Annotated in this window: 111 protein-coding genes, 1 other RNA gene and 2 pseudogenes (2 of these 114 running past the window's edge); 67 read left to right on the top strand and 47 right to left on the bottom strand. The window is 64.9% G+C overall.

Annotated features, from left to right (window positions below; translation table 11 throughout):
- The 5 genes and pseudogenes from DC366_RS09610 to acs all read left to right on the top strand — a co-directional run.
- Positions 1 to 1,118, top strand: partial view of a branched-chain amino acid ABC transporter permease gene (locus DC366_RS09610; protein ID WP_108691975.1) — the 3' portion only. It extends 76 nt beyond the left edge of the window; only the last 1,118 of its 1,194 coding nucleotides appear in the window; the start codon falls outside the window, past its left edge; it ends in the stop codon at positions 1,116 to 1,118.
- Between the two features lie 12 nt (positions 1,119 to 1,130).
- Positions 1,131 to 1,649 (top strand): annotated as a pseudogene (locus tag DC366_RS09605) (ABC transporter ATP-binding protein); the annotation flags it as partial.
- A 15-nt stretch (positions 1,650 to 1,664) separates the two neighbouring features.
- Positions 1,665 to 1,892: an ABC transporter ATP-binding protein C-terminal domain-containing protein gene (locus DC366_RS20615; protein ID WP_439331656.1), complete on the top strand. Its 228-nt coding sequence runs from the start codon at positions 1,665 to 1,667 to the stop codon at positions 1,890 to 1,892.
- A gap of 41 nt (positions 1,893 to 1,933) precedes the next feature.
- Positions 1,934 to 2,689, top strand: a complete 756-nt coding sequence (locus DC366_RS09600) for an ABC transporter ATP-binding protein (protein ID WP_108691973.1) — start codon at positions 1,934 to 1,936, stop codon at positions 2,687 to 2,689.
- 58 nt (positions 2,690 to 2,747) lie between these two features.
- Positions 2,748 to 4,697, top strand: coding sequence for an acetate--CoA ligase (gene acs, locus DC366_RS09595; protein ID WP_108691972.1), 1,950 nt, complete (start codon positions 2,748 to 2,750; stop codon positions 4,695 to 4,697).
- 45 nt (positions 4,698 to 4,742) lie between these two features.
- On the opposite strand, the gene queF is transcribed toward acs, so the two are convergent.
- From queF to queC, 4 genes are read right to left on the bottom strand one after another with little or no spacing between them, the layout of a single operon-like run.
- Positions 4,743 to 5,207 carry a preQ(1) synthase gene (queF, locus tag DC366_RS09590; RefSeq protein ID WP_108691971.1) on the bottom strand — a complete coding sequence of 155 codons (465 nt, stop codon included), beginning with the start codon at positions 5,205 to 5,207 and terminating at the stop codon, positions 4,743 to 4,745.
- Between the two features lie 18 nt (positions 5,208 to 5,225).
- Positions 5,226 to 5,948 carry a 7-carboxy-7-deazaguanine synthase QueE gene (queE, locus tag DC366_RS09585; protein WP_108691970.1) on the bottom strand — a complete coding sequence of 241 codons (723 nt, stop codon included), beginning with the start codon at positions 5,946 to 5,948 and terminating at the stop codon, positions 5,226 to 5,228.
- Positions 5,945 to 6,301 carry a 6-carboxytetrahydropterin synthase QueD gene (queD, locus tag DC366_RS09580; RefSeq protein WP_108691969.1) on the bottom strand — a complete coding sequence of 119 codons (357 nt, stop codon included), beginning with the start codon at positions 6,299 to 6,301 and terminating at the stop codon, positions 5,945 to 5,947. The genes queE and queD overlap by 4 nt, the downstream gene beginning before the upstream one ends.
- Before the next feature lie 3 nt (positions 6,302 to 6,304).
- Entirely contained in the window at positions 6,305 to 6,997 is a 693-nt protein-coding gene (queC, locus tag DC366_RS09575) for a 7-cyano-7-deazaguanine synthase QueC (protein ID WP_108691968.1), read from the bottom strand.
- Between the two features lie 157 nt (positions 6,998 to 7,154).
- Here queC and DC366_RS09570 point away from each other — a divergent pair, with 157 nt between their 5' ends.
- The 4 genes from DC366_RS09570 to aat all read left to right on the top strand — a co-directional run bounded on the left by DC366_RS09570 (position 7,155) and on the right by aat (position 10,359).
- Complete coding sequence (locus tag DC366_RS09570) at positions 7,155 to 7,712, top strand: LuxR C-terminal-related transcriptional regulator (protein ID WP_108691967.1); 558 nt, start codon at positions 7,155 to 7,157, stop codon at positions 7,710 to 7,712.
- 117 nt (positions 7,713 to 7,829) lie between these two features.
- Positions 7,830 to 8,318, top strand: coding sequence for an acetyl-CoA carboxylase biotin carboxyl carrier protein (gene accB / locus DC366_RS09565; RefSeq protein ID WP_108691966.1), 489 nt, complete (start codon positions 7,830 to 7,832; stop codon positions 8,316 to 8,318).
- A gap of 10 nt (positions 8,319 to 8,328) precedes the next feature.
- A complete protein-coding gene (gene accC, locus DC366_RS09560; protein ID WP_108691965.1) occupies positions 8,329 to 9,678 on the top strand; it encodes an acetyl-CoA carboxylase biotin carboxylase subunit in 1,350 nt (449 codons plus the stop codon).
- Between the two features lie 30 nt (positions 9,679 to 9,708).
- Complete coding sequence (gene aat, locus DC366_RS09555; protein ID WP_108692034.1) at positions 9,709 to 10,359, top strand: leucyl/phenylalanyl-tRNA--protein transferase; 651 nt, start codon at positions 9,709 to 9,711, stop codon at positions 10,357 to 10,359.
- On the opposite strand, the gene DC366_RS09550 is transcribed toward aat, so the two are convergent.
- From DC366_RS09550 to DC366_RS09530, 5 genes are all read right to left on the bottom strand, one after another.
- Positions 10,323 to 10,682, bottom strand: a complete 360-nt coding sequence (locus DC366_RS09550) for a DUF2155 domain-containing protein (protein WP_108691964.1) — start codon at positions 10,680 to 10,682, stop codon at positions 10,323 to 10,325. The genes aat and DC366_RS09550 overlap by 37 nt on opposite strands.
- The gene (gene mlaD / locus DC366_RS09545; protein ID WP_108691963.1) at positions 10,679 to 11,143 is read right to left on the bottom strand and encodes an outer membrane lipid asymmetry maintenance protein MlaD; all 465 of its coding nucleotides are present in this window, start codon (positions 11,141 to 11,143) and stop codon (positions 10,679 to 10,681) included. Before mlaD ends, DC366_RS09550 begins: the two co-directional genes overlap by 4 nt.
- 53 nt (positions 11,144 to 11,196) lie before the next feature.
- Positions 11,197 to 11,580: an NADH:ubiquinone oxidoreductase subunit NDUFA12 gene (locus DC366_RS09540; protein ID WP_108691962.1), complete on the bottom strand. Its 384-nt coding sequence runs from the start codon at positions 11,578 to 11,580 to the stop codon at positions 11,197 to 11,199.
- A 162-nt stretch (positions 11,581 to 11,742) separates the two neighbouring features.
- Entirely contained in the window at positions 11,743 to 13,011 is a 1,269-nt protein-coding gene (gene clpX, locus DC366_RS09535; protein WP_108691961.1) for an ATP-dependent Clp protease ATP-binding subunit ClpX, read from the bottom strand.
- Positions 13,012 to 13,144: 133 nt separating this feature from the next.
- Positions 13,145 to 13,786: an ATP-dependent Clp protease proteolytic subunit gene (locus DC366_RS09530; RefSeq protein ID WP_108691960.1), complete on the bottom strand. Its 642-nt coding sequence runs from the start codon at positions 13,784 to 13,786 to the stop codon at positions 13,145 to 13,147.
- A 241-nt stretch (positions 13,787 to 14,027) separates the two neighbouring features.
- Between DC366_RS09530 and DC366_RS09525 the strand changes: the two genes are divergently transcribed.
- Positions 14,028 to 15,071 carry a cytochrome-c peroxidase gene (locus tag DC366_RS09525; protein ID WP_108692033.1) on the top strand — a complete coding sequence of 348 codons (1,044 nt, stop codon included), beginning with the start codon at positions 14,028 to 14,030 and terminating at the stop codon, positions 15,069 to 15,071.
- A gap of 59 nt (positions 15,072 to 15,130) precedes the next feature.
- Here the strand turns inward: DC366_RS09525 and DC366_RS09520 are convergent, their stop codons facing one another.
- Positions 15,131 to 16,741 (bottom strand): ABC transporter permease, encoded by a 1,611-nt coding sequence (locus tag DC366_RS09520; protein WP_108692032.1) that lies wholly within the window; start codon positions 16,739 to 16,741, stop codon positions 15,131 to 15,133.
- A gap of 313 nt (positions 16,742 to 17,054) precedes the next feature.
- Between DC366_RS09520 and DC366_RS09515 the strand changes: the two genes are divergently transcribed.
- From DC366_RS09515 to DC366_RS09495, 5 genes are all read left to right on the top strand, one after another.
- The gene (locus DC366_RS09515) at positions 17,055 to 18,599 is read left to right on the top strand and encodes an ABC transporter substrate-binding protein (RefSeq protein ID WP_108691959.1); all 1,545 of its coding nucleotides are present in this window, start codon (positions 17,055 to 17,057) and stop codon (positions 18,597 to 18,599) included.
- A 160-nt stretch (positions 18,600 to 18,759) separates the two neighbouring features.
- On the top strand, positions 18,760 to 19,740 hold the full coding sequence (locus DC366_RS09510) for an ABC transporter permease (protein ID WP_108692031.1): 981 nt from the start codon (positions 18,760 to 18,762) through the stop codon (positions 19,738 to 19,740).
- Positions 19,737 to 20,645: an ABC transporter permease gene (locus DC366_RS09505; RefSeq protein ID WP_108691958.1), complete on the top strand. Its 909-nt coding sequence runs from the start codon at positions 19,737 to 19,739 to the stop codon at positions 20,643 to 20,645. The genes DC366_RS09510 and DC366_RS09505 overlap by 4 nt, the downstream gene beginning before the upstream one ends.
- Positions 20,645 to 21,628 carry an ABC transporter ATP-binding protein gene (locus tag DC366_RS09500; RefSeq protein WP_108691957.1) on the top strand — a complete coding sequence of 328 codons (984 nt, stop codon included), beginning with the start codon at positions 20,645 to 20,647 and terminating at the stop codon, positions 21,626 to 21,628. The genes DC366_RS09505 and DC366_RS09500 overlap by 1 nt, the downstream gene beginning before the upstream one ends.
- Positions 21,625 to 22,653, top strand: coding sequence for an ABC transporter ATP-binding protein (locus DC366_RS09495; RefSeq protein WP_207768685.1), 1,029 nt, complete (start codon positions 21,625 to 21,627; stop codon positions 22,651 to 22,653). The genes DC366_RS09500 and DC366_RS09495 overlap by 4 nt, the downstream gene beginning before the upstream one ends.
- A 41-nt stretch (positions 22,654 to 22,694) precedes the next feature.
- Here the strand turns inward: DC366_RS09495 and modC are convergent, their stop codons facing one another.
- Genes modC through modA form a run of 3 tightly spaced genes read right to left on the bottom strand, consistent with a single transcriptional unit; the run spans position 22,695 to position 25,242 of the window.
- On the bottom strand, positions 22,695 to 23,780 hold the full coding sequence (gene modC, locus DC366_RS09490) for a molybdenum ABC transporter ATP-binding protein (protein WP_108692029.1): 1,086 nt from the start codon (positions 23,778 to 23,780) through the stop codon (positions 22,695 to 22,697).
- Positions 23,777 to 24,463: a molybdate ABC transporter permease subunit gene (gene modB, locus DC366_RS09485; protein WP_108691956.1), complete on the bottom strand. Its 687-nt coding sequence runs from the start codon at positions 24,461 to 24,463 to the stop codon at positions 23,777 to 23,779. Before modB ends, modC begins: the two co-directional genes overlap by 4 nt.
- Positions 24,460 to 25,242 (bottom strand): molybdate ABC transporter substrate-binding protein, encoded by a 783-nt coding sequence (modA, locus tag DC366_RS09480; protein WP_108691955.1) that lies wholly within the window; start codon positions 25,240 to 25,242, stop codon positions 24,460 to 24,462. The genes modB and modA overlap by 4 nt, the downstream gene beginning before the upstream one ends.
- Before the next feature lie 142 nt (positions 25,243 to 25,384).
- Here modA and DC366_RS09475 point away from each other — a divergent pair, with 142 nt between their 5' ends.
- The 5 genes from DC366_RS09475 to ptsP all read left to right on the top strand — a co-directional run bounded on the left by DC366_RS09475 (position 25,385) and on the right by ptsP (position 30,506).
- Positions 25,385 to 25,870, top strand: a complete 486-nt coding sequence (locus tag DC366_RS09475) for an NUDIX hydrolase (RefSeq protein WP_108691954.1) — start codon at positions 25,385 to 25,387, stop codon at positions 25,868 to 25,870.
- 45 nt (positions 25,871 to 25,915) lie between these two features.
- On the top strand, positions 25,916 to 26,371 hold the full coding sequence (locus tag DC366_RS09470) for a DUF1178 family protein (RefSeq protein ID WP_341476691.1): 456 nt from the start codon (positions 25,916 to 25,918) through the stop codon (positions 26,369 to 26,371).
- A gap of 79 nt (positions 26,372 to 26,450) precedes the next feature.
- The gene (locus tag DC366_RS09465) at positions 26,451 to 26,855 is read left to right on the top strand and encodes an ACT domain-containing protein (RefSeq protein ID WP_108691953.1); all 405 of its coding nucleotides are present in this window, start codon (positions 26,451 to 26,453) and stop codon (positions 26,853 to 26,855) included.
- Positions 26,856 to 26,958: 103 nt separating this feature from the next.
- Complete coding sequence (locus DC366_RS09460; protein WP_108691952.1) at positions 26,959 to 28,197, top strand: aspartate kinase; 1,239 nt, start codon at positions 26,959 to 26,961, stop codon at positions 28,195 to 28,197.
- Between the two features lie 65 nt (positions 28,198 to 28,262).
- On the top strand, positions 28,263 to 30,506 hold the full coding sequence (gene ptsP / locus DC366_RS09455) for a phosphoenolpyruvate--protein phosphotransferase (protein ID WP_108691951.1): 2,244 nt from the start codon (positions 28,263 to 28,265) through the stop codon (positions 30,504 to 30,506).
- Here ptsP and DC366_RS09450 read toward each other — a convergent pair.
- The 3 genes from DC366_RS09450 to DC366_RS09440 form a co-directional block, all read right to left on the bottom strand.
- Complete coding sequence (locus DC366_RS09450; protein ID WP_108692027.1) at positions 30,503 to 31,270, bottom strand: EcsC family protein; 768 nt, start codon at positions 31,268 to 31,270, stop codon at positions 30,503 to 30,505. The two genes, ptsP and DC366_RS09450, sit on opposite strands and share 4 nt — an antisense overlap.
- Before the next feature lie 34 nt (positions 31,271 to 31,304).
- A complete protein-coding gene (locus DC366_RS09445; protein WP_243405089.1) occupies positions 31,305 to 31,790 on the bottom strand; it encodes a GNAT family N-acetyltransferase in 486 nt (161 codons plus the stop codon).
- 127 nt (positions 31,791 to 31,917) lie between these two features.
- Positions 31,918 to 33,507, bottom strand: coding sequence for a SulP family inorganic anion transporter (locus DC366_RS09440; RefSeq protein ID WP_108692026.1), 1,590 nt, complete (start codon positions 33,505 to 33,507; stop codon positions 31,918 to 31,920).
- Positions 33,508 to 33,768: 261 nt separating this feature from the next.
- Here DC366_RS09440 and DC366_RS09435 point away from each other — a divergent pair, with 261 nt between their 5' ends.
- From DC366_RS09435 to ffs, 4 genes and pseudogenes are all read left to right on the top strand, one after another.
- Complete coding sequence (locus DC366_RS09435; RefSeq protein ID WP_108691949.1) at positions 33,769 to 34,656, top strand: S-methyl-5'-thioadenosine phosphorylase; 888 nt, start codon at positions 33,769 to 33,771, stop codon at positions 34,654 to 34,656.
- A gap of 27 nt (positions 34,657 to 34,683) precedes the next feature.
- Positions 34,684 to 34,767, top strand: a pseudogene (locus DC366_RS09430) (LysE family translocator); the annotation flags it as partial.
- A gap of 152 nt (positions 34,768 to 34,919) precedes the next feature.
- Positions 34,920 to 35,456, top strand: coding sequence for an adenine phosphoribosyltransferase (locus tag DC366_RS09425; protein ID WP_108691948.1), 537 nt, complete (start codon positions 34,920 to 34,922; stop codon positions 35,454 to 35,456).
- A 161-nt stretch (positions 35,457 to 35,617) separates the two neighbouring features.
- Positions 35,618 to 35,714, top strand: an RNA gene (ffs, locus tag DC366_RS09420) — signal recognition particle sRNA small type.
- A 65-nt stretch (positions 35,715 to 35,779) separates the two neighbouring features.
- Here ffs and DC366_RS09415 read toward each other — a convergent pair.
- The 7 genes from DC366_RS09415 to ypfJ all read right to left on the bottom strand — a co-directional run bounded on the left by DC366_RS09415 (position 35,780) and on the right by ypfJ (position 42,743).
- On the bottom strand, positions 35,780 to 37,084 hold the full coding sequence (locus DC366_RS09415; RefSeq protein ID WP_108691947.1) for a branched-chain amino acid ABC transporter permease: 1,305 nt from the start codon (positions 37,082 to 37,084) through the stop codon (positions 35,780 to 35,782).
- Entirely contained in the window at positions 37,081 to 38,091 is a 1,011-nt protein-coding gene (locus DC366_RS09410) for a branched-chain amino acid ABC transporter permease (protein ID WP_108691946.1), read from the bottom strand. The genes DC366_RS09415 and DC366_RS09410 overlap by 4 nt, the downstream gene beginning before the upstream one ends.
- Positions 38,092 to 38,143: 52 nt before the next feature.
- Positions 38,144 to 38,968 carry an ABC transporter ATP-binding protein gene (locus DC366_RS09405; RefSeq protein WP_108691945.1) on the bottom strand — a complete coding sequence of 275 codons (825 nt, stop codon included), beginning with the start codon at positions 38,966 to 38,968 and terminating at the stop codon, positions 38,144 to 38,146.
- Positions 38,969 to 39,065: 97 nt separating this feature from the next.
- Positions 39,066 to 39,848 carry an ABC transporter ATP-binding protein gene (locus tag DC366_RS09400; RefSeq protein WP_108691944.1) on the bottom strand — a complete coding sequence of 261 codons (783 nt, stop codon included), beginning with the start codon at positions 39,846 to 39,848 and terminating at the stop codon, positions 39,066 to 39,068.
- Between the two features lie 226 nt (positions 39,849 to 40,074).
- A complete protein-coding gene (locus DC366_RS09395) occupies positions 40,075 to 41,259 on the bottom strand; it encodes an ABC transporter substrate-binding protein (RefSeq protein WP_108691943.1) in 1,185 nt (394 codons plus the stop codon).
- A gap of 119 nt (positions 41,260 to 41,378) precedes the next feature.
- Positions 41,379 to 41,885, bottom strand: a complete 507-nt coding sequence (locus DC366_RS09390; RefSeq protein WP_108691942.1) for a protein-tyrosine phosphatase family protein — start codon at positions 41,883 to 41,885, stop codon at positions 41,379 to 41,381.
- Between the two features lie 12 nt (positions 41,886 to 41,897).
- Positions 41,898 to 42,743 (bottom strand): KPN_02809 family neutral zinc metallopeptidase, encoded by an 846-nt coding sequence (ypfJ, locus tag DC366_RS09385; protein WP_108691941.1) that lies wholly within the window; start codon positions 42,741 to 42,743, stop codon positions 41,898 to 41,900.
- 109 nt (positions 42,744 to 42,852) lie between these two features.
- On the opposite strand from ypfJ, the gene DC366_RS09380 reads away from it, so the two are divergent.
- The 5 genes from DC366_RS09380 to recR all read left to right on the top strand — a co-directional run bounded on the left by DC366_RS09380 (position 42,853) and on the right by recR (position 46,525).
- Positions 42,853 to 43,215 carry a DUF202 domain-containing protein gene (locus DC366_RS09380; RefSeq protein ID WP_108691940.1) on the top strand — a complete coding sequence of 121 codons (363 nt, stop codon included), beginning with the start codon at positions 42,853 to 42,855 and terminating at the stop codon, positions 43,213 to 43,215.
- Between the two features lie 78 nt (positions 43,216 to 43,293).
- Positions 43,294 to 45,060 carry a DNA polymerase III subunit gamma/tau gene (locus DC366_RS09375; protein ID WP_108691939.1) on the top strand — a complete coding sequence of 589 codons (1,767 nt, stop codon included), beginning with the start codon at positions 43,294 to 43,296 and terminating at the stop codon, positions 45,058 to 45,060.
- The gene (locus tag DC366_RS09370; RefSeq protein ID WP_108691938.1) at positions 45,036 to 45,422 is read left to right on the top strand and encodes a hypothetical protein; all 387 of its coding nucleotides are present in this window, start codon (positions 45,036 to 45,038) and stop codon (positions 45,420 to 45,422) included. Before DC366_RS09375 ends, DC366_RS09370 begins: the two co-directional genes overlap by 25 nt.
- Before the next feature lie 87 nt (positions 45,423 to 45,509).
- Positions 45,510 to 45,854, top strand: a complete 345-nt coding sequence (locus DC366_RS09365) for a YbaB/EbfC family nucleoid-associated protein (RefSeq protein WP_108691937.1) — start codon at positions 45,510 to 45,512, stop codon at positions 45,852 to 45,854.
- Positions 45,855 to 45,931: 77 nt separating this feature from the next.
- Entirely contained in the window at positions 45,932 to 46,525 is a 594-nt protein-coding gene (gene recR, locus DC366_RS09360) for a recombination mediator RecR (protein ID WP_108691936.1), read from the top strand.
- A 179-nt stretch (positions 46,526 to 46,704) separates the two neighbouring features.
- On the opposite strand, the gene DC366_RS09355 is transcribed toward recR, so the two are convergent.
- The 4 genes from DC366_RS09355 to DC366_RS09340 form a co-directional block, all read right to left on the bottom strand.
- Entirely contained in the window at positions 46,705 to 48,330 is a 1,626-nt protein-coding gene (locus tag DC366_RS09355; RefSeq protein ID WP_108692025.1) for a DUF4139 domain-containing protein, read from the bottom strand.
- Positions 48,331 to 48,468: 138 nt separating this feature from the next.
- Positions 48,469 to 49,491: an aspartate-semialdehyde dehydrogenase gene (locus tag DC366_RS09350; protein WP_108691935.1), complete on the bottom strand. Its 1,023-nt coding sequence runs from the start codon at positions 49,489 to 49,491 to the stop codon at positions 48,469 to 48,471.
- Between the two features lie 74 nt (positions 49,492 to 49,565).
- Positions 49,566 to 50,741 carry an MFS transporter gene (locus DC366_RS09345; protein WP_108692024.1) on the bottom strand — a complete coding sequence of 392 codons (1,176 nt, stop codon included), beginning with the start codon at positions 50,739 to 50,741 and terminating at the stop codon, positions 49,566 to 49,568.
- Positions 50,742 to 50,822: 81 nt separating this feature from the next.
- Entirely contained in the window at positions 50,823 to 51,749 is a 927-nt protein-coding gene (locus tag DC366_RS09340) for a histone deacetylase family protein (protein WP_108691934.1), read from the bottom strand.
- Positions 51,750 to 51,850: 101 nt separating this feature from the next.
- Between DC366_RS09340 and DC366_RS09335 the strand changes: the two genes are divergently transcribed.
- The 9 genes from DC366_RS09335 (at position 51,851) to DC366_RS09295 (ending at position 60,313) form a co-directional block, all read left to right on the top strand.
- On the top strand, positions 51,851 to 53,191 hold the full coding sequence (locus DC366_RS09335; RefSeq protein ID WP_108691933.1) for a mechanosensitive ion channel family protein: 1,341 nt from the start codon (positions 51,851 to 51,853) through the stop codon (positions 53,189 to 53,191).
- A gap of 196 nt (positions 53,192 to 53,387) precedes the next feature.
- Positions 53,388 to 53,771 (top strand): ribosome silencing factor, encoded by a 384-nt coding sequence (gene rsfS, locus DC366_RS09330; protein WP_108692023.1) that lies wholly within the window; start codon positions 53,388 to 53,390, stop codon positions 53,769 to 53,771.
- A 10-nt stretch (positions 53,772 to 53,781) separates the two neighbouring features.
- Positions 53,782 to 54,252 (top strand): 23S rRNA (pseudouridine(1915)-N(3))-methyltransferase RlmH, encoded by a 471-nt coding sequence (gene rlmH, locus DC366_RS09325; protein WP_108691932.1) that lies wholly within the window; start codon positions 53,782 to 53,784, stop codon positions 54,250 to 54,252.
- A gap of 186 nt (positions 54,253 to 54,438) precedes the next feature.
- A complete protein-coding gene (gpmI, locus tag DC366_RS09320; RefSeq protein ID WP_108691931.1) occupies positions 54,439 to 55,971 on the top strand; it encodes a 2,3-bisphosphoglycerate-independent phosphoglycerate mutase in 1,533 nt (510 codons plus the stop codon).
- The gene (locus DC366_RS09315; protein WP_439331655.1) at positions 55,968 to 57,143 is read left to right on the top strand and encodes a murein hydrolase activator EnvC family protein; all 1,176 of its coding nucleotides are present in this window, start codon (positions 55,968 to 55,970) and stop codon (positions 57,141 to 57,143) included. Before gpmI ends, DC366_RS09315 begins: the two co-directional genes overlap by 4 nt.
- A gap of 3 nt (positions 57,144 to 57,146) precedes the next feature.
- A complete protein-coding gene (locus DC366_RS09310) occupies positions 57,147 to 58,484 on the top strand; it encodes a S41 family peptidase (protein ID WP_108691930.1) in 1,338 nt (445 codons plus the stop codon).
- A 55-nt stretch (positions 58,485 to 58,539) separates the two neighbouring features.
- Entirely contained in the window at positions 58,540 to 59,022 is a 483-nt protein-coding gene (locus DC366_RS09305) for an RNA pyrophosphohydrolase (protein ID WP_108691929.1), read from the top strand.
- Positions 59,022 to 59,522, top strand: coding sequence for a hypothetical protein (locus DC366_RS09300; protein WP_108691928.1), 501 nt, complete (start codon positions 59,022 to 59,024; stop codon positions 59,520 to 59,522). Before DC366_RS09305 ends, DC366_RS09300 begins: the two co-directional genes overlap by 1 nt.
- A gap of 215 nt (positions 59,523 to 59,737) precedes the next feature.
- Entirely contained in the window at positions 59,738 to 60,313 is a 576-nt protein-coding gene (locus DC366_RS09295) for a hypothetical protein (protein WP_108691927.1), read from the top strand.
- Between the two features lie 36 nt (positions 60,314 to 60,349).
- Here DC366_RS09295 and yghU read toward each other — a convergent pair whose 3' ends face one another.
- Both yghU and DC366_RS09285 read right to left on the bottom strand, forming a co-directional pair.
- A complete protein-coding gene (yghU, locus tag DC366_RS09290; RefSeq protein ID WP_108691926.1) occupies positions 60,350 to 61,216 on the bottom strand; it encodes a glutathione-dependent disulfide-bond oxidoreductase in 867 nt (288 codons plus the stop codon).
- Between the two features lie 157 nt (positions 61,217 to 61,373).
- Positions 61,374 to 62,486: an S-(hydroxymethyl)glutathione dehydrogenase/class III alcohol dehydrogenase gene (locus tag DC366_RS09285; RefSeq protein ID WP_108692021.1), complete on the bottom strand. Its 1,113-nt coding sequence runs from the start codon at positions 62,484 to 62,486 to the stop codon at positions 61,374 to 61,376.
- Positions 62,487 to 62,625: 139 nt separating this feature from the next.
- Here DC366_RS09285 and DC366_RS09280 point away from each other — a divergent pair, with 139 nt between their 5' ends.
- On the top strand, positions 62,626 to 62,922 hold the full coding sequence (locus DC366_RS09280) for an I78 family peptidase inhibitor (RefSeq protein WP_108691925.1): 297 nt from the start codon (positions 62,626 to 62,628) through the stop codon (positions 62,920 to 62,922).
- A 72-nt stretch (positions 62,923 to 62,994) separates the two neighbouring features.
- Positions 62,995 to 63,333: a DUF2794 domain-containing protein gene (locus DC366_RS09275; protein ID WP_108691924.1), complete on the top strand. Its 339-nt coding sequence runs from the start codon at positions 62,995 to 62,997 to the stop codon at positions 63,331 to 63,333.
- A 98-nt stretch (positions 63,334 to 63,431) separates the two neighbouring features.
- Here the strand turns inward: DC366_RS09275 and DC366_RS09270 are convergent, their stop codons facing one another.
- On the bottom strand, positions 63,432 to 64,997 hold the full coding sequence (locus DC366_RS09270) for a 2-isopropylmalate synthase (protein ID WP_108691923.1): 1,566 nt from the start codon (positions 64,995 to 64,997) through the stop codon (positions 63,432 to 63,434).
- Between the two features lie 336 nt (positions 64,998 to 65,333).
- Between DC366_RS09270 and DC366_RS09265 the strand changes: the two genes are divergently transcribed.
- Together DC366_RS09265 and DC366_RS09260 are read left to right on the top strand one after the other, a co-directional pair.
- Positions 65,334 to 66,002, top strand: a complete 669-nt coding sequence (locus DC366_RS09265) for an SDR family NAD(P)-dependent oxidoreductase (RefSeq protein WP_108691922.1) — start codon at positions 65,334 to 65,336, stop codon at positions 66,000 to 66,002.
- Positions 65,996 to 67,528 (top strand): cryptochrome/photolyase family protein, encoded by a 1,533-nt coding sequence (locus DC366_RS09260; protein WP_207768684.1) that lies wholly within the window; start codon positions 65,996 to 65,998, stop codon positions 67,526 to 67,528. The genes DC366_RS09265 and DC366_RS09260 overlap by 7 nt, the downstream gene beginning before the upstream one ends.
- Before the next feature lie 20 nt (positions 67,529 to 67,548).
- Here the strand turns inward: DC366_RS09260 and DC366_RS09255 are convergent, their stop codons facing one another.
- Complete coding sequence (locus tag DC366_RS09255; RefSeq protein ID WP_108691921.1) at positions 67,549 to 68,718, bottom strand: TIGR03862 family flavoprotein; 1,170 nt, start codon at positions 68,716 to 68,718, stop codon at positions 67,549 to 67,551.
- A gap of 68 nt (positions 68,719 to 68,786) precedes the next feature.
- On the opposite strand from DC366_RS09255, the gene DC366_RS09250 reads away from it, so the two are divergent.
- The gene (locus DC366_RS09250) at positions 68,787 to 69,089 is read left to right on the top strand and encodes an HNH endonuclease (RefSeq protein WP_108692019.1); all 303 of its coding nucleotides are present in this window, start codon (positions 68,787 to 68,789) and stop codon (positions 69,087 to 69,089) included.
- Here the strand turns inward: DC366_RS09250 and hemE are convergent, their stop codons facing one another.
- Positions 69,090 to 70,133, bottom strand: coding sequence for a uroporphyrinogen decarboxylase (hemE, locus tag DC366_RS09245; RefSeq protein ID WP_108691920.1), 1,044 nt, complete (start codon positions 70,131 to 70,133; stop codon positions 69,090 to 69,092).
- Between the two features lie 100 nt (positions 70,134 to 70,233).
- On the opposite strand from hemE, the gene hemC reads away from it, so the two are divergent.
- Positions 70,234 to 71,181, top strand: a complete 948-nt coding sequence (gene hemC, locus DC366_RS09240) for a hydroxymethylbilane synthase (protein WP_108691919.1) — start codon at positions 70,234 to 70,236, stop codon at positions 71,179 to 71,181.
- A 47-nt stretch (positions 71,182 to 71,228) separates the two neighbouring features.
- On the opposite strand, the gene DC366_RS09235 is transcribed toward hemC, so the two are convergent.
- A complete protein-coding gene (locus DC366_RS09235) occupies positions 71,229 to 71,582 on the bottom strand; it encodes a cupin domain-containing protein (protein WP_165802880.1) in 354 nt (117 codons plus the stop codon).
- Positions 71,579 to 73,495, bottom strand: a complete 1,917-nt coding sequence (locus tag DC366_RS09230) for an acyl-CoA synthetase (protein ID WP_108692018.1) — start codon at positions 73,493 to 73,495, stop codon at positions 71,579 to 71,581. Before DC366_RS09230 ends, DC366_RS09235 begins: the two co-directional genes overlap by 4 nt.
- A gap of 217 nt (positions 73,496 to 73,712) precedes the next feature.
- Between DC366_RS09230 and DC366_RS09225 the strand changes: the two genes are divergently transcribed.
- Complete coding sequence (locus tag DC366_RS09225) at positions 73,713 to 74,735, top strand: extracellular solute-binding protein (protein WP_108691917.1); 1,023 nt, start codon at positions 73,713 to 73,715, stop codon at positions 74,733 to 74,735.
- A 75-nt stretch (positions 74,736 to 74,810) separates the two neighbouring features.
- Here DC366_RS09225 and DC366_RS09220 read toward each other — a convergent pair whose 3' ends face one another.
- The 10 genes from DC366_RS09220 to coxB all read right to left on the bottom strand — a co-directional run bounded on the left by DC366_RS09220 (position 74,811) and on the right by coxB (position 83,941).
- Positions 74,811 to 76,223, bottom strand: coding sequence for an FAD-binding oxidoreductase (locus tag DC366_RS09220; protein WP_108691916.1), 1,413 nt, complete (start codon positions 76,221 to 76,223; stop codon positions 74,811 to 74,813).
- Positions 76,224 to 76,301: 78 nt separating this feature from the next.
- Positions 76,302 to 76,889: a GNAT family N-acetyltransferase gene (locus DC366_RS09215; RefSeq protein WP_108691915.1), complete on the bottom strand. Its 588-nt coding sequence runs from the start codon at positions 76,887 to 76,889 to the stop codon at positions 76,302 to 76,304.
- Positions 76,889 to 78,151, bottom strand: coding sequence for a M16 family metallopeptidase (locus tag DC366_RS09210; protein ID WP_108691914.1), 1,263 nt, complete (start codon positions 78,149 to 78,151; stop codon positions 76,889 to 76,891). Before DC366_RS09210 ends, DC366_RS09215 begins: the two co-directional genes overlap by 1 nt.
- Positions 78,148 to 79,536 carry a threonine synthase gene (gene thrC, locus DC366_RS09205; RefSeq protein WP_108691913.1) on the bottom strand — a complete coding sequence of 463 codons (1,389 nt, stop codon included), beginning with the start codon at positions 79,534 to 79,536 and terminating at the stop codon, positions 78,148 to 78,150. Before thrC ends, DC366_RS09210 begins: the two co-directional genes overlap by 4 nt.
- Positions 79,537 to 79,546: 10 nt before the next feature.
- Complete coding sequence (locus DC366_RS09200; RefSeq protein WP_108691912.1) at positions 79,547 to 80,230, bottom strand: SURF1 family protein; 684 nt, start codon at positions 80,228 to 80,230, stop codon at positions 79,547 to 79,549.
- Between the two features lie 103 nt (positions 80,231 to 80,333).
- Positions 80,334 to 81,146: a cytochrome c oxidase subunit 3 gene (locus tag DC366_RS09195; protein WP_108691911.1), complete on the bottom strand. Its 813-nt coding sequence runs from the start codon at positions 81,144 to 81,146 to the stop codon at positions 80,334 to 80,336.
- A 94-nt stretch (positions 81,147 to 81,240) separates the two neighbouring features.
- Positions 81,241 to 81,825, bottom strand: coding sequence for a cytochrome c oxidase assembly protein (locus DC366_RS09190; RefSeq protein ID WP_108691910.1), 585 nt, complete (start codon positions 81,823 to 81,825; stop codon positions 81,241 to 81,243).
- Entirely contained in the window at positions 81,812 to 81,988 is a 177-nt protein-coding gene (locus DC366_RS09185; RefSeq protein WP_500690306.1) for a cytochrome c oxidase system small membrane protein, read from the bottom strand. Before DC366_RS09185 ends, DC366_RS09190 begins: the two co-directional genes overlap by 14 nt.
- Positions 81,988 to 82,959, bottom strand: coding sequence for a heme o synthase (cyoE, locus tag DC366_RS09180; protein WP_108691908.1), 972 nt, complete (start codon positions 82,957 to 82,959; stop codon positions 81,988 to 81,990). Before cyoE ends, DC366_RS09185 begins: the two co-directional genes overlap by 1 nt.
- Before the next feature lie 106 nt (positions 82,960 to 83,065).
- Positions 83,066 to 83,941 (bottom strand): cytochrome c oxidase subunit II, encoded by an 876-nt coding sequence (gene coxB, locus DC366_RS09175; RefSeq protein ID WP_108691907.1) that lies wholly within the window; start codon positions 83,939 to 83,941, stop codon positions 83,066 to 83,068.
- 254 nt (positions 83,942 to 84,195) lie between these two features.
- Between coxB and tldD the strand changes: the two genes are divergently transcribed.
- The 6 genes from tldD (at position 84,196) to DC366_RS09145 (ending at position 91,975) form a co-directional block, all read left to right on the top strand.
- Positions 84,196 to 85,617 carry a metalloprotease TldD gene (tldD, locus tag DC366_RS09170; RefSeq protein WP_108691906.1) on the top strand — a complete coding sequence of 474 codons (1,422 nt, stop codon included), beginning with the start codon at positions 84,196 to 84,198 and terminating at the stop codon, positions 85,615 to 85,617.
- 234 nt (positions 85,618 to 85,851) lie between these two features.
- Positions 85,852 to 86,997: a DNA-processing protein DprA gene (dprA, locus tag DC366_RS09165; protein WP_108691905.1), complete on the top strand. Its 1,146-nt coding sequence runs from the start codon at positions 85,852 to 85,854 to the stop codon at positions 86,995 to 86,997.
- Between the two features lie 104 nt (positions 86,998 to 87,101).
- Positions 87,102 to 89,795: a type I DNA topoisomerase gene (gene topA / locus DC366_RS09160; RefSeq protein WP_108691904.1), complete on the top strand. Its 2,694-nt coding sequence runs from the start codon at positions 87,102 to 87,104 to the stop codon at positions 89,793 to 89,795.
- 146 nt (positions 89,796 to 89,941) lie between these two features.
- A complete protein-coding gene (locus DC366_RS09155; protein ID WP_108691903.1) occupies positions 89,942 to 90,508 on the top strand; it encodes a L,D-transpeptidase in 567 nt (188 codons plus the stop codon).
- A gap of 139 nt (positions 90,509 to 90,647) precedes the next feature.
- Entirely contained in the window at positions 90,648 to 91,352 is a 705-nt protein-coding gene (locus tag DC366_RS09150; RefSeq protein WP_108691902.1) for a CoA transferase subunit A, read from the top strand.
- Positions 91,352 to 91,975 (top strand): 3-oxoacid CoA-transferase subunit B, encoded by a 624-nt coding sequence (locus DC366_RS09145; protein WP_108691901.1) that lies wholly within the window; start codon positions 91,352 to 91,354, stop codon positions 91,973 to 91,975. Before DC366_RS09150 ends, DC366_RS09145 begins: the two co-directional genes overlap by 1 nt.
- 162 nt (positions 91,976 to 92,137) lie before the next feature.
- Here DC366_RS09145 and DC366_RS09140 read toward each other — a convergent pair whose 3' ends face one another.
- Positions 92,138 to 92,983, bottom strand: a complete 846-nt coding sequence (locus DC366_RS09140) for a lytic transglycosylase domain-containing protein (protein WP_243405088.1) — start codon at positions 92,981 to 92,983, stop codon at positions 92,138 to 92,140.
- Positions 92,984 to 93,349: 366 nt separating this feature from the next.
- Between DC366_RS09140 and DC366_RS09135 the strand changes: the two genes are divergently transcribed.
- The 13 genes from DC366_RS09135 to DC366_RS09075 all read left to right on the top strand — a co-directional run bounded on the left by DC366_RS09135 (position 93,350) and on the right by DC366_RS09075 (position 108,061).
- On the top strand, positions 93,350 to 93,574 hold the full coding sequence (locus DC366_RS09135) for a Flp family type IVb pilin (RefSeq protein WP_108691900.1): 225 nt from the start codon (positions 93,350 to 93,352) through the stop codon (positions 93,572 to 93,574).
- A gap of 282 nt (positions 93,575 to 93,856) precedes the next feature.
- Positions 93,857 to 94,726: a Flp pilus assembly protein CpaB gene (cpaB, locus tag DC366_RS09130; RefSeq protein WP_108691899.1), complete on the top strand. Its 870-nt coding sequence runs from the start codon at positions 93,857 to 93,859 to the stop codon at positions 94,724 to 94,726.
- Between the two features lie 245 nt (positions 94,727 to 94,971).
- Positions 94,972 to 96,393 carry a type II and III secretion system protein family protein gene (locus DC366_RS09125; protein WP_108691898.1) on the top strand — a complete coding sequence of 474 codons (1,422 nt, stop codon included), beginning with the start codon at positions 94,972 to 94,974 and terminating at the stop codon, positions 96,391 to 96,393.
- 17 nt (positions 96,394 to 96,410) lie between these two features.
- Positions 96,411 to 97,055 carry an OmpA family protein gene (locus DC366_RS09120; protein ID WP_108692016.1) on the top strand — a complete coding sequence of 215 codons (645 nt, stop codon included), beginning with the start codon at positions 96,411 to 96,413 and terminating at the stop codon, positions 97,053 to 97,055.
- A gap of 309 nt (positions 97,056 to 97,364) precedes the next feature.
- Positions 97,365 to 98,594 (top strand): CpaE/TadZ family protein, encoded by a 1,230-nt coding sequence (locus tag DC366_RS09115; protein WP_108691897.1) that lies wholly within the window; start codon positions 97,365 to 97,367, stop codon positions 98,592 to 98,594.
- A gap of 27 nt (positions 98,595 to 98,621) precedes the next feature.
- Complete coding sequence (locus DC366_RS09110) at positions 98,622 to 100,085, top strand: TadA family conjugal transfer-associated ATPase (protein WP_108691896.1); 1,464 nt, start codon at positions 98,622 to 98,624, stop codon at positions 100,083 to 100,085.
- 5 nt (positions 100,086 to 100,090) lie between these two features.
- Positions 100,091 to 101,059, top strand: a complete 969-nt coding sequence (locus tag DC366_RS09105) for a type II secretion system F family protein (RefSeq protein ID WP_108691895.1) — start codon at positions 100,091 to 100,093, stop codon at positions 101,057 to 101,059.
- A 13-nt stretch (positions 101,060 to 101,072) separates the two neighbouring features.
- A complete protein-coding gene (locus DC366_RS09100) occupies positions 101,073 to 102,047 on the top strand; it encodes a type II secretion system F family protein (RefSeq protein WP_108691894.1) in 975 nt (324 codons plus the stop codon).
- Positions 102,048 to 102,071: 24 nt separating this feature from the next.
- Positions 102,072 to 102,623, top strand: a complete 552-nt coding sequence (locus DC366_RS09095) for a tetratricopeptide repeat protein (RefSeq protein WP_108691893.1) — start codon at positions 102,072 to 102,074, stop codon at positions 102,621 to 102,623.
- Positions 102,624 to 102,687: 64 nt separating this feature from the next.
- Positions 102,688 to 103,545 carry a tetratricopeptide repeat protein gene (locus DC366_RS09090; protein WP_108691892.1) on the top strand — a complete coding sequence of 286 codons (858 nt, stop codon included), beginning with the start codon at positions 102,688 to 102,690 and terminating at the stop codon, positions 103,543 to 103,545.
- Positions 103,546 to 103,678: 133 nt separating this feature from the next.
- The gene (locus DC366_RS09085; RefSeq protein ID WP_108691891.1) at positions 103,679 to 104,173 is read left to right on the top strand and encodes a prepilin peptidase; all 495 of its coding nucleotides are present in this window, start codon (positions 103,679 to 103,681) and stop codon (positions 104,171 to 104,173) included.
- Between the two features lie 90 nt (positions 104,174 to 104,263).
- Positions 104,264 to 105,577 carry a DUF8689 domain-containing protein gene (locus DC366_RS09080; RefSeq protein WP_108691890.1) on the top strand — a complete coding sequence of 438 codons (1,314 nt, stop codon included), beginning with the start codon at positions 104,264 to 104,266 and terminating at the stop codon, positions 105,575 to 105,577.
- A gap of 81 nt (positions 105,578 to 105,658) precedes the next feature.
- Positions 105,659 to 108,061: a ligase-associated DNA damage response DEXH box helicase gene (locus tag DC366_RS09075; RefSeq protein ID WP_108691889.1), complete on the top strand. Its 2,403-nt coding sequence runs from the start codon at positions 105,659 to 105,661 to the stop codon at positions 108,059 to 108,061.
- A 6-nt stretch (positions 108,062 to 108,067) separates the two neighbouring features.
- Here the strand turns inward: DC366_RS09075 and DC366_RS09070 are convergent, their stop codons facing one another.
- Positions 108,068 to 108,478 (bottom strand): c-type cytochrome, encoded by a 411-nt coding sequence (locus DC366_RS09070; protein WP_108691888.1) that lies wholly within the window; start codon positions 108,476 to 108,478, stop codon positions 108,068 to 108,070.
- A 49-nt stretch (positions 108,479 to 108,527) separates the two neighbouring features.
- Positions 108,528 to 110,102 (bottom strand): lysine--tRNA ligase, encoded by a 1,575-nt coding sequence (locus DC366_RS09065; protein ID WP_108692015.1) that lies wholly within the window; start codon positions 110,100 to 110,102, stop codon positions 108,528 to 108,530.
- A gap of 122 nt (positions 110,103 to 110,224) precedes the next feature.
- Between DC366_RS09065 and DC366_RS09060 the strand changes: the two genes are divergently transcribed.
- The 3 genes in view from DC366_RS09060 to DC366_RS09050 are tightly spaced (at most 24 nt apart) and all read left to right on the top strand, a layout consistent with a single transcriptional unit that may run on beyond the window.
- Positions 110,225 to 110,650: a tellurite resistance TerB family protein gene (locus DC366_RS09060; RefSeq protein ID WP_108691887.1), complete on the top strand. Its 426-nt coding sequence runs from the start codon at positions 110,225 to 110,227 to the stop codon at positions 110,648 to 110,650.
- Positions 110,651 to 110,674: 24 nt separating this feature from the next.
- Positions 110,675 to 110,911, top strand: a complete 237-nt coding sequence (locus tag DC366_RS09055; protein WP_108691886.1) for an Lrp/AsnC ligand binding domain-containing protein — start codon at positions 110,675 to 110,677, stop codon at positions 110,909 to 110,911.
- A 3-nt stretch (positions 110,912 to 110,914) separates the two neighbouring features.
- Positions 110,915 to 112,177: the 5' portion of an FAD-binding oxidoreductase gene (locus tag DC366_RS09050; protein WP_108691885.1), read on the top strand. The gene runs 144 nt beyond the window's last position; only the first 1,263 of its 1,407 coding nucleotides appear in the window; its start codon is at positions 110,915 to 110,917; its stop codon lies beyond the right edge, outside the window.

Below are 112,177 nucleotides of genomic sequence, written 5' to 3'. Positions count from 1 at the left end.
TGAACCCGTTTCCGACCAACTCCGGCTTTGCCCAGTTCAACGCCGGCTATCCGGACCTGATGCAGCGTTTCGCCATCTTCGGGATCTTCGCCATCGGGTTCAACATCCTCTTCGGTCTGACGGGCTATCTCAGCTTCGGACACGCCGCATTCCTTGGCGTGGGCAGCTATGCCGGCATCTGGATGATGAAGCTGCTGACGGCCAACATCATCCCCGGCATCGCCGCGTCAATCGTCGTCGCGGGGCTGTTCGCGCTGATCGTCGGTTTCATCTCGCTGCGCCGGTCGGGCATTTATTTCGCCATCCTGACGCTGGCCTTTGCGCAGATGTCCTATGCGCTGGCCTATTCGGTGCTGACCCCGATCACCGGCGGCGAGACGGGCCTGCAACTGAAGCTGAACGATCCGCGCGTGCTGGACGGCGCGCTGGCACCGGGCGAGCGGGCGCATGCCAACCTCTTCGGGCTCGACATGACCTCCAGCATCGAGATGCATTTCGGCGCGTGGCAGTTCACCTTCAACACGGGCTACTACATCGCCGCGTTAGTCCTGGTGCTGGCCTTCTACCTCTCGATCCGCATCTTCCGCTCGCCCTTCGGCATGATGCTGCGCGCGATCAAGTCCAACAACACCCGCATGACCTATACCGGCCTCAACGCGCGCCCCTATGCGCTGGCCGCCTTCGTCATCTCGGGCATGTATGCGGGCCTTGCTGGCGGCCTGATGGTGGCGATGGATACCCAGGTGGGCCCCGAGCGGATGTTCTGGACCGCGAGCGGAGAGGTCGTGCTGATGACCATCCTTGGCGGCGCGGGCACGCTGATCGGCCCGGTGCTGGGTGCGGGGCTGATCAAGTACATGGAAAACATCATCTCCAAGATCAACAGCGGCATCCTGCATGAATGGTTCTACTGGATGCCCGACGGGCTGGAGGATTTCGTCATAACGCTGGTCTATCCCTTCGTCGGCAAGGGCTGGCACCTGACGCTTGGCATCGTCTTCATGCTGGTGGTCATCTTCCTGCCCGGCGGTCTGGTCGAGGGCGGACAGCGCCTGCGCCGCCTCGCCCAGGGCAAGAGGGCCAAGAAGTCCGCAACGCAAACCAATCCGGCCGAATAAGGAAACGCAAGCATGGGTATTCTCGAAGTCAAGAACGTGAACAAGCGTTTCGGCGGGTTACAGGCGCTGAGCGATGTCAATCTCAGCGTGGCGGAAAACACCGTCCATGCCATCATCGGCCCCAACGGCGCGGGCAAGTCCACGCTGCTGAACGTGCTGGTGGGCAAGCTGCTTCCCGATACCGGGTCGGTCATGTTCGACGGCCAGTCGGTGCTGGGGCGCAAACCCTACGAGATCAACCAGATGGGCATCTCGCGCGTCTTCCAGACGCCCGAGATCTTCGGCGACCTGACCGTGCTGGAGAACATGATGATCCCGATCTTTGCCAAGCGCGACGGCGCCTTCCGCATGCACGCGATCGAGAGCGTGCGCAACGAACGCGCCGTGGTCCAGCAGGCCGAGGACATGCTGGAGAGCCTCAACCTCGCCGATGCGCGGCACGATCATTCGGCCTCCATGTCGCGCGGCAACAAGCGGCGGCTGGAAATCGGCATGTGCCTTGCGCAGGAGCCGCGCCTTTTGCTGCTGGACGAGCCGACGGCCGGCATGGCGCGCGCCGACACCAACAACACCATCGACCTGCTGAAACAGATCAAGGACGAGCGCGACATCACCATCGCCATCATCGAGCATGACATGCATGTGGTCTTCAGCCTCGCCGAGCGGATCACCGTGCTGGCCCAAGGCACCCCGCTGGTCGAGGATACGCCGGACAAGATCAAGGGCCACCCGAAGGTGCGCGAGGCCTACCTTGGCGAAACCGCCGCCGCCTGACGACATCCGCGCGCCGCAGACGCGCCCCGAGAGGACAGAACATGACCGCACAACCCGATTTTTCCAAAGACGCCAACCACGCCGCCACGGCGCCCGCGTTTCTCTCGGTCTGGGGGATGCAGGCGTATTACGGCGAAAGCTATATCGTGCAGGACATCAGCTTTAACGTCCACGAGGGCGAGATCCTCGCGCTTCTGGGGCGCAACGGCGCAGGCAAGACGACAACGCTGCGCGCCATCGCCCGCATGGACAACCCGCAGCTGAACCACGGCGAGATCTGGCTGGATCACAAACCGCTGCACAAGATGAAAAGCCACGAGGCCGCGCAGGCCGGCATCGGCCTTGTGCCGGAGGATCGCTGCATCATCCCCGGCCTGACGGTCGAGGAAAATCTGCAACTGGCACAGATCGCGCCGCCCATCGGATGGTCGATCGAGCGCCTCTACGATCTGTTTCCCCGCCTCGCCGAACGCCGCCTGCAAGAGGGCGTGACCCTGTCGGGGGGCGAGCAGCAGATGCTGGCCGTCGCCCGCGCTTTGGCGCGCGATATCAAGGTCTTGCTGCTTGACGAGCCCTACGAGGGCCTGGCCCCCGTGATCGTGGACGAGATCGAGAAAACCCTGCGCATCATCAAATCGCAAGGCATCACCACCATCCTGGTGGAGCAGAACGCCGTGCGCGCGCTGGAGCTGTCGGATCGCGCCGTGATCCTTGACACCGGCGGCATCGTCTTTGACGGTAGTGCGGCAGAGGTGCTCGGAGACGAAGCCCTTCGCGCCGAATACCTGGCGATCTGACGCAACGGCCCTTGCCCGCACGGATGCGCCCGCCCCACATGCTACAGAGGTAAGCCCCATGTCCGAGAAGACCTATCCGCCCTCACAGGAATTTGCCGAGAACGCACATATCGACGCCGCCAAATACGACGAGATGTATGCCGCGTCGATCAAGGATCCCGAAGGTTTCTGGGCCGGTCACGCGCGGGATCTGGACTGGATCGAGCCGTTCACCAAGGTCAAGAACACGTCGTTCAAGCATGGCAATGTCGATATCCGCTGGTTCGAGGATGGCGTTCTGAACGTCGCCGCCAACTGCATCGACCGCCATCTGGAGACGCGCGGCGACCAGACGGCCATCATATTCGAGCCGGACGATCCGGAAGCAGCCGCGCAGCACATCACCTACAAGGAGCTGCACGAAAACGTATGCCGCTTTGCCAACGTGCTGCTGAGCCAGGGCATCATGCGCGGCGACCGGGTGGTGATCTACCTGCCGATGATCCCCGAGGCGGCCTATGCCATGCTGGCCTGCGCGCGCATCGGTGCGGTTCATTCCATCGTCTTCGCGGGGTTTTCCGCCGACGCGCTGGCCAACCGCATCAACAATTCGGGTGCCAAGGTCCTCATCACCGCCGACGAGGCCCCCCGCGGCGGCCGCAAAACGGCGCTGAAATCCAACGCCGATGCGGCCCTGTTGCACTGCTCGGACAAGGTGCGCTGCCTGGTTGTCAAACACACGGGCGGCCAGACCACCTGGATTCAGGGCCGCGACATCGACCTGAAGGCGCAGATGGAGCAGGCCAGCCCCGATTGCCCCGCCCGCCCGATGAAGGCCGAAGATCCGCTGTTCATCCTCTACACCTCCGGCTCGACCGGGCAGCCCAAGGGCGTGGTGCACAGCTCGGCCGGCTATCTGCTCTACGCCGGGCTGACGCATAAATACGATTTCGACTATCACGATGGCGACGTGTTCTGGTGCACCGCCGATGTCGGCTGGGTGACGGGACACAGCTATATCATCTACGGCCCGCTGGCCAATGGCGCGACCACGCTGATGTTCGAGGGCGTGCCGACATGGCCCGATGCCAGCCGCTTCTGGCAGGTCTGCGAAAAGCACAAGGTCAACCAGTTCTACACCGCGCCCACCGCAATCCGCGCGCTGATGGCGCAGGGCAAGGAGCCTGTCGAGAAATGCGATCTGTCCGCGCTCAAACTGCTGGGCACGGTGGGCGAGCCGATCAACCCCGAGGCGTGGAACTGGTATAACGAAGTGGTCGGCAAGGGCAAACTGCCCATCGTCGATACCTGGTGGCAGACCGAAACCGGCGGCCACCTGCTGACCCCCCTGCCCGGCGCCACGGCCACCAAACCCGGCAGCTGCACCAAGCCGTTCTTCGGGATCGAGCCCGTCATTCTGGACGCGACTTCCGGCGAGGAAATCACCGAGACGGAGGCCGAGGGCGTTCTGTGCATCAAGGACAGCTGGCCCGGCCAGATGCGCACCGTCTACGGCGATCACGAGCGGTTCGAGCAGACGTATTTTTCGGACTACAAGGGCTATTACTTTACCGGGGACGGGTGCCGCCGCGACAAGGACGGCTATTACTGGATCACCGGCCGCGTCGATGACGTGATCAACGTGTCCGGCCACCGCATGGGCACGGCCGAGGTCGAATCCGCGCTGGTCGCCCATCCGGATGTGGCCGAAGCCGCGGTCGTCGGATATCCCCATGACATCAAGGGGCAGGGAATTTACGCCTATGTCACCGTGATGAACGGCGTCGAGGAAACCGACGCGCTCCGCAAGGATCTGGAAAAATGGGTCCGCTCGGAAATCGGCCCGATTGCCAAGCCCGACATCATCCAATGGGCGCCGGGCCTGCCCAAGACACGCTCGGGCAAGATCATGCGCCGGATCCTGCGCAAGATCGCCGAGAATGATTTCGACACACTTGGCGACACATCCACACTGGCCGATCCGGCGGTGGTCGATGACCTGATCGAGAAGCGCAAGGCCCAGAAATAAGCCGGACCGCCCCGCAAGCCATCACGCCTGCGGCGCGGCGCATTCTCAGCCGCGCCCGCGGTAAGGCGGCACGCCCTGATCGGGGATCCAGACGCCCTCGGGCATCGGGCCTGTCTGATAGAAGACGTCGATCGGAATACCGCCGCGCGGATACCAATAGCCGCCGATGCGCAGCCATTTCGCCTGCGTGAACTCGGCCAGACGGCGCGCGATGCTGACCGTGCAATCCTCGTGAAACGCACCGTGGTCGCGAAAACTGCCGAGGTAGAGTTTCAGCGACTTGCTTTCGACCAGCCACGCGCCGGGAACGTAATCGATCACCAGATGGGCAAAATCGGGCTGGCCCGTCATCGGGCAGAGCGATGTGAACTCGGGCGCGACGAAGCGCACGTTATAGTCGACATCCGCCTGCGGGTTCTGCACGCGCTCCAGCTCGGCCTTGGCCGGGTCGTCCGGCAGCGCGGTATTCGTGCCAAGCTGTTTCAGATCGCTGTAGATATTCTCGCTCATCTTGTCCTCCGGGCGGCCCTAGACGCCGCGCTTGTTGCCCCATAACATCACATGCAGCTGCGGCAGCACCGTTGCGCCGTGCCACCGGCCCGCAATCACCCGGTCCACCAGCCAGCGCATCCGCGCGTCGATCCCGTCCTGATCGACGGTTGCGGTGTCATCCTCGGGCGGCGGCGGGGTATGGTTGCCCGGTTGCAGATAGACCGGCAAGCCGGGATGGCGCGCCGCCACATCGCGCGCATAGGCAAAGTCCGCCTCATCGAACACCACGATCTTCAGCACCGTCCGCACGCCTGCAGCCGCGTCGATACAGTCCTGCAGCAGCGTCCAATCGGTCTGCATCCCGCTTGACGGTGGTTTGGGGCTGAGCACCAGCATGTCCAGTTGCGAGAACCAGTCCCTTGCCACCGAGCCTTGGGTTTCCATCGCAAACCCATAGCCTTCGGCCCGCCCCAGCGCGATCAGATCGCCCAAGGGCTGGATCGCCGGATTGCCACCCGACAGCGTCACCGTCAGCGGCACCCCGCCAGACAGCCGCCGCACCTCGTCCATCACCGCGCCCGCGCGCATCGGCGCCCAGGTGTGGCGGTATTCGCTGTCCACCGCATGCAGGCTGTCGCACCAGACGCAGCGATAATCGCAGCCGCCCGTGCGCACGAACACCGTCGGCACCCCGATCAGCGCGCCCTCGCCCTGTATCGTGGGGCCAAAGATTTCCGAGACGCGGATCACATCGCTCATGGCCGGTATTCGGCCCATGTCTTGGGTGTTTCGCTGATTTTCACCGCGGCGGTTTCCGCCCAGCGGGCCGCGCACCAGTCATAAAGGTGCTTGGCCATCCGCTCGGCGGTGACACAATCATCGCCCAGCACGTCATTCAGGTGGCGGTGGTCCAACTCGTCGTCGATGTATTGCTTGAGCGGCGCCAGCTCCAGATAGTCGCGCACGAAGCCATGCGCGTTCAGCGCCTCCGACGCCAGCTCGACCACGACAACGTAATTGTGCCCGTGCAGGCGCGCGCATTGATGGTCTTCGGGCAGGCCGAACAGCTGATGCGAGGCTGAGAAATGAAACTCCTTGGTGATGCGATACATGGTCTAGTCCTTTGCCGTGGCGCCCTGCCAGAAATCGGGATCGGCGTAAACCGTCGGGTCGTCCACGCCCGCCAGATGGAATGCCTCGCGTCGCTCCACGCAGGTGCCGCAGCGCCCGCAATGCAGATCCCCGCCCTTGTAGCAGGACCACGTTTCGGCGAACGGCGTGCCGTGCCGGGCGCCGTCAACCGCGATATCGGCCTTGGAGCCGGTGACATAGGGCGTCAGCAGGCGCACATCGGCATACCCGTCCAGCGCGCGGTCCTCCATCGCCTGAAAGGCGTCGATGAATTCGGGTCGGCAATCGGGATAGATGAAATGATCGCCGCCATGCACCGCCGTCGCCACCGCGTCCACCTTTTGCGCGGCGGCCATGCCAAAGGCGATGGCCAGCATGATCGCGTTGCGGTTGGGCACGACCGTCAGCTTCATCGTGTCCTCGGCATAATGGCCGTCCGGCACGTCGATGTCATCGGTCAGGGCCGACCCGCTCAGCGCCACGCCGACGCCCGAGATGTCGATGACATGATGCGCCACCCCAAGGCGGCGGGCGCAAAGGGCCGCAAACTCAAGCTCCTTGGCGTGGCGCTGTCCGTAATCGAATGACAACAGCGCATGCAGATCGCCCGCCGCCGCATAGCGATATGCCAGCGATACCGAATCCATTCCGCCAGAGCAGATGACTATGACCTTCATGTCTCGTCCTTGTTTTGAGCGGGTAGGCTGCGACCGCACCCGCATGCACTTAAGCCCCGCGCGCGCCTGTGGCAAGCGGTGCGGCGCCGGGTGCGGCGTTCCGCGCGTCGCGGCGCGGGCCCATTGCAATCGGCGCGGATAGGGGGCAAATGAGCCCATGCCGCAAACTCAGCTTGCTTTCGATCACGCGCCTATCGGACTTGCGATCCTTGAAAACCGGATCATCAAGCAGTGCAACCTGCGCTTTGCCGAAACCTTCGGCGATGGCACGGTGCCGCCCGATCCGGCCGCGTTCGCCGGTGTCCCGCTGGCGGACTATTACCCCAGCATCGAGGAGTATCGCCGCATCGGCGAGCAGGGTCTGTGCGCCATGCGCAAGACCGGGCGCTACGCCGATCAGCGCATCATGCGGCGGACCGGCGGCACCCTCTTCTGGTGCCGGGTGCGCGGCCAGTCGGTAACGCCGGACGATCCGTTCCGCTGCGGCGTCTGGAGCTTTGCCGACCTGTCCGAAGAGCGCCCCGTCGTCGATCTGACCGCGCGCGAACGCGAGGTCGCGATCCTGACCTGCCGGGGGCTGACGTCCAAGGAGATCGGGCAGGAGCTGAACCTCAGCTATCGCACGATCGAGGTGTATCGCGCGCGCCTTCTGGACAAGTTCGGCGCCCGCAAGCTGGCCGAGCTGGTCGCGAAACTGGGCGGTATGCCCCTGTGATCGCCGCCGCGCGCCGCCCCGGCGCACAAACCCGGTTTTCTATGGCGTCCGCTTGCCATATAACCCCGTCAAAACCTAAGCGCGCCCAGTGCCGGGCGCCAGCCGCCGAGGACCAAAATGCCAAAGAAAACGCATGACGATGACGTCGCCTTCATCAAGGCGCTCGCCGAGCTTCTGAATGAGAACGAACTGACCGAACTGCAGGTCAAGCGCGCCTACGGCGAGGACGACAGCCTGAACGTGCGCGTCAGCCGCCGGACCGAAGCGGCCGCGCCGCAATATGTCGCGCAGGCCCCGATGGCGCAGGCCCCGGCCCCCGCCTCCGCTGCCGCCGCCCCCGCCGCGGCGCCCGGCGAAGACCCCGCCAGCCACCCCGGCGCGGTCACATCGCCCATGGTCGGCACCGTCTATACGCAGGCCGAGCCGGGCGCGCCCGCCTTCGTGTCCGTCGGCGACAAGGTCAGCGAGGGCGACACGCTGCTGATCATCGAGGCGATGAAGACGATGAACCACATCCCCGCCCCGCGTGGCGGCACCGTCAAACGCATCCTCGTCGAGGATGGCGGCGCCGTGGAATACGGCGCACCCCTGATGATCATCGAATAAGGCACGCGCAATGTTCGAGAAAATCCTGATCGCCAATCGCGGCGAGATCGCCCTGAGGGTCATCCGCGCCGCGCGCGAGATGGGCATCCACTCGGTCGCTGTCCATTCGACCGCCGACGCCGACGCGATGCATGTGCGCATGGCCGACGAGAGCGTCTGCATCGGCCCGCCCCCTGCGACCGACAGCTATCTGTCGATCCCCGCGATCATCGCGGCCTGCGAGGTGACGGGCGCGCAGGCGATCCATCCGGGCTATGGCTTCCTGTCGGAAAATGCCGCCTTCGTGCAGATCGTCGAGGATCACGGCCTGACCTTCATCGGCCCCACGGCCGAGCATATCCGCGTCATGGGCGACAAGATCACCGCCAAGGACACCATGAAAAAGCTGGGCGTGCCCTGCGTTCCGGGCAGCGAGGGCGGCGTCGCCACCCTGGCCGAGGCCAAGCGCATCGGCGATGAGATCGGCTATCCGGTGATCATCAAGGCCACCTCGGGCGGTGGCGGCAAGGGCATGAAGGTAGCCGAGAACGCGGCCCAGATGGAGCGCGCGTTCCAGACCGCCCGCGCCGAGGGCAAATCGAATTTCGGCAATGACGAAGTCTATATCGAGAAATACCTGACCACGCCCCGCCATATCGAAATCCAGGTTTTCGGCGATGGCAAGGGCCGTGCCGTGCATCTGGGCGAGCGGGATTGCTCGCTCCAGCGGCGCCACCAGAAGGTGTTCGAGGAGGCCCCCGGCCCCTCCATCAGCGCCAAAGAGCGCGCGCGCATCGGCAAGGTCTGCGCCGACGCGGTGGCCCGCATCAACTATACCGGGGCCGGCACGATCGAGTTTCTCTATGAAAACGGCGAGTTCTATTTCATCGAGATGAACACGCGCCTTCAGGTCGAGCACCCCGTGACCGAGGCGATCTTTGGCGTGGATCTCGTGCGCGAGCAGATCCGCGTTGCCGCCGGTCTGCCCATGGAGTTCGAGCAGGACGCGCTCAAGATCACCGGCCACGCGATCGAGGTGCGCATCAACGCCGAAAAGCTGCCGGAATTCGCGCCGCGCCCCGGCAAGATCACGCAGTTTCACGCTCCCGGCGGCCTTGGCGTGCGCATGGATAGCGCGCTTTACGATGGCTACAGAATTCCGCCCTATTACGATTCGCTGATCGGCAAGCTGATCGTGCACGCCCCCGACCGGCCCGCCGCGCTGGCGCGGCTGAACAGGGCGCTGGGTGAATTGATCGTCGATGGCGTGGAAACCACCGTTCCGCTCTTCCACGCGCTGTTGCAGGACGGGGATATCCAGTCAGGCGATTACAACATTCACTGGCTGGAACATTGGCTGGAGACGCATTTGCGGGGTTAAAGCGTTTCGCAGGCGGGCATGGGTGCGTTTATGCAAGACGACGATTTCGCGCTGACGCCCGAGCTGCTTTTGAACGCCTATGCCGCGGGCGTGTTTCCCATGTCCGAAGGGCGCGATAGCCCCGAGGTTTTCTGGGTCGATCCGCGCCGCAGGGGGATCATCCCGCTGGACGGCCTGCACATCTCGCGCAGCCTGGCCAAGCGGATGCGCCGCGGCGGGTATGACGTGACGCTGAACGCCGATTTCGCCCGCGTCGTCGCGGCATGTGCGGACCGGGACGAAACCTGGATCAACGCCGAGATCTGCCGTCTTTATGTCAGCCTGCATGACCTGGGCCACGCGCATTCGCTGGAAATCTGGCAGGATGGGGCGATGGCGGGCGGGATCTATGGCGTCGCGCTGGGCTCCGCGTTCTTCGGCGAAAGCATGTTTTCCCGCCGCACGAATGGCTCGAAACTGGCGCTGGTGCATCTGGTGGATCACCTGCGGCGCTGCGGCTTCACGCTGCTGGACACGCAGTTCCTGACCGATCATCTGGCGTCGATGGGCGGTGTCGAAATCAGCCGCGGCGCCTATCGGCTGCAGCTGGCGTCAGCGTTGCAGCACGCGGCGGACATCACCAGCCTGCCACTGGACCGCGATGCTCACTCGGTCTTGCAGCGCAGCACCCAGACGTCATAGCGCGGATGATCCAGCGCGTTCAGCGCCGGTGACGACGCGATCATCCAGCCGGCAAACTGGGCGGCATCGGCGCCGTCCTCGCGGATGATGAGATAGGCAAACGCATCGGCCGCCGGATCGCCCACGGGATAGCGACATTCGGCCATCTCGATGGTCATGCGGCCGAATTTCGCCGTCTCGCCCGGCGCCAGCGTGAAATCGGTCGTCTTGCCCGACACCTTTTCAAGCGCCCGCAGCTCGGCCCCCGTGCCGACGGTCGCGCCATCTTGCGCCGCCGCGGCGAATGTTGCGAGCAAGGCCAGAAGCAGCGCGGCGGCCCTCATTCTGCCGCCGCCTTGTCGCTGTCGTCCCCGCCGACGAATTTCATCAGCAGCGACACGAGGCTGATCGACCCTTGGGTGAATTCGATCTGATCGCCCGGCTCGAAATACATGGGCGATCCGCCCGGCAGGATCTCGACATAGTTGCCGCCCAGCAATCCCTCGGACGAGATGGCCAGCGCGCTGTCGTCCGGCACCTCGATGGTCTTGGCAACGCTGATGGTGGTGCCTGCCCGGTAGGTCGCCGGATCCAGCGCCATCGACGTGACGCGCCCCACCTTGACCCCGGCCAGGCGCACATCGGTGCCCACAGTGATCCCGTCAGCCGATCTGAAGCTGGCGGTCAGCTCGTAACTGTCCGTTCCGGCCGACGCTCCGGTCAGCTTGCCCGCATAGAGGACAAAGCCCAGCGCGACCGCCACCACGACAGCGCCCGCGATGATTTCGCTTTTGTTTTCAGCCATGTCCGCTCTCTGTGTTCGGGATCGGGTGCATCATTTGCCCGTCCGGCGCGCGATCATTCAGGGCGCCACGCCTCGTAATCGCTGCGCGGCTTGGGCACGCTGCGCCGGATCGACCCTGCCGGCGCATAGGCCAGCGGCGTTCCGGTCAGGTTCTCAAGATGCGGCTTTTCCCACGGCTGGCGCGGCAGCGGCGCTTCGGTCGGCGCCTCCTGATAGGTGTGGTGCAGCCAGCCATGCCATTCGGGGCTGACGCGGCTCGCCTCCATCTCGCCGTTGTAGATGACCCAGCGGCGCCCGCCATCCTTGGTGCGATAAAACATGTTGCCCTGGCTATCCTCGCCCACCTTCACGCCCTTGCGCCATGTGTAGAACTGAGTGTTGAGCGTTTGCCCATGCCACCATGTGACGGCGCGCAGCAGCGAGTTGAGAATGCCCATGTAATCCTCCGCAGATCGTTGTCCCTGATATGGCGCATCGGCGGGCAAACGTCCAGTGGCGCGATAGGGCGAAAGGCGCGAGTGAGCGGAAGGACCGCGCTGCCAACGAAAAAGGGCAAGCCCTGCGGCTTGCCCTTATGCCTCACTTGCGGATCGCTGGGATCACCCGGCCGATGCGCCTTCCTTCTTGGCGCTTTCGGAGTAGATCATCAGCGGCGCCGCATCGGATGTCACGGCCTCCTCGTTGACGACGACCTCTTCGACGTTTTCCATGCTCGGCAGCTCGAACATCGTATCCAGAAGGATGTCCTCCAGAATCGAGCGCAGGCCGCGCGCGCCTGTCTTGCGCTTGATCGCACGCTTGGCGATGGCGGTCAGCGCGTCATCGGTGAATGTCAGCTGCGCGTTCTCAAGCTCGAACAAGCGCTGGTATTGCTTGACCAATGCGTTCTTTGGCTGCGTCAGGATGGTGATCAGCGCGTCCTCGTCCAGATCCTCCAGCGTCGCGATCACCGGCAGACGTCCGACGAATTCAGGGATAAGCCCGAATTTCAGCAGGTCTTCCGGCTCCAGATCCTTGAACACCTCGCCGATGCCGCGGTCGTCCTTGTCGCGCACATCGGCGCCAAAGCCCATCGCGCTGCCCTTGCCGCGCGCCGCGATGATCTTGTCCAGACCGGCAAAGGCGCCGCCGCAGATGAACAGGATGTTGGTCGTGTCCACCTGCAGGAATTCCTGCTGCGGATGCTTGCGCCCGCCCTGCGGTGGCACGGCGGCAACGGTGCCTTCCATCAGCTTCAGCAACGCCTGCTGCACACCCTCGCCGCTGACATCGCGGGTGATCGAGGGATTCTCGGACTTGCGCGTGATCTTGTCGACCTCGTCGATATAGACGATGCCGCGCTGCGCGCGCTCGACATTGTATTCAGACGCCTGAAGCAGCTTGAGGATGATGTTTTCCACATCCTCGCCGACATAGCCGGCCTCGGTCAGGGTGGTCGCATCGGCCATGGTGAACGGCACATCGAGGATGCGCGCCAGCGTCTGCGCCAGCAGCGTCTTGCCGCAGCCGGTCGGGCCGATCAGCATGATGTTGGATTTCTGCAGCTCGATATCGCCTGATTTGCCCGAGTTGTTCAAACGCTTGTAGTGGTTGTGAACGGCGACAGACAGCACCCGCTTGGCCGTGGCCTGCCCGATGACGTAATCATCCAGCACATCGCAGATCTCGCGCGGGGCGGGCACACCTTCGGAGGATTTCAGTCCCGCGCTGCGGGTCTCCTCGCGGATGATGTCCATGCACAGCTCGACGCATTCGTCGCAGATGAACACGGTCGGACCCGCGATCAGCTTGCGCACCTCGTGCTGGCTCTTGCCGCAAAAACTGCAATAGAGGGTGTTCTTGCTGTCGCTGCCTGAATTATTCGACATGATCTACCTTTCGGGCGGTGCGTTGCAATCGGGGCCCGAACGGGCGTCGGGCCGCCTTTGTCATTAGCTTATGGCAGGCACCGGGCGGCGACAATCGCAAAATGCCGCGCCTTTGGGCCTGACCTTTTACCCGTTACGGGCTGGTTTTTTCGTCATCTTCAGGCTTGATGCGGTTCTCGACGATCTCGTCGATGAGGCCCCAATCCTTGGCTTGCTCGGGCGACATGAAGTTGTCGCGCTCCAGCGCTTCCTCGACCTTTTTCAGGGTCTGGCCGGTATGTTTGACGTAAATCTCGTTCAGCCGCTTCTTCAGCTTCAGCGTCTCTTCGGCGTGAATCATGATGTCCGTCGCCTGGCCTTGATACCCGCCGGAGGGCTGGTGGACCATGATCCGGCTATTGGGCAGCGAGAACCGCATGCCGGGTGCGCCCGCCGTCAGCAGCAGCGATCCCATCGAGGCCGCCTGACCGATCACCAGCGTCGACACTTTGGGCCGGATATACTGCATCGTGTCATAGATCGACAGGCCCGAGGTGACGACACCGCCGGGGCTGTTGATATACATGCTGATTTCCTTTGACGGATTCTCCGCCTCAAGATGCAGCAGCTGCGCGACGATCAGGCTGGACATGCCGTCATGGACCGGGCCGCTCAGGAAGATGATCCGCTCTTTCAGCAGGCGCGAGAAGATGTCGTAGGCCCGCTCGCCCCGGCTGGTCTGTTCGACCACCATCGGCACGAGGGTATTCATGTAGGTGTCCATTGGGTCTGTCATATTCCGCCTTGCCTGCTGAAGTGCCTCTGATCCTTATCTGACCAGATCCTAAAAGAGTCTTAGTATCGCGCCCAAGGGGCCGCAAGGGCGCGCCGGGAAATTGTCGGCGCCGCCCTGCCTGCCTTGGGCCGCAGGCGCCGCGCAAGTTTTTTGCCGCATGCGTGTTGCGTCAGATCAAGGCGCCCGCATGCGCCATACCAAAGATAGGGGCGCCCTCAACCGTTCCAAGGAGAATCGGAACATGCATCGACCATTGCTCGCCGCCACAGCCGCCAGCGTCCTCGCCGCGCCCCTTGCCGCCAGCGAGCTGCGCGACACCGCTCTGGATTATTTCGCGCCGCTTCCCTCGACGCTGATGGCGCCCAAGGACAACAAGATCACGCCCGAGAAGATCGATCTAGGCAAGGCGCTGTTCTTTGATCCGCGCATGTCGGCCTCCGGTGTCTTTTCGTGCAACTCCTGCCACAACCTGGCAACGGGCGGCGATGACAACATGCCCGTCTCGATCGGGCATGGCTGGCAAACCGGGCCGCGCAACTCGCCGACCGTGCTGAACTCGGTCTTCAACGTCGCGCAATTCTGGGACGGCCGCGCCGAGGATCTCAAGGCGCAGGCCAAAGGCCCGGTTCAGGCCGGGGTCGAGATGGCGAATACCCCTGAAAATGTTGTCGCAACGCTCAATTCGATGCCGCAATATGTCGAGTGGTTCAAAGGCGCCTTCCCCGACGAGGCCGATCCCGTCACCTTCGACAACTTCGCCAAGGCGATCGAGGCGTATGAGGTCACGCTCACCACGCCTGCGCCCTTCGATGCCTATCTGAATGGCAACGAGGATGCGCTGACGGCGGACCAGAAGGCGGGGCTCGAGCTCTTCATCGACAATGGCTGCGTGGCCTGCCACAGCGGCGTGAATGTCGGCGGGCATGACTATTATCCCTTCGGCTTGATCGAAAAGCCGGGCGCCGACGTGCTTCCCGAAGGCGACGTGGGCCGCTTTGCGGTGACCGAGACGGCGGATGATGAATATGTGTTCCGCGCCTCGCCCCTGCGCAACGTCGAGCTGACGGCGCCTTACTTCCATTCCGGCGTGGTCTGGGGGCTGAAGGAAGCGGTGCAGATCATGTCGATCTCGCAGCTGGGCGACAAGATGCCTGACGCCGAAGTGGACAAGATCGTCGCCTTCCTCGGGTCGCTGACCGGCGAGATGCCCGAGGTCGTGTATCCCGTCCTGCCGCCCGAAACCGATACGACCCCGCGCCCGTCGGGCGAAATCATTCCAAACTGACGTGTGCCGCATGACGGCGCCCCCTTGCCGCCCCCCCCCGGAGCGACGATCGGGCGCCGTCAGACGCTCTCGCGCCCGATGGTGCGACACAACAGCAGGACCGGGATCAGCCCGAAACCCACCAGCGCGAGCGATGGCACGGCGGCCTCGCGCAGCCTTTCGTCGGCGGCAAGCCGGTAGGCCTGAACCGCCAGCGTGTCAAAGTTGAACGGGTGCAGGATCAGCGTCGCGGGCAATTCCTTCATCACGTCGACAAAAACGATCAGCAGCGCGGTCAGCACCGAGGTGCGCGCCACCGGCAAATGGACGCGCCACAGCAGCTTGCCCGCGCCTTGCCCCAGGCTGCGCGCGATCGCGTCATAATGACCCGGCACCGTCGCCATGCCGCTGTCATAGGCATTGAGCGCGGCGGCCATGAACCGTGCCATATAGGCCAGCACCATCAGCCAGATCGACCCGGTGATCAGCAGCCCCGTCCTGACGCCGAAATTGCCCCGCATGAAGCTGTCGATGGCGTTGTCCAGCCCCGCCATCGGCACCATCAGCCCAACCGCTATGACGCCGCCCGGCACGGCATATCCAAGGCCCGCGCCCACCACCAGCGCGCGTGACGTGCGCCCCGGCTTGGTGCGGGCGCGAAACCCGATCAGGATCGCGCCCAGCACCGTCAGCACCGACGCCACCGCCGCCAGCAGCACCGAGTTGCCCATGAGCGAGACATAGCGCGGCTGAAGCAGGCTCTGCCCCGATCCCCATGCCATGACGCCCAGCATCACCACCGGGATCAGGAATCCCAGCAGGACCGGCAACAGACAGATTGCCGTGGCGCCCCACGCCTTCCAGCCTGCCAGCTGCGGCTTGGTCAGCACCTCGAACCGCGCACCCCCTTGGGTGGCCCGCCGCGCCCGCCCCCGCTGCGCGCGCTCCAGCCCTGCCAGCAGCAGCGCAAAGACCAGAAGGCACAGCGAAAGCTGCGCCGCCGTCGCCCGCTCGCCCAAGGAGAACCACGCCTGATAGATGCCGGTCGCGAAGGTCTGCACGTTGAAGAACGCGACCGTGCCGTAATCGGCGATCGTCTCCATGATCGCCAGCAGCGTGCCGCCCATGATCGCCGGGCGCGCCATGGGCAGCGCCACCGCCCAGAACGCCGCCAGCGGCGGACGGCCCAGCGTGCGCGCCACCAGAAACGCGTTCGAGCTTTGCTGACGAAACGACGCGCGCGCCAGCAGGTAGACATAAGGATACAGCACCATCGTCAGCATCAATGCCGCGCCTCCGAGGCTGCGGATCTCGGGGAACCAGTAATCGCGCGGGCCCCATCCGGTGACGTCGCGCAGCAGGGTCTGCACCGGGCCGGGATGGTCCAGCAGCGACGTGTAGGCATAGGCCAGCACATAGGCCGGAAAGGCCAGCGGCAGCGCCAGCGCCACCTCCAGCAGCCGCACCCCCGGAAAGCGATAGACCGTCACCAGCCACGCCGTCGCCGTGCCGATCACCGCCGCGCCGCTGCCGACGATCACCACGAGCGCCAGCGTCGTCGCCGTATAGCGCGGCAGCACGGTGGACAGCACGTCACGCCATGTCTGCAGATCACCGCCCAGCGCCGCCAACGCCGCCGCAAGGATCGGCGCCACGCATAATGCGGCGACCACCCAGGCCAGCCGGTACATCAGCCGTTCGATCAAGAGAAACCCCAAACGCCAGGCGCCTATGCCTGAGCGTTTCGATCAATAATCGGGGCACCCCAGAGGGTCAAGGCACCCTGCCCCGCTGCACCCGCCATTCGCGCCAGCACCGGCCGCGCCGCGCGCCATATGCCCGCCACAGCCTGCCATACGGCTATTTTCAAACGGTTTCCGTGACGGCATGGGCATCCCGGCAGGGCAAGCCGCCTTTACACTCCTTCAGAATCGGGACAACCTGCGCCATCGGCTCGCGCCTCGCCCGGCGCTGCGCGCAATTAAACGATCAGGGAGATCTTCCATGAAAACACTTCGCACCCTTGCCACGGCCACCGCCACGGCGCTGCTTCTGGGCGTCGGCGGCATGGCTTCGGCGCAATCGCTGAACTTTGCCTATGACGCCGACCCCGTCTCGCTCGATCCGCACGAGCAGCTTTCGGGCGGCACACTGCAGCTGAGCCACATGGTCTTTGACCCGCTGGTGCGCTGGAACAAGGACCACGGCTTTGATCCGCGCCTCGCAACCGAATGGGAACGGGTGGACGACACCACCATGCGCTTCAAGCTGCGCGAGGGGGTCAAATTCCACTCCGGCAACGAGATGACCGCCGAAGACGTGGTCTGGACCGTCGAGCGCCTGAAATCCTCGGCCGATTTCAAGGGCATCTTCTCGGGCTGGACCTCGGTCACCGCGGTTGACGACTACACCGTCGAGATCAAGACGGACGGGCCCAGCCCGCTGATCCTGAACACCGCCACCTATGTCTTTCCGATGGACAAGAAGTTCTACGAGGACGGCGGCGCCGAGATCGCGAAACATGGCGACAGCTTTGCCTCCAAGAACATCTCGGGCACCGGCCCCTTCACCGTCGCCGAGCGCGAGCAGGGCGTGAAGATGGTCTTCAAGCGCAACCCGGACTACTGGGACACGGACAGCCCCGGCAACGTCCAGACCGCCACGCTGACCCCGATCAAGGAAGCGCCGACGCGCGTTGCGGCCCTGCTGTCGGGCGACGTGGATTTCATCGCGCCCGTCCCGCCCACCGATCTGGAGCGGATCGAGGCCGACGACAACGTCAACCTCGTCACCCTGCCCGGCACGCGCATCATCACGCTGCAACTGAACGGCAAGCGGAACGAGGCGCTGGCCGATCCCAAGGTGCGTCTGGCGATGGTCAACGCCATCAACAACGAAGGCATCGTCAGCAAGATCATGAAGGGCTTCGGCACCGTCGCCGCGCAGAACTCGCCCGAGGGCTATGTCGGTCACAACCCCGACCTGAAGCCGCGCTTTGACGTTGCCAAGGCGCAATCGCTGATGGAAGAGGCCGGATATGCCGACGGTTTCAGCGCCTCCATGATGTGCCCCAACAACCGCTACGTGAACGATTACAAGATCTGCGAAGCGGCAGCGGCGATGCTGGCCAAGATCAATATCGACATCGACCTGACCACCATGCCCAAGGCGCAATACTGGCCGAAATACGATGAACGCGCGGCGGACATCATGATGATCGGCTGGCATTCGGATACCGAGGATTCGGCGAACTTCTTTGAATTCCTCAACATGACGCCGAACGCCGACACGGGCAAAGGTCAGTATAATTCGGGCAACTATTCCAACCCGAAGGTTGACGAGATGACCATGGCCTCGCTGTCCGAAACGGACGCCGACAAGCGCGCCAAGGATCTGCAGGAGATCGAGAAGATTCTGTATGACGATGCGGCCTTCATCCCGCTGCACTGGCAGGATCTGGCATGGGCCGCGCGCAAGGGCGTGGATATCGAGCCGATCCTGAACGTGATGAACTTCCCCTATCTGGGCGATCTGGTCATCGAAGAATAAAAGCATCTTGCGACGGGCCGGTCATGCACCGGCCCGCCGCGACGTCACCCTGCCCGCAGGGGTTGACGCGAGGGGCAGCTACCGCTTAGACGCCCCTCATTCTTTTCGGAACGTTTCCGCCCCTCCAGCACCCGCCAGAGAGCGCATAGCCGACATGCACATCATCGCATTTCTCATCCGACGCGCCTTTCAGGCGGTGATCGTGATGTTCGTCATCTCCCTCATCGGGTTCTCCATTCAGGACAATCTGGGCGACCCGCTGCGCGAGCTTGTGGGCCAGTCCGTGTCCGAGGAAGACCGCGATGTGCTTCGCGACCAGCTGGGCCTGAACGATCCGTTCCTCGTGCAATATGGCCGCTTCCTGGGCCGCGCGGTGCAGGGCGATCTGGGCACGTCCTATTTCTTCAAACGCCCCGCGCTCGACGTCATCATGGATAAATTCCCCGCCACGTTCGAACTGGTTTTGGGCGCCGTCGTCATCTTCCTCGGGCTGTCCATCCCCGGCGGCATCTATTGCGCCATCAACCGCGATAAATGGCTGGCCAAGACCATCATGACCGCGTCGATTATCGGCATTTCGATCCCCGTCTTCCTGACCGCGATCCTGCTGGTCTGGCTCTTCGGGGTCGAGCTGGGCTGGCTGCCCGCTTTCGGCCGCGGCGAAACCTATCGCCTGCCATGGGGCTGGGAGACAGGCTTTCTCACATGGGACGGGCTGGCGCATCTCATCCTGCCATCCATCGCGCTCAGCTCAATCATGCTGCCGCTGTTCATCCGCCTGATCCGCGCCGAAATGATGGAGGCGATGGGCACCGATTATGTCCGCTTCGCCCGCGCCAAGGGGCTGTCCACCCCGCGCGTGCGCTATGTCCACGCCTTCCGCAACACGCTGCTGCCGGTCGTCACGGTGGGCGGTCTGATGATCGGCACGCTGATCGCCTACACGATCCTGACGGAAACGGTGTTCCAATGGCCCGGCATGGGGTTCCTGTTTCTTGAGGCCGTGAACCGTGTCGATACGCCGCTGATCATCGCCTATATCATCGTCGTCGGCCTGATCTTCGTTGTCGTGAACACCATTGTCGATTTCGTCTACACGCTCATCAATCCGATGGTGAAACTGCCGGGGGCCAAAGCATGATCACTTGGCAGGGTTTTCTCAAACGCTTCCTGTCCGATCCGGTCGCCATCGGCGCGGGCATCGTGCTGCTCTTCCTGATCGTCATGGCGGTGCTGGCCCCGTGGATCGCGCCGCAGAACCCCTATGACCTCTTGCAACTCGACATTATGGACAGCGAGCTGCCCCCCTCTTGGCGCGATGGTGGCGACGAGCGCTATTGGCTGGGCACCGATGCGCAGGGGCGCGGCGTGTTCAGCACGATCATGTATGGCACCGGCATCAGCCTGATCATCGGCATCGGCGCGGTCATCGTCCAAGGCATCCTCGGCGTCACGCTGGGCCTTTGGGCCGGGTACAAGGGCGGCTGGGTCGACAGCTTCCTGATGCGCCTTGCGGATATCCAGATGTCGCTCTCGACGCTGATGATCGCCATCATCGCGCTCGCCCTCTTTCAGGCGGCGTTCGATGCCAATGTCTATGCCGATTACGCGATCTTCATGCTGATCATCATCATCGGCATCGCCGAATGGCCGAAATTCGCGCGCACGGTGCGGTCCTCGGTGCTGGGCGAGAAGAACAAGGAATACGTGGACGCCGCCCGCGTCATCGGCCTGCCCGCGCGCAAGGTGATGTGGGTGCACATCCTGCCCAACACCCTGACCCCGGTGCTGGTGATCTCGACGATCCAGGTCGCCGAGGCGATCATGACCGAAGCCGCGCTTAGCTTCCTCGGCCTCGGCATGCCGACGGACAAGCCGTCGCTTGGCTCGCTGATCCGGTCGGGCTTTGAATTCATCTTTTCAGGCAGCTGGTGGATCACGCTCTACCCCGCGCTCGTGCTGGTGGCGCTGGTGCTGGCGCTCAACCTCCTGGGCGACTGGCTGCGCGACGTGTTGAACCCGAAACTGCGCCGGGGAGACGACTGATGGCCCTTCTCGAAGTCCGCGACCTGCGCGTCGCCTTCCCCCGTGGCAAAAAGGGCGAGGTCGAGGCCCTGCGCGGTGTCGATCTGACGCTGGAAAAGGGCCAGCGGCTGGGCGTCGTCGGCGAATCCGGCGCCGGCAAATCCATGCTGGCCTTCGCCATCCTCAACCTCATCGCCGAGCCGGGCCGCGTCACCCAAGGCTCCGTCACCTTCGACGGCGAGAACCTTCTGACCATGTCCGAGCGGCAGATCCGGCGCATCCGCGGCAACCGCATCTCGATGATCTTTCAGGATCCGATGGTCACGCTGAACCCCGTGCTTTCCATCGGCACGCAGATGATCGAAACGCTCAAGGCGCATCGCCGCATCACGGACCGCGAGGCCCACAAGCTCTGCGTCGACAAGCTGAAACTGGTTGCGATCCCCTCGGCCGAAAGCCGCATGGACGCCTATCCGCACGAGCTGTCGGGCGGCCTGCGCCAGCGCGTGGTCATCGCCATCGCCCTGCTGACCGATCCCGAACTGATCATCGCGGACGAGCCGACAACCGCGCTCGACGTGACCATTCAGGCCGAGATCATGTCGCTGATCCTGACGCTCTGCCGCGAGAACAACGTGGCACTGATCCTCATCACCCACGATCTGGGCGTGGTCGCCGAGGTGACGGAGCGGTTGATGATCATGTATGCCGGCAAATGCGTCGAGACGGGCCGCACCCGCGACATCATCGACCGGCCCAAGCATCCCTATGCCGTCGGCCTGCTCAAGGCTCTGCCGCAGAACTCCACCCGCGGCGCCAAGCTCTACCAGATCCCCGGCTCCATGCCGCCCATCACCAACCTGCCCTCGGGCTGCCCCTATCATCCGCGCTGCGAGCGGGCGACGGACGAATGCCGCGCCGCCATGCCGCCGCTGGAGCATGGCGTCGCCTGCTTCCACCCGATGCACGAAACCCCGGCCGAGGAAACGGAGGCCACCACATGAGCGACGTGACCGATCCCATCGTCGAGACGCGCGGCCTGGAAATGCGGTTCTCGCTGCCCACGCATTTTCTCAGCCGGGAAAAGCCGGTGCTGCACGCGCTGTCCGGCGTCGACGTCAAGATCCGCAAGGGCGAGACGTTCTGCGTTGTCGGCGAATCCGGCTGCGGCAAGACCACCCTCGGCCGCGCCATCATGGGGCTGCTGACACCCTCCTCGGGCGAAGTCTATTTCCGCGGCCGGCGCATCGACACGATGGACGAGGCCGAGCGCAAGCCCGTGCGCGCCGACATGCAGATGGTGTTCCAGAACCCCTACGCGTCGCTCAACCCGCGCCGCAACGTGTTCCAGACGCTGGCCGAGCCGATCCGCCATCTGATGCCCGAAAAATCCGAGGCCGACGTGCGCGCGCAGGTCGAGGACGTGCTGGACGCCACCGGCTGCGATCAAAGCTGGCAGCGCAAGCTGCCGCATGAGTTTTCCGGTGGCCAGCGCCAGCGCATCGCCATCGCCCGCGCGCTGGTGACGAACCCCGCCTTCGTCGTCGCGGACGAGCCGATTTCGGCATTGGACGTCTCCATTCAGGCGCAAATCCTGAATCTTCTCAATGACTTGCAGGACGAACGTGATCTTACTTACATGTTTATTACGCATGACCTCAGCGTGGTCGAGCATTTCGGTGATCGCGTCGCGGTGATGTATCTGGGTCAAGTGATGGAGTTGGCGCCGACCGGCAACATCTTTGACGATCCCAAGCATCCCTATACGCAGCTTCTGCTCGCCGCGATCCCCAAGCTTACCGGCGGCTCCTTCGACGCGCCGCGCACGCCGGGCGAATTGCCGGACCCCGTCAACCCGTCGCCCGGCTGCCCGTTTGCCCCGCGCTGCGCCATCGCACAGGACATTTGCCGCGCCGAGCGTCCCCGCCTGCGCCCGATCGAGGACAGCGGCACCATGGCCGCCTGTCATTTCGCGGAAAACTCCCGTGAGTTGATAATGGACAAGGAAAACGCTGGCGTCTCGGGATAAATGCGCCGCTCAGGTTGCAAAAGAACAAGCTGCAGGCGCTCTCAACTCCCGATATCCGCCCGTGCGACCGCCGTCGCCTTCAGCACGGCATAGCAATCCATGCCCGGTCGCAGCGCCAGATCCTCCAAGGCGTCGGCGGTGATGCGTGCCAGCAGCCGCGCCTCACCGATCCGCAGCGACAGGGCCACGCCCGGCCCGTCGCCGCGACGGATCTCCTCGACGACAGCGGGCAGGATGTTGCGGGACGACAGCCCCTCTGGCCGGGCCAGCGACACCAGCACATCCTGCGCCAGAACCCGCACACGCAAGGTCTGGCCGACCTCCGCCTCGATCCCCGGCAGCCGCAACGTGCCGCCGCCGATCTCCAGTCGGCTCAGCCCGCCGGGGCTCCGCTCGGTCACTTTCGCGATCAGGACCGATCCGGCCTCGCGCACGCCGATCAGCGGCACCATCGCCGGATCGCTCAGCACGTCGGTGATATCGCCCTGCCGCAACACGCGGCCCTCGCGCAGCACGACGATGCGGTCAGCCAGCCGCGCGATTTCGGCGACGCTGTGGGTGATGTAGACAATCGGCACCGTGCCGCTGTCGCGCAAGCGCTCCAGATAGGGCAGGATCTCGTCCTTGCGCGGGCCGTCCAGCGCCGCCAGCGGCTCGTCCATCAGCAAAAGGCGGGGCCGCATGAGCAGCGCGCGCGCGATGGCGACGCGCTGCTTCTCGCCCCCCGACAGGCTGCGCGGGCGGCGGGCCATCAACGGCTCGATCCCCAGCATCGCCATGATCGCGCCCTCGTCCAGCCCCGGCGCACCGGCGGGCGCATAGCGCGCGCCAAAGGCGATATTGCGCGCCACGTCGAGATGCGGAAAAAGCCGTCCCTCCTGAAACACCACGCCGATCCGCCGCCGCGCAGCGGCGATGCAAATCCCTTGGGCGCGATCAAACAGCACATCGCCCCCAAGCTCGATCCGCCCCCGATCCGGCCGCAAGAGCCCCGCAACGGCGTTGCCGATGGTCGATTTGCCCGACCCCGAGGGACCGAAGATCGCGGTTACGCCGCTGCCCGCCTCAAACGCCGCCTCCAGCGCGAATCCGTCGAAGCGATGCGCGATATCGACGCTCAGGCTCATGCCCCGATCCTCGCCGCCATGCGCCGCGCCAGCCATTCGGACAGCAGCACCGCCCCGATGGCGACGCCCGACGCCAGCAGCACCAGCCGCAGCGCCGCGCCCTCGCCGCCCGGCACCTGAAGGAACGCGTAGATCGCGGAGGGCAGCGTCTGCGTCTGGCCCGGAATGTTGGCGACAAAAGTGATCGTCGCGCCGAATTCGCCCATCGCCTTGGCAAAGCCCATGACCGCCCCCGCCAGTATTCCCGGCCCGATCAGCGGCAGCGTGACGCGCGCGAACCCCGCCCAGCGGCCCGCGCCCAGCGTCGCCGCGGCCTCCTCCAGCCGGGGATCGACCGCCTCGATCGACAGGCGGATGGCGCGCACCATCAGCGGAAATCCCATGACCCCCGCCGCCAGCGCCGCGCCGGTCCAGCGAAAGGCGAAGACGATCCCGAGGGACTCCAGCAGGCCGCCCACCGCGCCGTTGCGGCCAAAGGTCAGCAGCAGCAGATAACCCGTCACCACCGGCGGCAGGACCAGCGGCAGATGCACCAGCGCGCTGACCAGCGCGTGCCCCGGAAACCGCCGCCGCGCCAGCAGCCACGCCACCGCAATCGCGACCGGCAGGCTGAAAAGCGTCGCCACCAGCGACACTTTCAACGACAGCGCCAGCGCGTCATATGCGGCGGCGTCCAGTGTCACGGGGCGTCCGTGAGGGGCACGAAACCGTGCGCCGCGAACACCTCGCGCGCCTCGGCGCCTTGCAGGAACGCCATGAAGGGCGCGCCCGCCTCGCTCAGCGCGGCCACCGGGTAGATGATGGGATCGTGCATGCCCTCGGGAACGCGGTAGACCACGCGCACCCCCGGCTCGGCCGCGGCATCGGTGGCATAGACCACGCCCAGCGGCGCCTCGCCGCGCGCGACCAGCGCCAGCGCCATGCGCACGTTGTCCGTCTCGGCCAGATGCGGCATCAGCGCGTCCCACATGCCCGCCGCCTCCAGCCAGGCGCGACCATACATGCCGGCCGGCACGCTCTGCGTCTGGCCGATGGCCATGCGCCCGCCAGCCAGCCGCGCCAGCAGCGTGCCTGCATCCGCGCCGTCCAGGTCCGGCGTATCCGCCGGCGCGATCACGACCAGCGCATTGCCCACCAGCGCGACGCGCTGCGCCGGGTCAACGGTGCCATTCTCTTCCAGCCAATCCATCCAGTCGGTATTGGCCAGAAACGCCACGTCCCCCGGCGCGCCTTCGCCGATCTGCCGCGCCAGCGTGCCGCTGCCGCCCAGCGACACGGCCACCTCCGCCGGATAGACCGCGGTGATATCATCCATCGCGTTCTTCAATGACGCCGCGGCAAAGACCGTAATAGCCTGCTGCGCATGCGCACCCGGCGCCAGCAAGAGCAGCGCCGCAAGGCCCGCGGCTCCGCCCTGCCGCAGCCGTGCAAAAAAACGATCGCTTGCGCGTTTGATCCGCATTTCCCTGTCTCCTTGCGCCATTCAGCCGCGGCCAATTCTTCAACGATTTCCGCAAGCTGTTGTTATTCTGGCCATCCTCGCCATATAATTGCCGAAGGCAATAGCCAAATTGGGAAAGCACGCAGCAGGCGCAAAGGGCCAGATGGACAGCGAAAACACCGCACCGACGGCGCATATTCCGATTGATCTGAGCGACGCAGGCAAAAGCGATCTGCGCACGCAATTCGCCGCGCTCTGCTATCGGATGCGGCGCGGCAAGCCGGAGGTGTTGCTGATCACCAGCCGCGGATCGGGCCGCTGGATCGTGCCCAAGGGCTGGCCGATGGACGGCAAGACCCCCATGCAAAGCGCCGAGATCGAGGCCTGGGAAGAGGCCGGCGTGCGCGGGCGCATCCATCCGCGGTGCCTGGGCCTCTATTACTATCACAAGAGCGTTCCGGGCGGCGCTGATCTGCCTTGCGTGGCCATGGTCTATGCGCTGAAAGTGCGCGAAGTGGCCGCCGACTTTCCCGAGGCCGGGCAGCGCAAACGCAAATGGCTGCGCCCGAAAAAGGCCGCCGCGCTGGTGGACGAGCCCGAACTTGCGCATATGATCCGCAAGTTCGACCCCGCGCGCGCCGGCGGCTGAGCGGGGCCGCCACGCTTGATATCCGCGCGGGAGGCTATATTTATCATGGGTGAAGCCGGGCTGGAAAAGATGATAAAGTTCTCGTTGAAATGTGCCGAAGACCACCGTTTCGATAGTTGGTTTCAATCGGCGGCCTCCTTTGACAAGCTGGCGCGGGCGGGCTTGATCGTCTGTGCGGAATGCGGCAGCCCTGACGTCACCAAAAGCATCATGGCGCCCAGCGTGCAATCCGCCCGCGGCGATGCGCCGCCCAAGCGGCAGCAGCTTGCCGCGCCCGAGACGCCCGCGCAAAAGGCCATCGCGCAGCTTCGCAGGAAGGTCGAGGCGAACTCGGAATATGTCGGCACGGATTTCATCCGCCAGGCGCGCGACATCCACGAGGGCGCCGCGCCCGAACGCCCGATCTGGGGCGAAGCACGCGCCGACGAGGCGCGCAAGCTGATGGATGACGGGGCCGCGATCCTGCCGTTGCCGTTCCGCCCGACGCGCAAGGTCAACTGAGGCCCCGATCCTGCTGGACAAGGGCCGCCCGGCCATGGTTTTACGGAAGATAGCCGCAAACCAATGCCGGGAGGGCCGGATGGCCGGAGAGCACGATCTCAAACATCTTCTGTCGGGAATGTCGCCGGTACTGGATCCGCTGACATATGTTTTCGTCACCTTGCCGGGACATAGCGTGCCGCCGGGTCTGGACCCGCGCATGACCATGCAGGAGGGCGAAGGCACCACGATCATCATCACGCGCGACGCGGCCCAGGCTGCTGGCCTTCCATATGAATTTCCCTGCCGGATGATCACGCTGAACGTGCATTCCGCGCTGGACGCCGTGGGATTTCTGGCGAAGGTGACGACGCGGCTTGCGGGGCTGGGCATGGGGGTCAACCCGGTGGCGGGTTTCTATCACGATCACCTGTTCATTCCCGCCGAGCGCGCCGAGGACGCAATGACCGCCCTTGGCGAAATGGTGCGCGAGGCCCGCGGCTAAAGCGTTTCGCCCCTGGCGGACGCCCGGCGCCCCGACGCCCGCTATTGCCCTTGGCGCGCGCGCCGCGTAAACCGCCCCCGAACTTGCCACAAGGAACGCAAAGATGCCCGTTCTCGTGATGAAATTCGGCGGCACATCCGTCGCCAATCCTGACCGTATCCGCCGCGCGGCCAAGCGCGTGGGCGTCGAGGTTGCCAAAGGCTATGACGTGATCGTCATCGTGTCGGCGATGTCCGGCAAGACCAACGAACTGGTGGGCTGGGTCGGCGAGACGTCGCCGCTTTATGACGCGCGCGAATATGATGCCGTGGTCTCTTCGGGCGAGAACGTGACGGCCGGACTCATGGCGCTCACCTTGCAGGAAATGGACATACCCGCGCGCAGCTGGCAAGGCTGGCAGGTGCCGGTCAAGACCACCAGCGCCCATTCCGCCGCGCGGATCGTCGATATTCCGCCCGCCAACATCATGGCGAAATTTGCAGAAGGCATGCGCGTCGCCGTCGTCGCCGGCTTTCAGGGCATCAGCCCCGAGGGCCGCATCACCACGCTGGGCCGCGGCGGCAGCGATACCACCGCCGTCGCCTTCGCCGCCGCGATGGGGGCGGAACGCTGCGATATCTACACCGATGTCGACGGCGTCTACACCACCGATCCGCGCATTTCGCCCAAAGCGCGCAAGCTGGACCGCATCGCCTATGAGGAGATGCTGGAACTGGCCAGCCTTGGTGCCAAGGTGCTGCAGACCCGCTCGGTCGAGCTGGCGATGCGGTTTAACGTCAAGCTGCGCGTGCTCAGCAGTTTCGAGGAACAATCAGATGACGCCGGCACCCTTGTCTGCGCCGAGGAGGAAATCATGGAATCCAAAGTTGTGACCGGCATCGCTTATTCGCGCGACGAGGCCAAGATGACGCTTCTTTCGGTCGCGGACCGTCCCGGCATTGCCGCCGCCATCTTCGGCCCGCTGTCCGAGGCGGGCGTGAATGTGGACATGATCATTCAGAACATCTCGGAGGAGGGGCGCACCGACATGACCTTCTCCTGCCCGACCGAGCAGGTCTCGCGCGCCGAAAACGCCCTGAAAAAAGCGATCGAGGCGGGGCAGATCGATTATTCCAATCTGGTCGCGGACACCGACGTGGCCAAGATTTCGGCGGTCGGCATCGGCATGCGCAGCCAGTCCGGCGTTGCCGCCCAGATGTTCCGCACGCTCAGCGATGAGGGGATCAACATCAAGGTGATTGCAACCTCCGAGATAAAGATTTCCGTGCTGATCGACCGGAAATACATGGAACTCGCCGTTCAGGCGCTGCATGATGCCTTCGATTTGGACAAGGCCGGGTAAGATGCGGGTGACCTGCCCCGCGGCGCCCGGCCGCGATTAACCGAAAGGCGCGAAAGCACCCGCTGATGAGCCAGGACTTCCAGACCGACAGCCGCCAGATGCTGGGCCGCCTGCGCGGCGTGATGGCTCAGGACGCCGCAGGCCAGGCGCGTCTGGACCAGATCACGCATCTGATCGCCGAGGAAATGCGCATCGAGGTCTGCTCGATCTACCTGTTCCGCGACGAGGACATGCTGGAGCTGTGCGCGACAGAGGGCCTGAACCCCGAGGCCGTGCACCAGACCCGGATGCGTCTGGGCGAGGGGCTGGTCGGGCGCGTTGCCCGCACGGGGCAGGTCATCAACACCGATGACGCGCCCAACACGCCCGGCTTCCGCTTCATGCCGGAGACCGGCGAAGAGGGTTATTCGTCCTTTATGGGCGTGCCGATCCAGCGTCTTGGCGAAAAGCTGGGCGTGCTGGTGGTGCAGTCAAAAGACGCGCGCAGCTTCTCCGAGGAAGAGGTCTACGCGGTCGAAGTCGTCGCCATGGTCCTGGCCGAGATGACCGAACTGGGCGCCTTTATCGGCGATGGCGCCGCGATGAAGGCGCGCCACCAGCACCCCGTTCAGTTTCGCGGCACCACGGCGCAGGAGGGCGCGGCGCGCGGCCATGTCTGGCTGCACGAGCCGCGCGTCATCGTCACCAACCTCATCGGCGAAGACCCGGTGCGCGAGCTGGAACGCCTGAACGAGGCGGTGGACGAATTGCGCGTCGGCGTGGACCGCATGCTGACCAGCGCCCGTTTCGGCGACAAGGAACAGCTGGAAGTGCTGGAAGCCTACCGCATGTTCGCCAATTCCAAAGGCTGGATGCGCCGCATGGAAGAGGACATCAATCGGGGCCTGTCTGCCGAGGCTGCGGTCGAAAAGGAACAATCCACCGCCCGCGCCCGTCTGGGACAGGTGGCCGATGCCTACCTTCGCGACCGGCTGCATGATCTGGACGATCTCAGCAACCGCATGCTGCGCATCCTGACCGGACAAGGCACTGGAACGGCTGCAGAAATGCCCTCCGATCCGATCCTGATCGCGCGCAATATCGGCCCGGCCGAACTGCTGGATTATGGCCGCAGCCTGAAGGGTATCGTGCTGGAAGAAGGCGCCGTCGGCAGCCACGCCACCATCGTCGCCCGCGCGCTGGCGATTCCGCTTGTGATCCACGCCAAAAACATCACGACCGAGGCGATGAATGGCGATCCCATCCTCGTGGACGGTGATCAGGGGGTCGCTCACCTGCGCCCCGGCGAGACGGTGATCGCCGCCTTTCGCGACAAGATGGCGATGCAGGCCAAGGCGCAGGAACGCTATGCCTCGATCCGCGACAAACCCGCGACCACGCTTTGCGGACGCACCCTGTCGCTGACGATGAACGCGGGCCTGATGGCCGATCTGCCCAGTCTCGAAGGGTCCGGCGCCGATGGGGTGGGCCTTTTCCGGACCGAGCTGCAGTTTCTGGTCCGCTCGAAAATGCCCAAACGCGCCGAGCTGAGCGAGCTTTACAGTCGCGTCATGGATGCCGCCAAGGGGCGCGACGTGGTGTTCCGCACGCTCGACATCGGCTCGGACAAGGTGCTGCCCTACATGAAGCCGACGGACGAGCCTAACCCGGCGATGGGCTGGCGCGCGATCCGCGTGGGGCTGGACAAGCCGGGCGTCATGCGCATGCAGCTTCAGGCGCTTATCCGCGGCGCCAAAGGACGCCCTTTGTCGGTCATGTTCCCCTTCGTCGCCCAGCGCGAGGAATTCAACGCGGGCCGCGCCGAGCTGAACAAAGCGCTGGAGCGCGAGCGTATTCTGGGCCACCCCCTGCCCGCCACCATGCGGCTGGGCGCGATGCTGGAGACGCCGAGCCTGGCCTATGCGGCCGACCAGTTCTATCGCGATGTCGATTTCCTGTCGATCGGCGGCAACGATCTGAAACAGTTCTTCTTTGCCGCCGACCGCGAGAACGAGCGCGTGAGGCGCCGCTATGACACGCTCAACATCAGTTTCCTGACCTTTCTGCAAGGCATCGTCGAGCGCTGCATGGCCACGGATACCCCGCTGAGTTTCTGCGGCGAGGACGCCGGCAGACCTGTCGAGGCCGCCTGCCTTGCCGCCATCGGGATCCGCAGCCTGTCGATGCGGCCCGCGTCGATCGGTCCGGTGAAGTCCATCCTGCGCCGCACCGATCTGGACGAGCTGCGCAGCGTCATCGACGAGGCGGGCCGCCGGGGGGACCAATCGGTGCGCCCCTGCGTCATGGATTATCTGCGCGAGAAGCTTTAGCTTTTTTGCGTCGGCATCGCGACGCGGGCGCGAAATGCCTCCAGCAACTCGGCATGGCTCATATCCGCCTCGATGGCGAGGCGGCGAAGACCGAAATGCACATGCGCCATCTGCTGGTAGTAATCGGTGAAGGCATAATTGGTGACCGCCCCGGCCGCCGCGCCCAGCACCGGCACCGTCTGCGCGGCCAGTTTCTGCCCCAGAACCACGCTCAGACGCGGCGCGACCTTTGAGATCAGCGCCTGCACCGTCTTGCCGCTGACCGCGACGCGCGCGCCCAGAAACGCCAGATCCGCGCCGTCGTCATGGTCCAGCGGACCGGCGGCCGCGAAGACCTGCACACAGTCGAACCGCACGCCTTCCTCGCTGGGATCAAAGCCATGTTCGCTGGCGACGTCCTGAATGGCGCGCAAGAGGATCGTCGTCGTGATCGGCAACTCCGCCAGTGCCGAGGGCAACCCGCCAAAGCCGCCGGCCGCACCCATCGCCGTGGTCACCGCGCGGTTCAACCATCCCGGTTGCCCGCCGACCATCCCGCGCGACCGGTGCGCGGCGCCCATCGCCATCTGCAATGCCTGCTCGGTGCGGCCCTCAAGACGTCCGCGCACGCCGTCCGGCAACCGCTCCAGCAGCGCCTCGGCGCGCCCTCCGATGACGTTCAGCACCTGAATGCCTATATTGCCCGCGCGCGCATGGCGCCGCGCCAACGCATCCAGCCTCAGCGCGACGGCGGCCTTGTCGATCGGGGGGTCCAGAAGATCCATCATCCGATATAGATCAGCGCATTATTCCCCGGTTTCAAGCGGCGCGTGTCACTTTTCCTGCAATCCCGGCCCATGCCTCCGGTATCAGATCCAGACCCAGCACCCGGTCGGGGTTGGTCGGCGGCGGCATTTCGACAGCGTCCAGCCGCGCAAATCCGAAACGCCCGTAATAAGGCGCGTCCCCGACCAGCATGACACGTTGCCACCCCGAATCGCGCGCCCGCGCCAGCGAGCTGCGCATCAGATAGCCGCCCAAGCCCTCGCCCTGATGTGTCGGATGGACCGCGATCGGCCCCAACAGCAGCGCTGCGGCATCGCCCACACGAACCGGCCAGTACCTGATGGCGCCCGCCAGAATACCGCCCTGATCGCGCGCAACCGTGCTGAGCCCCTGCACGGGCGGCACGCCGTCGCGCAGGCGGTAGGAGGACAGCGCCTCGCGACCGGGGGCAAAGCACAGATCCAGCAGCGCTTCGACCTCCCACCAGTCGCTGTCCGTTTCGGGCATGAGCTCCAGCACTGCTTGGCCTTTAGCAAGGATTGTCGGCGCTGCGCGTAGCATGCGGCGCCGGGCCGCACAATTGAAACGCGCAGCCTGCGTGAAAGCGTTTCAGGTTACATCTGAGCCTGATAAAACCGGAAACGCTTCAGTGTCCGGCGCCCAGAACGCCGGTGCGCACGTCGTAATCCACCGCGACCATGTATTCGGGATCATCGTCGCTATCGATCATCAGATGCCCCGCCTTGGTCAGCAGGCGGTGGCAATCGCGGCTCAGGTGGCGCAGTTGCAGCGTCTTGCCCGCCGCCTGATACTTGCCCGCAAGTGCCTCGATCGCCTGAAGGGCGGATTGGTCCACAACGCGGCTCTGGTCGAAATCGACGACCACCGTGTCCGGATCGCCGTCGATATCGAAAAGCTCGGCAAAGCCCTCGGCCGAGCCGAAAAAGAGCGGGCCTTCGATGCTGTAGACCCGTGCGCCGCTGGCGTCGGTCTTGGTCGTGGCGTGAATGCGTTTGGCGTTGTTCCACGAATAGGCCAGCGCCGAGACGATCACGCCGACGACCACCGCGATGGCCAGATCGTATTTCACCGTGACCGCCGTCACCAGAACGATCACCATCGCATCCGTCAGCGGCACCTTGCGCAGGATCGTCAGCGAATTCCACGCAAACGTGCCGATCACCACCATGAACATGACCCCGACCAGCGCGGCGAGCGGGATCTGCTCGATCGCGGGGGCGGCGAAGAGGATGAAGATGAGCAAGAACAGCGCCGCCGCGATGCCCGCGATCCGCGTACGCCCGCCCGATTTCACGTTGATCATCGACTGCCCGATCATCGCGCAGCCGCCCATGCCGCCGAAAAACCCGGTCAGCGTGTTGGCCAGACCCTGGGCGATGCACTCCTGACTGGCGCCGCCGCGGCGGCCAACCATTTCGCCCACGAGGTTCAATGTCAGAAGGCTTTCAATCAGGCCGATGGCGGCCAGGATGATCGCATAGGGCAGGATGATTTCGAACGTCTCAAGGGTAAAGGGGACCATCGGAATGTGAAAGCTGGGCAACCCGCCCTTGATCGAGGCCAGATCGCCGACGCGCGGCACGTCCAGCCCGAACGCAATCACCAGCGCCGCGACAACGCCGATCCCCGCGAGCGGTGCGGGGATGATGCGCGTGATGCGCGGCGTGATCCAGATGATTCCCATGGTCAGCGCCACAAGCGCCAGCATGACAAACAGCGGCGTGCCGCTCAGCCAGACGCCGCCGCCGATGCCGTGACCGGTATCCACCATCGTGCCGGGCACCTTGAACTGGCCCAGTTGCGCAAGAAAGATGACGATCGCAAGCCCGTTGACAAAGCCCAGCATGACAGGATGCGGCACAAGGCGGATGAACTTGCCCCATTTCAGCACGCCCGCCGTCACCTGCATGAGCCCCATCAGCACGACGGTCGCGAAAAGATACTCGACCCCGTGCTGCGCCACCAGCGACACCATCACCACCGCCAGCGCGCCTGTCGCGCCCGAAATCATGCCGGGCCGCCCGCCGATGACGGCCGTAACCAACCCCACGAGAAACGCCGCGTAAAGCCCGACAAGCGGATGCACCCCCGCGACAAAGGCAAAGGCCACAGCCTCCGGCACCAGCGCCAGCGCAACGGTCAGCCCTGCCAGAAGCTCGATCCGCAGGCGGCCGATACTGAACGCTTCGTCCTGCATGACGCGCAGGTCGGGCATCGTGATGGTCTTGGCAAAGGCGGCCAGCGAGGTTTTCAAAGCACAGGTCCTGTCATCATCGGGGGTCAGGTAAGTGGCCCGTTTACCCGCCCCCAGCCCCCTTGACCACACCCCAAATGCCACGAATCCCCTTGCCAAACCCTTAAATCACGAGCGCCGCTTCCGAAATTTGCACGTTTTCCGGGCCGCTGCGGCCCCCCGCGCTTTTCATCCCTGCGATCTGCGCCTAGACCCAAACCGAACAGGCAGGAAGGGCATCATATGACAGATACCATGATCGGGGTGATCGGGGGCTCGGGCATCTACGACATCGAGGGGCTGGAGGGCGCCGAATGGCGTGATGTGCCCGGCCCCTTTGGCGCCCCGTCGGACCGGATCCTGACCGGAATGCTGGACGGTATGCCGATGGCGTTTCTGCCCCGCCACGGGCGCGGCCATGTGCACAGCCCGTCCTCGGTGCCCTACCGCGCCAATATCGACGCGCTCAAGCGGCTGGGCGTGAGCGACGTGATCAGCATCGGCGCCTGCGGCTCCTTCCGCGAGGAGATGGCGCCGGGCGATTTCGTGATCGTCGATCAGTATATCGATCGCACCGTCGCGCGTGAAAAGTCATTCTTCGGTCCCGGCTGCGTGGCCCACGTCTCGGTCGCCAATCCCACCTGCCCGCGCCTTGGCGCTGCCTGCGCCACCGCGGCCGAGGCATCGGGCAGCCGCGTGCATCGCGGCGGCACGTATCTGGCAATGGAAGGCCCGCAATTTTCCACCTTGGCCGAAAGCCGCCTTTACCGCGAGGCATGGGGCTGCGACGTGATCGGCATGACCGGCATGCCGGAGGCGAAACTCGCCCGCGAGGCCGAGCTTTGCTATGCCTCGATCGCAATGATCACCGATTACGACAGCTGGCATCCCGATCACGGCGAGGTTGACGTGACCGCCATCATCGCCACGCTGATGGGCAATGCCGCACGCGGCAAGGTAATGGTGCGCGCCCTGCCCGCCCTGCTGCGGGGCGCGCGCACGCCGTGCCCGCATGGCTGCGACCGCGCGCTGGACCACGCGATCCTGACCGCGCCCGAGCACCGCGATGCCGCGATGCTGGCGCGGCTTGACGCCGTGGCGGGCCGGGTTCTGAATGGTCCGGCGCACTGACCGCGAGACCATGACAGGAAATCGCGCATGCCCCTTGAACTCTGTCTGACCTTCGTCGCCGCCTCCTCTGCGCTTCTGCTGATCCCCGGGCCGACCGTCTTCTTCATAGTCTTCGTGCCGGGCTGACGCGCAGCGGCGGCGCGGCGCTGATCGCCATGAGCATGATGACCGCACTGATGCGGCGCGCCCACGTCTGACCCGGGTTGCGCGCCACCGTCCAAGCCGCCAGAAAGGGCGCATAAGCTCAGCCAAAGGGCGCTTTCATGCCGCAAAAAGCCATCCGCGATTATATCCGCACCATCCCCGACTTTCCCAAACCGGGCATCCGGTTTCGCGACGTGACGACCCTTCTGTCCGATCCTGCGGGACTTGCCATGACGATCGAGCAGTTGGCCGATCCCTATTCAGACGTCGGCATCGACAAGGTCATCGGGCTGGAGGCGCGAGGCTTCATCCTGGCCGGGGCGGTGGCGCACCGCTTGGGCGCGGGGTTCGTGCCGGTGCGCAAGGCTGGCAAACTGCCCGGCGCTGTCATCTCGCAAAGCTACAGCCTCGAATATGGCGAAGCCACGTTCGAGCTGCATGAGGACGCGATCGAGCCGGGCGAGACGGTGCTGATCGTCGACGATCTGCTGGCTACCGGCGGCACCGCCGCCGCCGGCGCGATGCTGGCCGAGCGGCTGGGCGCGCGCATCGCCGCCTGCGCCTTCGTCGTGGACCTGCCGGATCTGGGGGGCCACGCGCGACTGGTGCAGATGGGCCTGACCGTCCAGACCCTCTGCGCGTTCGAGGGCGATTAGAGCTTTTCGCGGAGAACCTCGCGAAACGCCGACGACATATAAGCGTGGCGCGCGTTTCGCCACTGGCTGACGGCTCAGGTTAAAGGCGAAACGGCGAAACGCTTCAGGCCCCGCTGCGCCCCCTCTTGCAAACCGGCGTCATCCTCGTTAAATCATTCATCGAGAGGTTGGCGCGGGCAGGCGCCTCGCCAACCCGGTCAGATCCGGAAGGAAGCAGCCGTAACGAGCCCCGCTTGGGTCGTTGTCCAGCCTCTCACCTTACCCCATTCACCGAAAAACGCCCCCCGCATCGCGAGGGGCGTTTTCGTGTGTCGGGCATTGCGCTACTTCTCGGGGATCAATCCGCGCGGGCTGAACCGCAGCACCAGCAGCAGAACGACACCCATCGTCAGCAGGCGCATATGTGCAGCCGATTCCAGAAGATGCGTCTTCAGCCAATAGCCGTCCGCCATGCCCGACGTGATCAGATCCATCAGGAGCCTGCCCATCGGCTCCACCTGAACCCACAGGAACCAGATCAGGAAACCGCCCAGCACGGCGCCGAAATTGTTGCCCGATCCGCCGACGATCACCATCACCCAGATGAGGAAGGTAAAGCGCAGCGGTTGATAGCTGCTGGGCGTAAGCTGCCCGTCCAACGTGGTCATCATCGCGCCCGCGATACCGCATATGGCGCTGCCAAGGATAAAGACCTGCAAATGGCGTTTCTTCACATCCTTGCCCATCGCCTCGGCCGCAACCTCGTTGTCGCGGATCGCGCGCAGCATCCGGCCCCAGGGGCTGTCCAGCGCCTTTTGCGCGAGCCACAGAAGAACCAACAGAACGACCAGAAACAGACCGGCATAGAGCAGTTTGACATAGATGGTCGACGCCTCGACAGGATCGAACCCCAGTCCTGCAACGCGGTCCACAAAGGCAGGATCGTTCTGCAGATCGATCTCGAACGGCACGGGGCGCGGCACGCCGATCACGTTCTTGACGCCGCGCGACAGCCAGTCCTCGTTCTTCATCACGGCGATGATGATCTCGGCAATGCCCAGCGTCGCAATCGCCAGATAGTCCGACCGCAGGCCCAGCGCCGTCTTGCCGATCAGCCACGCGGCGCCCGCAGCGAACAGCCCGCCAACGGGCCAGGCCAGCAGCACCGGAAGGCCTAGACCGCCCAGATACCCCGTCGCCGCCGGATCAATCGCCTCGATCGCGCCCACGCCGGGATCCAGCACGGCGCGGTAGATGAAAAACCCCGCCACCAGCAGCACGATCATCGCCAGCGTGCGCAGCCAGCCTGCATTCATCGCCCGGTAAAGCAGCACCGCCGCCACGATCGTCGCCGCGCCCAGCACCAGCGCCAGCAAGACGCGCAGGCCGCCCGCGGCCCAAGCCTCGGTCGTCGGCGGCATCGAGATCAGCACGGTCGCCAGCCCGCCCAGCGCCACGAAGCCCATGACACCGATGTTGAACAGCCCGGCAAAGCCCCATTGCAGGTTCACCCCCAGCGCCATGATCGCCGAAATCAGCCCCATGTTGAGGATCAGCATCGCGGCGTTCCAACTTTGCAGGAAACCGGTCAGCAGGATCAGCACGCCGACGATTGCGAAAAGGCCGGTATTTTTAACCATGTCGCTCATACTGACTGCCCCTTGAACAATCCCGTTGGCTTGAACAGCAGCACGATCAGCAGGATCACGAAGCTGACCGCGAACTTGTAATCGGTGCTCAGAAGCTGCACCAACCCATCCGGCGCAAGACTTTCGGGCATCATGTAGCCCAGCACCTTTTTCCACGCATAGGTGATCGTCACCTCCGAGAAGGCGATGACGAAACCGCCCGCGATGGCGCCCAGCGGACTGCCCAGACCGCCCACGATGGCACTGGCGAAGATCGGCAAGAGCAGCTGGAAATAGGTGAACGGCTTGAACGACTTATCCAGCCCGTAGAGCACCCCGGCGGTGGTCGCCAAGGCGGCGACGATGATCCATGTCAGCATCACGACCCGCTCGGGGTTGACCCCGGACAGCAACGCCAGATCCTCGTTGTCGGAATAGGCGCGCATGGACTTGCCCGCGCGCGTGCGGTTGAGGAACCAGAACAGCAGCGCCACCACGACAACCGCAGTGATGACGGTGATGACCTGCGTCGACTTGATCGCCAGCCCCTCATCGAGCCCGGTCATTTCCTTGAATGTGCGGGCAGAGACAACAAACCGCTCGCCGTCAAGGAACCGCTGGTCATCGGGGCCGATGACAAAGCGCACGATGCCGTTCATGATGAACATCACGCCCATCGACACGATGACGAGGATCACCGGCTTGGCCTTCTTCTCGCGGTAGAACTGGTAAACGGCGCGATCCGTGACCAGCAGCAAGACGATCGTGCCCAGGATCCCGACAGGCAGCGCCAACAGCGCGGTGGGCAGCGGCCCCAGGCTGACGCCCAGTGACTGCAGCCACCACGTGACCAGCACCGTGACCATCGCGCCGAAGGCCATCGTGTCGCCATGGGCAAAGTTCGAAAACCGCAGGATGCCGTAAACCAGCGTCACCCCCAGCGCGCCCAGCGCCAGCTGGCTGCCATAGGCGACGCCGGGGATCAAAACGTAGTTGGAAAGCGAGACAAAGGCGTTGAGAAAATCCATCAGTCGCGGACCCCGCTGCAATCAAAGGTGAATTGAAAACCGTCCCGCATCCTCACCCTCCCAGAAAACTCTTGCGCACTTCGTCGTCCGCCAAAAGATCCTTGCCGGTGCCGGTATAAGCATTGGCCCCCTGCACCAGAACATATCCTTTGTCGGCAATCTCCAGCGCCTGGCGCGCGTTCTGCTCGACCATCAGGATCGGGATGCCGGTGCGCGCCACCTCTATGATGCGGTCGAACAGCTCGTCCATGACGATGGGGCTGACCCCTGCCGTCGGCTCGTCCAGCATCAGCACCTTGGGCTGCGTCATCAGCGCGCGGCCCACCGCCACCTGCTGGCGCTGCCCGCCCGACAGCTCGCCCGCGGCCTGATAGCGCTTGTCGCGCAGGATCGGAAACAGATCATAGATCTGCTCCATCGTGCCGCGGAAATCGTCGGTGCGGATGAAGGCACCCATCTCCAGGTTCTCCTCCACGGTCATGGAGGCGAAGATGTTGTTCGTCTGCGGCACAAATCCCATACCCTTGCGCACCCGGTCCTGCGGCGACAGCGCGGTGATATCCTCGCCATCCAGCCGCACATGCCCGGCGCGCAGATCCAGCATGCCGAAGACCGCCTTCATCGCCGTCGACTTGCCCGCGCCGTTCGGGCCGACGATCACCGCGATCTCGCCCTTTTCAACGGCAATGGTGCAATCGTGCAGAATGTCGGGGCCGCTGCCATAGCCGCCCGTCATGCCCTCGCCGATCAGGAACGGCCCGCCCGGCGCCGCCGAAGCATGGCCGCCCTTCTTGACCGGATGCGACGTGCTGCCGCCGCGCGGATTGGCGATTGAGGCGTCCTTGTTGCCCCGATCGCCATAGGGATCGCTGCTCATGCTTCTTCTTGCTCCAAATATCCCGGGGGAGCGTTGAATTTTCCCGAAAATTCAACGCCGGGGGCAGCGCCCCCGTGCCAGCGGCCAGCACCCAGGCTCATGCGCTCACCGCGTCGCGGTTCTTCAGCCCCGTGCCCAGATACGCCTCGACCACCTGTTCGTTGGCCTTGATCTGGTCCAGCGTTCCGGTCGCCAGAACGCGTCCCTCGGCCATGCAGATCACCGGATCGCACAGGCGCGCGATGAAATCCATGTCATGCTCGATCACCACGAAGGTATAGCCGCGCTCCTCGTTCAGGCGCAGGATCGCATCGCCGATGACGTTCAGAAGCGTCCGGTTCACGCCCGCGCCCACCTCGTCCAGAAAGACGATGCGCGCATCCACCATCATCGTGCGGCCCAGCTCCAGCAGCTTTTTCTGCCCGCCCGAGATCTGCCCGGCCTTCTGCTCGGCCAGATGCTCGATCGTCAGGAATTCCAGCACCTCGTCGGCCTTGGCCCGCAGCGCGCGCTCCTCGTCTGCGATCCGTCTGCGGCCGAACCACGTGTTCCACAAACGCTCGCCCGACTGGCCGCCGGGGACCATCATCAGATTCTCGCGGCAGCTCATCGAATGAAATTCATGGGCGATCTGAAAGGTGCGCAAAACGCCCTTGTGGAACAGATCGTGCGGCGGCAGGCCGGTGATGTCCTCGCCGCCCATCGTGACGCGGCCCGACGTGGGTTTGTGCACTCCTGCGATCACGTTGAACAGCGTCGTCTTGCCCGCGCCGTTCGGCCCGATCAGCCCGGTGATGGCGCCCTCGTCAAAGGACAGGCTGGCGCCATCGACGGCGTGAAAGCCCCCAAAATGCTTGTGGAGATCCTCGACAACGATCATCCATCTTCTCCCTGTGGTCCCCCCTGTCCGTGCATGTGCATCGCGGGCGGTTTTATGTCTGCGCTGCCGGGGGCCGGCACATCGTCCCGGCGCCCGCGCAGATCTCATCTTTATAGAATGTCACAAGGTGCGCGCAACAGCCCGATTGCCCGGACCCGGCACAGCCGATGTGACGCTGCCGGCCCGCAACGCATCGCGGGTCGGCAAATCACGGGTTGCGGACGGATCAGCGGTAGCCGACGCCTTCCATCTTGCCGTCCTTCATCTCGATCTCGCGATAGCTGCCCGCGCTTTCGCCGCCGCCGATGAGTTCGACCGCCGATGCGCCCACATAGTCCACCTCGCCGCCATCCTTCAGGATCTGCAGCGCGCGGCCCAGATCGCCGGGCATGATCTCTTCGCCCGGTGCGTTGGCCACATCCATCACCTTGTCCTTGTAGACGTTCGGATCGGTCGAGCCTGCGGCCTGCATCGCCAGCAGGATCAACGCCGCCGCGTCATAGCTTTCGGGAGCAAAGGCGCCGGTCGCGTCAAAGCCTGCTTCCTTGCCCATTTCCTGGAACTTGACCGGACCGTCGCCCGCCGCGCTGGGATGCTGGCCAAAGGAGCCTTCGGTCCGCTCGGCGAAATTCTTCTCCAGCGTCTCGGAGACCATGCCATCGGGATACATGAACGTATCGAAGGCGCCCGAATCAAGCGCGCCGTTGATGATGCCCGCGCCGCCCTGATCGATATATCCGGCCACGACCAGCACGTCGCCGCCCGCAGAGGCCAGCGCGCCCACTTCGGCGGAATAGTCCGCCTTGCCGTCCTCGTGCGAGGCGTTCATCGTGACGGTGCCGCCGGACTCGGTGAACGCGGCCTCGAAGCTGTCGGCAAGCCCCTTGCCGTAATCGTTGTTGGTATAGCTGACGGCGACTTCGGTGATGCCGCGATCGTTCAGGATGTCGGCCATGACCTGACCCTGGCGCGCATCCGACGGCGACGTGCGGAAGAACAGGCCGTTATCCTCCACCGTGCTCAGCGCGGGCGAGGTCGCGGACGGCGAAATCATCACGACACCGTTGGGAATCGCCGCGTTCTGCAGAACCGCGCCCGTCTCGCCCGAGCACATGCCGCCGATGATGCCCTTGACCCCGTCCGAGGTGATCAGGCGTTCGGCCGAGGCCACCGCAAGGCTGGCATCGATGCAGCCGGTGTCGCCCTCGACCGAGCTGACGGTCTGGCCATCCAGAAAATTGCCGGACTCGTTGACCTGCGCGATGGCAAGGTTCGCCCCGGCGGTCATGTCACCCGAAATGGATTCCAGCGGGCCCGTAAATCCCAGCAAAATCCCCAGCTTGACGTCCTCGGCATGGGCCATTCCCGCCGTCAGCGCGGCGGCTGCGCTGGCCATAAGCAGTTTTTTCATTTTTTCTTCTCCCTTTATGTGAACTTGAGTTCGGATCGGAGCCTAAGCAGCCCTTTTGCAAAAGAAAAGACCCTTTTCAGAGCAGGGCAAAGCCGCATCGCGGCCAATCACGGGGTCATCTAGCCCTTGCCGCCTGCCCCGCCCTGCCCCTTGAGCGCCCAGCGCATCTGGGCCGATGTCTCGACCGCGCCGGGGCGCCGCGCGCGCAGCCGCTCCAGCGCGTCATCGGGCGCCTCTTCGGCCGCGATCATCAGGCGCAGCGCGGCCATGCCGGACCGGCCGCAGCCGCCCGCGCAATGGATCAGCACACGCCCCCCGCCGCGCAGCGCCGAGAGCGCCACAGGCTCCGCCCGGTCCCAAATGCGCGCGGCCTCAAGGTCCGGCACGCCGTGATCGGGCGTCGGCACATGCACCCAGCGGGTGCCCAGAAGCATGACATCATGCCCCAGCTTCGCCGCCCCCGCGCCCGCCAGTTCCGCAGGCGTCGTCATGCTGATCACCATCGCCGGGCGCCAATCCTTGAGATGTTCCAGATCGGCGGCGTAATCGCCGCCCGACCCCGGCAGGGGCGCGATGGCCAGGATGCCGCGCAGCACCGGCAGCGCGTGGATGACGAAACCGGTCATCCCCCCGCCACCCTACAGGCTGCCTGCGGCGAACGTGTCGCAGGCGCGCATCTGGCCGCTGTCCGAGCCGCGCGCGAACCAGCGCGCGCGCTGCTCGGACGTGCCGTGGGTAAAGGTGTGCGGCTGCGGCACGCGTCCGGCCTGCCGCTGCAGGTGGTCATCGCCGATCCGGCGGGCGGCGTTCAGCGCCTCCTCAATATCGCCCGGCTCCAGCCGCTCGCCGACCGCGCGCGCCCAGATGCCGCTCAGGCAATCGGCCTGCAACTCCAGCCGCACGGTCAGCGCATTCGCCTCCGCCTCGCTCGCGCCCTGGCGGGCGGCGTTCACCTCGCCAAGGATGCCCAGCTGATTTTGCACATGATGGGCCACCTCGTGCGCGATGACATAGGCGGCGGCGAAATCGCCGCGCGCGCCCAGATCGCGCGCCAGCGTGGCGAAGAATTCGGTGTCCAGATAAGCCTTGCGATCGGCGGGGCAGTAAAACGGCCCCGTCGCCCCCGATGCGCCGCCGCAAGGGCTGCGCGTAACGCCGGAAAACAGCACCAGAACCGGCGGCACGTAATCAAGGCCGGCCTGCTGCGGCAGGATCCCGGTCCAGACCTCCTCGGTGCTGGTCAGAACGCGCGCGCTGAAATCGGCGGCGCGCTGTTCCTCGGCGCTCAGCTCGCGCGGGGCGGACTGGACCGGCCCGCCGTCTTGCATGCCTTGCAGCAGCGGCGTCACGTCGATCCCCGCGAAATAGCCGATGGCCAGCACCACCAGCACACCGACACCGCCGATGCCCGCGCCCCGTCCGGCGCCGCCGCTGCGGCGGCGATCCTCGATATTGCGGCTGCGGCGCAGTCCTTTCAGTCTCATGTCTCGGGCTCCGATCGGGCAGGTGTCGGCCCATGCTACATCCCACAGTGCCCGGCGCGCCAGTAAAACCCGTCTCGCCATCCGGCCCGGCGCGGCGTATCGTGCTGTGATGAGCGACAAGACCGAAAAAGCCGAACAGCGCACAGACTGGGCCGAGGATCGCACGATCATGGCGAATGAGCGCACGTTCAATTCGTGGATGGGCCTCGGCCTTGGCTCCGTGGGCGTGGCGATCGCGCTCAAGGCCGTCTTCGGCGCGTTCGATCCGACATGGGCGGCCAAGGTGGTGGCCAGCCTGTTCCTGCTTGCCGCCATCGCGATCTACTGGACCGCCGCGGGCCAGGCCCACAAGACGCATGAGCGGCTGACCTGCCGTGACGCCGAGGCGCTGCAATCCAAGAATTTCCGCCGCCTCGCCGCGCTGCTGACCCTGGCCACCCTCGGCACCGGCGCCGTTCTGTGGATGCTGTGACCGGCTAAGCGGTGGACGGGGGCGCGCGGCATGACTACCTTGGCGCCCTGATCCCCCGATTCATCCAAGGGCCCCCACATGACCGACACGTCCCCTTCCGGCTACCGCGTTCTGGCCCGCAAGTACCGGCCCGAAACCTTCGCCGATCTGGTCGGGCAGGACGCGATGGTGCGCACGCTGAAAAACGCGTTCAAGGCGGACCGCATCGCGCAGGCCTTCATCATGACCGGCATCCGCGGCACCGGCAAGACGACGACGGCGCGCATCATCGCCAAGGGCATGAACTGCATCGGCCCGGACGGCAATGGCGGCCCCACGACCGATCCCTGCGGCGTGTGCGAGCATTGCACCGCCATCATGGAAGGGCGCCATGTCGACGTGCTGGAAATGGACGCGGCCAGCCGCACGGGCGTGGGCGACATCCGCGAGATCATCGATTCGGTCGCCTATCGCGCCGCCTCGGCGCGCTACAAGATCTACATCATCGACGAGGTGCACATGCTCAGCACCTCGGCCTTCAACGCGCTGCTGAAAACGCTGGAAGAGCCGCCGGCGCATGTGAAATTCATCTTCGCCACGACCGAGATCCGCAAGGTGCCGGTGACGGTGCTCAGCCGCTGCCAGCGCTTCGATCTGCGCCGGATCGAGCCCGAGGTGATGCTGTCCATGCTGCGCCGCATCGCGGATGCCGAGGGCGCGCAGATCACCGATGATGCGCTTGCCCTCATCGTGCGCGCCTCCGAAGGGTCGGCGCGCGATGCCACCTCGCTGCTGGATCAGGCCATCAGCCACGGGGCGGGGGAAACCGGCGCCGATCAGGTGCGCGCGATGCTGGGACTGGCGGACCGGGGCCGCGTGCTGGACCTGTTCGACATGATCCTCAAGGGCGACGCGGCGGGCGCGCTGACCGAGCTGGGCGCGCAGTATTCCGATGGCGCCGATCCGCTTGCGGTGCTGCGCGATCTGGCCGAAATCACCCACTGGACCTCGGTCGTCAAGATCACGCCGGAGGCCGCGGACGATCCCACCATCGGCCCGGACGAGCGCGCGCGCGGATCGGCCATGGCCGAGGCGCTGCCGATGCGCGTGCTCACGCGCATGTGGCAAATGCTGCTCAAGGCGCTGGAGGAGGTGGCGGACGCGCCCAACGCGATGATGGCCGCCGAAATGGCCGTCATCCGCCTGACCCATGTCGCCGACCTGCCCAGCCCCGAGGACCTGCTGCGCAAGCTGCAGAATACGCCCGCACCCGCCCCGAGCGCACCCGGCAGCCACCATTCGGCGCCGTCCGGCGGCGGCGCGGGCACGGCATGGCAAGGCGCCTATTCCGCGCCAGCCCACCAGCCCCGCGCGCAGTCCGGCGGCGCGGGCCAGACCCTCGCGCTCGCGCCCGATGCCGAGGCGGCGCTGGCCCACTACCCCACCTTTCACCACGTGGTCGAGCTGGTGCGCAGCAACCGCGACGTCAAGCTGCTGGTCGAGATCGAGACCTGCGTGCAACTGGCCGCCTACCGGCCCGGCCGGATCGAGTTCGTGCCCACCCCGAACGCCCCCGCCGATCTGGCCCAGCGGCTTGGCGCGGCCCTGCAGCGCTGGACCGGCAACCGCTGGGCGGTCACGCTGGTCAACGAGGGCGGCGCGCAGACCATTGCAGGCGTGCGCGACGCCGAGGACCTGGCGCTCAAGGCCGAGGCGCGCGAGCATCCGCTGGTGCAGGCGGTCATGGACGCGTTCCCCGGCGCCGAGATCATCGAGATCCGCACCGCCCGCCAGATCGCGAACGAAGCGGCGATCGAGGCGCTGCCAGAAGTCGAGGATGAATGGGACCCCTTCGAAGAGGACTGATTGCCGCCACCGCCGCCCTGCCCCCCGGCGCGGCGCTTGCCGGCACCTGCGACACCGTGCGCCCCGGCTGGGACGGCGTGCCGGTCACCATCTGGGGCGAGGCGGCGGCGCTCTTCTCGACGCCAGCCGCGCTCTTTTTGCTGGCAGCATCGGCTACCGCCACATTGCTGCGCAGCGCATGGGGCGCGCTGGTGGTCTGCGTGCTCTGGTCGGGCCTGACCATGGTCATCACCGCCGCGGACCCGGGCGGTTTGCGCGCGCTGGCGCGCAGCGAGGGCTGCGCCGCCTCGCCCGCGATATTCATCGCGGCCGTCGCGTTGCTCTGCGGCGCGATGATCCTCTACACCACGCGCAAGAGATGATGGCAGAGGGCGCGGCGCCGCGCCCCTTGTTCCGCCGGACCGCCACACGTATCTAGGATGAAACCTTTCAGCGATCGGAGAGACAACATGTTCAAGGGACTGGGCCAGATGGGCGACATGGCCAAAATGATGAAAGCCGCGCAGGAGATGCAGACCAAGATGGCCGCGCTGCAGGAGGAAATGCACACGCTGACCGTCACCGGCGAGTCGGGCGCGGGCCTCGTCAAGGCTGTCGCCACCTGCAAGGGCGAGCTGAAAAGCCTCGATATCGACCCCAGCATCTTTTCCGGCGACGACAAGGAAGTCGTCGAGGACCTGATCCTCGCCGCGATCAAGGACGCGCAAGGAAAGGCGAGCGACCGCGCACAGGACGAGATGGCGAAGCTGACCGAAGGCATGGGCCTGCCCAAGGACATGAAGCTGCCCTTCTAAGGCGCGCGCCGCTTCTTCATCTTGGCGGAAATACTCTCGCCGAAGGCGTCCCGAACGCTGCAATCAGGACATCCCGCTTGAGCTCGAACCGCGACATCGACACGCTGATCCAGATGATGGCCAAGCTGCCGGGCCTCGGCCCGCGCTCGGCACGGCGGGCGGTGCTGCATCTTATCGCCAAGCGCGAGTTGAAACTCACGCCGCTGGCCGAGATGATGCAAAGGGTCGCGGCAACCGCGCGCGAATGCACGGTTTGCGGCAATATCGGCACGGCCGAGATCTGCGATATCTGCGCCGCGCCCAAACGCGCCAATGGCCTGCTTTGCGTGGTCGAGGATGTGGCCGACCTGTGGGCGATGGAGCGGGGCGGCGCGTTTCAGGGCCGCTACCATGTGCTGGGCGGCACGCTCAGCGCGCTCGATCAGGTCGGCCCCGAACAGCTGCGCATCCCGGCGCTGGTCGGGCGCATCGACAGCGAGCAGATCAGCGAGGTGATCCTTGCGCTCGGCGCCACGATCGACGGGCAGACCACCGCGCATTACATCGCCGACCAGATCGAGGGGCGCGTGCGCCTGACCTCGCTCGCGCAGGGCGTGCCCATCGGCGGCGAGCTGGATTACCTCGACGACGGCACGATCAGCGCGGCCCTGAGCGCGCGGCGCGACATCTGAGCCGCCGCGCGCCGCGCAGAGCGCCGGAATTGAGTATATTTGCCAAGATGAAGCGCTATAGCGTTTCGCCTTTAACCTGAAACATCAAAGGCGAAACGCCCGCAACGATGATAGGTTTTGCGCGTTCCGCGAAAATCTGTGGTTCAGGTTTTTCGCGAAACGCTTTAAAGCGCGGCGCATCACTGCAGCACCTTGTCCTCGGGCCACTGCATGTCATGCCTGAGGGTGATGGTCTGGCTTGCGCCCGGCTCAAGCTGAAGATCCCAGGCCAGCACGCCCCGGGCGCCGTCCACGTCCACTTCGGCAGGTTGCGGATCGGCCTGCCATTGGATCTGCAGATCTTCCTGTTCGGAGTAGGGAACGCGGTCCAGCACGCGCAGGGGCCATGCCTCGCCGGTCAGGTTCTCGATCTCGATCACGGCGGTTTCGGTCAGATCGCTGGACTTGCGGATCAGGCCGCGGTCGCCCTCCTCGCGGTCCGGCACCTTGCGCGTCAGGCGCAGCCCCTCGATGGGGCCGAAGGGCAGCTCCGCCTCGGCGCCCGCCGCGATCAGATCGCCGTAGATCTGCCCGACATAGGTCTCATCCAGATAGAGGTTCGTCTGGCCGGGCAGGATCAGCTCGTCCATGTCATTGGTCAGCTCAGCGATGAGGAATGCCGTCTCGTCATAGAGCGGGACGGCGCGCGCCTCGATCCGGGCCTGCGTCTCCAGCGTGCCAAGTGCGATGCGCAGCGCATCGGCGCCGGAAGCGACGGTAGCGGGCGGCGCGTAGCTGTAGGTTACCGCCAGCCCGTCGAATTCGGCCTCGGCCATGATCGGCGCCGGGGCGGCGGCGTCTTCGGCGATCATCATGTCGCCCAGCGAGCGCTGCAAGGCGCCTTCGGCCTGCTTGCGCATCACCGGGACGGGATCGGTGATGCGGCGCAGAAGCGGGCCAAGATCGCTGGGCATCGTCTGTCCGCTGGGCCGGACCGTCGACAGGGTCAGCGCGACATCGGTCCAGTTCTCGCCGGTGTTCTGGCGCAGGTATGCGCCGCGCTCGATCCGCAGCGCGCCGGTATCGCGCGTCAGGCTCATGTCGTAGGCGGGCGACCAGCCCGCGTCATGGGTCTGGTAGGTGATGGACGCGGTGCCGTCTGTCTGCGCCTGTGTGCTGATCGAGACGGCCAGCATCGCGCGGTCCTCGGCTTCGGGCACGAGCGCGGCCAATGCGCGGCGCGCCTCCTCCAGCGCCTTTTCCAGATCCTCCAGATCGCGCGCGGCGGCGTCGGCTTTGGCCTTCGCATCATGGGCGGCCTGCCGCGCGGCGAGGGTCTGGGCGCCGATCATCTGGGCCATATCGCGCAGGCTGGCGACATCCTGCGCGGCGATCCCTTCGCCCTGCCCCAGCTGCGACAGGAAGGCGACCTGCGCATCGGCGGCGTCAATCGCGAGGCGCATGCGCGCGATGTCGTCCCGCGCGGCGCGCAAGGCATCCTCGCGGCGCTCCACCTCGGCCTCGGCGGCCTCGACCGCGGCCGACGTCCGATCGCCGCGCGGTGGCACGAAATCGCGGCGGGTGGTGACGCCGCCCATCTGCGCGCCGCTGACACTGACGCGGACCGAGCCGAGATCGGTATTCTGCGGCAGATCGAGCAGGATCAGATCATGCTGCCCGGCGGGCGCCGTAAAGGCGACCTCGCGGCGCACCGTGGCACCCTGCGGATAGAGCGTGACCTCGGCCACGCGGCTGGTCAGCGGGATATCCTCGGCCCAAAGCGCGGTGGGCACGGCAAGGGCGAACAGCAGGGGTAGCGGGCGCATTTCAGATCCTCCGGCGATGCACGGCCCAACATTTGGCGCGCCGGACCGGATTGCAAGAAGAATGGCGGCGCCATGCGCGGATTTGCGCGAAATCATCCGGCGCACCCATGAGTGCGCCGGATGATGGGCGGGGCGCGCTCAGCCCTTTTTCAGCACGCGCTGGCCCAGCGTTTCGGCGATCTGCACCGCATTCAGCGCCGCGCCCTTGCGCAGGTTGTCGGACACGCACCACAGGTTGATGCCGTTTTCCACGGTGGTGTCCTGACGGATGCGGCTGATGAAGGTGGCGAAATCGCCGACACATTCGATGGGCGTGACGTAGCCGCCATCCTGCCGCTTGTCGATCACCATGAGGCCGGGCGCCTCGCGCAGGATATCGCGGGCCTCGTCCTCGTCGAGGAATTCCTCGAACTCGATGTTGATCGCCTCGGAATGGCCGACAAAGACCGGAACGCGCACGCAGGTGGCCGTGACCTTGATCGAGGAATCCATGATCTTCTTGGTCTCGGCGACCATCTTCCACTCTTCCTTGGTGTCGCCGCTGTCCATGAAGACGTCGATATGCGGGATCACGTTGAAGGCGATCTGCTTGGTAAATTTCTTGGCCGGCTTGTCGTCGGTGGGATTGTAGATCGACTTGGTCTGATCCCACAACTCGTCTATGCCTTCCTTGCCGGCGCCCGAAACGGACTGATAGGTGCTGACGACGACGCGCTTGATGCGGGCGCGGTCATGCAGGGGCTTCAGCGCGACAACCATCTGCGCGGTCGAGCAGTTTGGATTGGCGATAATGTTCTTTTTGTGCACCATTTCAACCGCTTCGGGGTTCACCTCGGGCACGACCAGCGGCACGTCCGCGTCATAGCGGTAGAGCGAGGAGTTATCGATCACGATGCAGCCGGCCTTGGCGGCCTTGGGCGCATAGATCTTGGTCGCGTCCGAGCCGATGGCAAACAGGGCGATGTCCCAGCCGGTGAAATCGAACGCGTCCAGATCCTTGGTTGTCAGCGTCTTGTCACCATAGCTGACCTCGCTGCCCAGCGACCGGCGGCTGGCCAGCGCGACAACCTCATCGGCGGGAAACTGGCGCTCGGCCAGAATGTTCAGCATTTCGCGGCCCACGTTGCCCGTGGCACCGACGACGGCGACCCTGTAGCCCATTCATTCAACTCCTGAAAAATACGGTGTGACTGCGCGCGTCTTAGCGCCTTGGGCGCGCGGGGGAAAGGGGGGCGTCAGTTTGGCGCGTCGCGGCTGAACAGATAGGCCAGCGATCCGGCCAGCGCCGCGAGGCCGAAGAACGCGAAGAGCGCGGCATAGGACGCCCCGTTTCCCCAGACGGCCGCCACGCTCCCGTGCAGAACGCCCGAGCCAAGCTGCATCAGGCCGACGCCGCCGATGCCGAAGAGATTCATCAGCGTCACGCCCCTCCCGGCCAGATGCGCCGGGAAAAACCCTCGCGCATGGGCGATCATCACCGGGAAGGTCGATCCGAAAAGGCCGATCGCGGCGCAGAGCGCGATGCCCACCGCCGCGCCCTGCCCCACCAGCGCCGCCAGCAAAAGGCAGGCGGCAGCGCAGGTCATGTTGCCGCCGAAGATCACCCATTTTTGCGTGCCGAACACCCGGTCGAGCGGGCCGTAGGCCAGCGTGCCGCAGATCATCGCGATACCCATCACCAGCGACGCCTGCCCCAGCTGAGCCGTGCCAAGGCCGAACATGTCGCCCAGGTATGGCCCGATCCAGAGCCCCCGGATCGCGGCGGCGGGCGCGTAGCAGACGAACATCATCGGGATGATCGGCCAGAGCGCGCGCATCTTCAGAAGATCCCGCAGCGATCCGCGCCGCCCCCCGGGCGCCGCATCGGGATCGCGCACGAAGGCAAAGAGCACCATTGCCGCCAGCGCCGTGATCGCCGAAAGGCAGGCCATTGCCGCGCGCCAGCCGATCGTCTCGACCGCCCAGGCCATCGGCCAGGATGCGCCCAGATTGCCGAGGCTGCCGATCGCCAGCAAAAGCGCCGCCATCGTGGCGAACTGCGCCGGACTGCCCTGCCGCGCGAGGATGTAATAGGCGGACACCAGAACCGGCGCGCAGCCCGCGCCGATCATCATCATCGCCAGATTGATCTGCCCCGGCGCCTGCGCAAAGGCAAAAAGCAATGCGCCCCCCGCCCCGCCGACCATCAGCATGGCCGAGGCGGTGCGCCGCGGCCCGATCCGGTCCAGCGCCCAGCCGATGGGCAGCTGCGCACCGGCAAACGCAAGAAACCAAAGCCCCGAGGCAAAGGCCAGATCCTGCGGCCCGGCGCCGATATCGCGCGCCAGGGCCCCGCCCAGCACGGCTAGGAAAGCGCGGTAGAACTGGCTGAGAACGTAGATCAGGCACAATAGGGACAGCCCGGCGCGCATGTCGGTCTCCTGTGCGGCGTGATGCGGCAAGGCCTTGCACGATATCGCGGAGGTGGCAAGCGAAAGGCTACAGGCCGCGCGTCACTGGCCCCGCGCGATGAGGACATCCACATGCGCGGCCGCACTGCGCGCGAGCGCGCCCAGATGGTAGCCCCCTTCGAGGCAGGAGACGAGCCGCCCGGCGGCATGGGTATCGGCCAGATCGCAAAGCTCCTCGGTGATCCAGACGAAATCGGCCTCGGTCAGATCCAGACTGGCCAGAGGATCGTCGCCATGCGCGTCGAACCCGGCCGAGACGAGGATGAGCTGGGGCGCAAACCGGTCCAGCGCGGGCAGGATTCGTGCGGTGACGGCATCGCGGAACGCGGCGCTTCCGTCGCCCGCGCGAAGTGCCGCGTTTACGATCTGGCCAGCTGCGCCCGTCTCGGACGGAGCGCCCGTGCCGGGGAACAGCGGCATCTGGTGCACCGAAAGATACGAGATGCGCGCGTCATGCTGCACCAGATCCTGCGTGCCGTTGCCGTGATGCACGTCGAAATCGACGATCCCGACACGGTCCAGCCCGTGATGCTCGATCGCGTGATACGCCGCCGCGGCAACCGTGCCGAAATAGCAAAAGCCCATGGCCGTCTCACGCTCGGCGTGATGCCCGGGGGGCCGCGTGGCGACAAAGGCGTTCTGCGCGCGCCCGTCCATCACCATGTCCACGGCCCGGATCGCGCCGCCCACCCCGCGCCGCGCGGCGCGCAGGCTGCCGGGCGAAAGCCACGTGTCGCCGTCGATCATCGCGAACCCGCTGCCCGGCAGGGCGGCGGCCAGCGCGTCCAGATAGCTCTGCGGATGCACGCGGAGCAGATGCGCGTCGCTGGCCTGCGGCGCCTCCTCGCGCAGCAGATCGCGTCCCTCCAGCGCGCGCAGCACCGCACGCAGGCGGCCCGGACGCTCGGGGTGATCGCGCGGGACGTCATGCTCCAGGCAATCGGGATGGCTGAGAAGGGCGGTGGTCATGCGGCAAGCCTCCGGTCGTGGCCCGCGCAGCAGACGCGAAACGCCGCGCGCTGTCCAGTGCATGCTTGCCGTGCGCTGGTCTGCGTGCAAATCTATGCGCCATGGCAACGGAAATCCCCACCGGCCCCGCCGAACAGGCGCGGGAAATCGCGCTGAGCCTCTGGGCGCAGGGACACGGATTTCTGGCAACATTGCTGCGGCCGTGGAATGCCTATCAGCTGGGAATCGTGCTCATCCTGATCCTTGTCGCGATTGTCCTGCGCATGGTGCTGGGCCCGCGCCTGCACGACTGGATGCGCACGCGCGAGGGGTGGCCGAAATGGCAAATGCGCCTGCTGGTCATGGTGCACCGGCGCCTGCGGCTGATCTTTTTCGTCGGGCTGTCGTGGATCACCTTCTGGATCATGCAGGAGGTCACCTGGCCCAGCCGGTCCTATCTGATCGGCATCGCCGCCAGCCTGGCGACGGCGTGGCTGGTCATTGCCTTTGTCACGCGGCTGATCACCAACGGGTTTGTGCGCGGTTTGGTGCGCTATGCCGGCTGGACCTGGGCGACGCTCATCATCCTGGGGCTGACCGACGAGGCGCAGAGCCTGATGGACAGCCTCGCCGTCAACCTGGGCGAGACGCGTCTCTCCGTCTGGCTGATTGCCCAGGCGGTGGTGATCCTAGCCGCGCTGCTTTTTGCCGCGCGGCTGGTGTCCACCACCACGGCCAGCCGCATCCGGCAGAACGAGCAGATTTCGCCATCCATGCAGGTGCTTGCGGTCAAGCTGCTGCAAGTGCTGCTTTATGGCGCGGCGTTTTTCATCGGATTGCGCACCGTCGGGGTGGACCTGACCGGCCTTGCCTTCCTGTCGGGCGCGATCGGCGTCGGTCTTGGCTTTGGCCTGCAAAAGGTGGTGTCCAACCTTGTCTCCGGCGTCATCATCCTGCTGGACAAATCCATCAAGCCGGGCGACGTCATCAGCCTGGGCGAGACGTTCGGCTGGATCAACGCGCTCGGCGCGCGCTATGTCAGCGTCGTCACGCGCGACGGCAAGGAATACCTGATCCCGAACGAGGATCTGATCACCAGTCAGGTGGTCAACTGGTCCCATTCCAACGAATTCGTGCGGCTCGACATCTATTTCGGCACGGCATACGGCGATGATCCGCACAAGGTGCGCAAGATCGCCATCGCCGCCGCCGCATCGGTGCCGCGCGTGCTGTCGATGAAGGCGCCGGTGTGCCATATCGTCGGCTTTGGCGACAGCAGCGTCGACTATATCCTGCGCTTCTGGATCCGCGACCCGATCGAGGGGCTGACAAACATTCGCGGAAACGTCTATCTGGCGCTGTGGGACGCGTTTCACGAGGACGGCATCTCGATCCCGTTCCCTCAGCGCGAAGTGCGGATGCTGAACGACCCCGAGGACAGCGCAAGGCCCACGCGTTTCTGACGCAACGGTGCCATGCAGGCACGATATCGCAATGATGGGCGCAATTCGCCGCTGTTTCATTGAAAGAGGCCCTCCGGCTTGCTACCTTAGCTGCAAGGTCCGGCACCGGGGCCCCTTTCAGGTGCGACAGTCAGGAGGACAAGAGCTGTCCATTTCCGCAGCAGCGGCAAACGCCGCCGATACGAAGGTGCCCCATATGGCCCCGAAAGACAGCGCAACCAGCCAGGAGCAGCTTGCGCATATTCTGAAATCCCTTGATGACGACAAGGCCGAGGATATCGTGCAGATCGATCTGCGCGGCAAATCGGCGATCGGCGACTACATGGTCGTATGCTCCGGCCGCTCGTCGCGGCAGGTGGCGGCGATCGCGGAAAAGCTGGTTGACCGGCTCAAACACGATCTTGGCCGCGCCTCGCGGATCGAGGGCAAGGAAACGGGCGACTGGGTGCTGATCGACACGGGCGATGTGATCGTTCACGTCTTCCGCCCCGAAGTGCGCGAGTTCTACCAGCTGGAAAAGATGTGGCTGCCCGCGTCCGGCCCCTCCGGCAAGGCGCCGGATACCAGCGCCGCCTCCTGACCGGGCCTGAATGAGGCTGCATATCTGCGCCGTCGGCCGGATGCGCACCGGGCCGGAACGCGATCTTTTCGACGATTATGTCCTGCGTGCGGGCCGAACAGGCCGCGCGCTCGGCCTTGATCCCGTGACCTTGCAGGAGGTGGAGGACAAGAAGAGCGGCGGCCCCGCTGCCGAGGCCGCCCTGCTGGAGCGGGCGCTGCCGCAGGGCGCGCTGCGCATCGCCCTTGACGAGCGGGGCCGCCTGCTCAGCTCGCCCGAATTTGCGCAGAAGATCGCGGGCTGGCGCGACGCGGGCCGCCAGGATCTGGCCTTTGTCATCGGCGGCGCTGACGGGATCGCGCCCGATCTGCGGGGCACCGCCGATTTCAGCCTGTCGTTTGGCCGCATGGTCTGGCCCCATATGCTGGTCCGCGTGATGCTGGCCGAGCAGATCTATCGCGCCGCGACAATCCTTGCCGGCGGCCCCTACCACCGCAGCTGACAGGGCCGGTTTGCCGCCGCCGCACAGCCCCGGCTTTCATCCTGGTCCAAATACTCGAATCCCCCGGCGCGCTGCGCGCGTCGGCGGTGGAAATTTGCCGGTCCGTTAACGCTATCGCTGTTTCAACCGGCCTTCCTTTTCGCTAAAAGCTGCGCCAAAGGCCCTGACCGCGGCCAGGAGCAGAAGATGAGCACCCCGAAACCCGTTGTCCTGTGCATCCTCGATGGCTGGGGCCTGTCGACGTCCGAGGTGGGCAATGCGCCGCTTCTGGCCCGGACGCCCAATTTCGATGCGCTGATGGCGCGCTGCCCCAGTGCGACGCTCGTCACCCATGGGCTGGACGTGGGCCTGCCCGAAGGGCAGATGGGCAATTCCGAGGTCGGACATCTGAACATCGGCGCGGGCCGCATCGTCGAGATGGACCTGCGCCGCATCGACCGCGCGATCGAGAACGGCACCTTCCGCGCCCTGCCCGGCCTACGCCGCTTCATCGACGCGATGCTGGCGTCGAAGGGCACCGCGCATCTGCTGGGGGTGCTGTCGGATGGCGGCGTGCATTCGCATATCCAGCACATGATCGCCACCGCCCATGCCCTGACGGCCGAAGGCGTGCCCGTCGCGATCCACGCCTTTACCGATGGGCGCGATGTTGCGCAGATCTCGGCCAAATCCTATCTCGACAGCCTGCAGGAGGCGCTGCCGCAAGGGGCCTATGTCGCGACCGTGTCGGGCCGGTATTACGCGATGGACCGCGACAACCGCTGGGAGCGCGTCGCGCTGGCCTATCAGGCAATCGCGCTGGCGCAGGGATATGCGGCACAGACAGCGGGCGAGGCGATCGACAACGCCTATGGCAAGGGCCGCACCGACGAATTCATCAAGCCGCGCGTTTTGGGCGATTATGCCGGCATGGCGGACGGCGACGGTCTTTTGTGCCTCAATTTCCGCGCCGACCGCGCGCGCGAGATCCTTGCTGCCTTCGCCGATCCCGACTTTGCCGATTTCGAGACAGGGCCGCGCCCGCGCTTTGCCATCGTGTCGGGCTTCACCGAATATTCGGCGCGGCACAAGGATTACATGGACTGCATTTTTCCCGACGAGATGCCCGAGAACACGCTCGGCGTCTGGGTTGCCAAGCATGGGCTGACGCAGTTTCACATCGCCGAGACCGAGAAATACCCCCATGTCACCTTTTTCCTGAATGGCGGCCGCGAAAGCCCCGAACCCGGCGAGGATCGCTATATGGCGCCATCGCCGCGCGTGGCCACCTATGACCTTCAGCCCGAAATGTCGGCGGGCGAAGTGACCGATCACCTGACCCGCGCCATCGCGGCGCGCTACGATCTGATCGTCGTGAACTACGCCAATCCCGACATGGTCGGCCATACCGGCGATCTGGACGCCGCCATCGCCGCCTGCGAGGCGGTGGATGCCGGGCTGGGCCGCGTGCGGGCGGCGCTGGAGGCGGCGGGCGGCGCCATGCTCGTGACCGCTGATCACGGCAATTGCGAGGTGATGATCGATCCGCTCACGGGCGATCCGCACACCGCGCACACCACCAATCTGGTGCCCGCGATCCTTGTCGGCGGCCCGGTGGGCGCCGCGCTGGCATCCGGACGGCTGAGCGATGTGGCCCCGACGCTGCTGGCGCTGATGGGTCTGGACGCGCCGCCGGAAATGACCGGACGGTCCCTGCTCATCGCGGCGGGGCCGGCATGATGCGGATGGCCGCCGCGCCCTTTTTATGCGCGATGGCGCTGCTGTGGGCGGCTGGCGGCCCCGCGCAGGCTCAGGACGCGGCGCCGAATGATCCCGCCGCCGCCGCGCGCATCGCGGCCGAGATGCTGGGCGAGGCGACCCATGCGCTGGACGAGGCGGACGGCGCCGCGAGCCGCGTCAAGGCGCTGACCCAGACGGTGCGCGCGTTCGAGGCGGGCCTGCGCGCCATGCGCGTCGGGCTGCGCGGCGCCGCCATTCAGGAACAGGCGGTGGCCGGCGATCTGGCCTCGCGCGAGGAGGAGATCGCGCAGCTTCTGGGCGTGCTGAGCTCCATCGGTGCCACGCCCGGCCCGGTCACGCTGCTGCACCCTGCCGGGCCGGTCGGCACCGCGCGCTCGGGCATGATCCTGGCCGATGTGACGCCCGCGCTGAACGCGCGCGCGGCGCAGCTTCGCGCCCGGCTGGAGGAGCTTTCGGCCCTGCGCGCGCTGCAGCAAAGCGCCGCCGACACGCTGGCCGAGGGGCTGGCCAGCGCGCAGGCCGCGCGCGCCGCGCTCAGCCAGGCCATCGCCGACCGCACCGACCTGCCGCGCCGCTTCACCGAGGATCCGGTCAAGACCGCGCTGCTGATCGCCTCGGCGGAATCGCTGGACGGGTTTGCCAGCGGCCTGAGCCAGATCGCGGTCGACGAAACCCCCGGCAGCCTGCCGGGCATCGAGGATCGCAAGGGCCAGCTGCCCCTGCCCGTCCAGGGCCGCATCCTGCGCCGCGCGGGCGAAGCGGACGCGGCCGGCATCACCCGCCCCGGCATCGTCATGGCCGCCCCTCCGCGCGCCGTCGTCACCACGCCCGCCGCCGCAACGCTTCGCTATCACGGCCCGCTTCTGGATTACGGCAACGTCGCCATCCTCGAGCCGCAGGCGGGGATTTTGCTGGTCTTCGCGGGGATGGACGTGGTTTATGGGCAGATAGGTCAGGTTTTGCCGGGCGGCAGTCCGGTGGGCCTGATGGCCGGTGTCGGCCGTTCCGGCACGGACAATGATGACGAAATCGTGCCCTCCGAGCTGCTTGAGGCGGCTACCGAATGGACGCAAACGCTGTATATAGAAGTCAGGCAAGACAACACCGCCGTGGATCCCGCGCTGTGGTTCAAGACAGACAAGGATGAGTGAGCAATGAAGAAATTCCTGATGGCTGCCGGCGCCGGCACGCTTGCGGGCGTGATCGTGACCACGCAGATCGCCGCACCCCTCATGGCGCAGGAAAGCAAGCGAAACACTAATGTCTATGAGCAGCTGGACCTGTTCGGCGACATTTTCGAGCGGATCCGCGCGCAGTATGTCGAGGAAGTGGACGAGGGCAAGCTGATCGAGGCGGCCATCAACGGGATGCTGACCTCGCTCGATCCACATTCGAGCTATCTGCCCCCCGAGGACGCCGAGGACATGCAGGTGCAGACCCGCGGCGAATTCGGCGGCCTCGGGATCGAAGTCACGCAGGAAGAGGGCTTCGTCAAGGTCGTCTCGCCGATCGACGGCACCCCGGCGGCCGATGCAGGCGTCGAGGCGGGCGATTACATCACCCATGTCGACGGCGAAAGCGTGCTGGGCCTGACGCTGGACGCGGCGGTGGACATGATGCGTGGCCCGGTCGGCAGCGAGATCGTCATCACCCTGGTGCGCGAGGGCGAAAGCGAGCCCTTCGATCTGTCGATCATCCGCGACACGATCAAGCTGGTCGCCGTGCGCGCCCGGACCGAGCAGAAGGCCGTGGTTCTGCGGGTGTCGAAATTCAACGATCAGACCTATGAGAACCTCAAGGAAAGCCTTGATGCCGAGCTCGAAAAAGCGGGCGGCATCGACAAGATCAGCGGCTTGGTGATCGATCTGCGCAACAACCCCGGCGGGCTGCTGAATCAGGCCGTCATGGTGTCGGACGCGTTCCTTGAAAAGGGCGAGATCGTCAGCACCCGCGGCCGCGATCCGCAGGACGGCGAGCGCATCAACGCGACCCCTGGCGATCTGGCCGAGGGCAAGCCGATCGTCGTGCTGATCAACGGCGGCTCGGCATCGGCATCGGAAATCGTGGCCGGCGCGCTGCAGGATCATCGCCGCGCGGTGGTGGTCGGCACCAAGAGCTTCGGCAAGGGCTCCGTCCAGACGGTCATGCCGCTGCGAGGCGATGGCGCTATGCGCCTGACGACGGCGCGCTACTACACCCCCTCGGGCCGCTCGATCCAGGCTTTGGGCGTGTCGCCCGACATCCTGGTCGCCCAGCCGCGCCGCTCGCCGGTCGAGGAAGAGGACACGAACGGCGCGCCGCCCCTGCTGCGCTCGGAGGCGGATCTGCGCGGAAGCCTCGACAATGACAGCCTGACCGAGGACGAGATCCAGCACATCAAGGAGACGCGCGAGCGCGCCGAGGAAAGCGCCAAACTGCGCGAGGAGGATTACCAGCTGGCGTATGCCATCGACATCCTCAAAGGCCTCAGCACGCTGAACGGCGCCGACTGATATCGAACGCGGGCCGCGCCACCGGCGGCCCGCGCATCCCCTCCCGGAGACCAAGATGACCCCCGACCAGATCGCAGCACTGCCTTACCGTCCATGCGTCGGCGTCATGCTGGTCAATGGCGCGGGCCATGTCTTTGTCGGCCAGCGCATCGACACGGCAGAGCCTGCCTGGCAGATGCCCCAGGGCGGTATCGACGCGGGCGAGGATGCGCGCGGCGCCGCCCTGCGCGAGTTGGCCGAGGAAACGGGCGTCACCCCCGATCTGGCCCGGATCGAGGCCGAGACGGCGGGCTGGGTGCGCTATGATCTGCCTCATGATCTGGTCCCGCGCATGTGGAAGGGCCGCTATCGGGGTCAGGAGCAGAAGTGGTTTCTGACGCGTTTTGCGGGCGAGGATGGCCAGATCGACATCGCCACCGCGCATCCCGAATTCTCGCGCTGGCGGTGGCTGCCCCCGTCCGAGCTGCTGTCCCATATCGTCCCGTTCAAGCGCGCGGCCTATGCCGCCGTGCTGGACGAATTCGCGCCGTTTCTGTGATGATGCGGCTCGCATATGGCGCCCTTGCGGCGCTTTGCCTGACCGGTCCCACAGCGGCGCTGTCCTGCCTTCCGCATGACGTCGCCGCGACTTTCCAGCGCATCGAGAAATCCGAGGATATCTACATGGCCGTGCACGGCACGCTGGATTTCGACGCTGGCCTTCTGCCGCAGACGGATTGGGCCGATCAACGCGCCACACCGCCGGAAACGCGGATCCCCGCGCGGCTGGTTGGGCGCGGCTTGGGCAAGGACGGGTTCACCCATCCGGTTGATATCCCCGTGACACTGCGCGTTCTTTGCCTGGGTCCGTGGTGCGCGTCGCCGCCTGCCGGGGCCGATGTCATGGCCTTTGTCCAGAAGGATGCGAACGATCATGTCGTGTCGGTCGACGCCTGTGGCGGCGATGCGTTTTTCCAGCCTTCGCCGGAAACACTGAGCAGGGTGCAGGACTGTTTTGAGGGCCGCGCCTGCGCGTCCGAGCAGAACGGGCAGCAATAAAAAAGAGATGAAAAGCTGAATCATGCATCCGGTATAGGTCCGATTGGTGAAGATAAGATGACCGCTCCTCCGCTGCCCCGTCGCATCCACTGCGCATCGAACGCATCGTTCCCCTCCGGCGCCGCGTATCTATGGAAAGATGTGTGGCGGATGGGCTGGCCGAGGGCCGATGACATGACTATCAGGGACGACAAGGCAGACGGGCAGAAGCGGACATGAGCACGAGACGCAAGTTTATTCTGGGCGCGGGCGCCGCGCTGTTTCTGGCGGGTTGCGGCGGCGAGCCGAAGGGGCCGGTGACGGCGCAGGACGTGGCGCGGCTGGAGGCGGCGCTGCTGGCGCTGGGGCCCGGGGTGGATCCTGCGGAGGCCGCGCGCGCCGCACGGCTGGCCTATGCCACGGCGGACGAGCTGCGGCGCGAATATGATGTCACCGACGCGCCGCTGGTGCATAACGCCAAGGTCAACATGGGCATGAAGGAGCGCGGCCTTTGCTATCACTGGGCGCGCGACATCCAGACGCGGATGACGCATGCGCGCTTTGCCACGCTGCAGTTCAACCGCCTCGTCGCCAATGCCGAGAACCCGTTTCTTCTGGAACATTCCACCGCCGTGGTGATGGCGCGCGGCGCCCCGTGGCAGAGCGGTATCATATTGGATCCCTGGCGCACGGGCGGCGTGCTGCACTGGGATCACGTGCGCGCGGACACAAAATATAACTGGAAATTGCGCGCGGATGTGCCGATCCGGCCACGCGGCGCGGGCGTTGTATCCACCCGCGCCGGTCAATAGCCGCTACCGATCAGGACCGAAACGCGGCCAAAGATCTTAGCCGCCGATCTTGTCCTGCGTCTGCGTGTCGAAATCGGAGGCTGCGTGGCGCTCGCGCAGCTGCGTCTCGGGCTCGCCGGATGTGCGGTTGACCATGCGCCCGCGCTGAACCGCCGGGCGCGCGTCGATGGACTTGGCCCAGCGCATGACATGCGCATAGCTTTCGACGTCCAGAAACGTCGCCGCGTCGTCGTAAGTCCGCCCCAGCGCCAGTTGGCCATACCACGGCCAGATCGCGATATCGGCGATGCTGTATTCCTCGCCCGCGATATGGCTGCGCTCGGCCAGTTGGCGGTCCAGCACGTCAAGCTGGCGCTTGGCCTCCATCGTGAAGCGGTTGATGGGATATTCATATTTCTCGGGCGCATAGGCGTAGAAATGGCCAAAGCCGCCGCCAAGATAGGGCGCGCTGCCCATCTGCCAGAAGAGCCAGTTCAGCACTTCGGTCCGCTGCGGGCCGGACGCGGGCAGGAAAGCGCCGTATTTTTCCGCCAGATGCAGCAGGATCGAGCCACTTTCGAACACGCGCACCGGCGTCTCGCGCGAGCGGTCCAGCAGCGCGGGGATCTTGGAATTGGGATTGACCTCGACAAAGCCGCTGCCGAATTGATCGCCCTCGCCGATGTCGATCAGCCAGGCGTCGTATTCGGCGTCATGTCCCGCGGCCAGCAGTTCCTCGAACATGACCGTGACCTTGACGCCGTTGGGCGTGGCGAGCGAGTAAAGCTGAAAGGGATGTTTGCCGACGGGCAGCTCCTTGTCGTGGGTCGCGCCGGCCGTGGGACGGTTGATGCTGGCGAACTTGCCGCCATTGCCGGGCTCCCATGTCCAGACATCGGGCGGAGTGTATGTGGTATCTGCCATTTCGGTGGCTCCTTTCGGATGATGCGTTGGCGGGAAACCTATGCTTTTCAGGGCGCGGCACAAGGGAATATCGCGCGCGAATGCCGCGACGAAAAAGAGCGGCCCCGCCGGGCCGCCCTTGTGATTTTGCAGGGCTCAGCCCATGCAGCATTAAGTCCTAATAAACCACGACGCTGCGGATGCTTTCGCCTGCATGCATCATCTCGAAGCCCTTGTTGATCTCCTCCAGCTTGAGGATATGGGTGATCATCGGGTCGATCTCGATCTTGCCGTCCATGTACCAATCGACGATTTTCGGCACATCCGTGCGGCCGCGCGCGCCGCCGAAGGCCGTGCCTTTCCATGTGCGGCCCGTGACCAGTTGGAAGGGGCGCGTCGAGATCTCGGCGCCTGCGGGGGCCACGCCGATGATGACGCTCTCGCCCCAGCCCTTGTGCGATGCCTCGAGCGCGGTGCGCATCACGCCGACATTGCCGGTGGCGTCAAACGTATAATCGCCGCCGCCGCCCGTCAGCTCGACCAGGTGGCCGACCAGATCACCCTTGACCTCGTTCGGGTTGACGAAATCGGTCATGCCGAAGCGCTTGGCCATCTCGACCTTTTGCGGGTCGATATCGACGCCGACGATCTGGCTGGCCCCCGCCATTCGCAGGCCCTGGATGACGTTGAGGCCGATGCCGCCCAGGCCGAAGACGATGGCGCGGCTGCCGATTTCCACCTTGGCGGTGTTGATCACGGCGCCGATGCCGGTGGTCACGCCGCAGCCGATATAGCAGATCTTGTCGAAGGGCGCGTCCTTGCGGACCTTGGCCAGCGCGATCTCGGGCAAAACCGTGTGGTTGGCGAAGGTCGAGCAGCCCATGTAATGCAGAATCGGCGTGCCATCGAGCATGGAGAAGCGGCTGGTCCCGTCAGGCATCACACCCTTGCCCTGCGTCTCGCGGATCGACTGGCAAAGGTTGGTCTTGGGGTTCAGGCAATATTCGCATTCGCGGCATTCGGGCGTGTAGAGCGGGATCACGTGATCGCCCACCTCCAGCGAGGTCACGCCCTCACCCACCTCGACAACCACGCCCGCGCCCTCATGGCCCAGGATCGCGGGAAACGCGCCTTCGGGATCGGCGCCCGACAGGGTGAAATCATCGGTGTGGCACAGGCCCGTCGCCTTGATCTCGACCAGAACCTCGCCCTTCCTGGGGCCGTCAAGGTTCACTTCCATGATTTCCATGGGTTTGCCGGCCTCGAGGGCCACTGCTGCTTTTGTGCGCATGTTCGGGTCCTTTTTCATCGCGTCATGTGTTGCGCAGACTTTGGGCGAAATGCGGCGCGGTTTCAACATGGCAAAATACGCGCCTTGAAAGCTGCGCGGGAAACGGCATCTTGTAGGGATGAAATACAAGGAGTTTTGAATGTCACGCCTTTCGCTTGCCGCCTGCCTGATCGCCCCCGCCGCGCTTGCGCTGGCCGGCTGCCAGTCCGCCAACGCCAAGGATCCGGTGGTGGTCCGGAATGATCGCGATGCCTGCGGCGCGACCGCGTATTCGGGCCGCATCGGCAAGGATCATCGCCAATATGATTTCAGCGCGCCGAACCGCCCGGTGCGCGTTCTGGGCCCCGATAGCCCCATGACGATGGATCACCGGCTGGAGCGTCTGAACGTCGATATCGACACAGCAGGCAAGATTACCCGCATCTGGTGCGGCTGAGCCAGGCGCCGGTGCAGGCCGTCGCGAGGAAATTGACTTGATTTGCAAGCACATCGGGGCGAGGCTGAGCATATGACGGTGCAATCTGCTTTCCCCATCGGCGCCGCGCCGGACAAGGTCGCGTTTCATCGCACCGAGCTGGGCGTGATCCTGTCGCTCTACGGCCAGATGGTGGCGGCGGGCGAGTGGCGCGATTACGGCATCTCCAGCCTGCGCGACGTCGCCATCTTCTCGGTCTTCCGCCGCACGGCCGAATATCCGCTGTATCGCATCGAAAAGCGGCCCAAACTGCGCGGCAAACAGGGGCAATACGCCGTGATCGGCATGGATGGCCAGATCCTGAAACGCGGCGCCGATCTGCGCCAAGTGCTGCGCGTGCTGGAGCGAAAACTGATCCGCGCCATCGACTGACGGCGTCCGATTTCACGCAGCGTCCGACGCGGGCCGCGATTTTTCGCGAAAAATCTCAGGCGACCCGCCCGGCTCTTTGGGGCCGGGCGGGCCGTGCATCAGACGACGTCCTTGTAGCTGACTTCGGGCGTATCCTTGCCCGAGCGTTCGCGCCGCACGATCAGGCGGCTGAGCGCGTGGACATAGGCCTTGGCCGAGGCGACGACCGTATCGGTATCGGCTGACTGGCCGGTCACGATGCGCCCGCCTTCTTCCATCTTCACAGAAACAGTGGCCTGCGCGTCGGTGCCTTCGGTCACGGCATGCACCTGATACAACTGCAGACGCGCCTCATGCGGAAAGAGGTTCTTGACCGCGTTGAAACACGCATCGACCGGGCCGTCGCCCGTGGCCTCGGTGCTGTGGGACACGCCGTCGATCTCCAGTGTCAGCTCGGCCGTTTGCGGGCCTTCAGTGCCGCAGACAACGCGCAAGGACTTGATGACAATGCGGTTTTCATCCTCCGCGGCGTCCGTGCTGGCCAGCGCGATGAGATCCTCGTCATAGACTTCCTTCTTGCGATCGGCGAGTTCCTTGAACCGCACGAACACATCGTTGAGCTGGTTCTCGCCCAGCTCATAGCCCAATTCCTTGAGCTTGGAGCGCAGCGCGGCGCGGCCCGAGTGTTTGCCCATGACAAGGTTCGTCTCGGTCAGGCCGACATCCGAAGGGCGCATGATCTCGAACGTCTCGGCGTTCTTCAGCATGCCGTCCTGATGGATGCCGCTCTCGTGGGCAAAGGCGTTCTTGCCCACGATCGCCTTGTTGAACTGCACGGCAAAGCCGCTGACCGTGGCGACGCGGCGCGAGATGTTCATGATCTTCGTGGTGTCGATGCCGGTGCTGTAGGGCATGATGTCGCCGCGCACCTTCATGGCCATCACCACCTCTTCCAGCGCGGTATTGCCGGCACGCTCGCCCAGGCCGTTGATCGTGCATTCGATCTGGCGCGCGCCGCCCTCGACGGCGGCGAGGGAGTTGGCCGTCGCCATGCCCAGATCGTTGTGGCAATGGGTGGCAAAGATGATCTCGTCCGCGCCCGGCACCTCGGCGATGAGGCGGCGGATCAGATCGGCCGATTCCACGGGCGCGGTATAGCCGACAGTGTCGGGGATGTTCACGGTCGTCGCGCCCGCCTTGATGGCGATCTCCACGACGCGGGCCAGATAATCCCACTCGGTGCGCGTCGCGTCCATCGGCGACCATTGCACGTTGTCGCACAGGTTGCGCGCGTGGCTGACGGTCTGGTGGATCCGCTCGGCCATCTCGTCCTTGGACAGATTCGGGATCGCGCGGTGCAGAGGCGAGGTGCCGATGAAGGTGTGGATGCGCGGGCGCTTGCCGTGCTTCACCGCCTCCCAGCAGCGGTCGATGTCCTTGAGGTTGGCCCGCGCCAACCCGCAGATCACGGCGTTTTTGGACCGCTCCGCGATCTCGGACACGGCGCGGAAATCACCCTCGGACGCAATGGGAAATCCGGCCTCGATGATGTCGACGCCCATCTCGTCCAGAAGCTGCGCGATCTCCAGCTTTTCGGCGTGGGTCATGGTGGCGCCGGGGCTTTGTTCGCCGTCGCGCAAGGTGGTGTCGAAGATATAGACGCGGTCTTTGGGTTTATCGCTCATTTTCACTTATCCGTCTGAAATATGTATGACCGCGGCCCACGAGGAAACGCTGTTGCGATTGCCTTGATGTCATGGCCTTGGTCCTGATGCTGGTTCCGGTACATTACCCGGCGCGTATTGCCACATCCCCTGAACGCTCGCGCCGGACCGGCACGCTCAGAGGCGGCTTAGCAGCAGGAGGGCAGCACGCAGCGCGCGGCCGTGGCCACGTGCGGGAAGTGCGATATGCTGCATCATCGTCATGGCAGGCACGTTACGCAAACTGCGCCGCAATGAAAAGCGGCTTTTTGCGCGGCGGGCGTTGAACCTGCGCCGCTGCCGCCTACCCTTTGAGCCATGACACACAGATCCCTCATCATCGGCGCGTCGGGCGGCATCGGCCAGGCCATCACCGCCAAGCTAAAGCAGAACGGCAGCGAGGTGACGACGCTCTCGCGCAGCGCCGATGGCCTTGACGTCACCGACGAGGCCAGCGTCAAGGCGGCGCTGGAGGGCACCGAGGGCGAATTTCAGTTGATTTTCGTCGCCACCGGCGCGCTGGAAATCGGCGGCGCCGAGCCTGAAAAGGCGCTGAAGGACATCACAGCGCAGGCGATGGCGGACCAGTTCGCGGTCAATTGCATCGGCCCGTCGCTGGTGATGAAACACGCGCTTTCGCGGCTGCCGCGCAAGGGGCCCGGTTGCTTCGCGGCGCTGTCGGCGCGGGTCGGGTCCATCGGCGACAACGGGATCGGCGGCTGGTACTCCTATCGCACCGCCAAGGCCGCGCTGAACCAGATGATCCACACCGCCGCGATCGAGCTGAAGCGCACCCATCGCGAGGCGGTCTGCGTCGCGCTGCATCCCGGCACCGTCGAGACGCCGTTTACCGCCAAATATGCGGGCCGCCACAAGACCGTGAAGCCCGAAGAGGCCGCGCATAACCTTCTGTCGGTGCTTGAAGGGCTGGGCCCGGAGGACAGCGGCCAGTTCTTCGACTGGCAGGGCGAGAGCGTAGCATGGTGACACCGCGTCTGGTGCTGGTCCTCGGCGATCAGCTGAGCGAGGGGCTGAGCGCGCTCGGTGCCGCGCGCAAGGATTGCGATATCATCGTCATGGCCGAGGTCGCGAGCGAGACGGAGTATGTCCCGCACCACCCCAAGAAGATCGCGCTGGTGCTTGCCGCCATGCGCCATTTCGCCGAAACGCTGCGCGATCAGGGCTGGACCGTGGCCTATACGCGGCTGGATGAGGACGAAAATTCCGGCTCGATCACCGGCGAGTTGCTGCGCCGCGCAGACGCACATGGCGCCGATGAGGTCATCGTGACGCGTCCCGGCGAATGGCGCCTTGTGCAGGATCTGGACGACATGCCGCTGAAGGTCACGCAGCTGCCCGACGACCGCTTCATCGCCTCGCTGGACGAATTCGACGCCTGGGCATCGGACCGCAAGGAGTTGCGGATGGAGTATTTCTATCGCGAGATGCGCCGCAAGACCGGGCTGATGATGGAGGATGGCGATCCGGCCGGCGGGCAGTGGAATTTCGATCATGACAATCGCAAACCGGCCAAGACGGACATGCTGCGCAGCGCGCCGATGCAGTTCACGCCCGATGACATGACCGAAGAGGTGCTGCGCCTTGTCGAAGACCGCTTTGGCGATAATTTCGGCGCGCTGCGCCCGTTTCACTTCGCCGTCACGCGCGGCCAGGCGCTGCGCGCGCTGGATCATTTCGTGAAACATCTGCTGGAGGGATTCGGCGATTATCAGGACGCGATGCTGCAGGACGACCGCTTCCTGCATCACTCGCTGTTGTCGCCCTACATCAATCTGGGGCTTCTTGGCCCGTTGGAAGTATGCCGGCGCGTCGAGCAGGCATGGAAGGACGGGGCGGTGCCCATCAATTCCGCCGAGGGCTTCATCCGGCAGATCATCGGCTGGCGCGAATATGTGCGCGGCATCTATTTCCGTGAGGGGCCGGATTATACGTCGCGCAACATACTCCGGCACGAGCGGGCGCTGCCATGGATGTATTGGGGCGGCGAGACGAAGATGAACTGCGTCCGCCATGCGGTGGCCCAGACCCGCGACGAGGGCTATGCGCACCATATCCAGCGCCTGATGGTGACGGGCAACTTCGCGCTTCTGGCCGGGATCGCGCCCGCCGAGCTGCATGAATGGTATCTGTCGGTCTATGTCGACGCCTATGAATGGGTCGAGGCGCCCAATACCATCGGGATGAGCCAATGGGCCGATGGCGGCATCATCGCGTCAAAACCTTACGTGAGTTCCGGCAATTACATCAACAAGATGTCCGACTATTGCGGTGACTGCGCCTATTCGGTGACCGAAAAGACGGGCGAGACCTCCTGCCCGTTCAACACGCTCTACTGGTATTTCCTTGACCGCCATCGGCAGCGGTTCGAGGGCAATCACAGGATGGGCATGATCTATAGCACCTGGGACAAGATGGAGGCGGGCAAACGCCGCGATATTCTGGACACGGCCAAGGCGTTTTTGCAGCGCATGGACAATGGCGACGTCGTCTGAAGTGCCGCCCGCGCCCCGCCCTAACGCGCCAGCCATTCCGCCGCCGCGCGCCCCGCATGCAGGCCCGTGGCAAGGCAGGCGGTGATGAGGTAGCCGCCCGTCGGCGCCTCCCAATCCAGCATCTCGCCAGCTGCGAAAGTGCCGGGGCGGTCCTTCAGCATCAGATGTGCATCCAGCGCGTCAAGCCGCAGACCGCCCGCCGTGGAAATCGCCTGATCCATCGGCAAGGGGCCTTGGTGCAGGATCGGCAGCGCCTTGATCAGCGGCGCCAGGTCATCCGGCAGCGGCCTGGCGAACTCCATCAGCAGCGCCTGCTTTTCGGGCGCCCATTTCAGCACCTTGCGCAGATGGTTGGCAAGGCTCGTCTTGCCGCGCGGACGCGCGAGGCGCTGCCGCAGATCCTCCACCGCAAGATCCGGCATGAGGTCCAGCAGCAGCGGCGCGCCCTGCCGCATGGCGCGCGACACCTCGTAGATGCCGCCGCCTTCGATCCCGGCGCGCGACAGCACGATCTCGCCGCGCGAGCCAAGATCGCCCGCCCGCAGCGCGATACCCTTGACCGGCTTGCCGATGTGGCGCTGCATATGCCCTGACCAGTCCACGGCAAAGCCCATGTTGGCGGGCTGAAACGGCGCCACCTGCCCCGGCAGATGCGCGGTCCATTCCCCGTCCGAGCCCAGCCGCGCCCAGGACGCGCCGCCGCAGGCCAGAACCGTGGCGCGCGGCGTCAGGCGGCGCGCCCCGCCGGGGGTTTCCATCAGCACGCGGTCGCCATCCCAGCCCTGCCAGCGCCAGCGGCGCTGAATGCGAACGCCCAAGGCCTCCAGCCGCGACAGCCATGCGCGTAAAAGCGGCGACGCCTTCATCGCCTGCGGAAAGACCCGCCCGGTCGAGCCGGTAAACAGCGGCTGGCCCAGCCCGAGCGCCCAGTGCTGCACATCCTCGGGGCCAAAGGCGCGAAGGATGCCATGCAGCGGCGCCGCCTGCGCGCCGTAAGCGTGCAGGAATCGGTTCATGTCCTCGGCCTTGGTCAGGTTGAGGCCCGATTTTCCCGCCATCAGGAACTTGCGCGCAGGCGACGGCTTGGCCTCGGCCACGGTCACGGCGTGGCCCGCGCTTGCCAGCGCTTCGGCCGCCATCAGTCCGGCGGGGCCTGCGCCGATCACCAGCGCGCTGTCGGGATTTTCCATCTCACGCCTCTTGTCTGTGCGGCGGGCCGAGCCATCCTATTGACGCGCCAAGGCCGAAGGATCAAGCAATAGACGACCGCCCGCCCATATGCCCGATCTGCGAGCGCCCCATTCCGCCGGGCGCAAGGCAGAGCCTGCATCACCTGACGCCCAAGCTGAAGGGTGGCAAGGGCGGCCCCGTGGTGCGCGTGCACCAGATCTGCCACAACGAGATCCACGCGACACTGACCGAGGCCGAGCTGGCGCGCGATTACAACACGCCCGAAGCGTTGCGCGCGCACCCACGGCTGGCGAAATTCATCGCCTGGGTGCGCAAAAGGCCGCCCGACTTTCACTCCAAGACGCCGAAAAAGCTGCGCAAACGCAAATAGTTACGCGCTGCGCACCGTGTCGATCATCAGTTGCACATTGGCGGGGTCCGCATCGGGGGTGATGCCATGGCCGAGGTTGAAGATATGTGGGCCACCGCGCAGCGCCTCGACGATGCGGCGCGTCTCGCGCACCAGCGCATCGCCGCCCGTGACCATATGCGACGAGGCCAGATTTCCCTGCACGCAGCCATCCGGCTGCACATGCTCGGCCACCCATTCTGCGCTGACGGAATCGTCCACCGCGACGCAATCGGCGCCGCTCGCCTTGTGAAAGCCGATATACTTGTCCCCGGCCTGACGCGGGAAGGCGATGATCGGGGTTCCCGGGTGGCGCGCCTTGAGCGCGGCGATGATCTGCCGCGTCGGCTCCAGCGCGTAGCGGTCGAAATCGGGGCCCTTGAGCGAGCCGGCCCAGCTGTCGAACAGCTTGACCACCTCGGCGCCCGCGTCGATCTGGGCCGAAAGGTATTCGATCGTCGCCTTTGTCAGCCGTTCGATCAGCGCATCGAAGACGGCCGGATGCGTGCCCTTCAGCTCATGCGCGGGGCCTTGATCGGGTGTGCCCTTGCCCGCGATCATGTAGGTCGCGACGGTCCAGGGCGCGCCGGCAAAGCCGATCAGCGTGGTTTCCTTCGGCAGCGCCGAGGCCAGGTTGCGCACGGTCTGGTAGATCGGCGACAGCGTCTCGTGAATGTCCTCCACGCCGCGCAGCTGCGCGAACTCCGCCTCGCCGGTGATGGTGCTGAGGCGCGGCCCCTCGCCGGTGACGAACCACAGATCCGCGCCCAGCGCCTGCGGCACCAGCAGGATATCGGCAAAGAGGATCGCGGCATCAAAGCCAAAGCGGCGGATCGGCTGCAGCGTCACCTCGGTGGCCAGATCGGGATTGTAGCACAGCGACAGGAAATCCCCCGCCTCGGCGCGGGTCGCCTTGTATTCGGGCAGGTAGCGGCCAGCCTGGCGCATCATCCAGATGGGCGGCACCTGCTGCGCCTCGCCCGCCAATGCGCGCAGGATCGTCTTGTCGGATTTCGGATTGGCCATGGTGCACCCTCTCGTTTTGCCGTGGTCGTCGCCCCCCCGGCAATGGAAGTCAAGCGCGGGCTCTCTTGCCCTGCGCCTTCGTGACATCTAAACCGCCCCCATGACATTGCAATTGCCCACCCCCCTGGCCCCGATGAAACTGGGCACGCGCGGATCGCCCCTGGCCCTGGCCCAGGCGAACGAGACGCGCGCGCGCCTTGCCGCCGCCTTCGATCTGCCCTTCGAGGCGTTCGAGATCATCGCGATCAAGACCACCGGCGACCGGATCATCGACCGCCCGCTGAAGGAAATCGGCGGCAAGGGCCTGTTCACCCGCGAGATCGAAGAGGCCCTGCTGTCGGGCGAGATCGACATCGCGGTCCATTCGATGAAGGACATGCCGACGCTTCAGCCGGGGGGCCTGCTGCTGGACACCTATCTGCCGCGCGAGGATGTGCGCGACGGGTTCGTCTCGCCCGGCCATGCCACGCTTGGCGATCTGCCGGAGGGGGCCAAGGTTGGCACGTCCTCGCTGCGGCGGCGCGCGCAGGTTCTGGTGGCCTATCCGCATCTGGAGGTGGTCGAATTTCGCGGCAACGTGCAGACCCGCCTGAAGAAACTGGATGACGGCGTGGCCGCCTGCACCTTCCTTGCCATGGCGGGGCTGAACCGGCTGGGCCGCGCGGAAGTGGCGCAAAGCGCGCTCGACCCGTCCGTGATGCTGCCCGCCATCGCCCAAGGCGCCATCGGGATCGAGCGGCGCGAGGGCGACAGCCGCACCGCCGAGATGCTGAGCGCGATCCACGACGCCGAAACCGGTCAGCGGCTGGCGGCCGAGCGGGCGTTTCTGGCGGCCCTCGACGGTTCGTGCGAGACACCCATCGCCGGGCTGGCGGAACTGGACGGCGGCACGCTGCATCTGCGCGGCGAGGTGCTGCGTCCCGACGGCTCGCAAAGCATCAAGGACGCGCGCAGCGCTCCCATCGCGGACGGCGCCGAGCTGGGCCGCGCGATGGCCGAGGACATGCTGAAAGAGGCAGGGCCGGGATTTTTCGACTGGCGTCAGTGACGCGTGCGTCGCTGGGCGCGGTGCTGTCATGTCGCGCGCAACGCGCATCAGCCCACGATCATGTACATCTTGCGCAGCTTTTCCGTGATTTCCCACACGACATACTGGCCCTTGGCGATATAGAACGTATCGCCCGGACCGAAATTCTCGCTGCGCCCGTCCTTGTGGGTCAGCGTCAAGGCGCCCGAAACGATCGTCATCATCTCATGCACAGGCCACGAGTCGATCACCCGGCGGCACGGCGCGCTTTCCCATGTGCCGACCGATATCCCCTCGTCCGGCGCCTCGAAATGGGGGTGATCGGCCTCGCTGATCTCATCGGTGGTGAAGGCGTCGGCACTGCCGGGATCGCATGGCGTCATGGCCGGGTGGGGATCGATGCGGAAATCGGTGCTGCTCATGTCTGGTCGTCCTTTCGGGGGGCTTGCGCGGAGTCCTCCGCCCAGTCCCATGGGCGGGTGAATTGGTCCAGCGTCTCGGCCACGCGGGCATCATCCGCGTCACCGTTGCGCTCCAGCAGGGCGACGAGGCCGCGCTTCTTGTCGTCGATGACCTTGCTCACGCGGGCGTCCGCGCCTGCGGCCTTCAGCGCGGCGTTGTAGACGCGCGTGATGGCGCGTTTGCGCAGGTCCGGCTTGAACACCTTGCCAACGGCGGTTTTCGGCAACTCGTCGAGGATCTCGACATATTTCGGCACTGCGGCGCGTTCGCGCACGCGCTGGCGGCAATGCTCCAGCAGGGCGTCAGACGTCACTTCGGCGCCTGCAACCAGCTCTACATAGGCGCAGGGCAACTCGCCCGAATGCGCGTCGGGCTGGCCGATGGCGCCCGCGCCGGCCACGGCGGGATGGGCCATCAGCGCCTCCTCGATATCGGCGGGGTCGATGTTGTGACCGCCGCGGATGATCAGATCCTTGGCGCGCCCGGTGATCCACAGATAGCCGTCCGGATCGATCCGGCCCAGATCGCCGGTGCGCAGGTGATCGCCGTAAAAAAGGTCACGGTTGCGGGCGGGATCGGTGTAGGTGTTGCCGACATAGACGCCCGGATTGCTGATGCAGATCTCGCCCACCTCGTCGGGCGGGCACTCCAGCGGCCCGTCCTCGGTGCTGCGCAGGATCTTGACGTCCGTATAGGGCAGCGGCACCCCGACCGAGCCGACCTTCTTGACCCCGGCGGGCGGGTTGCAGGACACAAGGCAGGTCACCTCGGTCAGCCCGTAGCCTTCGATCACGGTCATCCCGGTGGCCGATTCGAACCGCTTGAACAGCTCCAGCGGCATCGGCGCGCTGCCGGAAAAGGCGTTCTTGACGCGGCTGATATCGGCATCGACCTTGCACTGCATCAGCGCGGCGACGGCGGTGGGCACGGTGATGACGAAGGTCACGCCCCAGCGCTCGCACAGCTTCCAGAAATTGGCGATGACACCGTCGCCGCGATAGCCCGCAGGCGTCGGCAGGATCACATGCGCGCCCGATTTCAGCGCCGACATCAGCACCACATGGCAGGCAAAGACGTGAAACAGCGGCAGCGGGCACATCAGAACATTGGTTTCGTCAAACAGCAGCCGGTCGCCCAGCCAGCCGTTATAGACCATCCCCGAATAACGGTGCTGCGCCATCTTCGGCATGCCCGTGGTGCCGCCCGTGTGAAAATAGGCGGCGACCCTGTCACGGCCGCCATCCTCGAAACTCAGCTCGCCGGGCTGGCGCGCCACTTCGCGCGCGTAGCTCAGCACGTCGGCGCGGTGGATGCCGTCATCCCTGGGGCGCAGGAACGGCACCAGCCAGCTTTTGGGCGGGCGCAGATAGCGGTTCAGATCCACCTCCAGCACGGTGCGCACCTGGGGCGCGTGGCGCACGGCCTCGGCCGTCTTGGCGGCGATGTCGGTCTTGGGAAACGCCTTGAGCGTGACGACGACGCGCGCGCCCGTCTCGCGCAGCAGGGCCGCGATCTGTTCGGGCTCCAGCAGGGGATTGATGGGCGCCACGATGCCCGCGATCATCGCGCCCAGCGTGGCGCTGGCCGTCTCAAGGCAATTGGGCAGCACCAGCGCGACCGCGTCCCGCTCGCCGATGCCGAGGCTGCGGAACAGGTTCGCCGCGCGGCAGACATCGGCGTGAAACTGCGCCCATGTCAGCGTCTGCGCCGGATCGCGCGCGCCTGAGGTCAGCTGGTAACTGATCGCCGGGCGATCGGGGTGCGCGCGGGCGGTCGCCTGCAGCATCTGGTGGATCGTCTCGGGGCGCGGCCGCGCCTGCCACGGCATTTCGTCCTGAATATCAAGCGCGTCCTGCCGTTCGGCGAATGTCATGGAATCGTCCTTTGATGCGAGGGCACCCTTGCGCCAGACATCCGGGCAGCGGGGCCTTTTGTCGCACAGAATGGGCGCGAACGCCGCGCGGCGCAAGAACAACCCGGCCTTGTCGCGCACCCAGGACACAGCGGTGCGCGATTGGCGCTTGACTATTTTTGTCGGAATATAGAGGAATGCCCTATCAATTCTGTCGGATATAACAAGGATACCTCACATGCGACGCATTGTTGCCGCGCGCCTTCTGGCCGCAACCAGCCTGATGGCAATTTCAACGGCCGCCCTGTCTGCCGAGGTGAATGTCTATTCCTCGCGCCACTATGACAGTGACGACGCCCTTTACGAAGAGTTCACAAATCAGACCGGCATCACCGTCAACCGGATCGAAGGCAAGGCCGACGAGCTGATCGCCCGGCTTGAGGCCGAGGGCGCGAACAGCCCGGCGGACGTGTTCATCACCGTCGATGCCGGCCGCATGGCACGCGCCGAAGAGGCCGGTGTGCTGCAGCCCTATGGCGGCGACGTGATCGAGGGCGCCGTGCCGTCGCATCTGCGCCACCCGGACGATCTGTGGTTCGGCGTCAGCCAGCGGGCGCGCATCATCTTCTACGCCAAGGACCGCGTCGAGAACCCGCCCCGCACCTACGAGGCGCTGGCCGATCCCAAATACAAGGGGCAGGTCTGCATCCGGTCGTCATCGAACGTCTACAACCAGTCGCTGCTGGCCTCGATCATCGAGGCGGACGGCGCGGACGAGGCGAAAACCTGGGCGCAAGGGGTCGTCGACAACATGGCGCGCGCGCCGCAGGGCGGCGACACCGACCAGCTGCGCGGCCTCGTGTCGGGCGAGTGCGACATCGCCGTGGCCAACCACTACTATTTCCTGCGCGCCTATGATTCGGATGTCGAGGGTCTCAGCGCCAGCATCGACAATATCGGCTGGGTCTGGCCCAATCAGAGCGGGCGCGGCGCGCACCTGAACCTGACCGCCGCGGCGATGGCCAAATCGGCCCCGAACCCCGACGAGGCGCAGGCGCTTCTGGATTTCCTGACCGGCGAGTATGCCCAGCAGCATTTCGCCAACCAGAACAACGAATATCCCGCGGTGCCGGGTGTCGGTCTGGACGAGGATACCGCACGTCTGGGCTTTTTCGTGCCGGACACCCAGACGCCGACAGCGGCCTTCTCGGCCAATGCCAAAGAGGCGCAGGAGATCTTCAACGCGGTGAATTGGCAGTAACCGGCGATTGCCGCCAGATAGCTTGAAAACGGGCCTTCGGGCCCGTTTTTTATGCGGCGCCCCGCGGCCGCGCCGTCAAATCCGCAGCACGGCGCCCGGATTCATGATGCCCCTGGGGTCCAGCGCCGCCTTTATGGCGCGCATCGCGACCAGCTTGGCGGGATCGGCGTAGCGCTCCAGATCATCCACCTTGAGGCGCCCGATCCCATGCTCGGCACTGACCGAGCCGCGCATCTCGTGCACCAGATCATGCACCGCCCGCTTGATCGCCTCGCGCTGACCGGCATGATCGGCGCGGCTGCGCCCCGGCGCGGGAAAGACATTGTAATGCAGGTTGCCATCGCCCAGATGCCCGAAGCAGTTGATGCGGAAATCGCCCAGCGCGGCGATCACCTCGCCGCCCTTTTCGATGAACCCGGCCACCGCGCCCAGCGGCAGCGACACGTCATGCGAGCTGACCGATCCGATCAGGCGGTTCGCCTCGGGCACCGATTCGCGCACCGACCAGAACTCGGCCCGCTGCGCCTCGGACTGCGCGATCAGCCCGTCGCTGACCAGTTCCGCCTCAAGCGCGTCGGCAAAAAGCGTCTCAAGCGCCTCCGCCGGATCCAACCCGCGCGCAAGGCCGACGTCAATCAGCACGAACCATTCCGGCCGCGCGGCAAAGGGCTGGCGCACCTGCGGCATCGTCTCGGCCAGAAAGTCGAGCGACTGGCGGTGCATCAACTCGAACGCGCTGACCCCCTCGCCCATGTGATCGCGCGCCAGCGCCAGCAGCTTCAGCGCGGCGGCGGGGCCGTCCACCACCATCAGAGCCGTTCCCTCCCCCGCCGGGCGCGGCGCAAGCTTCAGCACGGCGGCGGTAATCAGGCCCAGCGTGCCTTCGGAGCCGATCAGCAGGCCCCGCAGATCATAGCCGGTATTGTCCTTGCGCAGCCGTTTCAGCCCGTGCCAGATGTTGCCGTCCGGCATCACCGCCTCCAGCCCCAGACACAGATCGCGCGCGTTGCCATAGCGCAGCACATTGACGCCGCCCGCGTTGGTCGCCAGCAGCCCGCCGATCCGCGCGCTGCCCTTGGCCGCGATGCTGAGCGGGAAAAGCCGACCCGCCGCCTGCGCCGCGTCATGCACATCCGACAGGATCGCGCCGGCCTCGACCACCATGACATTCTCGTCGGGATGGATGCTGCGCAGCCTGGTCATCCGCTCCAGCGAGATCAGCAGCGGCGCCGCCCCGCAATCGGCCACCTGCCCGCCAACCAGCCCCGTGCCGCCGCCATAGGGAATTACCGGAACGCCCGCATCCGCAGCAAGGCGCACGGCGACCGCCGCCTGCTCGGCCGTGTCCGGCGCGACCACGGCGCAGGCATGGCCCTGCCAGCGGCCGCGCGGCTCTTCCAGGTAATGCGGCGCGATATCACGCAGCGCGGCGGCGGGCAGCGCGGCGGTCAGTTGTTCCAGAAAAGCCGAAGGCGGGGTGTCTGTCATGCGCGAACCCTAGCGCCGTTGCCGGGCGGGGTGAACGGCGAAATCGGCGCGCCCGAAAATTTGCAGGATTTTCGCGGGCTAGAGCCCGGCATCGCTGCGCCCGCGCCGGTCATGGCGCAGCGCGGCATAGAGGACATGGGTGCGCCAGCGCCCGTCGATCTGCAGATAGCTCTGCGCGACGCCCTCGTATTTGAAGCCGCACTTCTCCAGCAACCCGCGCGACGCGACGTTCGATGGCAGGCATGCCGCCTCGATCCGGCTGATATCCAGACGGTCGAACGCATGATGGGATACCGCCAAAATAGCCTCGCGCATGTAGCCCTGCCGCGCATGACTGGCCCCGATCCAGTAGCCCAGCGTGCCCGACTGGCTGGGCCCGCGCCGCACATTGTCCAGCGTGATCGCGCCCAGCAGGCGGTCGTCCTCGCGCCGGATCAGGAACAGCGGCAACGCGGTGCCGCCGCTGATGCTGCGCTGCGCCCAGTAGACGCGGTTGGTAAATCCCTTGCGCGACAGATGATCGGCGGCCCAGCTCGGCTCCCACGGGACTAGGAAATCGGCGCTGGAGCGGCGCAGATGCGTCCAGTCGCGGAAGTCCGTCATGGCCGGTTGGCGCAGGGTCAGCCGCTCGGTTTCGATGCGGACCTTGCGGCGCGCAGCGAACATCAGGCCGCACGCCGGGTCTGCAGGGCCTCCAGCGTCGGCGCATCCTTGACCGGGCCATAAAGCGCCAGCGCGGCGGGCGCGTGGGCCACGGTCTGCTCGGCCAGGCTGCGCACATCGGCCAGCGTGACGGCGTCGATCTTCTCCACCACCTCTTCCAGCGGCGGCACGCGGCCCCAGATCTGGATCATCCGCGCCAGACGCTCGGCCCGGTTCGAGGGGCTCTCAAGCCCCATCAGCAACCCGGCCTTCATCTGCGCGCGCGCGCGCTCGATCTCGTCAGGGCGCATGTCATCCGCTGCGCGCTTCATTTCGTCGATGGTGATCTCGACCAGCCCGGCCATGTCGCCGCCCGAGGTGCCGGCATAGATGGTCATCATGCCGGTATCGGCGTAGGCGCCTGCCTGCGCGTAGATCGTATAGCACAGGCCCCGCTTCTCGCGGATCTCCTGAAAGAGGCGCGAGGACATGCTGCCGCCCAGCGCGGTGGCATAGATCTGCGCCGTGTGGATCTGCGGATCGCCGTAATTGGGCGCCTCGAAGGCCAGCGCCATATGCGCCTGCTCCAGCTTCTTGATGCGGCGCACCTCGCCGCCCGTGAACCGCGCCAGCGGGGCTTCGGGGGCGGCGCCCGGTGTCATGTCGCCGAACATCGCCTCGGCGGCCTTGACCAGCGCGTCGTGATCGACGGCGCCCGCCGCCGACAGCACCATCTGGCCGGGGCGGTAATGCTGATCGACAAAACCGGTCAGATCGGCGCGGCTGAACCGCGCGACGCCTTCGTGCTGGCCCAGAATGGCGCGGCCCAGCGGGTGATCGGGATAGGCCTTTTCCTGTAGCCAGTCGAAAATGATGTCGTCGGGCGTATCGAGCGCCTGCCCGATCTCCTGCAGGATGACGCCGCGCTCGACCTCGATCTCCTTGGGATCGAAGGTGGAATTGCGCAGGATGTCGCCCACCACGTCCAGCGCCAGCGGCACGTCGTCCTTCAACACGCGCGCGTAATAGGCGGTGACCTCGCGGCTGGTATAGGCGTTGATATAGCCGCCGACATCCTCGATCGCCTCGGCGATCTGCAAGGCACTGCGCCGTGCCGTGCCCTTGAACGCCATATGCTCCAGAAAATGCGCGATGCCGTTCTGATCGGTGCGCTCGTTGCGCGCGCCGGTCAGAACCCAGACGCCGATGGCGGCCGATTGCAGCCCCGGCATCGCCTCGGTCACGATGCGAAAGCCGTTGGAAAGTGTCGTCAGGTTTACCGTCAACGCGCGATCCTGTCCTTGATGAGGGTCTCGATGGCCCCAAGGTCGTTGTCCACCTCGGTGATCCGTTCGGCCCGCTCATACAGGTCCGCCATATGCAAGGGCAAGGGGGGGTGCTGGCCGCTCGCCTCCTCCACCGCTGCGGGAAACTTGGCGGGGTGCGCGGTGGCCAGCGTGATCATCGGCACGTCCGGCGTCAGGTGCTGCTCGGCCACGTGCACGCCGATGGCGCTGTGCGGGCACAGAAGCTCGCCTGTCTCGTTCCACGTGCGCTGGATCGTGGCGCGGGTTTCCTCCTCGCTGACGCGGCCCGAATCGAAGCTTTCGCGCAGTGCCTCCAGCGCCCCTTGGCTGACGGTGAACCCGCCTGCCTTCAGCTCGTCCATCAGCTGCGCGGTGGCATTCGCGTCGCGGCCATATGCCTCGAACAGGGCGCGCTCGAAATTCGACGACACCTGAATGTCCATCGACGGGCTGATCGACGGGATGACGCCATCGGGAATGTAATCGCCCCCCGAAAGGCAGCGGTGCAGGATGTCGTTCTGGTTCGTCGCCACGATCAGACGGTCGATCGGCAGCCCCATGCGCTTGGCGATGTAGCCCGCGAAGATATCGCCGAAATTCCCCGTCGGCACGGTAAAGCTGACCTCGCGCTGCGGCGCGCCCAGGCTGACCGCAGAGGTGAAGTAATAAACGACCTGCGCCAGAACGCGCGCCCAGTTGATGCTGTTGACCCCGGCAAGGCCCACCTCGTCACGAAACGCGAAATCGTTGAACATATCCTTGACGCGGGCCTGGCAATCGTCGAAATGGCCGGTCATTGCCAGCGCATGCACGTTATCCTCGGCAGGCGTGCTCATCTGGCGGCGCTGCACCTCGGACACGCGGCCGTTGGGATAGAGGATGAACACGTCCACCATCTCCAGCCCCCGGAACGCGTCAATCGCGGCCGACCCGGTGTCGCCGCTGGTCGCGCCGACGATGCAGACGCGGTTGCCGCTGCGCTTGAGGGACGCCTCGAACAGCTGGCCGATCAGCTGCATCGCGAAATCCTTGAACGCGAGCGTCGGGCCGTGAAACAGCTCCAGCAGGTGATGCCCCGGCGCCAGCTGCACCACGGGCGCGCGGGCCGCGTGGGCAAACCCGGCATAGGCGCGCGCGATGATGTCCTGGAATTCGGTATCGGTGAAGGCGTCGCCGATATAGGGGCGCATGATGCGGAACGCGGCCTCCTCGTATGGAAGACCCGCCAGCGCGGCGATCTCGGCCGACGGCATCTGAGGGATGCTTTCGGGCAGGTAAAGGCCGCCGTCGCGCGCGAGGCCGGTCAGCATCGCCTCCTCGAAGGTCAGGATGGGCGCCTTGCCCCGTGTCGAGATATACTTCATGTCACAGCCCTCAGAATTTCGCGCCGGCGCCGCGCCGGACACGCCACAGCAAATAGCCTGTCATCGCCAGCCAGATAAGGGCCAGTGAAAACCAGGTGATCGCATATTGCAGATGATCGTTCGGAATGCCGCCCCCATCGACAGGCAGCGGGGTGATGCCCGCAGGCTCCCCGCCCTCCTGCTGGCGAACAACCAGCAGGACAGGCTCGGTGTTCAGCGCCTCGGCCATGGCGGGCACGTCGCGGGCAAACCATATGTCCTTGTCGAGGTCGGGCGGCGGCGTATAGCCATCCACCTCGTCGGGCCAGTGCAGGTTGCCGATCAGCCGCACGGCACCGCGATCGCGCGGCGCGTCCTTGTCCGTCAGCCCGATGAAACCCCGGTCGACCATGATGCGGCGCTCGCCCAGATCCAGCGGCTGGATCAGGCGATACCCCGCCCCAAGTTCCTTGGCGCCGACCAGAACGTGCAACTCCGGCCCTTCCAGCATCCCCTCGGCCGCGACGGGCAGAAACCTGTCCCGCGCAGCGTCGGGCGCGGTAGGCAGAGCGACCGGCGCTCCGGCGACGCGCGCCTCGATATCGGCCAATACGGCCTCTTTCCACGAGAGCCGTTGAACCTGCCAGACCCCGAGCGAAATCAGCACAGCCGCCCCCAGAATACCGAACAGCAATGGCACCACAAGCCGCCGCATCAACCCTATCCTTCAAAGACAAAAATGCGGAAGGGCGCCCTCCCGCATTTTCTTCTTGCTGAAAATATCCTCGCCAAAGGCAATGATTTTTCGCGAAAAATCTTCAGGAGCCCCAGATGTAGATCGAGGCGAAGAGGAACAGCCACACCACGTCAACGAAGTGCCAGTACCACGCCGCCGCCTCGAACCCGACATGGTTGTCGGGAGTGAAGTGGCCCTTGACCGTGCGCAGGTAGCAAACGAACAGGAAAATGGTGCCGATCACGACGTGAAAGCCGTGAAAGCCCGTCGCCATGAAGAAGTTCGCGCCATAGATGTTTCCGGAGAATCCGAACGCCGCGTGGCTGTATTCATACGCCTGGAAGACGGTGAACAGGATGCCGAGGCCCACGGCCAGCGCCAGCCCCATCTTCATGTCGCTGCGGTTGTTTTCATGCACCAACGCGTGATGCGCCCATGTCGCCGCAGCGCCCGAGCACAGCAGGATCAGCGTGTTGATCAGCGGCAGGTGCCAGGGGTCGAATGTCTCGATTCCCACCGGCGGCCAGACACCGTCGATGCCCGGCGACAGCTCGCCCATCGGGTACATCGCGTGTTTGAAAAAGCTCCAGAACCATGCAGCAAAGAACATGACCTCGGACATGATGAACATGATGAAGCCATAGCGCAGGCCGATCCGCACCACCGGCGTGTGATCGCCCGCCTGGTTTTCGGCCACCGTATCGGACCACCAGCCGAACATGGTGTAGAGAACACCGGCGAGGCCGATCAGGAACACCCAAGGCTGGTTGCTATCCATCTGCGGTGACATCCACAGGACGGCGCCGAACAGCATGACAAATCCCGCAACAGCCCCCAGCAGGGGCCAGAGCGAAGGCGCTAGGATGTGATAATCGTGGTTCTTTTCATGTGCCATTTCGTATTCCCTCGTGGACGGGCTCGGAGCGTTTGTTGAGGACCTGTTTGACGAGGGCCTTGCAAAATGCCGTGCATCGCTCCTGTTTTTCGCTTCAGTTTACGGTTCTATCGGTTTCGTCGTCCTGCGCAAGTGCGGCCTGCTGCTCGGGCAGGTCGATCTCGTAGAATGTGTAGGACAGGGTGATGACCTTGGTGTATTTGGCATCGCGGTCATCGACGATGTCGGGGTCGATGTAGAATGTCACCGGCATGTCCACCCGCTCGCCGGGCTGCAGGACCTGCTCGGTAAAGCAGAAACACTCGATCTTTTCGAAAAAGCCGCCGGCCTCGTAGGGCGTGACGTTATAGGCCGCCTGCCCCGCCACCGGGCGGTCCGTCGGGTTGTAGGCCTCGAAAAACGCCAGCCCCGTCTCGCCGATGCGCAGCTCCATCTCGCGCACTTCGGGCTTGAACTCCCACGGCATGTCGCGCTCCAGGCTGCCGTCGAAGCGCACCTTGATCGTCTGGTCGAGGATCCTGTCGGATTCCATCTCGGCGACGCCGGTGATCCCGCCAAAGCCGGTCACGCGGCAGAACCAGTCATAGAAGGGAACGGACGCCCAGGCCAGCGCGCCCATGGTCAGCACCACGCCGACCAGCATGAACACCGTGCGCTGCGTCTTGTCAGTTTTGGCCATTGCTGCCTCCCGAAACTGTCTTGGGGACGGAAAACTCGTCGCTGCTGACCTTGGCGATCGTCAGGCCGAAGACCAGCGCGACGAACGCCGCCAGGACCAGCCCCAGCCCCAGGTTGCGGCTGAACCGTCTTCGGTGCATCTCGTGAGGTTTGCGAATCGCCATCATGCGCCCCACAGCGACTGAAGCGTGATCCCGTAGCCGCGCAGCGTGGCGTCGATCAGGATCGCGACGAAAAGGCCGAAAAGATAGTAAAGCGAGTGCTTGAACACCTTCTTTTCGGTCGCGTATTTATCCGCCTCTGCCGCGTCCTCGTCACGGCGCCAGATCGCCCAGGCGCCGCGCAGGAAAAGCGCGTTCAGCAGCACCGCCGCGATCAGGTAGGCAGGCCCGCCGATCGAGGTAAACGCCAGCGCGAAGGAAACCGGCACCAGAAGCAGCGTGTAGACCAAGATGTGATTGCGCGTCACGCGGCGGCCATGGGTCGAGGTCAGCATGGGAACGCCCGCCTCGTCATAGTCGGACTTCATGAACAGCGCGAGCGCCCAGAAATGCGGCGGCGTCCACATGAAGATCAGCGCGAACATCAGAACCGATTCGATGCTGATGCCGCCCGTTGCCGCCGCCCATCCGATCATCGGCGGAAACGCCCCCGCGGCGCCGCCGATGACGATGTTCTGCGGCGTCCACCGCTTGAGCCACATGGAGTAGATCACGACGTAAAAGAAGATGGTGAAGGCCAGCAGACCCGCCGCGACCAGATTGGTCGCCAGCCCCAGCATGACGACGGATATGCCCGACAGCGCGATGCCAAAACCAAACGCCTCGCCTTCGGTGATGCGGCCCGCGGGGATCGGGCGGCTCCTCGTGCGGCGCATGATGCGGTCGATATCCGCGTCCCACCACATGTTCAGCGCACCCGACGCGCCGCCGCCGATGGCAATGAACAGGATGGCGGTAAATCCCACCACGGGATGGATCGCGACGGGCGCCGCCAGCAATCCGACCAGCGCGGTGAAGACCACCAGCGACATCACGCGCGGCTTCAGCAGCGAAAAGAAATCGCCGAATCCCGCGTCCTGCGGCTCCGCATCGCGGGAGGCGGCATTGCTGGCATTCAGGCTTGCATCGCTCATGTTGACCTCCGGTCGCGGACATGCCGGGCGGCGCCCGGCTGGGGTGGATCTGGCTCAGGCCACGCCCCCGCGACGTGAGGCGGGGACATGGAGATCGCAGGCGGCGTTACTGCGCCGCGGCAACCTTGTAGCTGCCGGGGGCAGTGATGCCTGCATATTCTTCCTTGGCGCCGGCCAGCCATTCGTCATAAGCCTGCTGGCTGACGACCTTGACGGTGATCGGCATATAGGCGTGATCCTTGCCGCACAGCTCGCTGCACTGGCCGAAATAGACGCCTTCGCGCTCGGCCTTGAACCAAAGCTGCGCAAGGCGGCCGGGAACCGCGTCCTGCTTGACCCCGAAGGCCGGGATCGTCCAGCTGTGGATCACGTCCGCGCCGGTGACCTGCATCACGACGGTCTTGCCCACGGGCACGACGACGGCGGTGTCGGTGGCCAGCTTGAACTCATCGCGGCTATAGCCCGCTTCCTCCAGCTCGGCGATGACCTCGTCATTCAGGATCTTGCCCTCGCCGATCATGAAGGATTCGAAGCCGAAATCCTCGTCCGTGTACTCATAGCCCCAGTACCACTGGTATCCGGTGACCTTGATGTTGATGTCGCCCTCCGGGATTTCCTGCTGCTTGAACAGCACGGGCAGCGAGAAGGCACCGATAAAGACCAGAATCAGGATCGGAATGATCGTCCACGCCACCTCGACCGGGGAGTTGTGGGTGAATTTCGCCGGATTGGGGTTGGCCCGGCGGTTGAAGCGCAGCATCGCGTAGATGATCAGAACCGTCACTAAAATCGTGATGCCCGCGATGATGACCAGCACCATGCCGTCCAGCCAGAACAAATCGCTGGCCAGCTCGGTCGCGGCGGGCTGGAATCCCATGCCGCCCTGTGTAGGCGTGCCCACGATTTCAAGATTGTCCTGCGCCATCGCGGGAAGAGCGGTAAGCGCGGCCATCGCAGCCAGCAGTTTGGATTTGTATCGCATAAGGCACCCTGATCGGTTGAAGCGGATATATCGTTATCGGGTGACGTGCCGCCCGGTTGGGCAGCCTCCCCCGCTTGTATCTGCGCCTGTTAAAACCATATTCTGAGCGTACAGACAAGAAAGACGGTTGCGGCATTGGGACGCTTTATTTGATTTAGATCAAAAACCGGGGCAAGCCAACGCCGTGACGTGACAATTTTCAACGCTGCGTGCGTGGCCCGGCCCGCAGCATACCCCTTGATGCAGGAAACCACATGCCCGATGCCCCCTTTCGCCCGTTCGAGGATAATCTGGACAAGGATGCCGCGCTGGCGCAGCTGCGCCGCGCCACAAGCGGCGCCGATGATGGCGAGCTGTTTCTGGAGCGCACCCGCAGCGAGGCACTGGTATTCGATGACGGGCGTATCAAGACCGCCAGCTATGACGCGGGCGAGGGGTTCGGCCTGCGCGCCGTGCGCGGCGAGGCGGTGGGATATGCCCACGGCTCGGACATCTCCGAGGCGGCGCTGACGCGCGGCGTCGACACCGCGCGCCTTGCGGTGGGCGATGGCGGCGGCGTGATGGCGCCGGGGCCGCGCCCGACCAACCGGCATCTTTACACCGCCGACGATCCGATCGTCGGCGCCAGTTTCCCCGCCAGGATCGAGACGCTGCGCCAGATAGATGCCTTCGCCCGCGATCTGGATCCGCGCGTCGTGCAGGTCTCGGCCGTCATCTCGGCCTCGTTGCAGGAGGTCGAGATCCTGCGCCCCGACGGCACGCATCTGCGCGATGTGCGCCCGATGACACGTGTCAACGTATCGGTCATCCTCGAAGAGGACGGGCGCCGCGAATCGGGCACCGCAGGCGGCGGCGGGCGCGTGGGCCTCGGCGACCTGATCGATCCGGCGGACTGGCAAGCCAAGGCGCGAGAGGCGCTGCGCATCGCCGCCGTCAACCTGCGCGCGGTTCCGGCGCCGGCGGGCGTGATGGACGTGGTCCTCGGCCCCGGCTGGCCCGGCATCCTGCTGCACGAGGCGGTGGGTCACGGGCTGGAGGGCGATTTCAACCGCAAGGGCGCGTCGGCCTTCGCCGGGCTGATGGGACAGCGAATCGCGGCGCCCGGCGTGACCGTTCTGGACGATGGCACGATCCCGGACAGGCGCGGCAGCATCACCATCGACGACGAGGGCACGCCGTCGCGCCGCAACGTGCTGATCGAGGACGGCATATTGGTGGGCTTCATGCAGGACCGCCAGAACGCCCGCCTCATGGGCACGGAGCCCACCGGCAACGGCCGCCGCGAAAGCCACGCCCACGTGCCGATGCCGCGCATGACCAACACCTACATGCTGGGCGGCGACGCGGCGCCGGGCGATATCGTGGCCGATCTCAAGGATGGTATCTATGCCGTGGGATTCGGCGGCGGGCAGGTGGACATCACCAACGGCAAGTTCGTGTTTTCCTGCACCGAGGCCTACCGCGTGCAGAACGGCAAGGTGGGTGCTCCGGTCAAGGGCGCCACGCTGATCGGCGACGGCGCCACCGCGCTGGGACAGATCCGCGCACTGGGCAACGACATGGCGCTGGATCCCGGCATGGGCAATTGCGGCAAGGCGGGCCAATGGGTGCCGGTGGGCGTGGGCCAGCCGACGGTGATGATCGGCGGGCTGACCGTGGGCGGATCGGCGGGCTGACCATATGGGCCGCGCCATCCACCGGATCAGCTGGCCGCGCCGGACGAAAAGACAGGGTTTGGGTATTTGCACCAAGAAAATGCCCAAACCACCGCGAAATACGGACGGGCTTGAATGGCTTGCACAGGGGCCGCCTTGATCTGATCCCCCTGTTCGGCTGAGTTTCGATGTTTGGTTTACGCGATGTTAACCATCCGTGCGCTACACCTGATTCTGCAAGCAGGCGAGGCTACGATGTCCGAGGAAACACATCCTTCCACTCACCCCCCACTCCCACCCACCACGGAAGATGATCGGGTGTCGTGGCTTCGCCTCTTGCGATCGCGGCGCGTGGGCGTTGCGACCTTTTACCGCCTGCTGGCCGAGCATGGCACGGCGCAGGCCGCATTGGCGGCGCTGCCGGACGTGGCCAAGGCCGCCGGAATGGATGACTACACCCTTTGTCCCGAAGGCGTCGTCCTGGCCGAGTTGCGCGCGGCACGCATTGCCGGGGCGCAGATGATCTGCGTGACCGATCCGCTCTATCCGCCGCTGTTGCGCGACATTCCCGATCCGCCCCCCATCCTGTGGGCCTTGGGCGATCTGGGCGCGCTGGCACGGCCCAAGATCGGCATGGTCGGCGCGCGCAACGCCTCCTCCCTGGGCACCCGCATGGCTCGCGCGCTGGCCGGAGAGTTGTCGAAATCGGGATATGTGATCGTCTCGGGCCTTGCCCGCGGCATCGATACCGCCGCCCACACCGCGACGCTTGAGGGCGGCACGATCGCGGTCATGGCCGGGGGCGTCGATGTGATGTACCCGGCCGAGAATGCCAAGCTGGCGGGCGATATCCTGCGCTGCGGCGTGCGCCTGTCGGAAATGCCGATGGGAACCCAGCCGCAGGCGCGCCATTTTCCGCGCCGCAACCGGATCATCAGCGGTCTTGCCTCGGCGGTGGTGGTGGTGGAGGCGGCGGCGAAATCCGGCTCGCTCATCACTGCGCGCGATGCGCTGGATCAGGGCCGCGAGGTGCTGGCGGTGCCGGGCCATCCGTTCGACGCGCGCGCCGCCGGGTGCAACATGCTGATCCGCGACGGCGCGCGGCTGGTGCGCAGCGCCGCCGACGTGATCGAGGCGCTGCCCGCGGCCGAGCCTGCGCAACCCGATCTGCCGCTGGAGACGGCAATTCCCCCCGCCCCGCCGCAAACCCGCACGCTGCAGGAGACAGCCGATCTGCATGGCCGCATCCTGGGCCGTCTTGGCCCCTCACCCCTGGCCGAGGATCAACTGATCCGCGATCTGGGCACGCCGGCCCGCGCCGTGGCGCCGGCGCTGATCGATCTTGAACTGGACGGGCGGATCCGCAGGCAGGCAGGCGGCCTTTTGTCGCTGGCCGAGTAGCGACACCGCCCGAAAAAGCGCGAAAAGCGGCCGCATTGACAATCCCTCTTGCGCCCCCACATGGTGCCCCGCCATAAGAGCCGCCCCGAGTGGAGAGGAATTTCATGCCCGTCGTCGTCGTCGAATCCCCGGCCAAGGCCAAGACAATCAACAAGTATCTGGGGCCTAATTACACGGTGCTTGCCTCCTACGGCCACGTGCGTGACCTGCCGCCCAAGGACGGCTCGGTCGATCCCGACAACAGCTTTGACATGAAGTGGGAAGTGGGCGCCGACAGTAAAAAGCACGTCAAGGCGATCGCCGACGCGCTGGCCAAGGACAACTCCCTGATCCTCGCGACCGACCCCGACCGCGAGGGCGAGGCGATCAGCTGGCATCTGGAAGAGGCGCTGCGCAAGCGCAAGGCCATCAACAAGGACACGCCGGTCAGCCGCGTGGTGTTCAACGCCATCACCAAGGCCGCCGTGACCGAAGCGATGGCCAATCCGCGCCAGGTCGACGCGCCGCTGGTCGAGGCCTATCTGGCCCGCCGCGCGCTGGATTATCTGGTCGGGTTTAACCTCAGCCCTGTTTTGTGGCGCAAATTGCCCGGCGCGAAATCGGCGGGGCGCGTGCAATCGGTCTGCCTGCGCCTGATCGTCGAGCGCGAGATGGAGATCGAGGCGTTCAACGCGCGCGAATACTGGTCCGTCAAGGCGCTGCTTTCCACCCCGCGCGGGCAGGAATACGAGGCGCGGCTGACCACTCTGGCGGGCAAGAAGCTGGAAAAGTTCGATCTGGCGAACGCCACGCAGGCCGAAATGGCGGTGCAGGCCGTATCCTCCCGCGCGCTCAAAGTCACCTCGGTCGAGGCGAAACCGGCCAGCCGCAACCCCTCGGCGCCCTTCATGACCTCGACGCTTCAGCAGGAGGCCAGCCGCAAGTTCGGCATGGGCGCGCGCCAGACCATGAGCGCGGCGCAGCGGCTTTATGAAGCGGGCCACATCACCTACATGCGGACCGACGGCATCGACATGGCGCCCGAGGCGGTGACAGCCGCACGCGACGCCATCGCCGAGCGCTATGGCAAGGAATACGTGCCCTCCTCCCCCCGCATCTACAAGAACAAGGCAAAGAACGCGCAGGAAGCGCATGAGTGTATCCGCCCCACGGAAATGACGCGCGACGCTGCCGCGCTGAAGATCACCGACCGCGATCAGGCGCGGCTCTATGATCTGATCTGGAAGCGCACGCTGGCCTGCCAGATGGAAGGCGCGCGGCTGGAGCGCACCACGGTCGAGATCGGCAGCGAGGATGGCCAGATCGGCCTGCGCGCCACAGGGCAGGTGGTGCTGTTCGACGGGTTCCTGCGCGTCTACGAGGAAGGCCGCGACGATGTCTCGGACGACGAAAACGACGCGCGCCTGCCGCAGATCGCCGAGGGTGACAAGGCCGCCTTTGGCAAATCGGGCCTGCGCGACCAGTTCGCCAAGGCCGACAAGTCCGAAAGCGTGGTCGAGGACAGCGCGCAAGGCATGGCGCGCCACGACGCCGCCATCCTGTCGGAAAACGCCGCCGTTCTGGGTCTGCAATCGCACACCCAACCGCCGCCGCGCTATACCGAGGCGACGCTGGTCAAGCGGATGGAAGAGCTGGGCATCGGCCGCCCCTCGACCTATGCCAGCATCGTGACCACGATCCAGGACCGCGAATATGTGCGCAAGGACGGCAACCGCCTGATCCCCGAGGACAAGGGGCGCATCGTCACGATCTTCCTGCTCAATTTCTTCAAGCAATATGTCGGCTATGAATTCACTGCCAACCTTGAGGAAGAGCTGGACCATGTCAGCGCGGGCGAGGCGGACTGGAAGGACATCCTGACGCGGTTCTGGCGTGATTTCTCCGCCGCCATCGCCGAGACGTCCGAGTTGCGCATCGCCGAGGTGCTGGACGTTCTGGACGATGCGCTGGCGCCCACGCTTTATCCGCCGCGCGAGGATGGCGGCGATCCGCGCATCTGCCCGCTCTGCGGCGAGGGCAAGCTGCATCTCAAGACCTCCAAATCCGGCGGTTTCGTCGGCTGCGGGCGCTATCCCGAGTGCCGCTATACCCGCCCCATCGGCGCCGATGCCGCCGAGGCCGGGGACCGTGTGCTGGGCGAGGATCAGGGCGATGAGATTTCCCTGCGCTCTGGCCGCTTCGGCCCTTACGTGCAGCGCGGCGAGGCGACCGAGGAGAACAAGAAACCGCCCCGTGCGTCGCTGCCCAAGGGCTGGACGCCAGATGCGATGGATCTGGAAAAGGCGCTGACGCTGCTCAGCCTGCCGCGCGAGGTGGGCGCGCATCCCGACGATGGCGAGATGATCGAGGCCGGGATTGGCCGCTATGGCCCGTTCGTCCGGCATGGCAAGCTTTACGCCAATCTCAAGGAGGTGGACGAGGTGTTCACCATCGGGATGAACCGCGCGGTCGAGGTGCTGGCACAAAAGCTGGCCAGCCGCGGCGCCGGGCGTGCCGCCGCCGCCCCCCTCAAGGAACTGGGCGAGCATCCCGAAAGCGGCGGCGCGATCAACGTGATGGAGGGACGCTATGGCCCCTACGTCAAGTGGGAGAAGGTCAACGCGACCCTGCCCAAGGGAACCGAGCCTGCCGATGTGACCATCGACATGGCGGTCGAATTGATCGCCGAAAAGGCCGCGAAATCCGGCAAGGGCACCGCCAAGAAGAAGGCTCCGGCCAAAAAGGCAGCCGCCAAGAAACCGGCAGCGAAAAAAGCCGCGCCCAAGAAGGCCGCGCCGAAAAAGACCAAGGCCGGGTAACGCATCCCGGCGGGCCGGGCAGCGCATTTGCCCGCGCCCCGGCACCGGACATTACACGGCTTTGTTATTGGAACCATACTCGCGCAAACTTCATTTTACGTATAAGGGTGCTTACCTGCGCCCACCATGATGAGAGGATTCGCGACATGACCGATACCAAATTCAACCGCCGTGCCGCGCTGGCCGGTGGGGCCGCTGCGTTTGTTACGCTGGCCACGCCGGGTATCGTGCGCGCTCAGGTCGACGGAACGCGCCGCAATGCGTCCAGCTTTGTCACGCAGAACTGGCAGGATCATTTCGATTCGCTGGGATCCGGTGCGATCGTGTGCGACACAGGTTCGCGCGCGCTGCATTACTGGAACTCCGACGCGAGCGATTACCGCGTCTACCCAACCTCCGTTCCGATGACGGATGCGCTGACCCGCACGGGCTATACCAAGATCGTGCGCAAGAAGATCGGCCCCGACTGGACGCCGACGGCGAACATGAAGGCCGAAAACCCCGATCTGCCCGATTACATGCCGCCCGGCCCCGGCAACCCGCTGGGCACGCATGCCATGTATCTGACGTGGCCCGCCTACCTGATCCACGGCACGCACGATACGCGCAAGATCGGACGCAAATCGTCCTCGGGCTGCATCGGGCTTTACAACGCCAAGATCCAGGAGTTGTTCGAGATCACCCCGATCGGCACGCAGGTGCGCATCATCTGATCCTTGGGGGGCGCCGGTTTAGGTAGTTACCCCTATGTAGTAACCCCTATAAGGGGCGGTTGCGGCGGCGGGAGCATTGACTCTTGGCGCCGGACTGCCCCACAACCGCAGGCAATCGTGCCATGATAGGGGTGTATCCATGAAGAAAGTGTATCCTGACGCCGCCGCTGCGCTGGATGGGGTGCTGTTCGACGGCATGACCATCGCCGCCGGCGGCTTTGGCCTGTGCGGCATACCTGAATTGCTGCTCGCAGCGATCAAGAAGGCCGGGACCAAGGATCTGACCTTTGCCAGCAACAATGCGGGCGTCGATGATTTCGGCATCGGGATCCTGCTGCAGACGCGGCAGGTCAGGAAGATGATGAGCTCCTATGTCGGCGAGAACGCCGAATTCATGCGCCAGTATCTGGCAGGCGAGCTTGAGATCGAGTTCAATCCCCAAGGCACGCTGGCCGAGCGGATGCGCGCCGGCGGCGCGGGCATTCCCGGTTTCTACACCAAGACCGGCGTCGGCACGCAAGTGGCCGAGGGCAAGGAGCACAAGGATTTCGACGGCGAGACCTATATCCTCGAGCGCGGGATCGTCGCGGATCTGGCCATCGTCAAGGCGTGGAAGGCCGATGACACCGGCAACCTGATCTTTCGCAAGACCGCGCGCAACTTCAACCCGCCCGCGGCGATGTGCGGCAAGATCTGCGTCGCCGAGGTCGAGGAAATCGTGCCCCGCGGCTCGCTGGACCCCGACCACATCCACCTGCCCGGCATTTATGTGCACCGCCTGATCCAGGGCGAGCATGAAAAGCGGATCGAGCAGGTTACGACACGCAAGCGGGAGGACGCATAATGCCTTGGGATCGTAACCAGATGGCCGAACGCGCCGCAGAGGAGCTGGAGGACGGCATGTATGTCAACCTTGGCATCGGCATCCCGACGCTGGTGGCGAACTATGTCGGCGACAAGGAAATCACCCTTCAGTCCGAAAATGGTATGCTGGGCATGGGCGCCTTTCCCTACGAGGGCGAGGAAGACCCCGACCTGATCAACGCGGGCAAGCAGACGATCACGGAGCTCAGCCGCACGTCCTATTTCGACAGCGCCACCAGCTTCGGCATGATCCGAGGCGGCAAGATCGCGGCAGCGATTCTGGGCGCGATGGAAGTGGCCGAGAACGGCGATCTGGCGAATTGGATGATCCCCGGCAAGCTGGTCAAGGGCATGGGCGGCGCGATGGATCTGGTCGCCGGTGTCGGCAAGGTCATCGTCGTGATGGACCACACCAGCAAGCATGGCGACAGCAAGCTGCTGAAGGAATGCACCCTGCCGCTGACAGGCACGGGCGTGGTGGACCGGATCATCACCAATCTTGGCGTTCTGGATGTGGTCGAGGGCGGTCTGAAAATCATCGAATGCGCCGATGGCGTGACCGAGGATGACATCCGCGCCGCGACAGAGGCTACCATCGTCTGACGAGGCGCCGGATTGCGGCTTACACAGAAGGCGGTGCCGAGAGGCGCCGCCTTTAAAACGTTTCGCTTCTAAGTGAGCCAGCAACTAAAGACAAAACGGGCCACGCTTGAATGTTGCGAGCGTTTCGCGGAAATCTGTAATGCAGGTTTTTCGCGAAACGCCTTAATCGTTCATGGCAAGGTTCAGCGCGCAGCCATCCGATATGAACTGCGGGCGCGTCTTGCACAGCCCGCGCGCCAGATCATAAGCCGCCAGCACCTTGGGCACGTAATCGCGCGTCTCGGCATAGGGCGGCACGCCCCGGTTGGATTTAACGGCGTTCTCGCCCGCGTTGTAGCCCGCCAGCGCCAGGATCGGATCGCCGCCGAACTCCTTCAGCAGCCAGTCCAGATAGGCGACGCCGCCCTTGATGTTCTGCGCCTCCGACAGCGCATCGGTCACGCCGAACCGCGCGGCCGTATCCGGGATCAGTTGCATGATGCCCTGCGCGCCCTTCTCGCTGACCGCGTTGCCGCGCCCGCCCGATTCGACGGCGATCACCGCCAGCACCAGCGCGGGCGAGACATTGGTGCCGACCGTCGCGCTCAGGATATTCTGGCCCTGCGCCGTCGCGATGGTCTGAATGTCCTGCAGCCGGTAGCGCGGCGCGGGTTTGCCCTCGGGCGGTTTGGACAGCTTGCCCAGCGCCTCGTCAAAGCGGAGGGTGCCGGCGTCGGAATAGCCCGGCGTGACGACATCCCAGAACCACTCGTATTTTGCGACGCGCACGGACGGAACATCCGGCACATCGGGCACGGCTTCGTCCCCTGCATCGCGGCGCGGGGTCGAGCCTGCCGGCGGGGGCTGATCGCCCGGCTCGATCTGAACGGTGATGCGCTTTTTTGTGCCCTTCTGGGGCGGTTTGCTCATCTTGAACGTGAAATCCGGGAAAGGCGCGGGATCGGCGGCCAGCGCCGGATGGGCGCAGCCAAGCGCAAGCGCCAGAATCGGTGTCGTGACATATCGCAAGGGGATGCCTGCCTGCTGCCTGTTGTTCGTTTTGCGCAATTTATCGCAAATAAAGCGCCTTCGCGCCAGTCAAAGCCGCAGCCAGGGGGCCAAAACAGGGCTTTTCGGCCAGTCTCGGGATGGTGAAATCTTGTCGAATTAGATTTTTATAAACTATTTTACGTCATCATTTCATACGCTTGACCCTGCATCCGTCACAAAAGCAAGGCTGCTCCAAAATCGGTCCAATCGCGCCCAATTTGTGCCTTCATTGAGGGGCTATATATGTTCATCCGAGGCGCTAGGGGCCAACAGAGAGAGGCGGCCCCGAACAGCAAAACGGTGAGAAACCTGAGTAAACCTGATGATCCTTTGGAGGGACCAACAATGATCAATTTCATCAAGAATTTCCGCGCAGACGAAGACGGTGCCGTTACAGTTGACTGGGTCGTGCTGACCGCAGCCGTCGTCGGCCTGGGCATCGCCGGCGTTGCGGCTGTTCGCGGCGGTGTCAACAACTTGGCTGGCGAAATCGAGTCTGGCTTGAACTCCGGTACGATTCAAGGCTTGGGCGAGCTGAACTCGGAATCGGTTCCCGGCTCGGGCCTCTAATCTGCCTTTTAGTCCTGATCAGATCGAAACAAATTACGAAGGGTCGCAAATCTGCCGATTTGTGGCCCTTCCTGCATACGGGCCATCACCAATGGTTTCTCTGATTTGCGATGCGTAGGCGAAGCCCGCCTTGAAAATTCGGAACTAATTCGCCGGAAATCACCGAATTGTCCCGGACTTTCCGCCGTTTCGACACAATCAGCCGCGAATATGCTGCTCATTCCATACCGCCGGGCGCAGCATCGCGCAGCAGCGGAACATTGAAACTTGAAAGGATACACCATGCGCCTGGTCTTCGGATTGGTCCTTCTGCTCGGCCTCGGCCTTGCGGGCTTTGCCGTCTACATGGTTCAGGGCCGTATCCAATTGTATCAATCGGCGCTGGAGCAGGAGCGCGGCATGCGCGCCCCGGCCTTCGAGACGGCCACTGTTTATGTCGCCGAGCGCAGCCTGAAATACGGCGAGCGGATCAAGCCCGAGGATGTGCGCCTGGTCCAGTACCCCGCCGCCTCCCTGCCCGAAGGCATTTTTCAGACCGAAGAACAGATGTTCCCCGAGGGCTCCGGCAAACTGCGACGGGTCGTGCGCGCCATGGAAAAGAACGAGGCGGTTCTGGCCGTGAAGGTGACCGCCCCCGGCATGGATGCCGGCATCACGACCAAGCTGGAGCGCGGCATGCGCGCCTTCACCATCAAGGTGGACAGCATTTCGGGCGTGTCCGGCTTCCTGCGGCCCGGCGACCGGGTGGATGTCTATTGGACCGGCAATATCGGCAATGGCGGGCTGCGCACCGAGGGCGACAGCCGCGGTGATGTGACCAAGCTGATCGAGGCGGGTGTTCAGCTGATCGCGGTTGACCAGTCGTCCAATTCGGACCGGACCGAAGCGAGCGTCGCGCAGACCGTCACCGTCGCCATCCTGCCCCAACAGGTCGCGGCGTTGGCGCAGGCGCAATCGACCGGACGGCTGAGCCTGTCCCTGGTCGGCGCGCAGGACGATACGGTCTCGGGCGCGATCGAGATCGACCAGCGCCAGTTGCTGGGTCTTGCCTCCGCGCCCGAAGCGGCCCCGGTACAGCGCTCGGAAGTGTGCACCATCCGCACCCGCCGGGGCGGCGAGGTGATCGAAACACCGATCCCCTGCACGAATTGAGGCAGATCGGCCACGCCCAAGGCGGCCACGAAATCGTGCGCGCCGGGCCGGTAACCATCGGTAGAAACATGCGCGGTATCCCGCCGAGGGTGCCGCGTTTCGCTCATACAGCCAAGTGTGTCCCAAAAGACAAAACTTCGGCTAAGTGTCATTGATTCTTGAAAAATACGGGGAACTCGCGCACAGTCCAGTCAATCGAGGGCACCAAGACCCTTAAAACGAGGCGTGATCGGAAGGCAGGTCACATGAAATATTGTAAAGTTATTGCGGCGGCTCTTCTGGGGCTGGCAGGGGTCATGGCCGCTGCGCCTGTGCCCGTCCATTCGGAAACATTGCATGTCGTGCAAAGGGGGACGGGCCGCGATCTGAGCGTCGCGATGAACCGCGCCGTCGTTGTCGAAAGCGATGTTCCCTTTGCCGAGCTCAGCATCGCGAACCCCGCGATCGCGGATTTCTCGACACTGTCGGACCGCACGATCTATGTGCTGGGAAAGACTCCGGGGCGCACCACGTTGACGCTGCTGGACGAAAACGGCCAGCTTATCGCCAATGTCGACGTGAATGTCAGCTCTGACATCTCCGAGTTCAAGGAACGGCTTCGCCAGATCCTGCCGAACGAGCAGATCGAGGTGCGCACCGCGAATGACGGCATCGTCATATCCGGCACCGTCTCCAGCACACCGCGCATGCAGCGCGCGCTGGACCTGGCCGAGCGGTATGCGCCCGAACGGGTTTCCAACCTGATGAGCGTGTCCGGCAAGCAGCAGGTGATGCTGAAGGTCCGTTTCGCCGAAATGCAGCGCAACGTGGCCAAAAGCCTGTCCACCTCGCTGGCCATCGACGGATTGTCGGCGGGTGGTCTTGGCGCGGGCGTTGCAACCAACGGCATCGGCGCGTCCAACATCACCCCAAGCGGCGTGGCGCCCGGTGCCTCGCCCAGCGGACAGTCGAACAATGGCGCGGCCTTCTTCGGCTTCAACGCCGGTTCCGCGCAGATCGGCATCCTGTTGCAAGCGCTTGAAACCAAGGGCGTCGTGCGCACCCTGGCCGAGCCGAACCTGACCGCCCTTTCCGGTCAGGAGGCCAAGTTCCTGGCGGGCGGCGAATATCCCATTCCGGTCAGCGACGAGGACGGCGTCTCGATCGAATTCAAGCCGTTCGGGGTCGAGCTGAACTTCGTGCCCCGCGTTCTGGATGACGATGTCATCAATCTGGAGCTTGCAGCGGCGGTGTCATCTTTGGATCCCACCAATGGTATTCAGGCCAACGGCTTCAACATCAGCGGGTTCAAGCGGCGCAACACCTCCACAACCGTGGCGCTGCGCGACGGCGAGAGCTTTGCGATCGCCGGGCTGCTTCAGGACGATTTCCGCGATACCGCCGGACAGGTGCCATGGCTGGGCGATGTGCCGATCCTCGGTGCGCTGTTCCGCAGCGCCGATTACCAGCGCTCGCAAACGGAGCTGGTGATCATCGTGACGGCGCATCTGGTGTCGCCGACGCGCGGCGAGGCACTGGCGCTGCCGACCGACCGGGTCAGGCTGCCCACCGAGGCCGATCTGTTCCTGAACGGCGCTGTCGCACGCGATGTCATGCCCCGAACGGGCGCTGCGGGCGAAGTTGCCAAGCAGGATTTCAGCGGCTCTTACGGCTATGTGATGGACTGATGCGGGGAACGGAGCACATGAAAAAAACTCTTTTATTGCTGCCGGTTCTGGCATTGGGTGCCTGCACCGCGCCGGGTGATCCGCTGCATCGCGCCTATCGCGGCGAGGCGGGCGCGCTGGTGGATGGCGGAAATTTCGGCAATGCCACGATGAACAATGCGATGGTGATGACCGGCGAGCGCAGCTATGTCTTCGATATGTCGAACCGGTTTGCCAACGAGGTTCCGACAACCGTCAATTTCGCCTTCAACTCGGACGTGCTGGACATCGGCGCACGCGACACCCTGAACGAGCAGGCCGCATGGATCCGCCAGTTCCCCGAGGTGCGTTTCAAGGTCTATGGGCATACCGACGCCGTCGGATCGCCCGGCTACAACAAGAACCTGGGCCTGCGCCGCGCGCGCGCCGTGGTGGCCTATCTGGCCAGCCGGGGCATCAGCACATCGCGGCTGGAGGCGGTCGTGTCCTTTGGCGAGACGCAGCCGCTGATCGTGACGCAAGGGCGCGAGCGGCGCAATCGCCGCACCGTGACCGAGGTTTCGGGTTTCGTGAAATCGCATCCCATGGTCCTGGATGGCAAATATGCCGAAGTGATCTATCGCGAATATGTCGCCAGCGCGACAACGGAATCCGGTTGGAAGGCCACCGGAACCGGCGAATAGGCCCGCCACGTGTTTCTCCCTGCCCGGCCCTGCCGGGACACCTGAAGGCCCGCCGCATCGTCGGCGGGCTTTTTCTGTTCGGGGCGGGCCTGCGGCGCGCGCATTGCGGTGCCGGTCGCTATGGCGAAACCGCACAATTACGATAATCCGGCCCCATTGTTGCCCATATTTTCCGCGACCTTGTCATGAGGAAAAACCGATCCGCGCCCTCTGACGGGGTCCGCGATTCGGGGCAAATATTCCGCCCGCAACAGACCGCCCAGTCAAAAGGCGCACTACCGGCGGCACATAGAATAGGACGATAGCGCCATGAGCAGTGCGATGAACCAACCTGAACCAAGCCCGCTTGTCGCGTGCACGATCAGCCGGGACGTCACCAATTTCGATCTTCTGATCGAAGACATGGAGGCCGCCGTCGGCGAGGCGTGGGGCGATCTGGGCTTTCCCGAAGCGCTGGCCTTCATGGGCCAGCTCGACGCCGAGACGCTGGAATTCGTCGCCATCGCCATCGACGATGAGGACGAGGACCGCCTGCCGATGATCGGTGAAATCATCGATCTGGCAGGCAAGCTGCGCATAAAGGTTATACTGATTGCCGACGATGTCAGCCCCTCGGCGCTGCACACGCTGCTGCGGCAGGGCGCCGATGAATTCGTCCCCTACCCCCTGCCCGAGGGCGAGCTTCAGGCCGCCATCGACCGGCTGCGCCAGCCCGCCGCGCAAGCCGCGCAAAGCGGCGTCATCGCGCCCGTCGCGAACGGTCAGGAAGGCGTCGTGCTGGTTGCTCACGGACTGGCCGGCGGGACCGGCGCGACGACGCTGGCGGTCAACCTGGCGTGGGAACTGGCGAACATCTCCAAGGACAAGGCGCCGCGCGTCTGCATTCTGGACATGGGCCTTCAGTTCGGCTCGGTCGCGACCTGCCTCGATCTGCCCCGGCGCGATCCGGTGTTCGAGATGTGGTCCGACACCGAAACGATGGACGAGGAAATCTTCAAGCAGGCCCTGGTCAGCTATCAGGACCGGCTGTGGGTTCTGACCGCGCCGCCTGAAATGCTGCCGCTGGACATGATCACCACCGACGACGTCCAGCGCGTTCTGGACCAGGCGCGCAGGCATTTCGACTACGTCATCGTCGACATGCCGAACACGCTGGTTCAGTGGACCGAAACCGTGCTTTGCGCCGCCCAGGTCTATTTCGTGACGCTGGAGATGGACATGCGCTCGGCGCAGAATACGCTGCGCCTGAAACGCGCGCTCAAGGCCGAGGATCTGCCGATCGAGCGGCTGCGCTACTGCATGAACCGCGCGCCCAAATTCACCGACATGAGCGGCAAGAGCCGGGTCAAGCGGATGGCCGAAAGCCTGGAGATCGGGATCGAGCTGCAGCTGCCCGACGGCGGCAAGGCGGTCAGCCAGGGCGCCGATCACGGTCTGCCGCTGGCCAGCTCTGCCCCCAAGAATCCCCTGCGCAAGGAGATCGCGAAACTTGCCGCGTCCCTTCACGCCCTGGGCAAAAGCGATGTCGAGGCCGCGTAAGCGCCGTTCCGGAAAGGTAGTCGTAAAATGTTTTCACGTTACAAGAAATCAGGCCAGGATCAGGCGCGCGCCGTTACGGCCGCCCCTGAAAAGGCGTCCAAAACCGCAGCGGCGGCCCTTGCCCCCGCCCCGGCCGCCGCGCCCAAACCGGCCAGCCTGCGCCGCCCGACGCAAGCCGCACGCGCCGATGCCGGCCCGCAGGACAAGGAGCGCAAGCGCAAGGAGCGCCTGAGCGAGATCAAGCTGGACCTGCACCGCGCGTTGCTGGACAATCTGAACCTCGGCGCCCTCGACACCGCGACCGAGCAGGATTTGCGCGAGGAAATCGGCGCCATCACTGCCGAAGTTCTGGAAGAGCGCAGCATCGTCCTGAACCGCGAGGACCGCCTTCAGCTGTCGCAGGAGCTTTATGACGAGGTGCGCGGCCTTGGCCCGCTGGAGACACTGCTCAAGGACGATACCGTCAACGATATCCTCGTGAACGGACCCCACCAGATTTTCATCGAACGCGACGGTATTCTGGAGCTGAGCGACGTCACCTTCAAGGACGAGCGCCACCTTCTGCGCATCATCGACAAGATCGTCAGCGCCGTCGGCCGCCGCGTGGACGAATCGAACCCCTATGTCGACGCGCGCCTGCAGGACGGCTCGCGCTTCAACGCGATGGTGCCGCCCGTCGCTGTGGACGGCAGCCTGGTTTCGATCCGGAAGTTCAAAAAGGACAAGCTGGGCATCGACGATCTGGTGAATTTCGGCGCATTCAGCGAAGAGATGGCTGCATATCTGCAAGCCGCCGTTGCGTGCCGTCTGAACATCATCGTCTCCGGCGGGACCGGTTCGGGCAAGACCACCACGCTCAACGCGCTGTCGTCCTTCATCGACAATGCCGAGCGCATCCTGACGATCGAGGATACCGCCGAACTGCAGCTGCAACAGATCCATGTCGGCCGGATGGAATCGCGCCCGCCCAACGTCGAGGGCAAGGGCGAGGTGTCGCCGCGCGACTGTCTGAAAAACGCGCTGCGGATGCGCCCGGACCGCATCATCGTCGGCGAGACGCGCGGCGAGGAGGTGATCGACATGCTTCAGGCGATGAACACCGGTCATGACGGTTCGATGACGACAATCCACGCCAACAACCCGCGCGACGGGATCAGCCGTCTGGAGAACATGGTCGCGATGGCGGGCATCGAAATGCCGCTGAAGGCCGTGCGCAGCCAGATCGCGTCAGCCGTGCATCTGATCGTGCAGGCCAGCCGCCTTCAGGACGGCAGCCGCCGCATGACCTCGATCACCGAGGTGACGGGGATGGAGGGCGAAGTGATTTCCATGCAGGAGATCTTCCGCTTTCAGCGCATCGGCCTCACGCCCGAAAACAAGATCCTCGGCCATTTCACCGCCACCGGCGTGCGCTCGAACTTCTCCGAGCGTTTCCGCCTGTGGGGCTACGATCTGCCCGCCTCGATCTATGAACCCGTGACACCGGAGTAACCCAGATGTCCATCTCTCCAGAACCGATCATTTACGGCCTCATCTTTCTCGGCGTGCTCGTGCTGGTCGAGGGAATCTATCTGACCGTCTTCGGCAAATCGATCAGCCTGAACAACCGCGTCAATCGCCGTCTTGAAATGCTGGACAAGGGCGGGCGCCGCGAGGAGGTGATGGAAAAGCTGCGCAAGGAGATGGAGCAGCACCTGCGCTCGCGCCGTTTCCCGCTTTATTCCGTGCTGGCGTCCAAGGCGCAGAAGGCGGCGATCGCATTCTCGCCCAAGCAGCTGATGATGCTGATGGTGCTGCTGGCCTTCCTTGCCTTCGTGGGCCTGTCGGTGGGCACGTCCACGTCCGTGCCCGTGCGCATCGCAGTCTCCGCTGCCATGGGAATCGGCGGGATCTTCACCTGGATCTCGATGAAGGCCAAGAAGCGGATGAATCTGCTGGAAGAGCAGCTGCCCGACGCGATCGAGCTGATGGTCCGCTCGCTCAAGGTGGGGCATCCCTTCTCCTCCGCCGTCGCGATCGTCGCCACCGAGGTCGCGGACCCGCTGGCCACCGAGTTCGGCATTATCTCCGACGAGGCGGCGTATGGGCGCGACATGGGCGAGGCGCTGAAGGATCTGGCCGAGCGTTTGGACATGCAGGATCTGCGTTTCCTCGCCGTGGCCGTCACGATCCAGCAGCAATCGGGCGGCAACCTGGCCGAGATCCTCGCCGGTCTGGCAAAGGTCATCCGCGCCCGGTTCCGCCTGTTCCGCCGGGTCAAGGCGATCACCGCCGAGGCGCAATGGTCGGGCAAGTTCCTGTCGGGCTTTCCGCTGCTTGCGCTGGTCGGCATCCAGATCCTCGATCCGAACTATTATGACAAGGTCATGGATCATCCCTTCTTCATCCCGGCCTGTCTGGCCGTGGGCACCTTCCTGACGGTCAACCTGATCGTCATGCGCGCGCTCGTGAACATCAAAGTCTGAATAGGATCCTTCGATGACCTTCTTCACCGATATGCTGTCCGGCCCCATGGGCGAGCTGCTTCCGATCATCGGGGCGGGCATTCTGGGGCTCATGCTGATCGCCATCACGGCCGTCATGATGATGAACCGGCCCGAGGATCCGCTGGACAAGCTGAGAAAATCCGAAGCGGCCGCCAAGGCCAGCAAGCAGGGCCAGCACCAGCAGCGACTGCGCGGCTCCAAGAACGACAAGCTGGACAAGTATGCCGGCTTTCTTGAGCCGCAGGACGAAAAGCAGCTGTCGGAGATGCGCAAGAAGCTGATGCAGGCGGGGTATCGCGACCGCGACGCGGTGCGGTATTTCCACTTTGCGCAATTTGCCCTCGGCGTGGGCGGTCTGGTTCTGGGCGTGCTCTATTACGTGCTGTTCAAATCCGGCGGCGAGACCAGCACGACGCAGGTCGTGCTCTATATCCTTGGTCCCGGCGGCGTGGGATACATGGCGCCGAAATACTGGGTGACCAAGCGCCAGCAGCAGCGGCAGGAGGAAATCACCGACGGCTTTCCCGACAGTCTGGACATGATGCTGGTCTGCGTCGAGGCCGGCCAATCGCTCGATCAGGCGATCATCCGCGTCAGCAACGAGATCCGCTCGTCCTTTCCGGCGCTGGCGGACGAATACCTGATGGTCAGCCAGCAGATCAAGGCCGGGCGCGACAAGGCGGGCGTGCTGAACGAGATGGCCGACCGCTGCGGCGTGCAGGATATCTCCAGCTTCGTGACCGTGCTGGTGCAGTCGCAGACCTTCGGCACATCCATCGCCGACGCCTTGCGCGTCTATGCCAGCGAAATGCGCGACAAACGCGTGATGCGGGCCGAGGAAAAGGCGAACAAGCTGCCAACCAAGATGACATTGGCAACGATGATGTTTACAGTTCCGCCACTACTGATCATTCTGGTGGGGCCGTCGGTTCTGGGCATCATGGACCTGGCCGCAATGTCGCAATAGCCGGGCCATTTCAGATAGGATGCCATGACGCGCATTTCAGCACTTCTGCCGCTTCTGGTCGCCCTCGCGGGCTGCGGCGATCCGGGTCGGCCCACCGGCAGCCCCTATGCCCCCGGCGTGGCGCCGGGCGCCGCCATGGTCGATGCCACCACCGTGGGCCACCGCCTGATCAGCGCGGGCGAGTACGAATTGGCGATCAAGGCCTTCTCGCGCGCCGCGCTCGAGCAGGGCATGACCTCCGAAGTGTATCTGGGCCTTGGCAGCGCCTATCTGGGCCTTGGCCGCGTGGGCCAGGCCGAAACGCTGCTGCGCGATGCGATCAAGAAGGACGAAACCTCGCCCGAGGCCTGGAACAATCTGGGCGTCACGCTGATGGAGCAGGGCGAGATTTCCGAGGCCGAGCAGGTTTTCCGCCGCGCCTATGCGCTGGACAATGGCGAAAGTGACTCGATTCGCGACAATCTGCGCTTGGCACTCGCAAAACAGGAAAATTCGGTCTATGCTGAGGCCGAAGAGCAAGATTATAAATTGGTGCGACGCGGCAGCAGTGACTACCTGATCCGGTCCATTCCCTGATCGACAAACCCCGACACGGGGGGGCGCGCACCGACACGAGGCAAGGCAGTAAAAGGACGCAAAAATGCGCCACCCCATCCTATTTTCGCTCTGCGCGGCAGGGATCATCGTTCTTGCGGCATGCGAGAAATCCGACAATGAAGAGGTCGATCGCAAGTTTCAGGACGTCAACGTCGTGGACGAGTCCAACCTCAACGACGTGATGTTGACCGTCGCCGACCCCAACGAGTCCGTCGCCTATTTTCAGCGCAGCACGGCAGAAAAACCCGATCGCATCGACCTTCAGCGCGGGCTTGCGCAATCGCTGATCCGCGCAGGGCGCAACACCGAGGGCGTCGCCGCCTGGAAAAAGGTCGCGGCGCACAAGGACGTCACCGATGCGGACCGCGTCGATCTGGCGGATGCGCATATCCGCAACAATGAATGGGACAGCGCCGAGAAGACGCTGAACACCGTGCCCCCGACCTATGAGACGTTCAAACGCTACCGGCTGGAGGCGATGGTCGCCGACAGCAACAAGAACTGGAAGAAGGCCGACAGTTTTTATGAAACCGCCGTCGGCCTGACGACACAGCCTGCGAACGTCATGAACAACTGGGGCTATTCCAAGTTGAGCCGCGGCGATTTTGCCGATGCCGAGCGTCTTTTTTCGGATGCGATCCGCCAGGATGGCAGCCTTTTCACCGCCAAGAACAACCTGGTGCTGGCACGCGGCGCGCAAGGCAATTATGCCCTGCCCGTCATGCCCGTCAGCCAGACGGAACGCGCGCAGCTTCTTTATACGCTGGGCCTTTCGGCGATCAAGAAGGGCGACGTGACCACCGGCAAGGGCCTTTTGCGCGATGCCATCGACACCCACCCGCAGCATTTCGAAGCCGCCGTGCGCAGCCTGAGCGCGCTGGAGGGCAATGTGACCAATTAACCCCGCCCCGCCGCGCCAAACCGGGGCGTGCGGGCGGGCCTTGTGTTGACGATCTTTCGGGCCACAGACGCATGACGCCTTCGGGCGGCCCCTGCGCTCTCTGGCGGCCCCTTTTCAGCGAGGGGCGCGGCCCATGCATATTTCAGCCATTTCCGCCATCTGGTTCGCGCCGCTGGTCCTGCCCGTCTGCATCTGGGTGGCCTGGAACGACCTGCGTTACATGAAGATCCCGAACAAGGCGGTCGTGACGCTGGCCGTGATCTTTGTGGCCATTGGCATTGTCGTGCTGCCGATAGATGTCTTTGCATGGCGGCTCGTGCATCTGGTGGTGGTCCTGCTGGCCGGAATGGTGCTGAACGCGGTCGGCCTGATTGGTGCGGGGGATGCGAAATTTGCCGCGGCGGCGGCGCCGTTCATCGCCATCGGCGATCTGCAACTTGTGCTGATGCTGCTGGCGGGCACCATGATCGCGGGCTATGCCGTCCACCGCATCGCCAAGCATACCGCCCTGCGCCGTCTTGCGCCGCACTGGGAAAGCTGGACACGCGAGGGCAAGTATCCGATGGGCCTGTCGCTGGGCGGCGCGATGGCGGCCTACATCGTGCTCGGCGCGCTTTACGGCGCCTGACATATCACCGCAGCGCCCACGCGCGGCCTTATTTCGTCCATCATTGGCAGGCAGCTTGCAGCGGACCGAGATAGCCAAGGCCGCGATTCCATGAACATGCAAGTGACCCCGCAGGGCGTGCAGCCCCCGCCGCCCCCCACCACGATCGAGGACATGCGCCTGAGCATCGTGATGATGCGCGACATCCTGTTGAAGACCATCTTTCGCAAGAATGTGGACATGGTCAGCGAAATCGCGACCGCCATCTGCCTGCCGCGCACCGTGACGCAGGAATTGGTCGATCTGGCGCGCGAACAGCGCCTGCTGGAGGCAACCGGCACGATGAGCGCGACCTCCGGCAGCGAGATGGGCTATCAGCTGACCGATGCGGGCAAGGCGCGGGCGCTGGATGCCCTGGCGCAGTCCGAATATTTCGGCCCGATGCCGGTCCCGCTCGCCGTCTATGCCGAGCAGGTCAAACGCCAGTCGATCCGCAACATCCAGATCACGCGCGACCAGCTGACCGGCGCGATGGGCCATCTGGTGCTGCCGCCCAGCCTGCTGGACCAGCTTGGCCCCGCCGTCAGCGCCGGCCGCTCGATCCTCATGTATGGCCCGCCCGGGAACGGTAAATCCAGCATTTCCAATGGCATCCGCGACGCGATGGGCGATCGCATCTATGTGCCCATGGCCATAGAATATGCCGGCCAAGTGATCACCGTCTATGACCCCATCGTCCATTCCAAGGCCGAGGCGGAGGCGGACGATCCCAACTCCCTGCGCCGCCGCCGCACGTTCGATGCGCGCTATGTGCGCTGCGAGCGGCCCACCGTGATCACGGGCGGCGAATTGACGCTCGACATGCTTGATCTGGTCTACAACCCGACGGCCCGCACCTATCAGGCGTCGCTTCAGCTGAAATCGACGGGCGGCATCTTCATCGTCGACGACCTTGGCCGACAGGTGGAGCCGCCGCAGAACCTGGTCAACCGCTGGATCGTGCCGCTGGAGGAATCCAAGGATATCCTGGCGCTGCAATCGGGCGAGAAATTCGAGGTGCCCTTCGACACGCTCGCGATCTTTTCGACCAACTTTCATCCCAACAAGATCTTCGACCAGGCCGCGTTGCGCCGGATTTTCTACAAGATCAAGATTGATGGCCCCAATCAGGCCGACTTCCTCAAGATTTTCGCCATGGTCGCCCGCAAGAAGCAGATCCCCCTGAACGAGCCCGCGCTGGTGCATCTTCTCAAGAAGAAATACCCCGAGATCGACAACGTTTACGCCAATTATCAGCCGGTGTTCCTGATCGACCAGATGATCTCGATCTGCGAATTCGAAGGCATCCCCTATCAGATGACGCCCGACCTGATCGACCGCGCCTGGGCCAACATGTTCGTCGAAGACAGCGAGATCGTGAACTGACGCCGCAAGAATTTTCGCAGAAAATTCGCTTTTTCCGATTTTTCGGCGAAAAATCTGCGCCTTCATCCTAGATAAAGGCGCATGATCGAATTGCCGCCCAAATTCACCGACTGGTTCGCCGCGCGCGGCTGGTCGGTGCATCCCCACCAGCGCGAAATGATGGCACGCAGCGTGGATCCGTCCCTGTTGCTGATCGCCCCCACCGGCGGCGGCAAGACGCTGGCCGGGTTCCTGCCGACGCTGGCCGAGCTTGGCGAGGGCGGCCACAAGGGCCTGCATACGCTCTATATTTCGCCGCTCAAGGCGCTGGCCAATGACATCCGCCGCAACCTGACAACACCGGTCGAGGAAATGGGCCTGCCCATCCGGATCGAGGACCGCACCGGCGACACGTCCTATACGCAAAAGCGCCGCCAGCGCGCCGATCCGCCCGATATCCTGCTGACCACGCCCGAGAGCCTTGCACTGCTGACCTCCTACGAGGACGCGCCGCGCATCTTTGCGGGGCTCCAGCGCGTCGTGATCGACGAAATTCATGCGCTGGCCGACTCCAAACGCGGCGATCAGTTGATGCTGGCGCTCAGCCGTCTGCAGGCGCTTTGCCCCGGTCTGCGCCGTGTCGGCCTGTCCGCCACGGTCGAGGATCCGGCCGCCATCGCGCGGTTTCTGGCCCGCCACCCGGACCCTTGCGAGATCATCCTCGCCGATCCCGGCCCCGATCCCGATATCGAGATGCTGCAAGTGGCCGAGCCGCCGCCATGGGCCGGCGGCGGCGCGGCCTACGCGATCCCGGCGGTGCTGGAGCAGATCAAGGCGCACAACACCACGCTGATTTTCCACAATACCCGCGCGCAGGCCGAGCTCTTTTTTCGCAACCTGTGGCTGGCCAATGACGAAAACCTGGCCATCGGCATCCATCACGGCAGCCTTGATCGCGGCCAGCGCCAGCGCGTCGAGGGCGCCATGCAGCGCGGCGAATTGCGCGCCATCGTCTGCACCGGCAGCCTCGATCTGGGCATCGACTGGGGCGATGTGGATCTTGTCATTCAGGTCAGCGCGCCGAAGAACGTCAAGCGCCTGGTGCAGCGGATCGGGCGCGCGAATCACCGCTACAACGCGCCGTCCAAGGCGCTTCTGGTCCCCGCCAACCGTTTCGAGGTGGTCGAATGCGTCGCCGCGCTGGAGGCGGTGCGCGCGCGTGATCTGGACGGCGATCCGCGCGGTCCCGGCCCGCTGGATGTCCTGTGCCAGCATATCCTGATCGCCGCCTGCTCGGGACCGTTCGATGCAGATCGGCTTTTTGCCGAGGTGACGACAGCGGGCCCCTACGCGGCGCTCCGCCGCGCGGATTTCGACGATTGCCTCGATTTCTGCGCCACCGGCGGCTATGCTCTGCGCGCCTATGACAAGTGGCAGCGGCTGGTGCGGCGGGATGGCCTCTGGCAGCTGCGCGATCCGCGCAGCGCACAGATCGTCCGCATGAATATCGGCACCATTCAGGACACCGATCTGCTGAAGGTGCGGATGCAGCGCGGTCGCGGCGGCAAGCCCCTGGGCGAGATCGAGGAGAGCTTTGCCGCCACGCTCACCCCCGGCGACACGTTCCTGATCGGCGGGCAGGTGGTGCGATACGAATCCTTGCGCGAGATGACTGTCGAGGTCAGCCGCTCGGACGGGCGCAAGCCCAAGATCGCGACGTTCGGCGGCACCAAGTTTGCCACGTCGACGCAGCTTAGCCAGCGCATCCTTGTGATGCTGGCGCAGCCCGATTGGCCGGCCCTGCCCGCCCATACCGCCGAATGGCTGCATCTTCAGCGCCGGACGAGCCGGATGCCAACGGCGGGGCGGCTTCTGATCGAGAGCTTTCCCCATGAGGGGCGCGAGCATGCCTGCATCTACGGCTTTGCCGGGCGCAACGCGCAGCAGACGCTGGGGCTGCTTTTGACCAAGCGGATGGAGGAGTTGGGCCTTGACCCGCTCGGTTTTGTCGCTACCGATTACGCCACGCTGATCTGGGGGCTGGAGCCGTTGACGGATGCCGCGCCGCTCTTTGATGCGGCGGCGCTGCGCCAGGGGCTGGACCAGTGGCTGACCGGAAACGCGGTGATGAAACGCACCTTTCGCGCGTCGGCCACCATTGCGGGGCTGATCCAGCGCAACCTGCCGCAGGCGCGCAAATCGGGGCGGCAAGCGACGTTTTCGTCCGATATCCTCTATGACACGCTGGTGAAATACGACCCCGATCACCTGCTGTTGCGCATCACCCGGACCGAGGCGATGCGCGGTCTGGTCGATTTCGGCCGGATCGAGGAGATGATCGCGCGCGTTCAGGGCCGGATCGACCTGCTGCGCCTGCCACGCGCCACGCCGCTGGCGGCGCCGCTCTTTCTGGAGGTGGGGCGCACACCGGTCAGCGGCGCGGGCGAAGAGCGTCTGCTGGCCGAAGAATCGGCGCGGCTGATGCAGGAGGCCGGGCTGGCCTGACGGGCCTCAGACGTCCTGAATAGATTCCAGATACGCCAAAAGCGCTGCCAGAGGGCGCGGAGTGGGCGTCATCACGCCATCGCCGGTGTCCACCGGCACGGTTTCCCCCTGCAGCAGCAGGCCGAATTCCGGCATCTGCTGACCGGGCAGGTCGGCGCGGTGATAGCCGTCGATCGTGGACAGAACGCGCGCACGTGGAAACTTGTATTGGCGCGACAGCTGCGTCAGGTCCGTCGGCGCAGGTTTCATCTCCTTCGCCCAAGGCCCGTCACCTTTGCCCGACACACCATGACACTGCACGCAATTCTCGGCGTAAAGCGCGCGGCCCTCACTGGCTTCGGGCATCGCGGTGGGCTGAATGCAGGCGCCCAATATGCCCAGACCGCACAGCCCGGCCGCCATCACTGCGTATTTCATCGCCGTCTCCTTTGCCTCGGAAAATCGCGCGGCGTTGCCCGCCGCTTGTTCAGACGAACTTGCCAGCCAATGCGTCGTCGATCAACTGAACAGTTTCCTCGACCCCATAAAGGGCGATGAATCCGCCGAAGCGCGGGCCTTGGCGCGCGCCCAGAAGCACCTCGTAAAGCGCACTGAACCAGCCCTTGAGCGGATCGAAACGGTCGCGCCCGACATCGTAGACCACCGATTGCAACGCCTCGTCATCGCGCGGGCCGTCATACGCGGCCAGCCGGTCGCGCAGCTCGGCCAGTGCCTCGCGCTCAGGATCGGTGGGCGCGCGGTAGACCTTGGCGGGCTTCACGAAATCCTCGTAATAGCGCAGCGCATAGCCGACGGCGGCGTCCATGTCGGGGTTCGTCTCGGCGCTGGCCTCGGGCGCATAACGCTGGATGAAGCCCCAAAGCTGGTCCTTGCGCTCGGCGCCCGCGACGGAGGCGAGATTCAGCAGCATCGAGAACGGCACGACCATACGGCTTTCCGGCACGCCCTCGGGATGGATGTGAAAGACGGGGTTGTTCACCTTCTGAGCGGCATCCTGCCCGGCATAGGCACGCAGCTGCTGATGATATTCGTCCACCGCCTTGGGGATCACGTCGAAATGCATGCGCTTGGCCGTCTTGGGCTTGGCATACATGAAATAGCTCAGGCTTTCGGTGGCCGCATAGGTCAGCCATTCATCAATGCTGATCCCGTTGCCGGAGGATTTCGAGATTTTCTGACCGTTCTCGTCAAGGAAAAGCTCATAGGTGAAATGCTCGGGGCGTTTGCCGCCGAGGATCTCGCAAATGCTGTCATAGATCGGCGTGTTGGTGCTGTGATCCTTGCCGTACATCTCGAAATCCACGTCCAGCGCGGCCCAGCGGGCACCGAAATCGGGCTTCCACTGCAGTTTGACGTTGCCGCCCGTGACGGGCAGCGTCATCTCCTCGCCGTCTTCGGTGTCAAAGGTGATCTCGCCCTTCGCCGCATCCACATGCTTGATCGGCACATAGAGCACGCGGCCCGTTTCGGGGTGGATCGGCAGGAAGATCGAATAGGTCTGGCGCCGCTCGTCGCGCAAGGATTTCAGCATCACCTTCATCACGTCGTCATACCGCTCGGCGGCGCGCAGCAGCACCTCGTCGAACCGGCCGGAGCGATAGAATTCGGTGGCGCTGATGAACTCGTATTCAAAGCCGAACGTATCCAGGAACCGGCGCAGCATGGCGTTGTTATGCGCGCCAAAGCTGTCATGCGTGCCGAAGGGATCGGGCACCGATGTCAGCGGCTTTTGCAGATGCTCGGCCAGCGCCTCAGGGTTCGGCACGTTGCCGGGCACCTTGCGCATGCCGTCCAGATCGTCGGAAAAGCAGATCAGCCGCGTCGGTATGTCGCTGATCACCTCGAACGCGCGCCGGATCATCGTGGTGCGCAGCACCTCGCCAAACGTGCCGATATGCGGCAGGCCGGAGGGGCCATAGCCCGTCTCGAACAGCACATAGCCCTTCTCGGGCACCTTGGAGTCATAGCGTTTGAGCAGCCGGCGCGCTTCTTCAAAAGGCCAGGCTTTCGAGGTCATCGCGGCGTCGCGCAGATCGGACATGGGGCTCTCCAAGGGTCAGGCCGCTGCGCGAGTGCGCGCAAAGGTCCGCCGCTTCCTATTGCCGAGGGGCGGCAAGGTCAATAATCTGCGCGCAAACGCAGGACTTTGCAAAGGATGCTCCGATGAATGACACGGCGACACACCCGCTCAGCCCGCAGGACTGCCTTGTCGCTGTCATGATCGCGGTATCGGCCTCGGACGAGCATGTCGGCACGGCCGAGCTGGTCAAGATCGAGGGCGCGGTAAACAACCTGCCGGTCTTTGGCGATTATGACGAGGACCGCATCAATATCGTGGCCCAGACCGTATTCGATCTTTTCTCTGACGAGGACGGGTTGGATGCGCTGTTCGGCCTGATCCGCAGCAGCCTGCCCGAACGGCTGTACGAGACGGCCTATGCGCTGGCCTGCGATGTGGCCGCAGCCGACGGCACGCTGGCCGACAGCGAGTTGCGCCTGCTTGAGGAAATCCGATACGAGCTGGACCTCGACCGCCTGCACGCCGCCGGGATCGAGCGCGGCGCACGCGCGCGCCACGTGCGGCTGTGACATCACCGTAAAAGGATACACCATATGCACTGCGTTTTCGTGAACATCCGCTGCAAACCCGGCACCTCCTACAAGGTGGCCGAGGAAATCGCGCTGCGCGAATTTCATTCCGAGCTTTATTCCACCTCCGGGCCCTTCGATCTGCTGATGAAGCTCTACATCCCGGACAGCGAGGATGTGGGCAAGTTCATCAACGAGAACCTGCTGAACATCCCCAATATCGAGCGGACCGAGACGACGCTCACCTTCAAGGCGTTCTGAAACATGCTGGACCGACTTCGCGAAATTCTGGGCGCGGCCAATGTGCTGACCGGCAAGGATATGGACCCTTTCGCCTGCGACTGGTCGGGTGCGCCCCAAGGCACGCCGCTGGCGGTCCTGCGCCCCGGGTCGACCGCGGATGTGGCCGCGATCCTGAAACTTGCGAACGAGAGCCGCACGCCCGTCGTGCCGATGTCGGGGAACACCTGCCTCAGTGGCGCGACAGCGGCCGAAGGCGCGTGGGTGGTGTCGATGGCGCGGATGAACAAGATCCGCGAAATCCGCCCCACGGGCCGCATAGCGATTGTCGAGGCGGGCGCGATCCTGGCCAATATCCACGACGCGGTGGCCGAACATGACCTGATCTTTCCGCTGTTTTTCGGCGCGCGCGGCTCGGCCATGATCGGCGGGGCGCTGTCGACCAATGCGGGCGGCTCGAACGTGCTGCGCTATGGCAACACGCGCGATCTGTGCCTTGGGATCGAGGCGGTGCTGCCGGACGGCGAAGTGATCGACCTGATGCGCCAGCTGCACAAGGACAATTCTGGCTATGACCTGCGCCATCTGCTGATCGGCGCCGAAGGCACGCTGGGCATCATCACCGCCGCTGTGATCAAGCTGTTCCCGGCGCCGCTGGCCAACGCCACCGCCATGGTCGCGGTGCCGCGCGTGGGCGACGCGCTGGAGCTGCTGAACCGCTTGCAGCAGGAAACGGGCGGCGCGGTGCAGGCGTTCGAATACATGCCGCGCGCCTATATCGAGACGCATCTGCTGCAGACCAAGGACGCGCGCCCGCCCTTCGATGAGCGCCATGACGTCAACATCATGGTCGAGGTCGGCGCCACCGCCCCGCGCGACGCGGTGCCGGATGCAAACGGGCAGATCCCCATCGCCGCGCATCTGGAATCCGTGCTGGCCGATTTGTTCGAGGAAGGCGCGATTCTGGATGCCGTCGTCGCCCAGAACGAGACGCAGCGCCGCGAGATGTGGGAGCGGCGCGAGGCGGCGGCGCAGGTCATGACCTATCAGACGCCGCATGTGGACCGCGACATTGCCGTGCCGGTGGACCGGATGCAGGAGTTTCTGGACCAGGTGGCGCAGATCATCGCCGATCTGGATCCGGGCGCACAGGACGTCTCGGTCGCCCATCTGGGGGACGGCAACCTTCACCTTGGTGTCTTTCCGACGCGCGATGACGAAGATCTTTGCCAGAGGATCGGCGATCTGGCCGAGGATGCGGCCGTTGCGTTGGGCGGCAGTTTCTCG

This window comes from Pelagivirga sediminicola (assembly GCF_003072125.1).
Lineage (GTDB): Bacteria > Pseudomonadota > Alphaproteobacteria > Rhodobacterales > Rhodobacteraceae > Roseovarius > Roseovarius sediminicola.
Note: the sequence above shows the minus strand (reverse complement) of the source record. Positions and strands in the feature narration are given on the sequence as shown.

Bases quoted from the DNA above. Each gene is read 5' to 3' on its own strand.
- DC366_RS20615 (WP_439331656.1), top strand. From the start codon at position 1,665: ATGGCGCGCGCCGACACCAACAACACCATCGACCTGCTGAAACAGATC.
- DC366_RS09600 (WP_108691973.1), top strand. From the start codon at position 1,934: ATGACCGCACAACCCGATTTTTCCAAAGACGCCAACCACGCCGCCACG.
- acs (WP_108691972.1), top strand. From the start codon at position 2,748: ATGTCCGAGAAGACCTATCCGCCCTCACAGGAATTTGCCGAGAACGCA.
- queF (WP_108691971.1), bottom strand. From the start codon at position 5,207: ATGAGCGAGAATATCTACAGCGATCTGAAACAGCTTGGCACGAATACC.
- queE (WP_108691970.1), bottom strand. From the start codon at position 5,948: ATGAGCGATGTGATCCGCGTCTCGGAAATCTTTGGCCCCACGATACAG.
- queD (WP_108691969.1), bottom strand. From the start codon at position 6,301: ATGTATCGCATCACCAAGGAGTTTCATTTCTCAGCCTCGCATCAGCTG.
- queC (WP_108691968.1), bottom strand. From the start codon at position 6,997: ATGAAGGTCATAGTCATCTGCTCTGGCGGAATGGATTCGGTATCGCTG.
- DC366_RS09570 (WP_108691967.1), top strand. From the start codon at position 7,155: ATGCCGCAAACTCAGCTTGCTTTCGATCACGCGCCTATCGGACTTGCG.
- accB (WP_108691966.1), top strand. From the start codon at position 7,830: ATGCCAAAGAAAACGCATGACGATGACGTCGCCTTCATCAAGGCGCTC.
- accC (WP_108691965.1), top strand. From the start codon at position 8,329: ATGTTCGAGAAAATCCTGATCGCCAATCGCGGCGAGATCGCCCTGAGG.
- aat (WP_108692034.1), top strand. From the start codon at position 9,709: ATGCAAGACGACGATTTCGCGCTGACGCCCGAGCTGCTTTTGAACGCC.
- DC366_RS09550 (WP_108691964.1), bottom strand. From the start codon at position 10,682: ATGAGGGCCGCCGCGCTGCTTCTGGCCTTGCTCGCAACATTCGCCGCG.
- mlaD (WP_108691963.1), bottom strand. From the start codon at position 11,143: ATGGCTGAAAACAAAAGCGAAATCATCGCGGGCGCTGTCGTGGTGGCG.
- DC366_RS09540 (WP_108691962.1), bottom strand. From the start codon at position 11,580: ATGGGCATTCTCAACTCGCTGCTGCGCGCCGTCACATGGTGGCATGGG.
- clpX (WP_108691961.1), bottom strand. From the start codon at position 13,011: ATGTCGAATAATTCAGGCAGCGACAGCAAGAACACCCTCTATTGCAGT.
- DC366_RS09530 (WP_108691960.1), bottom strand. From the start codon at position 13,786: ATGACAGACCCAATGGACACCTACATGAATACCCTCGTGCCGATGGTG.
- DC366_RS09525 (WP_108692033.1), top strand. From the start codon at position 14,028: ATGCATCGACCATTGCTCGCCGCCACAGCCGCCAGCGTCCTCGCCGCG.
- DC366_RS09520 (WP_108692032.1), bottom strand. From the start codon at position 16,741: ATGTACCGGCTGGCCTGGGTGGTCGCCGCATTATGCGTGGCGCCGATC.
- DC366_RS09515 (WP_108691959.1), top strand. From the start codon at position 17,055: ATGAAAACACTTCGCACCCTTGCCACGGCCACCGCCACGGCGCTGCTT.
- DC366_RS09505 (WP_108691958.1), top strand. From the start codon at position 19,737: ATGATCACTTGGCAGGGTTTTCTCAAACGCTTCCTGTCCGATCCGGTC.
- DC366_RS09500 (WP_108691957.1), top strand. From the start codon at position 20,645: ATGGCCCTTCTCGAAGTCCGCGACCTGCGCGTCGCCTTCCCCCGTGGC.
- DC366_RS09495 (WP_207768685.1), top strand. From the start codon at position 21,625: ATGAGCGACGTGACCGATCCCATCGTCGAGACGCGCGGCCTGGAAATG.
- modC (WP_108692029.1), bottom strand. From the start codon at position 23,780: ATGAGCCTGAGCGTCGATATCGCGCATCGCTTCGACGGATTCGCGCTG.
- modA (WP_108691955.1), bottom strand. From the start codon at position 25,242: ATGCGGATCAAACGCGCAAGCGATCGTTTTTTTGCACGGCTGCGGCAG.
- DC366_RS09475 (WP_108691954.1), top strand. From the start codon at position 25,385: ATGGACAGCGAAAACACCGCACCGACGGCGCATATTCCGATTGATCTG.
- DC366_RS09470 (WP_341476691.1), top strand. From the start codon at position 25,916: ATGGGTGAAGCCGGGCTGGAAAAGATGATAAAGTTCTCGTTGAAATGT.
- DC366_RS09465 (WP_108691953.1), top strand. From the start codon at position 26,451: ATGGCCGGAGAGCACGATCTCAAACATCTTCTGTCGGGAATGTCGCCG.
- DC366_RS09460 (WP_108691952.1), top strand. From the start codon at position 26,959: ATGCCCGTTCTCGTGATGAAATTCGGCGGCACATCCGTCGCCAATCCT.
- ptsP (WP_108691951.1), top strand. From the start codon at position 28,263: ATGAGCCAGGACTTCCAGACCGACAGCCGCCAGATGCTGGGCCGCCTG.
- DC366_RS09450 (WP_108692027.1), bottom strand. From the start codon at position 31,270: ATGGATCTTCTGGACCCCCCGATCGACAAGGCCGCCGTCGCGCTGAGG.
- DC366_RS09440 (WP_108692026.1), bottom strand. From the start codon at position 33,507: ATGCCCGACCTGCGCGTCATGCAGGACGAAGCGTTCAGTATCGGCCGC.
- DC366_RS09435 (WP_108691949.1), top strand. From the start codon at position 33,769: ATGACAGATACCATGATCGGGGTGATCGGGGGCTCGGGCATCTACGAC.
- DC366_RS09425 (WP_108691948.1), top strand. From the start codon at position 34,920: ATGCCGCAAAAAGCCATCCGCGATTATATCCGCACCATCCCCGACTTT.
- DC366_RS09415 (WP_108691947.1), bottom strand. From the start codon at position 37,084: ATGAGCGACATGGTTAAAAATACCGGCCTTTTCGCAATCGTCGGCGTG.
- DC366_RS09410 (WP_108691946.1), bottom strand. From the start codon at position 38,091: ATGGATTTTCTCAACGCCTTTGTCTCGCTTTCCAACTACGTTTTGATC.
- DC366_RS09405 (WP_108691945.1), bottom strand. From the start codon at position 38,968: ATGAGCAGCGATCCCTATGGCGATCGGGGCAACAAGGACGCCTCAATC.
- DC366_RS09400 (WP_108691944.1), bottom strand. From the start codon at position 39,848: ATGATCGTTGTCGAGGATCTCCACAAGCATTTTGGGGGCTTTCACGCC.
- DC366_RS09395 (WP_108691943.1), bottom strand. From the start codon at position 41,259: ATGAAAAAACTGCTTATGGCCAGCGCAGCCGCCGCGCTGACGGCGGGA.
- DC366_RS09390 (WP_108691942.1), bottom strand. From the start codon at position 41,885: ATGACCGGTTTCGTCATCCACGCGCTGCCGGTGCTGCGCGGCATCCTG.
- ypfJ (WP_108691941.1), bottom strand. From the start codon at position 42,743: ATGAGACTGAAAGGACTGCGCCGCAGCCGCAATATCGAGGATCGCCGC.
- DC366_RS09380 (WP_108691940.1), top strand. From the start codon at position 42,853: ATGAGCGACAAGACCGAAAAAGCCGAACAGCGCACAGACTGGGCCGAG.
- DC366_RS09375 (WP_108691939.1), top strand. From the start codon at position 43,294: ATGACCGACACGTCCCCTTCCGGCTACCGCGTTCTGGCCCGCAAGTAC.
- DC366_RS09370 (WP_108691938.1), top strand. From the start codon at position 45,036: ATGGGACCCCTTCGAAGAGGACTGATTGCCGCCACCGCCGCCCTGCCC.
- DC366_RS09365 (WP_108691937.1), top strand. From the start codon at position 45,510: ATGTTCAAGGGACTGGGCCAGATGGGCGACATGGCCAAAATGATGAAA.
- DC366_RS09355 (WP_108692025.1), bottom strand. From the start codon at position 48,330: ATGCGCCCGCTACCCCTGCTGTTCGCCCTTGCCGTGCCCACCGCGCTT.
- DC366_RS09350 (WP_108691935.1), bottom strand. From the start codon at position 49,491: ATGGGCTACAGGGTCGCCGTCGTCGGTGCCACGGGCAACGTGGGCCGC.
- DC366_RS09345 (WP_108692024.1), bottom strand. From the start codon at position 50,741: ATGCGCGCCGGGCTGTCCCTATTGTGCCTGATCTACGTTCTCAGCCAG.
- DC366_RS09340 (WP_108691934.1), bottom strand. From the start codon at position 51,749: ATGACCACCGCCCTTCTCAGCCATCCCGATTGCCTGGAGCATGACGTC.
- DC366_RS09335 (WP_108691933.1), top strand. From the start codon at position 51,851: ATGGCAACGGAAATCCCCACCGGCCCCGCCGAACAGGCGCGGGAAATC.
- rsfS (WP_108692023.1), top strand. From the start codon at position 53,388: ATGGCCCCGAAAGACAGCGCAACCAGCCAGGAGCAGCTTGCGCATATT.
- rlmH (WP_108691932.1), top strand. From the start codon at position 53,782: ATGAGGCTGCATATCTGCGCCGTCGGCCGGATGCGCACCGGGCCGGAA.
- gpmI (WP_108691931.1), top strand. From the start codon at position 54,439: ATGAGCACCCCGAAACCCGTTGTCCTGTGCATCCTCGATGGCTGGGGC.
- DC366_RS09315 (WP_439331655.1), top strand. From the start codon at position 55,968: ATGATGCGGATGGCCGCCGCGCCCTTTTTATGCGCGATGGCGCTGCTG.
- DC366_RS09310 (WP_108691930.1), top strand. From the start codon at position 57,147: ATGAAGAAATTCCTGATGGCTGCCGGCGCCGGCACGCTTGCGGGCGTG.
- DC366_RS09305 (WP_108691929.1), top strand. From the start codon at position 58,540: ATGACCCCCGACCAGATCGCAGCACTGCCTTACCGTCCATGCGTCGGC.
- DC366_RS09300 (WP_108691928.1), top strand. From the start codon at position 59,022: ATGATGCGGCTCGCATATGGCGCCCTTGCGGCGCTTTGCCTGACCGGT.
- DC366_RS09295 (WP_108691927.1), top strand. From the start codon at position 59,738: ATGAGCACGAGACGCAAGTTTATTCTGGGCGCGGGCGCCGCGCTGTTT.
- yghU (WP_108691926.1), bottom strand. From the start codon at position 61,216: ATGGCAGATACCACATACACTCCGCCCGATGTCTGGACATGGGAGCCC.
- DC366_RS09285 (WP_108692021.1), bottom strand. From the start codon at position 62,486: ATGCGCACAAAAGCAGCAGTGGCCCTCGAGGCCGGCAAACCCATGGAA.
- DC366_RS09280 (WP_108691925.1), top strand. From the start codon at position 62,626: ATGTCACGCCTTTCGCTTGCCGCCTGCCTGATCGCCCCCGCCGCGCTT.
- DC366_RS09275 (WP_108691924.1), top strand. From the start codon at position 62,995: ATGACGGTGCAATCTGCTTTCCCCATCGGCGCCGCGCCGGACAAGGTC.
- DC366_RS09270 (WP_108691923.1), bottom strand. From the start codon at position 64,997: ATGAGCGATAAACCCAAAGACCGCGTCTATATCTTCGACACCACCTTG.
- DC366_RS09265 (WP_108691922.1), top strand. From the start codon at position 65,334: ATGACACACAGATCCCTCATCATCGGCGCGTCGGGCGGCATCGGCCAG.
- DC366_RS09260 (WP_207768684.1), top strand. From the start codon at position 65,996: ATGGTGACACCGCGTCTGGTGCTGGTCCTCGGCGATCAGCTGAGCGAG.
- DC366_RS09255 (WP_108691921.1), bottom strand. From the start codon at position 68,718: ATGGAAAATCCCGACAGCGCGCTGGTGATCGGCGCAGGCCCCGCCGGA.
- hemE (WP_108691920.1), bottom strand. From the start codon at position 70,133: ATGGCCAATCCGAAATCCGACAAGACGATCCTGCGCGCATTGGCGGGC.
- hemC (WP_108691919.1), top strand. From the start codon at position 70,234: ATGACATTGCAATTGCCCACCCCCCTGGCCCCGATGAAACTGGGCACG.
- DC366_RS09235 (WP_165802880.1), bottom strand. From the start codon at position 71,582: ATGAGCAGCACCGATTTCCGCATCGATCCCCACCCGGCCATGACGCCA.
- DC366_RS09230 (WP_108692018.1), bottom strand. From the start codon at position 73,495: ATGACATTCGCCGAACGGCAGGACGCGCTTGATATTCAGGACGAAATG.
- DC366_RS09225 (WP_108691917.1), top strand. From the start codon at position 73,713: ATGCGACGCATTGTTGCCGCGCGCCTTCTGGCCGCAACCAGCCTGATG.
- DC366_RS09220 (WP_108691916.1), bottom strand. From the start codon at position 76,223: ATGACAGACACCCCGCCTTCGGCTTTTCTGGAACAACTGACCGCCGCG.
- DC366_RS09215 (WP_108691915.1), bottom strand. From the start codon at position 76,889: ATGTTCGCTGCGCGCCGCAAGGTCCGCATCGAAACCGAGCGGCTGACC.
- thrC (WP_108691913.1), bottom strand. From the start codon at position 79,536: ATGAAGTATATCTCGACACGGGGCAAGGCGCCCATCCTGACCTTCGAG.
- DC366_RS09200 (WP_108691912.1), bottom strand. From the start codon at position 80,230: ATGCGGCGGCTTGTGGTGCCATTGCTGTTCGGTATTCTGGGGGCGGCT.
- DC366_RS09195 (WP_108691911.1), bottom strand. From the start codon at position 81,146: ATGGCACATGAAAAGAACCACGATTATCACATCCTAGCGCCTTCGCTC.
- DC366_RS09190 (WP_108691910.1), bottom strand. From the start codon at position 81,825: ATGGCCAAAACTGACAAGACGCAGCGCACGGTGTTCATGCTGGTCGGC.
- DC366_RS09185 (WP_500690306.1), bottom strand. From the start codon at position 81,988: ATGGCGATTCGCAAACCTCACGAGATGCACCGAAGACGGTTCAGCCGC.
- cyoE (WP_108691908.1), bottom strand. From the start codon at position 82,959: ATGAGCGATGCAAGCCTGAATGCCAGCAATGCCGCCTCCCGCGATGCG.
- coxB (WP_108691907.1), bottom strand. From the start codon at position 83,941: ATGCGATACAAATCCAAACTGCTGGCTGCGATGGCCGCGCTTACCGCT.
- tldD (WP_108691906.1), top strand. From the start codon at position 84,196: ATGCCCGATGCCCCCTTTCGCCCGTTCGAGGATAATCTGGACAAGGAT.
- dprA (WP_108691905.1), top strand. From the start codon at position 85,852: ATGTCCGAGGAAACACATCCTTCCACTCACCCCCCACTCCCACCCACC.
- topA (WP_108691904.1), top strand. From the start codon at position 87,102: ATGCCCGTCGTCGTCGTCGAATCCCCGGCCAAGGCCAAGACAATCAAC.
- DC366_RS09155 (WP_108691903.1), top strand. From the start codon at position 89,942: ATGACCGATACCAAATTCAACCGCCGTGCCGCGCTGGCCGGTGGGGCC.
- DC366_RS09150 (WP_108691902.1), top strand. From the start codon at position 90,648: ATGAAGAAAGTGTATCCTGACGCCGCCGCTGCGCTGGATGGGGTGCTG.
- DC366_RS09145 (WP_108691901.1), top strand. From the start codon at position 91,352: ATGCCTTGGGATCGTAACCAGATGGCCGAACGCGCCGCAGAGGAGCTG.
- DC366_RS09135 (WP_108691900.1), top strand. From the start codon at position 93,350: ATGATCAATTTCATCAAGAATTTCCGCGCAGACGAAGACGGTGCCGTT.
- cpaB (WP_108691899.1), top strand. From the start codon at position 93,857: ATGCGCCTGGTCTTCGGATTGGTCCTTCTGCTCGGCCTCGGCCTTGCG.
- DC366_RS09125 (WP_108691898.1), top strand. From the start codon at position 94,972: ATGAAATATTGTAAAGTTATTGCGGCGGCTCTTCTGGGGCTGGCAGGG.
- DC366_RS09120 (WP_108692016.1), top strand. From the start codon at position 96,411: ATGAAAAAAACTCTTTTATTGCTGCCGGTTCTGGCATTGGGTGCCTGC.
- DC366_RS09115 (WP_108691897.1), top strand. From the start codon at position 97,365: ATGAGCAGTGCGATGAACCAACCTGAACCAAGCCCGCTTGTCGCGTGC.
- DC366_RS09110 (WP_108691896.1), top strand. From the start codon at position 98,622: ATGTTTTCACGTTACAAGAAATCAGGCCAGGATCAGGCGCGCGCCGTT.
- DC366_RS09105 (WP_108691895.1), top strand. From the start codon at position 100,091: ATGTCCATCTCTCCAGAACCGATCATTTACGGCCTCATCTTTCTCGGC.
- DC366_RS09100 (WP_108691894.1), top strand. From the start codon at position 101,073: ATGACCTTCTTCACCGATATGCTGTCCGGCCCCATGGGCGAGCTGCTT.
- DC366_RS09095 (WP_108691893.1), top strand. From the start codon at position 102,072: ATGACGCGCATTTCAGCACTTCTGCCGCTTCTGGTCGCCCTCGCGGGC.
- DC366_RS09090 (WP_108691892.1), top strand. From the start codon at position 102,688: ATGCGCCACCCCATCCTATTTTCGCTCTGCGCGGCAGGGATCATCGTT.
- DC366_RS09085 (WP_108691891.1), top strand. From the start codon at position 103,679: ATGCATATTTCAGCCATTTCCGCCATCTGGTTCGCGCCGCTGGTCCTG.
- DC366_RS09080 (WP_108691890.1), top strand. From the start codon at position 104,264: ATGAACATGCAAGTGACCCCGCAGGGCGTGCAGCCCCCGCCGCCCCCC.
- DC366_RS09075 (WP_108691889.1), top strand. From the start codon at position 105,659: ATGATCGAATTGCCGCCCAAATTCACCGACTGGTTCGCCGCGCGCGGC.
- DC366_RS09070 (WP_108691888.1), bottom strand. From the start codon at position 108,478: ATGAAATACGCAGTGATGGCGGCCGGGCTGTGCGGTCTGGGCATATTG.
- DC366_RS09065 (WP_108692015.1), bottom strand. From the start codon at position 110,102: ATGTCCGATCTGCGCGACGCCGCGATGACCTCGAAAGCCTGGCCTTTT.
- DC366_RS09060 (WP_108691887.1), top strand. From the start codon at position 110,225: ATGAATGACACGGCGACACACCCGCTCAGCCCGCAGGACTGCCTTGTC.
- DC366_RS09055 (WP_108691886.1), top strand. From the start codon at position 110,675: ATGCACTGCGTTTTCGTGAACATCCGCTGCAAACCCGGCACCTCCTAC.